Source organism: Mesorhizobium sp. RCAM 05099, from assembly GCF_059683685.1.
In genome coordinates, this window is the sequence record NZ_CM185035.1 from 3782506 (window position 1) to 3895669 (window position 113164).

Consider the following 113164-nt stretch of genomic DNA (forward strand, 5'->3'; position numbering starts at 1 on the left):
TCTGAGCGCACGTGAGCGGCGCAATTTGAGCGGAAATGAGCCTTTTACGAATGGAAGATTGGCCATCGTGTTCGGCGATTACGACGGCAATCCAATCGAAGCAACTATCGACTTCGATGAATAGGGCAACAGCAATGACCTCGCAGATAATCTATGTCGAAAGCGCCAACGTTTACGTTGCGCTTCTGCATAACAGGATTGTTCAGATACAGAATTGCACCGATCCGCATATCAATCCACATGCGATCCGAATTGAGCGCTTCGACGTTACCACGGAACGCACGTCTGTTGCTGACAATAAGCTTTGTCTGGACGCCGCCGACCTGACGATATTTGCCGCGTGGCTTGGCAACCAAATGCCTAACGCATCGGTCAAAGCCTTCGGCAATACCATGAACGACTATTTTGCCGGTTCAATGGAGTTTGCCGACGTTCTGGCAGCAGCCGGTCGCATCGTTTGCGAGCCGGCTTTGAAGCGTAAGGCGCAAGGCGAGCAACTGTATTTTATCGCGAAGGCCAGAGCATCCGACCCGGAAGGTTTTGCCGCGATGGCCGCAGCGTATGCCGCATCGTCTACACCAAAGGCGCTTCAATGACAGAGCAGCAGTTATCCAATCAGGAGCTAGCAGCGGCAAATCGCAACAAATGCAACGCGATCAACTCAACGTAATCGGGCAGGGGTATTCGCAGGGGTGGATGGACGCGAGCGCCTTGCACCGTTTGTTATCGCTTTGATCGCCGCCAGCCGGCGGCAACATTGTTGAGGCGACGGCCTGGCGATGGACTCATAAGACTCGCTTTCATACGTGATCGCGTATATGTCTAGTTTATACGCTATCGCGTATCATTGGTGGAGGCTTAGATGATGGATGTCATCGCACGCAACGAAAAGCAGCTTGGCGCCATACTACGCCGCGCACGCCGGAAGGCTGGCCTTACCCAAGGTGCACTTGGCGATCGAACCCACCTTCGCCAAGGTACTATATCGCATCTCGAAGCAGGCAAGCCTGCGGTGCAGTTGCGCACATTGATGGCGGCACTCTCCTCCCTCGATCTTGAACTCGTCGTCCGTCAGCGCAGCAAAAGCAGCGCTACAGACATCGAGGAGTTATTCTGACGAGGCCGGGCACGCCAAAACGTGTCCGTATCGCAACTTCTGGATAACGTATATTAATCGACAGCCGTAACGCTCCGATATGGCTCGCGGTACACCATGCTTGAGGGGTCACTATAGTGACTGTGCTCACAACTGGTCTCCGAATTCCTGCGGCTCAGTACATTCGCATGTCGACCGAGCATCAGCGGTATTCATTGGACAATCAAATCGCGGCCATTGCTGAGTATGCTGAAGACAGGGGCTTTGCGGTTGTCGAAACTTATGTTGACGCAGGCAAGAGCGGGCTCAGCCTGAAAGGAAGAGATGGCCTGAAGAAGTTGCTCACCGATGTTGTGACGGGCCAACGGACGTACGCCGCGATACTGGTGTTGGATGTAAGCAGGTGGGGGAGATTTCAGGACACTGATCAAGCCGCTCACTACGAATTCATCTGTAGAGATGCTGGGGTCAATGTCCACTACTGCGGAGAGCCCTTCGAGAATGACGGCAGCATGGTCGCCAGTATCGTCAAGAACCTCAAGCGGGTAATGGCAGCCGAGTACAGCCGCGAACTTTCCAGCAAAATCTGCCGAGCGCACATCCAGCAAGCTGGTCTTGGGTTTAAGCAGGGCGGCCCCGCCTTGTATGGCATAAGACGGCTATTGGTTAGCCAGGATGGAACGCCAAAATTGTGGCTGGGGCCGGGCGAGCGCAAGGGGCTGAACTCAGACCGCGTATTGTTTATGCCCGGCCCCCAAAATGAACTCAAAATCGTACGGCGAATCTTCCGGATGTTCGTCCTGCAGAAGCGGAGCATTGCGAACATCGCCAAGACGTTGCACGACGAAAAGATACCGTCGACAGATGGCGCTTTATGGAGCTGGGGACGGGTCAAGGGCGTCCTCCGCAGCGAGTTGATGGTCGGATACTACGTCTTTAATCGGACCAACCACAAAATGAAAAAACCGGTAAGTCGGAACCCTCCGGATCTTTGGGTGCGAACCAAGGTGATGGAGCCCATTGTCGATCCCAAACTATTTGCGCGAGCGCAGCGGCTATTCAGGCTTAGGCGGGTCTACCCTCTCCGAGAGCCCGACATGATCAGAAGTCTGAAGCGACTCTTTCGAGAGAAAAAGAGGCTTTCGCAGGCAATGATCAACAAGTGCCCCTACACACCATCCTCTCACGCATATTGGGCGCACTTCGGCAGCCTGTCAGCGGTGTATAGGACGGTTGGTTTTATGTGCCTCCCGACCGGTCAACGAGGTAGATACTACTCGGATGAAGAGCTGTTACACGGCATTCGCCGACTGCACGCAAAGTTCGGATACGTCACAATCGCTTTGATCGACAGGGACCGCCACCTCCCAAATCACAAACTTTTCATCAAGCGCTTCGGGTCGGTCGTGAACGCCTATGGCCTAGCTGGCTTTCCTACGACAATGAGCGAGAGTGTTTCCGCAGCTCGAAAGCGAACTATCGCTCAACGCTGCAAATCGGCCGAGACGCGACCGGAGAGGAATGCCTAGATTGGAAGCACAGAGCTTGCCGAGAAACTGACCGACATGAGCAGCAAACATTCAAACGGACGCTAGCGGATGGACCGGTTCGTTGCCGAGACGGTTGGTCGAAAAGGTTAGTCGCGCTGGAAAGCGCCTAGAATTCAACGATTGCGGCGGAGGGGTTCTCCGTACGCCAAATCGATAGGCACAAAAATGACGGGCCTAATTGGTTCCGATTTCACGTCCGCGTCAGCCGCGCCCGTCGGGCAATTTCCGCCACCAAGGCAGCAATTCGCTCGGATCGAATGCATACCTCTTTTCCTCGGTGAGCGCTGGCACCGCATCATCTCGCACTTGTTGAATGCTCCATCCTTGATAGTGCAACTCCTTGCCCGCTCGGAACGTCGCCAGCACTTGGTCTTCATTCGACGTCACAAGAATCCGATCCAATTCCTGGATCGGGCAGAAGATCGGATGTCGCCTGTCCTCCTCGATCAAGTCTGGCTCTTTCTCTTCAGCTATTTTTATAGCCTCGGCGACCAAAGTGTCGCGCAATCCTCGCGACATTTGGGTCCAAGCATCCATCGTCAGCACGATAGCTGGCGCATCCGGAGCCACATCGCAATCGATGATCCCACGGCGGACGTGAGAAAAGAAACGCCAGAGTTGAAATATTGCCTTGGCAATCTGTGAGTAACCTGACTTCGCAGCCTCTACCGGATCCTCGGCATATTGAGCTTCAAACGTTAGTTTGGTGGCCTTGCATTCAAATACGGCTACTACGCTCCCATCTCGACGCACAAGGGCGTCGGGCGTGTCCACTCGATTGCCCTTATGAACATACTGAAACGCAGGCATAGCTTCGAAGCCGGGACAATGTGCAGTTATCGTCCGACGTGCGTACTGCTCGAAACGCATTGTTGCATCGTTTGTGATTGATGTTCCACCACCCTGTAAATCATAGTACAAGCCTAGCGTTGCGCGCAGGACGATAAGGGTGGGAAGAGGGGCGATATACTCCTGCCTCAAACCCAAGTCCCTGCGCACGATGGGTTTGATCCTCAGATAGCTTGGCTGATAAATCGTTGGCAATTCGGACTCAGCATTTTCCGCGAATTTACTTAGAAGCTCTTTCGATTTCCGTCTTGCCTGCCAAACGTCGCAAGAGAGAAGACTCAAACTCTTACTGAGCGCATCAGAGGACACGCTAAAGGCGTCGAGTTCCTTAAGTGGAGAGCACCAAGGACCTCGCGACAGGTAAGCGTAGTAAGCAAACGCAACTGCGAAAAACTCTACAATTGAAACTCCGTATTTGGCCTCGAAGAATGCTGCGCAATCACCCTGTCCGTAGATGTAGATGTATCTATAAATGTCTTGGGTATTGGCGAAGTTACGTTGCCAACCAAATTGCCGATGACTGATACGGTGAAGCTCCATCAGTACATTAGTCTCATCGACGCGGCCCGGTGTTTCATTATCTTCAGCGGAGCGGAGAAGGTTCACGACATCTGCTACCGTGTTGAATTCGTTTGTTTTCAACGGTGCAACTGCGGTGCGAAGCTTAAGTGTATTGAAATCAACAGTAATTAACGTTTCGAGATCCCAGGGGAAAGCCCTGTATTTTGAATCCAGACTCGTTGTGACAGCTTCCTTTGGAAAGTTAAGAAACCGCTTCGCGTGACCTTCGCGACCGTCTTGGATGGCGTGCGCCGCCCAAATCATGCAAAGAACGTATCCGTCATCGGTATTGGAGAAACCCCATTTCAGAAGTTCCAATGCCTTGGCAGGGTCAACCCTATTAAGTTGCTTCGGCACGCTACCCCCCCCTGGTAATTTGTGAATTTCGAGCCGGACCGGCCCTCCACGGTCACAACTTGTACAGAATAGCGCCCTCTCGACCGTGGCAAAGAGCGCACCTTTCCCATAGCGTTTGATGAGCGCGGTAGCGAAACGAACGTACCGCACTGGACGACGAAAACGCGACAGAAGGCAACGCCTAACAGCGAGTTAGCCATTCAACGCAGTGGAAAATTGCGACGAATTGCTTTTGTAGAGAGCATGATCTTTGGTAATGGCATAAGAGGCAACTACGCCGCCATTTTCAAAAAAGGGGGGAGCTTTGGACCTAAAGTCGTCGGGAGCTTTTACGCCGTTCAACGCTACTGCCCTGAATATCCGTTGTCCTGCTTGTCGGCATGTTGGGAGTTTTGGCGGGATCGGCATAAATGACGTGCAAAGTACCCTTCATGTGAAAGAGCCCGGCGGAAATTTCAGGAACGCCGGGACCAAGAAATTTGGTATCCGCCTCTGTCCCAATCCTGAATGCAGGTCTGTCCTTTTCTTCGCGCAAATCGCTGGGACGGATGAAAAGGTGACGTTTCCGGCAGAAGTAATTGATTTCGATGCCTCCAACTTGCCTCCCCGCATTTTGTCGTCGCTAGAGGAGGCTATCAAATGCCACGCTTCGGGTTGCTATCGGGCGTCGGCGTTAATGATCCGCCGAACGCTTGAAGAATTGTGCGAGGACAAAAAGGCAAATGGAGCGAACCTGAAGGCCAGGGTAGCTGCGTTGAGCGCTGTGGCGATAATTCCAACGGAACTTCTAACTGCGGCCGACGAGCTACGCATTCTCGGGAACGATGCCGCACACATTGAAGCGAAGGATTACGACAAAATCGGGGAGGTAGAGGCGGAACTGGCAATTGAACTGGCAAAAGAACTTTTGAAAGCGGTCTACCAATATACGTCGCTCTTGACGCGCTTGACCGCATTGAAGAAGGCCCCATAGTCATTGTCGGACGCATTATCTGACATGCGAAACCCTTCCCAAACCCGCATGAATTAGACACCGCAATGCTTACGGTGACAATCGGATGGGATTTTTCGCAATTTGGTTTGTGCCGCCTAACCACACTGGTTAGTCAATTGGTTAGTCGGTCACTAACCGAAAATCGCCAAACCCCACGTATTCCAAGGCATTTTAGGGGTTGACTGGCGGAGGAAGTGGGATTCGAACCCACGGTGAGCTTGCACCCACGCCGGTTTTCAAGACCGGTGCCTTAAACCGCTCGGCCATTCCTCCGTGCCTGATTTCGTTAGATTTTCTGGCTTACGACAGGAGCCGAGGGTGGCTGCTGCTGCCATTTTGCTACCGAAAGGGCGTTCACGCCTTCGCCTTTACCGCGCTCCGGATCGCCACGTCAACTTGCTCAGCAGCATCCGCCTGCATTCCAAGCATGACATGAGGCTGCCGATCGGCGCGCCGACGTGCTGCGATCCCACGGAGGAGGAAAGGCCGTGGGCAGCAAACTCCGGACTCTGAAAACTGGCAAGCTGGGGCAGTTAGTTCGGTAGTCCACTGCCCAGCTGGCGTTGAACCAGGACCAGGGTCGGATCGTCAGGGTAGGCCGTGACGGTGAACCCCATGTCACGTTCGAGCTCGATAGCTGCACGGTTTTCGCGATTCTCGATCGACTCGATTGTATGGAGGCCCAAGCCTTCAGCATATCTGGCTATGTAAGCGAGCAGTTCCCAGCTGACGCCCATATGCTTGCGATCCGCTCTGATGCAAATCGCGACCTCTCCGTGCCGACGAGCCTCATCGCACGCGAGTGTCCCGACCGCGATCAGCATTCCGTCGGTCGAGAACGCAAGAAAATTGTGTATCCGTGCATCATCGGACCGCGTCATTGCCACAAGCCGCTCGTGCGAAACTTCCTTCACTCCGCCGAGAAAGCGAAATCGCAGGTCGTCTGGCGTCACATGGGTGAAGAACTCCGCCAAGGCCGGTTCGTCTTGAGGCCGCGCGCGGCGCACCTCGAATTGAAATCCGGTACGTGTGGTAATCGCGCTATTCGTGGTCATATACGGCCTCTAATCCTCGGTTGTTCGGAAGCACTGCGCTGTCCGTTGGTCATTCGCTCATATCTTGAAGCGCTTCGTGCTTGACGATTTCGATGCTGCGCAGGCTGGTGAGGCGGATAACGCCCTTGTCCTTCAGCCGGGTCAGCACCCGCGACACGGTCTCGATGGTGAGGCCGAGATAATCGCCGATGTCCATGCGCGACATCGGCAGCTCGATCGGCTGCAATCCGCCCTGCCGCTCGGCCATGTCGAGGAGGAAGGCAGCGACGCGTTCGATGGCATTCTGGCGGCCGAGGACCAACAGGTGTTCCTGCGCCCTGGTCAGCCCTTTGAGCGCCAGGGGCAGCACCTGACGCGAGATGTCCGCACCCGTGGCGAAGCGAAAGACGCGGATGCCGGTGGCGTTGATTGCCTCGGCGAAGAAATGGTGCGTGGTATCGGCCTCGAAGCCGAATGTCTCTCCGGCCAGGTGAAAGGCGCTGATCTGGCGACGGCCATCGGCGAGCAGGCGGTAGATGCGGACGGCGCCGAACTCGACCTGGTAGAAGGGCCCGGCCTTCTCGCCCTGGGCATAGATTTCCGCGCCGGCGGGAAAGAAGCTCAGCGGCTGCAGCAGCGCGGGCTCGAAAGCCTCAGGCAGGGTCGGCTGGGGGGACCGTGACGGCAGGGCAATTCTGGAGGTCGTGTAGGTGTGCATGGCTGTTTTCCCGGTTGATCCGCGACACAGCAATCGCGCGAATCCGTGGGTGGCGAAATTCGGTTATGTCCCTACGGGAAACTACCTAATCTGGCCGTCCAGCTTGTTGATTCATATCAAGCGGCCAGGCACTCCGATCGCTAGAATGTTCTTTTGCTCTGGGCGATGGCAACGCGCTTCGAACCCTTGCATCGGAACGGCTGGTGAGCAGCGATGTATTTTCCGCAATTTCTGGTGGGAATGTTTTTTACGTCGGGCGTCGTGGCCCTCTGGGCCTACACGGCAACCGGTTCAATCTGGAGCGCACTCGGCTGGGCGATCGTCGACCTAGTCCTGTTGCAGGTCGGATACTTCGCCTTTGTCATACGCCTGGTTTACAAACGCGCGACGGGTGACGCTACGGCAAACTCGGCGTCTCCCAGCCGTGTTCGGCCATTCCATCACGACAGCACGCTTTTCTAGGGCCAGGCCAAACTGCGTGCCTCATCCGCCGTCCGGCGCGCCTCAAAGCGGGGCGCCGGCTTCGAGCCGTGTGCCGCGATTTCCTCTGACGATTTCTACGGCGTCATCGAGCTTGCCGATCGCGGCTGGCCTGCCGGTCGCTTCAACGAATTCGATTGCGGCACTGACCTTCGGTCCCATGGAGCCAGCGGGAAAATTCCGCCCGGATATCTCCTTGGGCGTCACTCGCTGGAGCGCATGAGCGGTGGTGGTTCCAAAGTCGACATAGACGGCATCGACATCGGTCAGCATCAGCAGCATGTCGGCTTTCAACTGGCGGGCAAGAAGCGAGCTTGCCAGATCCTTGTCGATAACGGCCTCCACGCCGCAAAGGCTGCCATCGTCCCGCGCTACCACGGGAACGCCGCCGCCGCCGGTGCAGATGACGATGACGTCGCGTTCGACAAGGAACGAGATCACGGATGCTTCCAGGATCGCCAGCGGCTTGGGCGAGGGCACGACGCGGCGCCATTTGTCGCCATCGGGTGCGATTTGCCAGCCGCGTTCGGTGGCAAGCTTGCGTGCCGTCGCTTCGTCGTAGACCGGGCCGATCGGCTTCGTCGGATGAGCGAAAGCCGGATCGTGCGGATCCACCTTCACCTGCGTCAGCAGCGTCGCAAACAGCCTTTGCGTGAGGAGATTGCCGAGCTCCTGCTCGATCACATAGCCAATCATGCCGGCGCTCTCGGCGCCGAGCACGTCCAGTGGAAATGTGCCGCCATCCGAGGTCGCCGCCGCCTGCAGGGCCAGAAGCCCCACCTGCGGTCCGTTGCCGTGCGTGATTACGATCGAGTGCCCTTCGCCGACGAGTTCGGCGAGCACCGAGGCGGCGCGCACAATGTTGGCGCGCTGGTTCCCGGCCGTCATCGGCTCTCCACGACGCAGCAGTGCGTTTCCGCCAAGCGCAACGACGATGCGCATCTCAATTGCCGATCGTGGCGACGAGCAAGGCCTTGATGGTGTGCATGCGGTTTTCCGCCTGGTCGAAGACGATCGAGGCAGCCGATTCGAACACCTCGTCGGTGACCTCCATGCAGTCGATCCCGTATTCCTTCGCGACGAAGGCACCTATCTCCGTCTCGGTATCGTGGAACGCCGGCAGGCAATGCATGAACTTCACGTGGGGGTTGCCGGCGGCAGCCATCACCTCGCTGGTGACACGATATGGCTTCAAAAGGCGAATGCGCTCGGCCCAGCCCGATTTGTCCTCGCCCATCGACATCCATACGTCGGTATAGATGAAATCGGCATCCTGGACGCAACTCATCACATCCTCGTCGAGTCGGAAGCGGCCGCCGCTATGTTCCACCAGCTCCCGGACATGGGCGCAGAATTTTTCATCCGGCCATAGGTCCTTTGGCGAGGCAATGCGCATGTCGATGCCGACCTTGGCGGCACCCAGCGCCAGCGACAGCGCGACGTTGTCGCGCCCTTCGCCAACGAATGTGACGGTCATGTCCGAGAGATGCTTGTGCGTGAATTCGCGCATGGTCATGAAATCGGCGAGGATCTGCGTCGGATGCGCTTCGTCGGTGAGGCCGTTGTAGACGGGCACGCCGGCATGCGCGGCGAGCAGTTCGGCCTGGTGCTGGCCAAAGCCGCGATATTCGATCGCGTCGTACATGCGGCCGAGCACGCGGGCGGTATCCTTCATCGATTCCTTGTGGCCGATATGGCTGCCAGTGGGGCCGAAATAGGTGACGTGGGCGCCCTGGTCATAGGCCGCCACTTCGAACCCCGTCCGCGTGCGCGTCGAATCCTTCTCGAAGATCAGCGCGATGTTCTTCCTGACAAGACGCGGCATCTCGTGCCCGGCGAGCTTGGCGGCCTTGAGATCGGCGGCCAGTTTCAGGAGAAATCGGATCTCGTCGGCCGTGAGATCGTCCAGCGTGAGCACGGAGCGACCGTGAAGATTCATCGACATGGGGATTTCCTTTCGGGTCAGATCGGGTCACGGGCAATCGGACAGGTCATGCAGTGCCCGCCGCCGCGACCGCGACTAAGCTCGGCGCCCTCGACCGTTATCACTTCAATTCCCGCGCGGCGCAGAAGCGTGTTGGTGTAGACATTTCGGTCGTAGCCGATGACCACACCGGGCTCGACCGCAACGACATTGTTGCCATCGTCCCATTGCTCGCGCTCGGCCTCGTAGCGGTCGCCGCCCGTGGCGATGATCCGCAGGGACTTCAGCCCAAGTGCTTCCGCCACCACCTCGGTGAACGGTTTTTTCTCATCGGTGACCTCAACCGCCGACTTTCCGTCGCCTGGCCGCAGCGAGAAGGTGCGCAGCCGCTCGACCACTGGCGGATACATGGTCACCAAATCGCGGTCACAGAAAGTGAAGACGGTATCGAGATGCATGAAACTGCGGTCTCGCGGCATCAGCGCGGCAATCACACGCGTGGCTTCGCCGGCTGCGAACAGGCTGCGCGCGAGGTCGCCCACCGCTTGTGGCGTGGTGCGCTCTCCCATGCCGATGAGAACCGTTCCGCCACCAATCGGCATGACATCACCGCCTTCCAGGCTGGTGCCTGTTCCCAAGTCTGGCGAAACAAAGGGGACGCCGCTGTCGCGAAAGCGAGGGTGGAAGCGATAGACGGCTTCGACATTGGCCGCTTCCGGGCGCCTGGCGGGCCAGTACATGGCGTTGACCGAAACCGAAGCGTAAATCCAGCATGAGCTGTCACGGGTGAAAAGCTGATTTGGCAGCGGCGGCAGCACGAAATCCTGGGGGGTTAGCGTCCTTCCGGTCAGCCCTTTGGGCTCGAAAGGAAGCTCCGCCCGGGCAATGCCGCCGACAAGGTAAGACGCCAGTTGCTCCGACGGCATCTCATTGAGCCATCCCCGCATTTCGTCGACCATGTCCAGCCCGACGACGCCGGGATGAACCCGGCGGTCGAGGAGCCAGTCGCGGGCCTTGGCCAGGTTCATTGTCTCTGTCAGCAGTTCCCCGAAGGAATGCACCAGCACACCGCGTTCGCGCAACGCATCGACGAAGACGTCGTGCTCCTGGCGGGCTCGCTTGACCCACAGCACGTCGTCGAACAGCAGCGCCTTGCAGTTCTCCGGCGTCAGCCTGCGCAGGCTGAGATCCGGACGATGGACCATCACCTCGCGCAGACGGCCGACTTCGGAATGGACACCCAGGCTTGTCATCGCGTCAATCCTCTCACAGCGGGCTGACAGCGCCGGTCCACATCTCGTAAACGGCGAGAATGGCGACGGCGACGAGGGCTGCGGCGAGTACCGCTTCGGCAGGATGGAACACGCGCTGATTGGTTTCGCGGCGCGCCCAGATGTAGAAGAGGATGCCGGGCGCATAGAGGATCGCGCACATGAACAGGTATGCAGGACCCGCCGCGTAGACGAGCCACAGCCCGTAGACGGTCGCCAGCAGGCCGGCGAAAAGCGGACCGGCGCGTTGCTCGCCGCTCTCGTAGCTCTCTCCGGTCAGCGCCAGCTTGGCCGCATAGGCTCCTGAAAAGATGTAGGGCACCAGGATCGCGGCCGACGCGATGTAGAACAGCGCCTGGTAGGTGCTTTGCGCGAAAAGTGTGATCACCAGGAATGCCTGGACAAGCAGGTTGGTGATCAAGAGCGAGGTTGACGGCACACCACGGTCGCTTTCGCGGCCAAAGAACTTCGGCATCGTCCCGTCCTTGGCGGCGACATGCGGAATCTCGGCGGCAAGCAGCGTCCAGCTCAGGAAGGCGCCAACCACCGACACGACAAGCGCGATGTTGATGAGAATAGCGCCCCAAGGCCCGACAACCGCCTCCAGCACGCCTGCCATGGACGGGTTCTTAAGCGCGGCGAGTTCAGGCTGGCTGAGGATGCCCAGCGACAGCAGCGACACCAGGGCGTACAGCGCGAGACAAGTGAAGAAGCCGAGGACTGTCGCCGTGGCGATGTCCTTGCGGCGCTCGGCCCGGCTGGAAAATACGCTGGCACCTTCGATGCCGATGAACACCCACAAGGTCACCAGCATCGTGCTCTTCACCTGTGCGGTGATCGAGCCGAGACTGGCGTTGCCCAGACCGGTGAAGTCGAGCGACCAGACCTGCAGTTTGAAGGCGACGGCAACAACGCCGACGAACAGGACGATCGGAGCGATCTTGGCCACAGTGACGATAAGGTTCACGACCGCCGCCTGCCGGATGCCGGCGAGAACCAGGATGTGGATCAGCCACAACAGGATCGATGCGCCGACCACCGCCTGCCAGGTGTTTCCGTCACCGAAGGCCGGAAAGAAATAGGACAGGGCGCTGAATACGATCACCGCGTAGGAGACGTTGCCAACCCAGGCACTGATCCAGTAGCCCCAGGCGCTGTTGAAGCCGATGAAAGGGCCGAAGCCGGCCTTGGCGTAGGCGTAGGGCCCGGCGTCGAGTTCGGGCTTGCGGGTGGCAAGCGATTGATAGACGAAGACCAGCGCCAGCATGCCGACGGCGGTGATGACCCAGCCGATCAGGATGGCAAGAGGCCCGGCGCCGGCAGCCATGTTCTGCGGCAGGCTGAACACCCCGGAGCCGACCATCGAGCCGATCACCAGTGCGGTGAGGGAACCAAGTCGAAGCTTCGTCGATGCCGAGGTAGTGGCTCTAGGGACAGGGATGTTGATTCCAGCCGTGCTCATGATGCGCTCCCAAAATTCGAGACCTTGATGGGAGGTATTGAACAGGAAAAAGGAGCGGGAGCTTTGATGCGGGTCAAATCCGTCCACGGGCGGCAAATGACTGTTTGCGTTGCTGTTCCGATTTCCAGGTCGCGTGGCGTCGCTGGCTGTCGCGATCATGTCGAACAACGGGCAATCGACATGCGCCCGTTGTTCGTTGGGAGGCGAATCGGGGCTGGCGCGTCGACGGATCGTCAGGCGATGTCCGCCGGCTCGGCTTTGCGTTTTCGCCCCGTGACCATGGCCCGGACAAGGTTTTCACGATGTCGAAAGCTTGCCAGCGCGACGCCACCTACATGGAAAAGGACCAGCACGAGCAATCCGTGCGCGGCAAGGCTGTGCGCCGCCTCGACCCACGACACGCCGAAATAGGCGTCCGTTGTCATCAACCATCCGGTCAGCGCCGTCGTAGCCATCGCCGCAATCAGCACGACCACCATTGCGCCGCCGGCCGGGTTATGGCCGATGTAGCGGGCTTCGCGACCGCTCAGCAACGCCAGGAGGTAGCGTAGCACTGTTGCCGGATCACGCACGAATTGCGAGAAGCGCGCATAGGGCGTGCCAAGAACGCCCCACAAGAGCCGCATCGCGACCAGCCCAGCAGCGGCGTAGCCAGCCCAATGGTGAATGTCCTCCGAGGAATGGGAGGTGAGCCAGGCCGTGACGAAGCTCAGCACCAGCGCCCAGTGGAAGCTCCGCACGACCCGGTCCCAGACGCGCACCATCTCCGGCGATGGCTGCGCGTCCGTGGCTACCGAAACGTTCCGATCAATTTTCGCCGGCTTCGGCATTGTCGAGCTTTTCAAGGGTCTCGGCATTGTAGGCCAGGTTCACCTTCTTGCCGGCCTTGTCGACCGCGTAGACTTCGTAACAGCCCTTCTCGACCTTGATCTGGCGAACGGTAAGGCCTTCGCCGGTCAATTGCGCCTCGAGCGTTGCCTTGGGCTTGAACTGTGATTTCGGGGCGGTGCTGCAGCTGCCGCCGGCGGCGAGCGCCGGCCCTGCAATCATGCCGGCGAGAGCGGCGAGGACGAGTGTGCGATACATGATGGCTCCATTCGGGAGGTTGGGCGCGGTGATGCGCCTTGTGGGGTTGGATTTCGATCGGTTCGGTCAGACGGCGATATGACCGTCATTGGTGCGGCATACCCAATTCAACCTGACAACTGGCTGACAGCTCCATCGCCGCCGCCGGTCGGGCTCGCCGGTCCGTTTGATCTGGCGCAAGGACCGCGGGTGACGCCGCGAGCAGGATGACGGGAGGGATGTGGAGCGCTTCTGCTGCCGTCCTGAAGGAGGACTGTCATGAAATCCATATCGAGGAGAGCAGCGCTCGGGCTTGCCGCCGCAATGCTCATGGCCGGCAGTGCCGGCGCTGCCCAGGCTGCCGCTATTGTCCAGGTCTCGCTGTGGGACAAGGGCGCGAGTACGGAGATGCCGATGGGTCTTGCCTATGCAGCGCCAGGACTCGATCTCGCCAAGGCGACCATGGGCATCAAGGTCTTGCCTGGTGCGGTGAAGGCCGGGGAGGTCACATTCAATGTGAAAAACGACTCCAAGGACACCGTTCACGAAATGATCGTGATGTACCTTGCCGATCCCGGCAAGCCGCTTCCTTACGTTGAGGCCGAGAACCGGGTCGACGAAGACAAGGCTGGCGACAAGGGCGAAGTTTCGGAGCTCGATCCCGGCAAATCAGGCACATTGACCGTCGAACTGAAGGCTGGAAAATACCTGCTTATCTGCAACGTGCCAGGTCACTTTGGCGCCGGCATGTGGGCCGAGTTCACCGTCGATCCATAGGCCCTGAACCAGGCAGCCCTTTGGCCCGAGCCCTGCGACTGTCGCAGTTTTCGAAGGACTGCCGGGATCACCCTTCTTGTCGGTGAGCCGACTCACGACGGCAAGGTCAACAGCCAGGCCGAACGCCGCTAGACGGAACGGGCTGTCAGGGCAATGCCCGGCGTTCGCATGGTTGAAGGCCGCATCGCCGTCGCTTGGTTTCGGGTCGCAATCCACTTTCGTTTGTTTCCGGGCAACATGGAGCGCGTCATGAGAGCAATGGTGCTCGAAAGCGTCGGCACTCCCTTGAAACTTCTCGACAGGCCCGATCCTTTGCCTGGCGCGGGCGAGATCAGGCTGAAGGTCGAGGCATGCGCGGTTTGTCGAACCGATCTGCATGTGGTTGACGGTGATCTGCTTCATCCGAAACTGCCGCTCATCCCGGGGCACGAAATCGTCGGCATCATCGATTCGGTTGGCGAGGGCGTCGGCCGTTCCAGGGTCGGGCGCAGAGTTGGCGTGCCTTGGCTCGGGCATACTTGCGGCCATTGTCCCTACTGCGCCGCGGGGAGTGAAAATCTCTGCGACCAGCCAGACTTCACTGGCTATACACGCGATGGCGGCTTCGCCAGCCATGTCATTGCCGACGCGCGATTCGCGTTCGACTTGGACCCCGATGCCGACCCCGTATCGCAAGCGCCGTTGCTTTGCGCTGGCCTGATCGGCTGGCGATGCCTGAAGAAAGCCGGTGACGGCAAGCGGCTCGGGATTTACGGCTTCGGCGCTGCCGCCCATATCGTCGCCCAGATCGCGATCTGGCAAGGTCGTGAGATTTTCGCTGTCACCCGGCCGGGCGACAAGGAAGCACAGGAATTTGCCCGCTCGCTCGGCGCGACCTGGGCGGGCGGTTCGGACGAACTTCCGCCCAGGCAGTTCGACGCCGCGATCATCTTCGCTCCTGTCGGTGACCTGGTGCCGATCGCGCTTCGTGCTGTTCGCAAGGGTGGCCGCGTGGTTTGCGGCGGCATTCACATGAGTGACATCCCGGCGATGCCTTACAAATTGCTCTGGGAAGAGCGTGAACTGGTGTCGGTAGCAAACCTGACGCGCCGCGACGCGGAAGAGTTCTTTCCCATTGCGAAGCGCGCGCAGGTTCGCACGCATACCAAGGTCTATCCGCTGGAACAGGCCAATCAGGCGTTGGACGATCTGAGGGAAGGGAGATTGAGCGGCGCCGCCGTCCTGGTGCCGTGATCGACATTCAACGGGCGTTATCTGGCCCGTTCGCCCAGTCCACGCATTTGCCGGATCCATTTCGCGCGGGTTGCGTCGCTGGCGGCAGCAACCATGCCGAACAGAGTCTCGCGCACCGGACTGATGCCGACAAAATGGAGGATGCTTCGCCGCATGCCGGCGAGGCCATGTCCGAGGAACCATAGCCGGTAAAGAACGGAGGGCATGCCCATCGTCACCACGACGCGCGCCGAGCGGCCACGAAGCAATGTCTTGGTGAAGCCGCCGCCCTTGTCCGGATAGGCAAAGGCAGTTCCCGGTCGCATGACCTGTTCCAGAAATGCCTTGAGCATGGCCGGCATGGTCCCGAGCCACAGTGGAAAGACAAAGACGATGTGCTCGGCCCAGACGATGGCCTCGGCCGCGTCCTTCAGCTCGTCTGGAACCGAACCGTGTTCGAACGCCTGCATTGTCCGCAGCATGGGAAAATCAAGCGTTGCCAGATCGACCCGGCGGACGGAATGCCCTGCCTTTTCCGCGCCCTCGCCATAAGCCTTGGCAAGACCGCGGCAGAGCCGGTCCGGGGACGGGTCGGGATGACCGAGCACAATGAGGATGCGCCGCGGCATGGTTCACGTCCACGGAGCTTGGCCCCGAGGCATCAAGGCCGTTCGACCCGTGCCACCTGGTAGGTATGCATGGCGCCGTTGCGCTCGATCGACACATACTCACCGGTCACGAACCGTTCTTCGCCGAGATGAAAGCCGATCTCGTCGTCACGATCGCCTTCGGCGTAGTCGAAATACCACTGTCCGCCGGGCTTGCGGCGGAGCCGGCCGATCAGATCGTCTTCGCCGGTGCGAAACCGGCGCACGCGGCAGGAGGCCTTATGCGACTTCCATTCCTCGGCATCGATCCGGCCTTCGCCGGTTAGCGGAGCAAGCACGTCATAGCCCTCTTCACGGTCGCCTTCGGGATGGCCTTTCTCGCGGGCGAGCAGCAGCCGGACATTGCGGAATTTCGGGGTAAGGTCCTTCAAGTCAGTCATGGAGAACTCCTTTCATGGAATTCCATAGAACGGTGGCGGACCTTGGCCCTTGATCCGCATCAAAGGAGGCCCGAGAAGCGCGCTTCCATCAAAGGCTGGTCAACAGCATGGCGCAGGTGCCCACGGTCGCGGCAATCAGGGTTGCGCCGGCCAATGGCAACCAGAACCTGACCGGACCGGCGGAGATTGCGAGCAGCAGGCGGCCGACCGCATTTGCTGCCAGCGCCGCCAGCACCGCTTGGCCCACCGTTCCGACAGGGACCGAGTGTTTGACGAGGCGCAACGCGCCGAGCACCGAGACATCGACATCGAACGTGGCTGCAAATGCCGAACTCGCCAGCAAGCCGCGCCCGCCGAATTCAGCGGCCAGCGCGGCACTTGCGGTCGCCACGACAGCAAAGAGCAAGGCGAAGAGGAGCAAGGGGCCAAGTTCGAATGGATTGCGCGCGATCGTGCCGCCTTCGCGGTTCCCGCTGTCGCGAGCCAAAAGCAATGTTCCGCAGGCAGCGAAGGCGAGCGCCGCGGCAATCGCCGGGACGCCGACGGAAGCGAACACGCTTGGCTCGATGATCAGAACCACGACGCAAACGCGCAGCACCGAAACCATTGCTGCCAGCGATGCCGCGCCTGCGAGCGGCAGTGGATTGCTTGCCGATGCGGCGTTGCGGGCGAGCGCCACGGTTACGGCTGTGGAAGAGACCAATGCACCGGCAAGCGAACTGACGAGCAGGCCGCGCTTGGCGCCAAGCACGCGGACAGCGACATAGCCGGCGAACGATATCGAGGCCATCAGCACCGTGAGAAACCAGACCTCCCAAGGATTGAAACCGCCCCAGGGGTCCAACGTTCGGTTCGGCAGCAAGGGCAGCACGATCGCCGTCATCACCGCTAGGATCAGCGCCGATCGCAGTTCGACCCATGTCAGTTGCCGCAACAGGCCGTGCAAGATTTCGCGACTGGCAAGAATTGCTGCCAGTGCCGCCCCACCGGCAGCCGCCGCTCTGTAATCCCCCGCGACGGAAAGCGCGCCAAGTGCGAAGACACCAAGGCCGGCAATCACGCTCGTGACGCTGAAATCCTCGTCATGGGCAGCCTCGCGCGCCTTGTACCAGGCGAAGATCACCGCGAAGGCGATGAACCCGCCGACCAGCACCGATACCGCATTGAGCGCTTCGGCGAGTGCGGCCAGAATCCCGCCGAGCAGGCCGGATATGCCAAAGGTGCGAATGCCGGCCGTGCGGCTGCGATCGGGCGCATCCCGCTCACGCCAGCCGCGCTCCAATCCGACGAGCAGGCCAATGGCCAGGGCAAGTCCGAGCCGGGCGATGAGCGGATCCATGGTGCGACAGCTTTCAGGCGGCGACCGTCGGCAGGCGGTCGCGAACCCACCTGACGATCTGGCTCGCCGACATTGCGCCGGATGCGCGCGCGATTTCGCGCCCACCATGAAAGAGGATCATCGTCGGGATGCCGCGAATGCCGAGCCTTGTCGCCACAGCCTGCTCGTTGTCGGAATTGAGCTTGATCAGGCGAACAAGCGGCTCCAGTTCGTTCGCCGCCGCCTCATATGCCGGCGCCATCATCTTGCACGGACCGCACCATGGTGCCCAGACGTCGACGACAACGGGGACACCGCTGCGCGTGATCTGCCGATCGAATATCGCCGCGTCGACGTCCTGGGGGTGCCCAGAAAACAATCTGGTCCCGCACTTTCCGCATTTGGCCTCCCCGGCATCGCGGTCCGGCGGCAGGCGGTTGACCCCGCCGCATTTGCTGCAAACCACCAGATTCTGCTGTGCCATGGCCATTCCCCGATTTGCGGTCGCCTACTATGCGCGCCCGAGACGTCCATCGCCAAGGGTACGCAGCGCGTTGAGGATAACCGCCACGTCTATCCCCTCCTGAAGCAACGCGCCCGCGACCGGCGTGATCTGCCCCATGGCCGCCGCGACCATCGCTATGGCCGAGAGCGCGAGCCCGACAACGATGCTCTGCAGGGCGATCGCGCGCGTGCGTTGGGCGATCCGCACCGCCTCGGCAACAGGCTGCAGCCGGTCGGCGAGAACAATGACATCCGCCGCCTCGGAGGAGGCCGTCGCCCCGCGCGCGCCCATGGCGATGCCGACCGTCGCGGCGGCGAGGGCGGGCGCATCGTTGATGCCGTCGCCGACCATCATTGTTGGCGCCGTTGCCTTCTCGGCCTCGACCGTCGCGACTTTGTCGGCGGGAACAGCATCGGCGACGATGACATCCAGATCCAGCATGGAAGAAATACGCTTTGCCGCCGCGCCATCATCACCTGTCAGCATGACCATGCGGGTGATGCCGGCCGAGCGCAGATTGGCGAGCGCGTCTTGTGCGTCGGTACGCAGTGCATCGCCGAACGTGAAAACGCCGGCAAGGTGTTTGCCGAGCGTAACGAAAACCCTCAACACCGGTTCGTCCCGATATCGACCTTCACCATTTTTCGCCCAGTTCGGCAGGGGTTTGTCGGCGAGCGCGAAAGCCCGCGATCCCGCCGCGATCGACATGTTCTCGACCCGGCCCTTGATGCCCGCGCCGCGATGTTCGTGGACATCATGTGGATGCGAAAGCACCAGCTGCCGGCCCCGCGCCGCCCGGATGATCGAGTCGGCAAGCACATGGTGCGAGGCCTGCTCCAAGGATGCCAACAGCCGCAGCAGATGGTCGGTGCCGCGGCCGGGCGCCGCTTCGATCTCGATGAGCTCGGCGCCACCGATGGTCAAGGTGCCGGTCTTGTCGAAGATCGCGGTCCGAACCTGCGCAAGGGCCTCCAGCGCGGCTGAGCCTTTCATCAGGATGCCACCGCGCGCGGCGCGCGACACACCGCCAATGAAGGCAACGGGCGCGGCGAGAATGAGCGGGCAGGGCGTTGCGACAACCAGCACGGCAAGCGCCCGGATCGGATCGCCGGAGATGAACCATGCGATGCCGGAAACAAGCAAGGTGGCTGGCAACAGGAACAGGGCGAAGCGGTCGGCCATGCGAATAAAAGGCGCTTTGACGGTCTGCGCCGCCGCGACCATGCGCACGATCGCTGCATACGTGCTCTGCTCCGCCAGGGCGGAAGCCCGCATGCTGAAGGTCTCGCCAGAATTGACGGTGCCGCTGCGTAGCGTCTCGCCAGCGCCGCGCAGCACCGGCAATGGCTCGCCGGAGACCGCTGACTCGTCGAGCGAGGCCGAAGCGTCGAGCAGGATACCGTCGACCGGGAGCAGTTCGCCAGCACGCACCAGGAGAGCGTCACCGACAGCGACCTCTCCGATGGGGATCATTTCGGTTCCATGTGCCGACTTGCGATGCGCGACACGCGGCGACCGGTCGGTGAGTGCCTTGAGGTTCCGCTCGGCGCGGCCGCGGGCAAAATCCTCGAGCACCGTGCCGCCGGCATACATGATCGCGACCACCACAGCGGCCAGCGGCTGGCCAAGCAACAGCGCGGCGGACATCGACACCAGTGCGATTGCATCGACGCCGAAGCGGCCGATCCAGAAATCGCGTAATATCGAGATGGCGAGCGCGGCCACCACTGGCAAGGTCGCGACCGCCCAGATCGTATCTGCCCCAACGGGACCAAGGCCGGTTCGCCAAACTCCGATACCCAAGGCCAGGCCCAATACCGCAATGGCCAGCAACGCGCGTCTGAGGCCGGACTCGTTCATGAGGTCTCTCCCGATCCCGATCGGGCCAATCGGCGCTAGAGTTCGCTGACCATCTCTTCCAGCAGACGTCGCACGTCGTTCGCGATGCCGGCCAGTCCGGGATTGTCGATAGCACCCATCGAGGCCACAGGATCGACTGCCGCGACCTCCACCTTTCCTGGGGAGATCTCCGTGACGATGACATTGCAAGGCAGCATGGTTCCGATCTTGTCCTCGGCCTGAAGCGCACGCCACGCGAAATGCGGATTGCACGCGCCAAGGATCACATAGGGTTTGAAATCGGCGCCGAGCTTGGCCTTCATCACCTGCTGCACATCGATCGACGTCAGGACGCCAAAACCCTTGTTCGCGAGCTTGTTGGTCACATGGTTGATTGCCGTGGCGAACGGCATATCGACGGTCTTGCTGAAATAGTAGCTCATCAGCTCTCCAATCGTGATCGTGGCCGCTCGCACCAACGGCCGCCCCGAACTTATGAGACAGTTAGTCGCGATCCCCTGAGAAAGCTTTGATCCAACGCAATGAACAGGCAAGGTCGATTGGCGACTATCGCCGCGAACTGGAGGCACAGGGGTGACGATCCGAAATCTCGAATTTGCGTTCGCCCCGAAATCGGTTGCCGTCTTTGGCGCATCGGTGCGTGATGGCGCCGTCGGCCGTGTCGTCTTCGACAACATCGTCAACGGAGGCTTCGCGGGCGAGATCTGGCCGGTCAACCAGAAATACTCCGAGGTCGCCGGTCGGCGATGCTATGCCAAGGCGGCCGACCTTCCCGGTGTTCCGGACCTTGGTGTCATCGTCACGCCGCCTGAGACTGTTCCCGCGATCGTGCGCGACCTTGCTGAAAAGGGTACGCGGGCGGCGGTTGTCATCACTGCCGGGCTGACGCGCGAAAACGGCTTGCGCCAGGCGATGCTTGATGCCGCCAAGCCCACTCTTTTCAGGATCATCGGGCCGAACACGGTCGGACTGATGATCCCGCCCGTGAAACTCAACGCCGGATTTGCGCATATGGCCGCCAAGCCCGGCAACATAGCGCTGCTGTCGCAATCCGGCGCCATCGCCACGTCGTTGATCGACTGGGCCGGCAATAACAATGTCGGCTTCTCGCAGATAGTCTCTCTCGGCGACATGGCGGACGTCGACGTGGGAGATTGTCTCGACATGCTGGCGGGCGATATGCACACCCGCGCCATCGTGATGTATCTCGAAACCATTCCCAATCCACGCAAGTTCATGTCGGCGGCGCGCGCGGCCGCGCGCCTCAAGCCGGTGATCGCGATCAAGTCAGGCCGGCACGAGCAATCGGCCAAAGCGGCCGCGACCCACACCGGCGCGCTATCCGGTGCGGATCGTGTCGTCGATGCGGCATTGCTGCGCGCGGGCATCCTGCGCGTCAAAGGTCTGGCCGAATTGTTCGATGCGGTTGAAACGACCGCCCGTTTCGCCCCGCTGGAACGAGCCCGCCTCGGCATTGTCACCAATGGCGGCGGCGCCGGCGTGCTTGCCGTCGATCAACTCATCGACTGCAACGGGGAACTGGCAGAGCTCTCGCCGGAAACGATAGCCCGCCTGGACGCCGTCCTGCCGGCCACCTGGTCCCACGCCAATCCAGTCGACATCATTGGCGACGCTCCGCCCGAGCGCTACCGGGCCGCGGTCGACGCTATCGCGGCCGATGCCGGGACCGATGTTGTCCTGGTCATGAACTGCCCGACAGGGCTCGGCTCGCCGCTCGCCGCGGCAAGCGCCGTGACGACGCTCGCGCGGGACGGCAAGATCGGCGGCAAACCGGTCCTGACCTGCTGGCTTGGCGAACACACAGCGCGAGAAGGGCGACGTGTTCTTCAGGATGCCGGCATTGCCAGCTTCGAGACGCCCGCCGACGCAGCGACCGCCGTCTCCTACCTCAGCGACTGGTCGCGCGCCCAACGGGCCCTGCTGCGCACGCCGTCGAGCCGCGACGAGGACGCCACGAGCGACCGGGAAGCAGTGCTTGCGATATTCAGGCAGGTCGCGAAGGAAGGTCGGCGAATGCTCACCGAGCCTGAAGCCAAGGCGGCGATTTCCGCTTACGGCATTCCAGTACCCGAGACGATCATCGCCAGATCCCCCGCCGAAGCGGAGGCGGCGGCCGGCCGGCTGCTCGGGACGTCCGAGCAAGTCGTCGTCAAGCTGCTGTCAAAGGCGATCTCGCACAAGTCGGACATTGGCGGGGTGGTGCTCGGCATTACCGGTAGCGCTGCAGCCGGGGAAGCCGCGCGCTTAATCGAGGCTCGATTGCGCAAGCACGACCCTCAGGCCGATATCGAGGGCTACGCCGTCCAGCCGATGGTGGTGCGAAAACAGGCGCAGGAACTGATCCTTGGTGTCAGCCGCGACCCGATTTTCGGTCCGGTTCTCCTGTTCGGGGCGGGGGGTGTCGCCGTTGAGGTGATGGACGATACCGCAATCGCGTTGCCGCCGCTCGACGACGTTCTTGCCGGTGACCTGATCGGGCAAACGCGGATCGGCCGCCTGCTCGCCGGTTTCCGCGATCGGAAACCCGCGGATCGGCAGGCGATCGTCGCGGCGCTCAACGGTCTGTCGCAGATGGTCGTAGACTTTCCCTGCCTCGTTTCAATGGACATCAATCCGTTGCTCGCCGACACCGCCGGCGTGATCGCACTGGATGCTCGTATCGAGATCGAACCGGAACGCGTGGAGGAACCAGGGCCGAACCTGGAGCTTGCCATCAGGCCTTACCCGACAGGCTGGACCAGGGACTTTGCGGCAGGCGGCGCGCGCTATCACATCCGGCCGATCAAACCGGCCGACGTCGCGCTCTATCCCGAATTCCTCGCCAGGATTTCACCGGACGATCTGCGCCTGCGTTTCCTGTCGCCACGCAAGAGTTTCTCCGACCAGATGTTGAAGCGGCTTACTCAGCTCGACTACGACCGCAACATGGCTTTCGTCGCTCTGGAGGCGAGCACTGGCGCACTGGCCGGTATCAGCCGGCTGTCCTGCGACCCGGACCACGTTAGCGCCGAATACGCATTGCTGGTGCGGACGGACTTGCAGGGCCATGGCCTTGGTTGGGAATTGCTCCGGCAGATCGTCGATTATGCAAAGGCCGATGGGATCGGTCGGATCGAAGGCATTGTGCTCAGCGAGAACGCGAAAATGCTGGCGATGTGCCGCGAGTTCGGCTTCTCGATAGGGTATCTTCCAGACGAGCCCGGCCTCGTCGAGGCAAGGCTCGAACTCCGTTGAGGTGACCTGCCTGCCGTGCCAGTCAGGAGGCTGTGCGCAGGGTCTTGGAAGTATCGCTCTCGGAAAAGCTTTTCAATTCCGCGACGATGTCGGCGAGCTTTCGATCGGCGTTGATCTTGCGCCAGCCAACCTGCGTGGCATTGCGCTGCAACTGTCGCGAGAGGATGTCGATGGTGGCGTCCGAAGGGCCGCCCTTGCGTTCACTGACCCGTTGCCAAAGCACAAGCGGATCCGCTTCCAGCCAGAATCCGGAGAATGTGATACCCCGGTCGCGCGCCGCCTTCTCGATCCGCTCCCGATCCGCCGGCCTGTCGAAAACGGCATCGGCGACAACCGAGCCGCCCTCGGAAAGGATCAAGCCGGTGCGCCATGCCATTTCACGGTAGACGCGGTCGGAGACCTCCGGCCGATAGGCCCGGTCCGGCAGCCTCGTCTCCGCGGGCACCCCATGCATGGCCTTGCGGATGCGGTCGCTTTCGACAATGCGGGCGCCGGGCGGCGCTCCGACCTGGGCGGCAAGCGCTTCTGCCACTGTCGTCTTGCCGGAACCACTCAAGCCGCCGACGGCAACGAGACACGGCGAGGTTTGCTGGAGAAATGTTCGAGCAAGTTCGAAATAGGATCTCGCCTGGGCAACCAACTTGTCGGAATCGGCACTGCCTTCCTCGACCTGCGTTGCGGTGACGTGGGCGCGCACCGCGGCCCGGACCGCCATGAAGAAGGGCAGCAGGGCAAAGCCATCCTCGTCATCGGCCTCGTCGAGATAGCGGTTCATCACGAGATTGGCGAGTTGGGGAAAGCCCCGATGCCAAAGATCCATCAGCAGAAAGGAAAGATCGTAGAGCACGTCGATGCTGGCGATCTGGTCGTTGAATTCGATGCAATCAAAGAGACGCGGCTCGCCGTCGAAAAGGCAGATGTTGCGCAGGTGCAGATCACCATGGCACCGGCGGATCTTGCCCGCGGCTTCGCGTCGGTCGAGCAATCCGGAATGCCGGGCGAGGGCGATGCGGAAGGCCTCGGCCAAGGTCTTGACCTCTGCCTTCGTGAAAACATGGCTGGTGGCAAAGCCGGCCTCGTTGATGTCGAGCACAGCCGCGATGTTGGACGATCCGCTGCCATCGTGGACTGTCGGTGCGGCACGGTGATATCCCACGATCATGCGTGCGACGGCGGTCATCAGTGCCGGCGTCAATTCTCCGGCGGTTGCCATCCGATCGAGAAGCCTCGACTGATCGAAGCGGACCATCTCGATCGCAGCGTCGACCATCTCGCCGGTGCCATCAAAGGCCAGTTTGCCATCGGCCTCGCGTGTGATGCGACGCACACCCAGATAAAGGCCGGGTGCGGTCCTCGAGTTGAGTTCCACCTCTTTCTCGCAAGCGGCCAGCCTCAGTGCCGGCGTCGAGAAGTCGACATAGGGCAGCTTCACTGCCCGCTTCATCTTGTAGGCGCGTTCGCCAGTCAAAAAAATCCGTGAAATATGGGTCTCGATCGCCTCGACCGGCCCGGTCGCGGCGTATGAGGCAGGATCAAGCAGAAACGCGACGGCCGCTTGCTGGTCATCAACGATCATGGACCGCCTCCTCGATGCCTGTGTCTTGCGGACATCGTTTCCGCCATGTGCTCTCATTGCTGCAATGTCTCGACATAACCGGCCAGATCATGGATCCGTTCCCTGGTGACGATTTCCCCGGCGTTCGGGCCATATTTCTTCACGTCACCGGGAAGGAACTGGCGTCCCCAGACCGGCATGTCGCGCTCGCCATGCGCCGGCACCATGGCGCGGCCGTCGATCATGGCAAAAACCCGCCAGTAGGGAAATTCGCCCCCATTTCGCCTGGAGAGACGCGTCAGGTCGGCGGGGCGCTTCAACAACTCATCGCCCAAGGGGCCATCGCCCTTGCCTTCGGGGCCATGACAGACGGCACAGGAGTTCATGTATTCCGCCTTGCCGTTGCCCAGTTCCTGAGCGGTTGCCGGATTGAGGGCCAAGCCTGCGAAAACCGCGGCGATCAGGAGTCTCACTTGCGTCTCCATCGGTTCATTGGCTGAAACCTACAGCCACGCCCGGCGAGCACGTTGATGCGGATCAAATGCAGCCGCGAAAGCGTGTTTGATTCAGCGCAATGAGCGCCCCGGAGGCTCCCGAGAAGGCGCGGGCGGCCCTATTCTGAAACGCGCTGATGAGGCGCGCCTGGCCATGGTCGATCCGATCGAAGGCGAACACTATCACCGTGCGGAACCCGGAGCAGACGCAGCAGCCTATCTTGCCTGGTCACGGTCGGCCGGCTGCATGCTGGCGATGCGCGGCTCACTCGGTCGCTTCGCGTCCGGACACCTGCTCGATCGATATCCGGAAGAAAACGTGCGGGACGCTGTCGGCAACCAGGGGAATGACCGGCTTGATCGCTCCAGGTTCCCACCAGTCGGCGTGCTGGCTCAGGACCGACCAAGCATGATCGCGCTGAAGCTTGTGGCCGATACGGTCGGGCAGTTCTTCATAGCGGCCATCGACAACCACGCTTCTCCATCCTCGTCCCTGGCCGCGTTCGCCAACCTGGACGGACACAAGCGGATTGGCCCGCATCCAGTCGATCTTCTTGCCCGGCAAGGAGAACGCATAGAGGTGATTGTCGGAATGGGCATAGTGCAGAGGCACGACGTAGGGCTGGCCGTCTTTCGCGCATGCCAGGTGGCCGAGGCGGTTGGCCGACAGCAGTTTGGTGGATTCCAGCACGGAAAGCGTACGGACCAGCATCAATGCGATCTCCTGTTCTTCTCGGCCGTTGAGCCATCGCCAGCGACGTCGCGCCGCCGTATCTTGTGCAACTGGGCAGCTTCGTCCATGGCGGCGATCACTTCGCCGTCGGAGAGCTGCGGAAACCGCAGATAGTGATAACCCAACGCACGGAACCGCCCAGGCTGGCTAAGGCATACCACGCGATCCGCTTCCTGAGCCAGTTCGGCCACGGTATCCGGTGGAGAAACAGGCACAGCCACGACAATCTCCATGGGCGCGCGATGCCGCAGCGCGCGGATAGCAACCTTCATCGTCGTGCCGGTCGCGGCGCCGTCGTCGACAAGGATCACGGTCTTCCCGGCGACTGACAACGACTTGCGATTGCCCTTGTAAGCGATGCGTCGACGTTCGAGTTCGGGGCGTTCGAGAGCCACCAGCGCGGCAAGATCGGCATCGTCGAGCGAATAGGCCTCGACGATCTCCCGGTTGAGCACGACGTCGGGCGGATTGCCGTCCACGACAGCGGCAACGGCCAATTCCGGATTGCCCGGGGCACCGACCTTGCGGACGATGAGCAGGTCGAGTGGCGCTCCGAGCGCTTTGGCGACTTCAGCGGCGACGGGAACCCCACCGCGCGGCAGCGCCAGCACAATTGGCTGGTAAAGGCCGAGCCCGGCCAATTCGAGGCCGAGCCTTTCTCCAGCCTCCTTGCGGTCGCGGAACATCGGTCAATCCACCGGCCAGAGTTCACGAAGAGACTTCTTCATCGCGTTTCGCACCTGGATGATCTCACCATGTGAAATGTGGCGATCGAGCAGCTTGAACACAGCCCTGATGGCGACATCGAAATCGACTTCGTCATCGCAACCGAAACTGGCTTCGACACGGATGATGAAATCGCGCTTCTTGCGCTCGCACGCGTTCGTAGTGGTTGGGCTCCAGCCTTCGAAAAAGACGCCGCGGATCAAGACCGGCAGCTGCGCCGAAAGATCGGCCATTTCGGCCGGCGACAACCAGTCGCGCACTGTGTGGAGAACGGTCTTGAGGAGCCGGTATGCGCTCGGCTCACTCCAGCAAAGATCCGTCGCGAGTTCGTTGACCCATTGCTGCGCCTGCTGGGCGGCGTGGGTGAAGCTGGCGAAGGAGGAGTGGGACATGTGGCTCATGACGTACTCCCTTGTGAAGAACCACATCATTTTCGAACTTCGCGAACGTCTGCGCATTGCGCCGGATCAATTGGCCTTCTCAACACGCTGGCACGCATTCTCTCAGTTCGAGGCCAGTCAGTGCGGAAAACGTCATGCACATGTTGATCCTGATCAACGACACCGTGGCCAATGGCGGTAGGTGTTTTCCTGCAGACGTCTTGTTTGCGACTGCCTCACAATGGAGCACCGATCATGCAAACTCATTCCGAGCCGTCGCAATTCGGCATGCAGCCCCTGCCGATGTTGGAAAATGGCCAAAAGTTGATCCTCGCTGCAGCATCCCTGCAGGCGCACGCTTTCAAAACGATGATGCGTTATCAGATCGAAACACTCGCGTTTTTGAAACATCGTTACGAGCAGGACGTTAAACTGGCCGAGGATCTGGTCGCCGGTTCCGAGTTCAACGACGCGTTCGACGTTTTTTCGAACTTCCTGCAGAACGCGACATCGGAATACGCCACGGAAGCCGGAAAGGTCGCGGCGTTGACCTCGAAACTCACTTCGGAAACAGCCCGGCGCGTGCGCAAGGAAGCCGAGACCGCGATCGAGGATATGGCAGCGACAACAGTTGGATAGATCGCAAAGCTCAACCGGCGGGCAGGACGGTTTGGTCCTCCCGCGTCGGCTGGCTCGACTGCCCGATTGGATCTGGAGACCGTTCGATGGCGACCCGCAGTGAAACTCGAAGGCGATCCCCGGATTCCGTCCCTGCTGCCTCGGACGGTGATGTCGCATTGAAGCCTGTTCATGCAGCACCCGGCCAGAGTGCAGCACCCGAGAGCCTGGACGACACGTTTCGCCAGGTGGACCGTCTCGTTCACGCGGGGATGGCGCAGGCGAGTTCCGGCATTTCACCGATCAGCCTTCTGCAGGCCTTTCAGGACTGGGGCCTGCATCTGGCTATCTCGCCGGGCAAGCAATACGAGCTTTGTGGAAAGGCGATCGAAAAATCGGCTCGCCTGGCGACATTCTTGGCCAGTTGCATCGAAAGGAAGGGGCTTTCCCAACCTTGCATTTCACCCCTGCCACAGGACCGGCGCTTTGGCCATTCAGGCTGGCAGGTTTTTCCGTTCAGCGCTTACCAGCAATCCTTCCTGCTATGGCAGCAATGGTGGCATAACGCCACCAGCGACGTGCACGGCGTTTCGGCAAAGCACGAACGACTGGTCGAGTTCTACAGCCGGCAATTCCTCGACATGCTGTCGCCGTCGAATTTCATCGGCAGCAACCCCGAGGTTCTGTCGAAGACAATAGGCGAGGGCGGTTCGAACCTCTGGGCCGGGCTGGCAGATCTGGCCGAGGACCTGGCGCGGCAGTCGGCAGGCCGCCCGGCGGCCGGCACGGATCATTTCCGGCCAGGCATGGAAGTGGCGGCGACGCCCGGCGACGTCGTGTATCGCAATGAGTTCATCGAACTGATTCAGTACCGGCCGGTCACGGAAACGGTGAAGTCGGAGCCGATCCTCATCGTGCCGGCCTGGATCATGAAATACTACATCCTCGATCTGTCGCCGCACAATTCGCTCATCCGCTATCTGGTCGCCCAGGGTTTCACGGTGTTCTGTATTTCGTGGCGCAATCCCGGGCGCGAACAGCGGGAGTGGTCGATCGACCACTACCGCCGGCATGGCGTCATGGCGGCGATTGATGCGGTCTGCGATATCACCAGTGGCGCGAAGGTGCACGCGGTGGGTTACTGCCTGGGTGGAACGCTGCTTTCGATCGCGGCATCGGCGATGGCGCGCGACGGCGACGACCGGCTGAAGTCGCTTTCGCTGATAGCAGCCCAGATCGATTTCGACGAACCAGGCGAACTCGGCCTGTTTATCGATGAGAGCCAGGTGTCCATGCTCGAGGATCTGATGTGGAGCGAGGGCTTTCTCGATCAGCGGCGCATGGCGGGCGCCTTTCAGATGCTGCGCTCCCAGGATTTGATATGGTCACGCATCGTGCGCGAATACCTGCTCGGCGAACGCCCGCCAATGTCGGACCTGATGGCATGGAACGCCGACGCGACCCGCATGCCATACCGGATGCAATCAGAATATCTGCGCCAGCTCTACCTCGGCAATGATCTCTCGCAAGGCCGTTTCCAAGTCGATGGCTGGCCGGTCCATGTCGAGGACATCAAGGTTCCGGTGTTCGCACTGGGAACGGTGACCGACCACGTGGCGCCGTGGCGTTCCGTTTTCAAGCTGACGCACCTGCTCGACACGGATATCGACTTCATCCTGACGAGCGGTGGCCACAATGCCGGCGTCGTGTCGGAGCCGGGTCACCAAGGCCGGAGCTACAAGCGGCTGCAGCATGTGAGCGGGCAACCTCATCCGGATCCCGAAACCTGGTCGGCATCCGCCGCCACCGTCGATGGTTCGTGGTGGCGGGAATGGGCGGACTGGCTGGCTCTCCATTCCGGCGCTGTTATTCCGCCGCCGCCCCCAGGCGGAGGCAGCGAGCGTTACCCACCGGTCTGTGCGGCTCCTGGAACATACGTGCTTGAGCCCTGATACGGCGAAGACGGCTTGACGCCGATCAATGCCCTCTCGAGCGGCAAAGTGTTGGGATGGTGTTATCGGCAGACCGCCGCAAATCCACGAAATGCTTGGAGAATCAGCATGCTCAAGATGAATGTCGGCTTTGTCGATCGCGTTGTACGCGTGATCGTCGGCCTCGCGCTGCTTTCGCTTTTCTTCATCTATCCGGGCGCTGCCTGGCGCTATGGTCTGCTCGTGGGCTTGGTTCCACTGCTCACGGGATTGTTCGGAACCTGCCCCCTCTACACACTGCTCCGAATCTCGACCTGCCCGGCAGGAAAGGCCTGAATTGACTTAAGTAATTCATGCTGGCGCTTTTCAGCGCCGGCGGCTGGCTGCTTCAGGCTAGCCTTGATCCCCCCGAAAACGAAATCAACGCCTGATCCAGATTGGCTGCGAGATGAGGGACACTCTTGCGAGGACAGTTCGCGGCTATGTGCTGCTGCTGGTGACCATTGCACTTGCGGGATGTATCCACCAGCAGAAGAAACCCACTTCCATGGGCGCAGCCACATTCGCTGGCAACCTGTCGCAGTGCTGCCTCAACGCCGAGAAATATCCGGCTTGGTTGGTGGATCTGGTCGAACCGGCGGCGCCGCTTGTCGGGCGCACGATTGCGCATGTTGTCTGGAGGCAGGGTTATCTCGCCAACAGCATGGCCCAGAAGACAATTCTGAGTGTGCTGAAACCCCTCCACATCCTTGTTTTGAGTTCAAAAGGCCGAATGTCTGGCCACACCATCCCCGGGCTTTTTGGCCATGCCGCCGTCTATCTCGGCACCGAGACGGAACTGCGCCAAATGGGCGCCTGGGATGATCCACGCATTGTGCCGTACCAGGAGCGCATACGGGCAGGCGCGATGATGATTGAAGCCGATCAGGACGGGATTCATCTGTCGCCGGTGCGTATCGTGCTCAATGCCGATCGGGTGGTGGTCCTGCGGCCACATCTGAGGAGCAATCGACGGCGCAGGGAAGTAATCGCTGGGCTCGTCGAGCATATAGGCCAGCGCTTCGATTTCCATTTCGATAACGCAAGTTCGGAGCGGCTCTACTGTACAGAACTGATCAATCACGTGATGCCGGAAGCCGGTCTGCCTGCCCGTCGCCTCTACGGTCGTCAGACCACTTTGCCCGACGAGGCCGTTGCCTGGGCCGCTGTTGGAAAATCAAATCTCGACCTGGTTCTCTATGTCAGAAGTCTCTCACCACAATGGGAAAGTGCATCGCGCCGAACGCTGGTCGCCGACATTGCGTCGGCATGGCATGCCAAGGCCGATTGATGGAAATCAAGGCAGGGGACGGCCATGAGCGCAGATTGCCGCAATGAACGCTTCCATCGAAGATAGCAACGTCCGACATCATTCCTTGCGGACCCTTGTCCTCGCCCTCTCGCTGGTTGTGCCCGCGCTGCCGGCGCTGGCCGACAGCTTAACGGAGCGCGGCAAGGCCTTGGTGGAGTTCAATTGCGCCCGCTGCCACGCCATTGGAAAAACCGACAAGAGCAGCCATCCGGACGCTCCCGCCTTTCGCACCCTGTCAAAGCGCTATCCGCTGACGGATTTGGAGGAAGCACTCGCGGAAGGCATTTCGACCGGTCATCCGGACATGCCTGAATGGGTTGCCAGCCCCGACCAGATCGATGCGATCATCGCCTACATAACCAGCGTGCAGCAGCCGTGACGGACGCCACCGACCAGGCACCTGGCCGCACCTGACTGGTGGTTTCGTGCACAATCGGGCGGCATTTGACGGCGATCAAGTCCCCATCTCGCGGCGAGCCTAGAATGGCAACTCCTCGACGGAGCGAGATGATGCAGGATTTCAACGATAAGACCGCGATCGCGGCAGGGGTCGGATCGGGAACCGACGCCGCTCTTGCGGGCGAGTTGGCTGCACGCGGCGCGCATGTTGCCGCCGACGTCGATATGGCGGCCTTCGGCCGCGTCACCCGCTCTTTGGTCGAGGAAAGCGGCATCATCCGCTTCGTGTCGCATTGATGGTGTCTCGTACGGTGCCGGGCGATGTTCAAAAGCCACCGCGCCAGGACGGTCAAACAGGAATTGGGATGCAACCCGTACCTGCATCGGCGGGAATTCCTGACCAAGATGCCTACTGGTCGATCGAGGCCAATGACCTCCTGAAACGTCTCGATACGTCGGGCTCGGGGCTTGCCACCTCCGAGGCCGCATCAAGGCTTGCAAAATTCGGCCGAAACACGCCGGAGGCTCGGTCCGGCACATCGGCTTTGACCGTATTCGTCCGGCAATTCCGCAGTCCACTGGTCCTGATCCTCATTTTTGCGGCCGGCGTGTCGGCTTTCGTTGGTGAGGGCCAGGAGGCCGCGATCATCGGCGCGATCGTGCTGGCGAGCTGCGTCCTGAGCTTCACCCAGGAATACGGCGCGTCGCGGGCGACAGAAGCACTGAAACAGCGTGTTTCACACAAGGCTATCGTCCTGCGCGACGGTGCCGAATGCGCGATCAATGCCGAAGACATCGTGCCTGGGGACGTGATCCGGCTCTCGGCCGGAAACCTCATTCCCGCGGACGGTATCATTCTGGATGCGCGCGATTTCAATGTCAGCGAGGCGGTGCTGACCGGTGAGACGTTTCCGGTTGTGAAAACACCGGGTCGATCGGCGCCAGAAGCTTCCGTCGCGCAGCGCAGCAATGCTGTCTTCACCGGCACGTCGGTCCGCAGCGGTACCGCTACCGTGCTGGCGGCGACAACCGGTGAACGCACCGAGTTCGCGTCTATCGCCGCGGCCCTTGAGCGACGTATCCCCGAGACGGGGTTTGCCAAGGGTATCAGACGCTTTGGCTACCTGATGACGGAGATCATGCTGGTGATCGTCATCATCGTGTTCTTCGCCAATCTGCTGCTCCATCGGCCGCTGATTGAATCGCTGCTATTCTCGCTGGCGCTAGCGGTGGGTCTCACGCCGGAACTGCTTCCAGCCATCATCAGCGTGACGTTGGCTCGGGGTGCGCGCGCCATGGCGGCCAACGGCGTCATCGTGCGCCGGCTCGATGCGATCGAGAATTTGGGCAGCATGGACCTGCTTTGCACAGACAAGACGGGAACGCTGACCGAAGGTGTCATCCACCTTGATGGGTGGCTCGATGTCGATGGCAATCCATCGACGGATATCCTGCTTTGGGCACGGCTCAATGCGACCTTGCAGACCGGGTTGAAGAACCCACTGGACGAAGCGATAGCCGGTGCCCAGGGCGACGACGGTGCAACATTGAAGTCCTTCACGAAGGTCGATGAGATTCCCTACGATTTCATCCGCAAGCGGCTGTCCGTTGTTGTCCACCACAGCGATGCCGAAGACCTGCTGATCACCAAGGGTGCGGTGCAAAATGTCCTCGAAGTCTGCAGCTACCTTCGAACTGCGAATGGGCTGAAACCCCTGGATGGCACGCATCGTGCCGCGATCGACGAGAAATTTAGACGCTGGAGTGCCGACGGCTATCGGGTCCTGGGTATGGCTATCCGCCGTTTCGAAAGCCGGGGGGCCATCTCCAGGAAGGACGAGACCGGTCTCGCCTTTGCCGGTTTCCTGCTCTTCCTCGACCCGCCGAAGCAGGGGATCAAGGAGGCGCTTTCCGCGCTTGCCCACAGGGGTATCGCCGTAAAGGTCATTTCGGGCGACAACCGATATGTCACCGCGCATCTCGCCACGGCGGTTGGCTTGCGCGCCGACAGGATCATGACTGGCGAGGATCTGTCGAGGCTGACAAAAGGCGCTCTCTTCGCAGCCGCGCAACACACCGACCTGTTTGTCGAAATCGACCCCAATCAAAAAGAACGCATTGTCGAAGCATTCCGAAGCCGAGGCCATGTCATCGGCTATATGGGAGACGGCATCAATGATGCGCCCGCCCTGCACGAAGCTGACATTGGTATCTCGGTCGACACCGCGGTCGATGTCGCACGCGAGGCTGCCGACATCGTTCTTCTCAGGCAGGATTTGGGCGTGCTCGTGCGCGGCGTCGACGACGGCCGCAAGACCTTCGCCAACACGATGAAATATATCTCCATTACTACCAGCGCCAATTTCGGCAACATGATCAGCATGGCCGCCGCCTCGCTGTTCCTGCCGTTCCTGCCGTTGCTGGCGACGCAGATCCTGCTCAACAATTTCCTGTCGGACATTCCCTCGCTGGCTATTGCCAGCGATAATGTCGATCCAGACCAGTTGCGCCGGCCGCGGCGCTGGGACATTGGCTTCGTCAGGCGATTCATGATCGGCTTTGGCTTGGTCAGCTCGCTATTCGACTTTGCAACCTTCGCCTTCCTGCTGTTTTTTGCACATGCGACAGCGGCCGCCTTTCAGACCGCATGGTTCGTCGAGTCACTGCTGACGGAGCTCGCCATCGTGCTCATCGTGCGCACGCACAAGGCGTTCTGGACGAGCCGTCCCAGCCCCCTGCTTGCATGGCTTACATTGGCTGTCGCGGTTATCGCGATCGCCATACCCGACGTGCCCTTCGCCGCCTATTTCGGCTTCGTGCCGCTGCCGCTGCCCGTGCTTGTCGGGCTCGTCGCCATCACCGCGCTCTATCTGTTGGCCTCGGAGGTGACCAAGCGCTGGTTCTTCGATCACGAGAAGCATCATTCCCATAGAACGCGATTCAACAAGACGCCGGCGGGTAACAGACTGCCACAATCACGCTGATGGCGACGGGCGGCGCCCAGGTGTGATCCGGAAGGAATGGCGACAAAGAACATCCGCGCAGATGCGCTTTGGCATCTGCTGCGTCCGTCCAGTAAGTCCATGATGCAAAGCGCTTGATGGTTGATTGCCAGGGGCGGACGCATTGCAACAACTGCATGCCCACGGGTTTGCAGGACGTGGTTCGCGTGGGTCCGCGTCAGTTCATCGAGAAGCGCTAGGGGCTAACCGGCAAGGATTTCGTTCCTCGCGGCCGGCCGAAATTGAACGGCTTGCCTGTTCAAGCCCCGACGGTCCAGCGCCATTCGCGAATCTCGGGCATGTCGATGCCGTGGGCGCGAATGTAGCGTTCGTGTTCGACGAGCTTGTCGCGCATGGCCTGCTTGACGTAGACGGCGCTTGCGCCGAGCCCCGGCACGAGGTCGATGACGTCGGCAGCGAGATGGAAGCGGTCGAGCTTGTTGCGAACCACCATGTCGAACGTGGTCGTCGTCGACCCTTCCTCCTGATAGCCGCGCACATGGATGTTATGGTGGTTGGTGCGCTTGTAGGCCAGCCGGTGGATCAGCGTCGGATAGCCGTGATAGGCGAAGACCACGGGCTTGTCCTTCGTGAACAGCGCGTCGAAGTCACCATCGCTCAAGCCGTGCGGATGAGCCGTGTTTGGCTGCAGCGTCATCAAGTCCACCACGTTGATCACCCGCACCTTCAATTCCGGAAGGTAGTGGCGCAGCAGATCCACGGCCGCAAGGGTCTCTAGGGTAGGGACATCGCCGGCGCAGGCTAGAACGACATCGGGCTCGCCGCCCCGGTCGTTGCTGGCCCATTCCCATATACCGACGCCCTGGGTGCAGTGTCTGATCGCCGCGTCCATGTCGAGCCATTGTGGGGCAGGGGCCTTTCCCGCGACGATGACATTGATCCGCCCCCAGCTTCGGAGGCAGTGGTCGGTGACGTAAAGCAGCGTATTGGCGTCCGGCGGCAGGTAGATGCGGACGATATCGGCCTTCTTGTTCGCGACATGGTCGATGAAGCCGGGATCCTGATGGCTGAAACCGTTGTGATCCTGCTGCCAGACATGGGATGTCAGCAGATAGTTCAGCGATGCGATCGGGCGCCGCCAGGCAACGTCTCGCGAAGTCTTGAGCCACTTCGCGTGCTGATTGAACATGGAATCGACGATGTGGATGAACGCTTCGTAGCAGGAAAGCAGGCCGTGACGGCCAGTCAGCAGGTAGCCCTCAAGCCAGCCCTGGCACAGATGCTCACTGAGGATTTCCATCACACGGCCAGTCGGCGCCAGATGGTCGTCTTCCGGAATGGTCCGCGCATCCCAGGCCCTGTCCGTGACCTCGAACAGCGCCTGAAGCCGATTTGACGCGGTCTCGTCCGGGCCGAAGACGCGAAAGTTCCGGCTTGCCCGGTTCTCACGCATCACGTCACGCAGGAACGTGCCCATGATCCGGGTCGCCTCCGCATTGGCGTCGCCGGGGTGCGCCACCGGAACGGCGTAGGACTCGAATCCGGGCAGCCGCAGCGGACGCATCAGCGCCCCGCCATTGGCATGTGGATTGGCGCTCATGCGCTGCTCGCCCGCTGGGGCGAGCGCGGCGATCTCGGCGCGCAGAGCGCCCGCTTCATCGAACAGTTCCTCGGGCTTGTAGCTTCGCAGCCAATCGTCCAGGAGTTGCAGATGACCGGGCTTGGTCATGTCGCTGAAGGGCACCTGATGCGAGCGCCAGAAACCCTCGGCCTTGAGGCCATCGACCGTCTTCGGGCCGGTCCAGCCCTTCGGGCTGCGCAGCACGATCATCGGCCACTGAGGACGCTGGGCCTGACCGTCTCCGCGCGCGGCCGATTGGATAGCCTCGATGCGTGCGAAAGCCTCTTCCAGCGCACCGGCCATTTTCTGATGCATTAGCTGGGGCTCATCGCCTTCCACGAACAGGGGCGCATAGCCGTAGCCGCGCAACAGCGCCTCCAGTTCCTCGGGCGGGATGCGCGCCAGCACCGTGGGGTTCGCGATCTTGTAGCCGTTCAGATGCAGGATCGGCAGAACGGCGCCATCGGCCGCGGGATTGAGAAATTTGTTGGCGTGCCACGACGTCGCCAGCGGCCCGGTTTCGGCTTCGCCGTCGCCGATCACGCACGCGACGACGAGGTCGGGATTGTCGAGCACCGCGCCGTAGGCATGCGCCAGCGAATAGCCGAGTTCGCCACCCTCGTGAATCGAGCCGGGCGTTTCCGGGGCGGCATGGCTGGGTATGCCACCAGGGAAAGAGAACTGGCGAAACAGCCGACAGAGGCCTTCCTCATCGCGAGATATGTCGGGATAGAGCTCGCTATAGGTGCCTTCCAGATAGGTATTGGCCACGACACCCGGAGCTCCGTGCCCCGGTCCGGCAACGAAAAGCACTTTGGTGCCCCTGGTCCGGATGATGCGATTGAGATGCACGTAGACAAAATTCAATCCGGGCGTGGTGCCCCAGTGGCCGAGAAGGCGCGGCTTGACGTGCTCGATCTTGAGTGGTTCTCGCAAGAGGGGATTGGCAAGCAGATAAACCTGACCGACGGACAGATAATTCGCCGCGCGCCACCATGCGTGCATGAGCTTCAATTCATCCGGCGGCAGGACCTGTCTTGTCGGCACGGTGTCCCGTTCAGTCGCGTCCATGGGAAATGTTCCCGTCTCTGGTTGTCAATTGCGCGCCGCCGGTTCAGTTCGCGAGCGGTTCGATCGGACCGACATTGCGGCGGGCATTATCGCGTCACATTGATCCCGATCAACAACAAGCGTCCGCGCTCCAATAGGTTGCGTCCGCCGGCCCAAGCCGTGCGGCGCGCGGCGGGTGTGTCGGCCCTCAGATGATGGACAGGGCCTCTTGCGCGATCACCTGTTCCTCATCGGTCGCAACGACCATGACGACGACCTTGCTGTCTGCTGCCTCGATCCGCGTGGCGTTCCGCGCATTCGCCGCGGCATCGATGACCATGCCGAGCCATCCGAGGTGCTTGCAGATGGCTGCACGGATCTCCGGCTGATGCTCGCCGATGCCGGCGGTGAAGACGATGCCGTCGAGCCCGCCCAGCGCTACGGTGATGGCCGCCGTTTCCCGCGCAATGCGAAAGGCGAATAGATCAAGCGCTTCGCGTGCTCTCGGATCCTTGCTTGAGATCAGGTCGCGGCTGTCGGCGCTGATACCCGAAATGCCCAGCAGGCCGGAACGGTGGTAGAGCATGTCCTCGATATCCGCGACGCTCAGTCCGCGCTGCTTCAGGAGGTGGATGATGACGCCAGGGTCCAGTGCGCCGCAGCGCGTTGCCATCGGAATGCCGTCGAGCGTCGAAAAACTCATGCTGGTGTCGCGGCTGACGCCCGCGTCGAGCCCGCACAGGCTCGCGCCGCTGCCGAGATGGGCGACGATGACGCGTCCGGCGGCGGTCTCGGGTGCAAGCTCCTGTATCCTGGAAGCGATGAATTTGTAGGACAGGCCATGGAAGCCGTAGTGCTTGATGCCCTGGTCGAACAGCTCGCGCGGCAGGGCAAAGCGGCGGACCAGATCGCTCTGGCTGCGATGGAAGGCGGTGTCGAAGGACGCGACTTGGCGTAATCCCGGCCGCAAGTGGCTGACGGCGCGGATCAGGCGAATGCTTTGAGGCTGGTGGAGCGGCGCCAACGGCACCAAAGCTTCGATCGCGGCCAACACGTCGTCGCTGACCAAGGCCGGCCCGTCAAAACGGTCGCCGCCATGCACCACCCGATGGCCGACCGCGCAAAGTTCGTTCACGGAGAAACGGCTCTCGATCCACGCCAGAATTTCGTCGATCAATGCATGGAGATCGTCGCTCACCTTTGCCTTCAAGACGATGTCGAATGCGCTGGTTTCCTCCTCGACACGCAGCGTCAGGGGCAGGTGCCGCAGATCGACGACTCCCCTGGCCAGGGGCCGCGGCCCGTGCGTCCCGATCGCGAACAAGGCAAGCTTGATGGTGGAAGAGCCGGGGTTGAACGTCAGCACGATCGGACCGCTCATGGTTTCGCCTTCTCAGTGCTTGTATCTGACCGGTCACGGACAGTTTCCACGCGACCGCCTTTGCAAGTCGGGAGTTACCACAAAGTTGGAGGGCGGCGGGCACAAGAAAAGACCCACTCCAAGATCAGCCCGAAAACTGGTCTTGCGCCAGCGCTTTCAAATAGGCGACTTCGGAAAATCGTTCCCTGTCGCGTCATTGCAGTCGAACCGCCGCGCTCCCTTTCGGTGCCAGCTCGTCATGGCTCGACAGGATGACGATGCGTTGCCGCAGCCGCTGCAGTAGCGCATCGAGAATGCGCTTGCCCTGTTCGGTATCGAGATGTTCAGTCGGCTCGTCCAGAAGCACGACAGGCCGGTTGGAAAGCCATGCACGGGCAAGGTTCAGTCTTTGCGCCTCGCCGAGCGACAGCACATCCTGCGTAATCCAGCCGTCCAGGCCGCCCGCCGCCCTTATCCGGTCCTGAAGTTCCACACTGCTCAATGCGCTCCACAATTCGTCGTCACTGGCGTGCGGGGCAAACAGGTTCTCGCGCACGGTGTCGGCGAGAACCGTGGCATCATGGGGGCAGAAGCAGCTCATGGCGCGACGCGCATCCACATAGAGGCCGATGCCGTCGCTCAAGACGCATCCGTCACCGACGTCCAGCCAGCCGGCGATCTGCTTCAACAAGGAGGTCTTGCCGCAGCCGCTGGCGCCATGCAGGACCGTTGGCATGCCAGCCCTGAAGGTCACGCTGACCGGCCTTCCAATCAGCCGGCCATCCGGGGCGTGGCGTGGCAACCGGTCTAGCGTCAACGAAGAGACGCGCTCCGGGACATGCTTGCGAGACACGCCGTCCGGGGTATTCCATTTGGCCAGGGTCGACCGGGCTTTCTTCTCGCGCGCGAAGGCGACGACGATCTTCGATGCGCCCAGCACGGATTCCCCGACGGCCAGCCAGGCGAAGGCCAGCAGGGCGGGCACCAGAAGGGCCTCGCCGCGCAGGCCCGACAACCAGGCGGACACCAGGACGCTCAGCATTGCGCATGGCGCCAAGCAGTTGGCCAACGTATCGAACAAGGCCTGCCTGTAGCGAAGCACCAGCGCGCGCGTCTGGGCATTGGCGTAGCCATCGAACGGCGCTTCAAGCATGAGACCCCAGCGGCGTTCGCCCTGCAATGGCACCACGGCCTGTATGGCGGCGCCAAGCAGGCGAGAGGCCTGCTGCCTGCCTTCGCGCATGGCGGCCAGATCGGCATCGGCTCGGCTTGCCAGGAAATAGGCCCCGACGATGTTCACCGTGATGAGCAGCAGGATCGGCACGATTGCCAGCGGCGCTATCAACAGGGTCGCGGCGACAAGCAAGAGAATGGCGACGCCAAGGGTCGCTGACGGCAGGCTGACGCGCAGGCGCGCATAATCCACGTCCTCGACGTCGTCGAGATAATCGGCAAGGCGATCCTGGTTGCCAAGCTGCCAGCCGGCCTTGCGCACCGAGGGGGCCGCCGCCATCGCGGCGAACAGCGTCGAGCGGCGCCGGACCTGATCGGTGAGCGCCGCCCGGTGGCCGACAACACGCTCGCCATATTTGGCCGCTGTCCGTGTCAGGGCGAACAGGCGAATCAATGCGGCGGGGACATGGTAGTTGAACGTCAATGCGGCGGGCGTCAGGCCCGCCAGGGCGACCGCGCCGAGAAACCATACGGACACGCCGGTGAGCAGGATTCCGCCCGCCAGGGCGGCAAATGCCAGAACAAGGGCGAGGCGCCACGGAGCCCTGTTTCGGACTGGCTCTTGCGGTGGGCCGATCCGCGTCTGCGCGGCGATCGAGGACGCGGTGCCGTTCATGCGACTTTCTCCCGTGCCTGACGGTTGTCCGCCCCGAGGTCGATGGTCGTGCCGGCAAGCATGGCCAGGCTTCTGTCATGCGTGGCCACCAGGACGAGCCGGCTGCACGCCGCATCCGCAAGCGCACGACGCACCATCGCGGCGTTGCCGGGATCAAGCTTGGCGGTCGGCTCGTCGGCGAAGACGGCCCGGCCCGAGATCAGCGCACGCGCCAGGCCGATGCGCACCCGTTGCCCGCCGGAGAGGTTCTCACCACCCGCCTGGATCAGCGCGTCAAGTCCACCGGGCAGAAGCACATCGTCGAGAAGACCGACATTGCCCGCAGCAAGCAACAGCCGGGTTCGGCAACATCCGCCGTTTTGCCAGGCGATGGCAGCGCCAAGCGTGCCTTCCGGCACATAGATGTCAGTGGAGCACCAAGCGATATCGGCGCGGGTGTCGGGATCCGCTTCGAAAGATGGCGCGGCCCCGATCCCGGCAAGGTGGCGCAGCAGGGTCGACTTGCCCGATCCGCTCGGCCCGGTGATGGCTACCAGCCCGGTCCGTGGCAGAAGCGATGCGGCACCGGCCAGATCGCGGGTCACGATGGCGGCTTCGAAAGCCGGCGATTGCGGATGAGCGGCCAGAACAAGCGTGTCGAGCACGGTGGCGGCGGCAAGGCCCTCGGCCTTGGCGTGATACTGCTCCGCGTAGCGCCGGAACGGAGCGAAATACTCCGGCGCGATCATCAGTATGAACAGGCTCTGCCAGAGCTGGAGGTCCGCGAAGCCGGGGATGCTGATGAGCTTGAGATGGCCGAGGCCGAGAAACACGGCGAGCATCGCGATCGATAGCGACGAGAAGAAGTCGATGATGCCGGCGTTGAGGAAGGCGATCCTGAGCACGCCCATCGTGCCTGAGGCATAGGTATCCAGCCGAACCGCGAGCTTGCGCCTTTCCCGACTCAGCGCGTGGTTTCCAAGAATGGTCGGCAAGGTGCGGATGCGATCGGCGAACTGTGCAGCGAGACGGCCGAATGCTTTTTCCTGAGCCTCGGCGCCGCTACGGATCGCGCCGCCGATCAGAGCGAAAAAAACGATCATCACCGGGGTCAGCACGACGAGCGCCAGTGCCGCCTCCCACGAAACGGCGACAATCACGGTTGCGGCAAGCAGCGGGCCAAGCCCCAGCATGGTCGATGCGAGGCGATGCCCGACCGCCAGGCCGGCCACGGCTTGCGGGTAGCGTTGCAGTCCGGCGATCAATGTTCCGAGCGGCTTCGCCTGGATGTCGCCGGGAAGAGCCGCGGCGAGGGTGCGACGCACCGACTCGAGCAGGCCGTTGGCGACCTTCAGTTCCGCATTGGCGACAGCTCGGTCGGCCAACAGACCGACGACAGAACCGAGGACCAGGCTGACCAGCGCCGCGCCAAGCAGCAGCCAGCTTGCATTCCCCGAGATCATGCGGCCCACGAACATTGCCGCCAGACCTATGAAGGCAAGCCGCAGCACCGCGCGCGCCGCTTGCAATGCAAGGGCGGAACGCAAGCCTGGGGCGGCAAGGTCGCGCGCAACGCAAAGTGTCTTGCCGGGGGCAGGCGCCCCTGGATTGGTCGCTTCCGGCGGATTTGCCCCCGTTGGGCGTTTGCCGCGGTGTTTCAGGACAGTTTCGAGCATGACAGTTCAATCTCATGCCGGGGCCATCAGCGAATTGACACACGTCAAAGGCGCGACCGCCGAACACGCTATCGAAGGAGACGCTTAACGGAGTTCTCCCATGACCAACCCACTGCTTGTGGAGTTGTCGCGACTGCAATTCGCGCTGACTGCTATGTACCACTTCCTGTTCGTCCCGCTGACACTGGGTCTCTCCATCATGCTTGCGATGATGGAGACGGTCTACGTCATGACCGGCCGCACGATCTGGCGCGACATGGTCAAATTCTGGGGCGTGCTGTTCGGCATCAATTTCGCCCTCGGCGTCGCCACGGGCATTACCATGGAATTCCAGTTCGGCATGAACTGGGCCTATTATTCGCACTATGTCGGAGACGTGTTCGGCGCCCCTCTCGCAATCGAGGGCCTGATGGCGTTCTTCCTGGAGGCGACCTTCGTCGGGCTGTTCTTCTTCGGCTGGGAAAAGCTCTCGGCGCGCGCGCATCTCGTCGTCACCTGGCTTGTCGCGCTGGGGACCAATTTCTCGGCGCTATGGATCCTGATCGCCAATGGCTGGATGCAGAATCCTGTCGGCGCGGCCTTCAACCCGGACACGATGCGCATGGAAGTGACGGATTTCATGGCCGTCATCTTCAACCCGGTGGCGCAGGCGAAGTTCGTCCACACTGTTTCGGCGGGCTATGTCTGCGGCGCCGTTTTCGTGCTCGGCGTCTCGGCCTTCTATATGCTGCGCGGGCGGCACATCGATCTCGCCAAGCGGTCTTTCGTCATCGCCTCGGCCTTCGGCATCGCCTCGTCGCTGTCGGTCATCGTACTCGGCGACGAGAGCGGCTACGACATCACCGACAACCAGAAGATGAAGCTCGCCGCCATGGAAGCGATGTGGGAGACCGAGCCGGCTCCGGCCTCCTTCACCGCGTTCGGCGTTCCCAGCATGAACGACCGCACGACCTATTTCGCCGTGCATATCCCTTGGGTCATGGGCCTTATCGGTACCCGTTCGATCGACAAGGAGATTCCCGGCATCTTCGAACTCGTCCAGAGGGCCGAGGGGCGGATCCGCAACGGGCTGACAGCCTACGACGCGCTGGAAAAGCTCAAGGTCAACCATGGCGACGCGGCGGCACGCGCCACCTTCGATGCGACAAGCAGGGACCTTGGCTACGCCCTGCTGCTGAAGCGCTATATCGATGATCCGCGCCAGGCCACTGACGATCAGGTCAAGCAGGCGGCATGGTCGACCGTGCCGGAAGTGCCGGCGATCTTCTTCACCTTCCGGATCATGGTGTTGTGCGCCTTCCTGCTGCTTGCCGTCTTCGCGATCTCGCTCTGGCATACGATGCGCGAGACGCCGGCGCCGCGCTGGCTGTTCCGCATGGCCCTGATCGCGATGCCATTGCCATGGATCGCCATCGAGCTTGGCTGGTTCGTCGCGGAATTCGGCCGCCAGCCCTGGATCATCGAGGGCATGCTGCCGACCTTCCTGGCGACATCCGATCTCGGCATCCCCGACCTCGTGATTACCATCTTGGGCTTCACCCTCGTCTATGGCGTGCTGGCTGTGATCGAGGTCAAGCTGATGCTGCAGGCGATAGCGAAAGGGCCTATTGTCGGCGCCGATATCACGCCTCCCGTCGGCGAAGGCGCAAAAATCCATCTGGCGGCCGCCCAGTAACCCGGGACCTGCAAGGAACAAAGACGATGACCGATTTCCTCTTTAGTTACGAAACGCTGCGGATCATATGGTGGGTGCTGCTTGGCGTTCTTTTGATGGGCTTCGCGGTGACCGACGGCTTTGACATGGGCGTGGGGGCATTGCTGCCTTTCGTCGCAAAAACAGATATCGAGCGACGCGTTGCCATCAACACCGTCGGACCGGTCTGGGAAGGCAACCAGGTCTGGTTTATCCTGGGCGGCGGCGCCATCTTCGCTGCCTGGCCGGCGCTCTACGCATTGAGTTTCTCGGGCTTCTACCTCGCCATGTTCCTGGTGCTGTTCGCGCTGATCCTGCGGCCGGTCGGCTTCAAATACCGCTCCAAGCGGGAGAGTCCCCGCTGGCGCTCGAACTGGGACTGGGCGCTATTCATCGGCGGCGCCGTGCCGGCGCTCATCTTCGGCGTGGCAGTGGGCAATGCGCTGAGAGGCGTGCCGTTCCACTTCTCTACCGACCTGCGGCCGTTCTATGAGGGCACCCTGTTCGGCCTGCTTAATCCGGTGGCGCTTTATTGCGGCCTGGTTTCGCTGACCATGCTTGTCATGCATGGCGCGGCGTGGCTGACATTCAAGGCGGAAGGGCCGGTGGCTGACCGCGCCCGCATCATCGGCGGCAAGGCCGCGCTCGCCACCGCTGTTCTGTTTGCCGGCGGCGGCGTGCTTGTCTGGCTCGGGCTGCTCGGCGGCTATGAGGTGACCAGCGCCATCGTCTGGGATGGTCCGTCCAATCCGCTCGGCAAGACGGTGATCGCGAATTCCAGCGCGTGGCTGCGCAACTTCAATGCCACGCCGGCCCTTTGCCTGGTGCCCGCGCTGGGCATCGTGGCGCCGCTGGCCGCCGCGGCCGGCTTCCGTGCGCGTCGCGAAGGCCTCACCTTCCTCGCATCCAAGCTTGGCGTGCTCTGCATCATCGCGACTGTCGGCCTGGCGATGTTTCCGATCATCCTGCCGTCAAGCAGCAATCCGGGCCATTCGCTTGCCGTGTTCGACGCATCCTCAAGCCGGGCGACACTGCGCAACATGCTGATCGCAACTGTCATCTTCCTACCGCTGGTCCTTGCCTACACCGCCTGGGTCTACAGCGTGCTTTGGGGCAAGGTCAGCGAAACCTCGGTACGCGAGGCTGGTTCATCGGTGTACTGAAACAGAGATTGGAGATTGCAACGATGTGGTACTTTGCCTGGATCCTAGGCCTCGGACTGGCCACCACGGTCGGCATCCTGAATGCCCTCTGGTACGAGCTGCGCGCGGTTCGCGCGCAACCGTCAGACAGAACTGAGCATCTAAACACGCCATGACAGGGTGGCTTCAGCCCGGCGAATGTCTTGTAGACAAAGGACTATAGGCGAGAGGGCAGGACGTTACGGCTGCAAGCGAATTTCAGGACCAATGCCTAGGACTGCTCGACCGTTCCCTCCAGCAACTCGCTATTGATCAGGTGCCCGCTCAATCCCGATCGGGCGGCGGATAATTCCGGGCCTGAGGATCAACCGCGTTCCGCTGCTCATGTGCGCGCGACAAAGCCCCCGCTCAAGTGGCGGATGGGGCCCGACGGAAGATGGACCGGAGGCCCATAGCATGCGGAATGACATGACCTTCGCCTAGCGAACGGAAAGCCGTGGCTCCTCATGGTCCTCGACGCAATGGAGGCGCCACAATCTTGCCCGGTTCCGGCCACAATCGATTAATACGGTGATAAACAATTCCTGCGCACAAAGGATCGGGGTTCAAGGCGTCGTTGGTATTTTTCGAGTGAGTGCTTTGGCTCCTCGGATAGTCAAGCAGCGGCGTCTCAGTCGAGACTGTAGGGGACATCAGGAAAATGCAGGCTATGACGCACCCGCGTCTTCGTCGCGCTGCTACAGTCGCGTTGTTTGCCGTGTCGGCTGCCTTGCTGGCGGCTTGCGCGTCTCAGCCTGAACCGAAAGCGATGGTCTACAAGAAGACCCGCTCCAAGGAATACTTCTCCGAATCCGAATATGGCGTGAAGGCAAGCCCGCGTGTCACCTTCAAGATGGCTGGCCTGCAACGTGGCGGCGGCCGTGACCAGCTCGGCAAGCCCTATCAGGTCCGCGGCAAGTGGTACTATCCCAAGGAGGACAAGCACTACGCCAAGGTTGGCCTGGCCTCCTGGTATGGCGATGCCTTCCACGGCCGGCTTACCGCCAATGGCGAAGTCTACGACATGACGCACCTTACGGCCGCGCACCCGACCATGCCGCTGCCAAGCTATGCCCGCGTCACCAATCTCAAGACTGGCAGTTCGGTCATCGTGCGCGTCAACGATCGCGGCCCTTATCACGAGGGTCGCATCATCGATGTGTCGGAGCGCGCCGCCCAAATGCTTGACTATGCCAACATCGGCACCGCCGAGGTGAAGGTCGAGTATGTCGGCCGTGCGCCGCTGGATGGCAATGACGACCAGTATCTGATGGCTTCCTATCATCCTGGCAACAGGGCGCCGGATCCGTCGGATGGATTGCCGACCGGCGTCATGGTCGCCATGAACGGACCATCGCCGAGCCTCCCCGTCGGTGCCGCCGCCGTACCGTTTCCCGGACAGTTGACCGATTCAGGGGCGGTTGAGCCGATCCTGTCGGCGCAGTCGCCGGCGTTTGGCGATCTGGCGCTGCCCGATTTTGGTCCGATCGTGCCGGAGCGCCCGGAGATCAATCTGCCGCCGCAATCGCCGTTTGCCGTGGCCTCGCTGTCCTATGCGGATGAGCGCGTGCAGCGCGCCGATGTCTTCGCCGCGCTGGACGACAGCGGCATGTCGCCCGCCGATATCCTGCAGTCGTGGAAGAAATCAAATTCGCGACCGTCATCGCCCGCGTCCGACTATGTCGCCGCCGGCTCCTTCGATGACGCAGCAGAAGCAAGCCGCCTGGCCGCGGCGCTTGAACCCTTTGGCAAGACCGAAATCCAGCGTTCCGACCTCGATGGCAAGGATTGGTTCTCGGTGAACCTCTATCCGGACGGCCACGGCAGCGTGGATGATTTGTTGCAGGCGGCATGGGCGCATGGCGCGCCGGATGCACTGGCTGTGCGTAACTGAGCGGAAGCCGGCCTGGATTTTCCGCTACGCGGTTGATCCGTTGTAGAAAAAGCCTGATACTTTTTCCGGGCTTGCCGGACTTTCCGGCCAACGGGTCGAACATCATGTCATTTCGCTTGCTCCAGCCTTTCGCCGGGCTTCTGGCTTTTTGCCTGCTAGTGCTTTCCCTGGCTCCAGCCCGCGCGCAGCTTTTCGAGACCAAGGCCACGCAGGTCTTCATGATCGACGCCGAGACCGGCACGGTGCTGTTTTCCAAAGATGCCGACAAGCCGATCCCGCCGGCCTCTATGGCCAAGCTGATGACCATGGAAGTGGTTTTCAACGCCATCAAGTCCGGACGCCTGAAGTTGGACGACACCTTCGTGGTGAGCGAGAACGCCTGGCGCAAAGGCGGTGCGCCTTCAGGAACATCGACGATGTTTGCCAAGCTCAAGTCGTCGATCCGGCTCGAGGACCTCATTCAAGGGGTTACCGTGCAGGCGGCCAATGACGGCTGCATCGTCATCGCTGAAGGCATGGCCGGATCCGAGGACAATTTCGCGGCGCAAATGACCGAACGCGCCCGCCAGATCGGCCTCAAGACATCGACTTTCGTCAATTCGACCGGCCTGCCGGCCGACGGCCAGCAGACGACCGTGCGCGAGCTGGCGCAGTTGGCCCTGCATCTGTGGCGCGATTATCCGGATTTCTATCGCTACTATGGCCAGAAGGATTTTACTTGGAACAAGATCTCGCAGCGGAACCGCAATCCGCTTCTGACGATGGACATCGGCGCCGATGGGCTCGCTGTGGGCGCCAGCGAGGCGTCAGGTTTCGGCATCGTCGGTTCGGTCAGCCACAACGGCACGCGGGTTATCGCGGCAATGAGCGGGCTGGCCAGCGACAAGGAGCGCGCCGAGGAGGCGCGAAAACTGCTCGACTGGGGTGCTCGCTCTTTCGAGAAGACCGAAATCTTCGCCAAGGACGAGGTGGTCGGCGAAGCCCAGGTTTTTGGCGGCGCGAAATCCGGGGTGATGCTGAAGGCAAAAGGGCCGATAGAAATCTTCCTGCCGATCACCAATCGCGACAAGCTGACAGCCAGGATCGTCTACACCGGCCCCGTTGCCGCGCCAGTGGAGGAGGGGCAGCCAGTGGGCGCGCTGCGCGTCTGGATCGGCGACACGCTCAGCCAGGAGACACCGCTTTTCGCCGCCGAGTCGATCGGCGTCGGCACGCTGCCGCAGCGGGCTCTCGACGCCGTCAAGGAACTGGCGATCGGCTGGCTGCGATAGCACCGACGGCATGGACGTTTTCCCGGACGCGGACTATCTAGAGCGCTACAATCAATCCACTCATGCATGGACAAAGGCCTTTCGATTGGCGCGAGGATTTTTCATCACCTTCGAAGGCGGCGAGGGAGCAGGCAAGTCGACGCAGATCGAGCGGCTGGCGCGCAAGATGCGCGCCAAGAAATATGATGTCCTCCTCACCCGTGAGCCTGGTGGCTCGCCAGGCGCCGAAGCGGTCAGGCACGTGCTGCTTTCGGGCGCCGCCGAACCGTTCGGGCCAAAGATGGAAGCGCTGCTTTTCGCCGCCGCGCGCTCCGACCATGTTGAGCAGGTCATCCGGCCGGCGGTCGAGCGTGGCTCTATCGTGCTTTGTGATCGCTTCCTGGATTCTTCACGTGTCTATCAGGGTGTCACCGGAGGCATCGATCAGGCGTTCATGGACAGGCTGGAGCAGGTCGCCATCAACGGCATGATGCCAGACATGACGCTGATCTTCGACATAGACCCGGCCGAGGGCCTCAGGCGCGCCACAGCGCGTCGCGGCGCCGAAGCGGCAGCCGACCGCTTCGAAAAGGAGACGCTGGCCATCCATCAGGCCCGCCGGGCGGCATTTCTGGCAATTGCTGCGGCCGAGCCGGAACGCTGTATCGTCATCGACGCAGCCGCCGATCCCGATACGGTCGAAAATGTCGTCACCGCCGCTGTGTTCGCGGCGCTCGAGGCAAGAGCGCCGGCGCGCGACAGGCAGGTAACTCCGGCATGATCTTTGAACGCATCGCACCGGAGCAGCATGACACGCTGGACGGCGTGCCCGAACCATCCGAAACGCCACGTCTGGTAGGACATGCACAGGCGGCGAACATGCTGACCGCCGCCTATCGTTCCGGCAAGCTGCCGCATGCGCTGATCTTCGCCGGACCGGTCGGCATCGGCAAGGCGACGCTCGCTTTCCATCTCGCGCATCATCTGTTGAAGCACCCGGCCTTCGAGCAAGCGCCGGAAAGCCTTGCCGTTCCAGATCCGGCCTCGTCTTTGTTTCGCCAGATCGCCACCGGGGCGCACCCGTCCGTGCTGCATCTGACCCGCCCGGCGAACGACAAGACCAAGAGCTTCAAGACCGTCGTCACCGTCGACGAGATCCGCAAGGTCAGCCGTTTCCTGTCGCTGACTTCGCATGACGGCAGCTACCGGGTCGTCATCGTCGATCCGGCCGACGACATGAACACCAATGCCGCCAATGCCTTGCTGAAGAATCTCGAGGAGCCGCCGGCGCGAACCCTGTTCATTCTCATCGTCCATGCGCCGGGCAGCCTGCTGCCGACGATCCGGTCGCGCTGCCAGGTGGTGCGGTTGACGCCGCTCGTTGCCGACGACCTGATGGCAGTGCTGGAAACGGCCGAACCGCCGCCACCGGTGGACCCGGCCGCGCGGGCGGCACTGGCCGAGCGGGCTGGGGGCAGCGCGCGCAGCGCGATCCTGTTGACGCAATATGGCGGGTTGGAAATCGCCGAGACGCTCGACGCCCTAGTGGCGGCAAGAAAAAGCGATGTCGGCGGAGCGTTTCGCCTTGCCGAGGCTGTCGCCGGACGCGACCAGGCGATCCAGTTCGACATCTTCAACCGCCGGGCGCTGGAGCTATTGTCGAACGCCGCGAGCCAAGCCGCATTGGCAGGCGATCTCGCGCGGGCCAAAACGCTGTCGGACACTTGGCATGAAGCGCTGGACGCTATATCTGAGACCGACACCTACAATCTCGACAAGAAGCAGCACGCCCTGACCATGATCGACCGCCTGATTTCTGCAATGCGAATGTGACGGGGTTTCCGGCCTCGGGATGGCAATCGCCGCCCCGATGCGATATCCACCGCCACGCCTTCCATTCAGACATTCATGACGGTTCATTCATGTCACGCGACACATTCTACATCACGACCGCGATTTCCTATCCGAACGGCAAGCCGCATATCGGCCATGCCTACGAGTTGATCGCCACCGATGCGCTCGCGCGCTTCCAGCGGCTTGACGGCAAGCAGGTTTTCTTCCTTACCGGCACCGACGAGCACGGCATCAAGATGCTGCAGACGGCGAAGCGGGAAGGCATTTCGGCGCGCGAACTGGCCGACCGCAACTCGGCCGATTTCCAGCGCATGGCGATTGCGCTCAACGCCTCAAACAACGATTTCATCCGCACCACCGAAGAACGTCATTATGCGGCCTCGCAGGCGATCTGGAAGGCGATGGCCGCCAATGGCGACATCTACAAGGGCGGCTATGCCGGCTGGTACTCGGTGCGCGACGAAGCCTATTACGGCGAGGAAGAGACAGAGGTCCGCCCCGACAATATCCGCTACGGGCCGCAGGGAACGCCGGTCGAATGGGTCGAGGAAGAGAGCTATTTCTTCCGCCTCTCGGCCTATCAGGACAAGCTCATCTCGCTTTATGAAAGCCAGCCCGATTTCATCGGCCCGGCCGAGCGGCGCAACGAGGTGATGAGTTTCGTCAAGTCAGGCCTCAAGGACCTGTCGATATCGCGCACCACCTTCGACTGGGGCGTGCCAGTACCGGGCGACGACAAGCATGTGATGTATGTCTGGGTCGACGCCCTGACAAATTACATCACCGGTGTAGGCTATCCCAACGAAAATGCTGGCAATTGGCGTTTCTGGCCCGCTGATGCGCATATCATCGGCAAGGACATCGTCCGCTTTCATGCCGTCTACTGGCCAGCCTTCCTGATTTCGGCCGGTATCCCGCTGCCGAAGCGCGTCTTCGGCCACGGATTCCTGTTCAACCGCGGCGAGAAGATGTCGAAGTCGGTCGGCAACGTCATCGACCCGTTCACCATGATCGAGCACTACGGTCTCGACCAGGTGCGCTATTTCTTCCTGCGCGAGGTGCCGTTTGGCCAGGACGGCAGCTATAGCCATGAAGCGATCGTCAACCGCACCAATGCCGACCTCGCCAACGGCCTCGGCAATCTGGCGCAGCGCTCGCTATCGATGATCGCCAAGAACTGCGGTGGCGTGGTTCCCAAGCGCGGCGACCTGACGGACGCCGACAAGGCGATCCTCGATCAGGCAGTCAGCGCTCTTGCCATCGCGCGCAAGGCGATGGTCGAGCAGGGCATCCATCTGGCGCTGGCAGCGATCTTCGGCGTGGTGGCCGAAGCCGACCGCTATTTCGCCGGACAGGAACCGTGGGCGCTGAAGAAGACCAACCCGGCGCGCATGGAAACGGTGCTGTGGACGACCGCCGAAGTCGTGCGGCGCGTGGCGGTGCTGTGCCAGCCCTTCATTCCAGGGTCGGCCACGAAGCTGCTTGATCTGCTGGCGGTGCCGGCGGACAGGCGCGACTTCGTGCATGTCCACGCGGACCACGCGCTGGTGCCTGGCACGGCGTTGCCGGTGCCGGAAGGCGTGTTTCCGCGTTACGTCGAACAGCCGGACGCGAACAGCTGATGCTCGTCGACAGCCATTGCCATCTGGATTTTCCAGATTTCGCCGAGGAGCGGGCGGCCATTGTCGCCCGCGCCAAAGCCGCCGGAATTGGCCGCATGGTGACGATCTCGACCCGCGTGAAGCGGTTTCAGCAAATCCTTGAAATCGCGGAAACTTTCGACGAAGTCTATTGCTCGGTGGGCACCCATCCGCACAATGCGGCAGAAGAGCTGGACGTGACGTCGGCCGAGCTGATCCGCCTTTCTGCCCACCCGAAAGTGGTGGCGATCGGCGAGGCCGGGCTGGATTACTTCTACGACAAGGCGCCGCGCGATGCGCAAGCGCGGGTGTTTCGCAATCACATCGCCGCGGCTCGTGAAACAGCGCTGCCATTGGTCATTCATTCGCGCGATGCCGATGACGATATGGCTGCCATTCTCGAGGACGAAACAGGGAAGGGCGCCTTCCCCTTCATCCTGCACTGTTTTTCCTCCGGACGGCGGCTGGCCGAAATTGGCGTCGCGCTCGGCGGCTACGTGTCATTCTCGGGCATCCTGACCTTCAAGAACTCGGCCGAATTGCGCGCCATTGCCGACGATGTGCCGCATGACCGCCTGCTGGTCGAAACCGACGCGCCTTACCTGGCGCCCATACCGTTTCGCGGCAAGCGCAACGAGCCGGCCTATGTCGCGCACACGGCCAAGGTGCTGGCGGAAACAATCGGCGTTGGCGAGGCCGAAATCGCTGATCTGACGACGAACAATTTTTTCCGCCTGTTCGGCAAGATGCCGCGACCTGCCGAGCAAAGCGCCTGAACGATGACCGACCGGCTGCGCGTTACCATTCTCGGCTGCGGCTCGTCGCCAGGTGCGCCGCGCATCACTGGCGACTGGGGCAATTGCGACCCGAACAACCCGAGGAACCGGCGCATGCGCACCGCTGTTCTGGTCGAACGGATCGCGGCGAACGGCGCTCGCACCACCGTTGTCATCGACACCGGCCCTGATTTCCGCCAGCAGATGCTGCTAGCATCGGTCAAGCGTCTCGATGCGGTCGTCTATACACATCCGCATGCCGATCATATCCACGGCATCGACGATCTGCGCGGTTTCGTCCTCGAGCAGCGCCAGCTGATCGACATCCATGCCGACAGGGTAACAATGCTACGGCTGCGGCAAGCGTTCGGATACTGCTTCGAGACGCCGCAAGGCAGTTCCTATCCGCCCATCGTCAGGGCACATATCATCGACCATGACAGACCGGTGGTCATCGAAGGAGAGGGGGGTGCCCTCACCCTTGAGCCATTGCCGCAGGTCCATGGCGACATCATCTCGCTCGGTTTTCGCATCGGCGGCATCGCCTATTGCCCTGATATCAGCGACTTTCCGGACGCCACCGCCGAGCGGCTGCGCGACCTCGACGCGCTGATCATCGACGCGTTGCAATACCGGACGCACCCGAGTCACCTGTCGCTTGGCCAGGCACTTGGCTGGATCGAGCGGCTGGCACCAAAACACGCCGTGCTGACGCATATGCATGTGCCGCTCGACTACGCCACGGTGATGGCCGAGACACCCGCGAACGTCGAGCCGGCCTATGACGGAATGGTGATTGAAACTCATTTTAAATCAGCGTGATAGGAACGGCTCTTCATTACGTCTGGCATTGATCGCGTTACGCGGATTGTATGGTTGCGCAGTTCGTCAAGTCGCTGATTTTCCAGAGAGAAACCAGCAACTTTTCCTGTTCCTGGTCTCCGGCGCAAATTCAGTCGATCTGGTCAAGGCTGTTGCTTTCGACCGGAGACCGCTGAAGCGAGCCGAGCCACGTCACCGGCATTCGCTGACGAAGTCCTCCCAGGCCTTGAGCGTGTCCGGACCACTGCCGTTGCACATTACGCGGTGCTTACAGCCGAACCACGTGCAATGATCGATGATCAATGCGGCGCACGACGTGACGGCGGCCGATGAAAAACATCAGCATTTTCCAGTCTCGGCCTAATACGATAGTTCCATAATCTATCTTATGCGACTTTTGGATTGTAGCAGCTAAGTTAAAATGTCCGGATCTGGCAAAGTAGGAATGTCGCTTCTGCCTTGCCAATCTCCCCGCGTTCGAGAGCGCGGGAGATTGAAGATTGGGACTGGTTCTGATGAGCGAACGCGAGCTGCGGCGTATCGAGGTTCTGTCGAAGATCGTTGAGCGGCGAATGACAAGCATTGCAGCGGCAAGCCTGCTCGACGTTTCAGTTCGTCAGGTCCAGCGTCTGTTGAAGACGTTCGAGGCGGATGGCGCTGCGGCTCTCCGGCACAAGGCGCGTGGCCGACGTTCCAACAATCGCATTGTCGATGGTGTTCGCGACTTCGTGCTGGAGCTGATCCGCGAACACTACATCGACTTCGGTCCAACGCTTGCCCACGAGAAGCTGATCGAACGACATCAGCTCGCGGTCAGCAAGGAGACGCTCCGCAAGTGGATGACGGAGGCTGGAATCTGGACGTCGCGCCGTGAACGCAAGCAGCGGCTACATCAGCCGCGCGGGCGACGAGACTGCTTGGGCGAGATGGTGCAGATCGACGGCTCGCATCACTGGTGGTTCGAGACCCGTGGGCCCAAATGCGCCCTGCTCGTCTTCATCGACGATGCGACCGGCAAGCTGCTGCATCTGCGCTTTGCCGGCTCCGAGAACACGTTCGACTACTTTCACGCGGCAAAGGCGTATCTGCGGGAATGGGGCAAGCCGCTTGCGTTTTACAGCGACAAGCATGGCATTTTCCGAGCGACCCATGGTTCCGAGAAGGATAGAAGCAGCGGCCTGACACAGTTCGGCCGGGCTCTTTATGAACTCAACATCGATATCATCTGTGCCAACACCCCACAGGCCAAGGGTCGCGTCGAGCGCGCCAACCAAACGCTCCAGGACCGGCTTGTGAAGGAACTGCGCCTGCGCGACATCAGCACGATCGAAGCGGCCAATGCCTATGCGCCCGAGTTCATGGCGGACTTCAACGCACGCTTCGGCAAGGAACCGCGCAATCCGAAGGATATGCACCGCCCCCTCGCCGATCATGAGAATCTGGACGGCGCCATGTGCCGCAAGGAGGTTCGCACGCTGTCTCAGGCTTTGACGCTGCGCTACGACAAGGTGCTGTTCATTCTCGATCCGACCGATACCGCGAAGCGGCTTGCCCGCAAAAAGGTCGTCGTCTGCGACTATCCCGACGGTCGCCTCGAGGTCATGCACGACGGCATCGCCCTACCCTACAGAACCTTCGACAAGCTGCGTTCGGTTCATAGATCAGAGATTGTCGAGAACAAGCGACTTGATGCTGCCCTGGACCTGGTCGCCCAGATGCAGGCTGGGCGGGAGCTTCATCGCAGCCAGCGCGGGCCGCGGCGCACCGGACAGACGAACCACATGTTCGGCATCCCCGACGGCAGCCAGAGCAATGGCTATGTGAAGCGTGGCCGCAAGCCCGGACGGAAGGCGGACTTCACAAAGGACCCCGCGATCATCGCGCGGCGTGAACAGGCGCTCGCTAGAGGTCTCGCGGCCAAGGTCGAGAGCCAGGCCGTCAAAATCGATCTGACACTCACAGAGAGCGATAGGAATCGTATTGCGGATGTCCTCGCAGTGCTGGACGAGTTTCCAACCAACCGGAAGACTCAACCGACAACGGAAGCCGGCCTTTAGCTCGAAGAGGGCCACGCTGGTCTCAAAGGGCCGACGGAGATCTACTGGATCGCCCCCGATCGGGCAGCGCAACCCCGACCAGCTGTCGCCCGATCGGGCGCTGGCGTCGCAGCCGGCAGCCCCGTCTTGCGACATTTCTACTTTGCTAGCCAAGCGACATTCGAACTTGGTTGCAACATTGGATGGCAGCTGAAGGAGCCGGCCGGCTCGCGTCATTCAAATGCGCGGCGGCAGATCGAGTAACAGTCGTGACAGCGCGGCACGCCGTGCTGGACCTGGGGCGCGACAATTGCGCCGACTTAGATCCGACGCTCGCGTGCGAGACGCTGACGAGCACCGCCAACCAGCCGTTGGCAAGGAGATGCTGAGGAGATGCATGACAGCCGGTGTGACGAAAGCCGGCATTTGGACATCTCGGCGAGAGCAGGAAGCCACGACTGAAATATCAAGCCGCGCGGGTTGTCCCGAGATCATGCGCGAGGCAACCTCCCTACCCTATATGGACTTTCGACAAGCTCCGCTCGGTCCGCCGGTCGCCCTTGGGGGGCAAGCGGGCGTTCAAGGTTTATCGTTCCCAGAAGGGCTTGGCGATCTCTGCCTCGACCTGCCGTCTCGTCAGACCGATATCGTCGATCAAATGGGGATTGTGCTTCGACATTTGCTCGAGTTCCCAGCGAAAGCGTATCCGCTCGCGCCAGGTTCGCTCGCGCCAGGTCGCGATAATGCTACGCAGGATCGCCAAGTGCCGGATCGGCACCTCCGCCGGCCTCACTGGCATTCCCGGCCGCGCTGCCTGATGTGGGGCCGACGCAAGGGTATCGTTCATGGCAACCTCCGTATGGTTTGAGGGCCTGGACGCCCTCGACCTGAAAGAGGTTGAATTCTGCAGGATGCGAACAGCGCCGTAATTAAGCCTTCCCAAATAGTTCTCAAAACTTCCAAACGGGCTATAGATGCGCCCTATGCAGGGAGAGCGCTTTGCCTTTGGTCCGTTCGTGCTTGATTCCGGTGCGGGAACGCTGCTTCGGAACGACGTCCCCGTTGCCGTTGGCTATCGTGGGCTAAAGCTGCTTGCGGCGCTCGTCGGACGACCCGGTGAAATCGTGGCCAAGGCCGACTTGATGGACGCGGCGTGGCCGGGCACGGCCGTGGAGGAAGGCAACCTCACCGTCCAGATCGCGCAGCTGCGCAAGCTGCTTGGCCCGGCCGCCGACGGCGGTGAATGGATCGCCACGGTTCCGCGCGTCGGCTACCGCTTCACGGGGGTCATCGAACAACTCGGTGGCGCGAAGCGAAAGCCCTTGCCGCTGCCTGGTAAACCATCGATAGCCGTGCTGCCCTTCGTCAATTTCAGCAACGATCCCGAGCAGGACTCCTTCGCCGATGGATTGACCGAAGACCTGATCACCGACCTGTCGAGGATCTCCGGTCTGTTCGTCATCGCGCGCAACTCGACGTTTGCCTACAAAGGCAAGGCGATGGACGTGCGTGCGATCGCTGAGGAGCTTGGCGTGCGCTATCTGCTGGAGGGTAGCGCAAGACGCGCCGCGGAGCGCGTGCGCATCAACGCCCAGCTGGTCGATGCGGTGAGCGGCGAACATCTATGGGCGGAACGCTTTGATCGCAGCCTGGAAGATATCTTTGCCGTTCAGGACGAGGTGACGGCCAAGATCGTGGAGGCGTTGCTCGGCCGGCTGCGCGCACCGCCGCCACGCAACCGGCCCAAGAATCTCGAGGCCTACGATCTCTGCGTGCGGGCGCGCAAGCTGATCGACGATTCGCCGCAGACGGCGCGGGAAGCGCATCTGATGCTGACGCGCGCGGTTTCGCTCGATCCGGAATACGCCGAGGCCTATCGCTGGCTTGCCATGAACCACTGGATGGGATGGGTACATTGGGGCGAACCCATTGAGCCAAACCGTCGCCTTGCCCTGGAGCTGGCGCGCAAAGCCGTGGCGATCGACCCCAACGACGCCGGCTGCCACTGGGTCCTGGCCAACCTGCTTGCCTATGAACGCAGCTTCGCAGAGGCGGATGTGGAATTCGCCAAGGCGTTCGAGCTCGACCCGAACGAGGCCGACGCCTGGGCGACATTGTCCGACATTGCGGTCCTGGCCGGGCGGGTCGAAGAAGGCCTCGAGCATATTCGCAAGGCGTTCCGGCTGAACCCGTTTCCGGCAAGCTGGTACTATCTGACGCTCGGCGCGGCGCAATATGCGGCGCGCGAATACGATGCCGCCGTCGAGACACTGCGCAGGGACGAGACTTATCGCACAAGCTCACGCCGTTTCCTGGCGGCAAGCCTTGCGCAGCTCGGCCGGCTCGAAGAAGCGCGCGTGGAGGTCGAAATGTTCCTCGTCAGCAACTCGCATTTCACGACCCGCCACTGGGTCGCGACGGAGCCGTTCCGCGACGCAGCGACGCTCGAGCATTTCGTTGATGGCTTCCGCAAGGCCGGTCTTCCGGAGTGACGCGCCGGCGTGATCGAAGGTTCGAGATTTCGATCGAGGCACAAATCTGACCTTCGTACCGCTCGCCTACTCCTCAAAGCGACCCGTGGCGTCACGGTCGCGCTCGTATCGCCTCGTGAGCGGAAACGGCGGCAGCCAGGACTCGCGACGGACGATCCAGCTTTCGTAGGTTGGCATCAGTTGGTCAGGGGTATCCAGGGCTCCCAGGTGCACTTCGATTTCGTCCGCGCTACGTGCGAAAACGGATGAGCCGCAGCGGGGGCAGAAAAACCGCCCGGCGTAGTCGCGTGTTTCGCCCTCGATCGTCACCGCGTCCTGAGGAAACACCGCGGCGGCATAGAAAAGCGCTCCATGATGCTTGCGGCAGTCGAGACAGTGACAAATACCGACCCGGTATGGGAGTCCCGACGCGACAATCCGGACGTCGCCGCAAAGGCAACCGCCCGTGAATCGGTTCATGTTGCGTCTCCTCTAAAATCAAGCGGTCGGAATGGTTGCAAGGCCGGCGTACACGATGCTCTGCTCACTGGGTCACGGACCCCTCTCCGCCCCGATTTTCAAACCGATCCAATCAGCCGGATCTGATAGTTCAGCACGCGCTTCGTTCCTGGCGCGATCATCATCAGGCCAGGTTTGTCGATGAAATCGCCATCGAAGTCCACCGGGCTTGCAATGCCATGCCAGGGTTCGATGCACAGAAACGGCGCGCCGCCGGGCTTTGACCAGATGCCCAGTACAGGAAATCCCTGCCACGACATCTCGATCGCCGGACCACGCTTGGCGGCGTAACGTACTCGGGTGCTGGCGGGTTGATCGAGAATGACGGCGTCATCGTCGAACAGGCGTTCGGAGAGATCAAGGGTCATGCCTTTGACAGGTGTTGGCTGCGGCGTTGCCATGAGCAGACCGTACTTCAGCCGGCGAATCGGCGCCCGCTCATCGTCGGCAAAAGTCAGCCGGTAGTCGGTCTTGGCCAGATCCGGCAGCAACGGCCAATTGAACGCCGGATGCGCTCCGATTGACGCCGGCAGCGGCTCGTCGCCGGCGTTGATGATGTCAAAGGTTACGCCAAGCTGCTGACGATCCAGCGTGTAGGTCACCTCCAGGCGAAAGGCGAAGGGGTAGTGCGCGCGGGTATCGACGTCATCGGTGAGAACCAGCGTGCAAGATCGCGGCCCCCTCTCCGCCCAGCTAAACGGCTTGTCGCGGGCGAAACCGTGCTGCGTCATCGGGTAGGTCCGGCCTCGATGGCGCAGTTGATCTGCCTTCAACCGGCCGACGATCGGAAACAGCACCGGCGAATGGCGTCGCCAGGCCGGGCCGGCCTGCCAGAGGAACTCAAATCCTTGCTCGTCTTGCAGCGAAACCAGTTCGGCGCCCTGCGCGGCTACGGTCGCCGAGATGCCGTCGCCATGAAGCGTTTGGCTGTCCTGTGCCACATGTCCTCGCGGGCCGGTGTTGAAGGCTGGTGCGTTGGGCAGACTAGCAAAAGCTCTTGGGGACTCAAGGTGTGGCCGGGTCTCGCCAGAACGAATTGTGGCCGGAGGATCTCCCCGGCCACCTCTCTACGTCTCGGGCGATATTCCTCGCCCTCACCCGCAACGGACAGTCGTTACTCGCGTTCGCCGGTGAAATTCAGCAGCAGCTGGAAGATGTTGATGAAGTTCAGATAGAGCGAAAAGGCGCCGAAGACAGCGAGCTTCTGGCGCGATTCCGCGTCGAAATTCTCGGCATACTGCTCCTTGATCGTCTGCGTATCCCACGCGGTCAGGCCGACGAACACGGCGATGCCGATCACCGAGATGGCGAACTGCAGCGCGGTCGAGCCAAGGAAGATGTTGACGATGCTGGCGATCACCACGCCGATCAGACCCATGATCAGGAACGACGAGAACTGGGTCAGGTCACGCCTGGTGGTGTAGCCGTAGAGGCTGGTGGCGCCGAACATGGTGGCGGCGATGAAGAAGGTGCGCGCGATGCTGGTTCCGGTGAAGACCAGGAACACGGAGGCCAGCGACAGGCCCATGACCGCGCAGAAAGCCCAGAACATCGCCTGGGCGCTGGCCGCCGACATGGTCTGCATCTTGAACGAGAACAGCATGACGAAAGCGAGCGGCGCCAGCATCACCACCCACTTCAGCGGGCTGGAGAAGATCGGCACGTAAAGCGCGGGCGTCGACGACACCATGAAGGCGACCAGGCCGGTGACCACCAGGCCAAGGCCCATGTAGTTGTAAACGCGCAGCATGTGCTGGCGCAGGCCCTCGTCATAAATGGCTCCGGTTTGGGCGCCGGCGCGGTATCCCAGATTGGGGGTGTTCATTTGAATTCTCCTTTGTGGATCGGTCAGTAAAGCGTTCTGGCGAGCGTCTCTGCGGCGCGGTCGAGATCGTGGACCTCGCTTCGCGCGACCACCGCGTAGGCGACCTCGCCGATTTGGAAATAGGCCGAGGAAATGTCGCCAGAGGGCGCGACCGTCGGCTTGACGACATCGAAGTTTCCCGGCCGGATGGCGAACAGCGAGACCAGCCCCATCTCCTTCGTCTCGACCGCCATCTCGACGCTCGGGCCGAAACGCGACGGATAGATCTGCACGTCGCGCACCTTCCAGTCCTTGGGCAGCGACGGCATGACGATGGCGGTCGCGGCACGGATTTCGCCGGCGTTGTAGTTGGGCGCTTCCGGCTGCGACGGCATGCTCTCGCGTACCAGCGTCGTTCTGTGCGCGCGAACAGCTTCTTCCAAATAGGTGGGCGGCTGCGGCGAGGCGACGACCTTCGTCACCGACATTGGCCCGATGATCCCGTTCGCCAGCCAGCCCGCGGCAATGAAGGCGGCAACGGCAGCGGCGCGCTGCAACACGGCGAAGATGCGGCCCCGGGCGAGCCCCCTCTCCAGCCGCCGCGCGGCATCCGCGGTCGCCGGCCTCGCCATGCCCCTGGAGCCGGCAAGCGCCACGCGCAGCTCGTCGCGGGTCCTCAGATCCGACATCACGCGCGCCGCAGCCTCCGGACGGGCGGACAGAAACGCCTCGACTTCGATGCGGCGGCTGACGTCGAGCTGGTCGTCGACATAGGCATCAAGGTCGGCATCGGTCACGGGATCGACAGTTGCGATCATGACGGGTCTCCAACGATCCTGAGGTGGTTTTTGGCCTTTGAGGGCGCCGCGTCCTCCATCGCGCGCAGGGCGGCGCGCGCCCTGCCGATGCGTGACATCAGCGTGCCCAACGGCACGCCGCTGGCATCGGCGACCTGGCTGTAGGAAAGGCCTTCGATGGCGACGAGGTGCAGTGCCGAACGCTGCTCTTCCGGCAGGCTGAAAAAGGCCTCGCGCACCTGCGCCAGGCGCACCGAATGTTCCTGTGGCGCCGGCGTGCTGCCATCGGCAAGGTATCCGGCCTGATCGAGGCGCGCTGCTTCCGAGCGACGCGAGCGCATGCGGTCGATGAAGGCGTTGTGGACGATCGACAGCAGCCACGCGCGCAAGTTTCCGCCGGACCGGAAAGTGCCGCGCCGCTCATAGGCGCGCACCAGCGCGTCATGCACGAGATCCTCGGCGTCCGTGCTGTCGCGCGTCAAGGAGCGTGCGTAACGGCGCAGCGACCCAAGTTGTCCAACAATATCGAAGCGTGGCATCGACCGTTTCATGCCCTGTTTACGGAGCATGTGGGGGTTTTAATCCCTTCCCGTGCGATTTTTTTCGCGCTGGATGACATCGTTCGCAACTGCCCTCGCCTCGACGGCGAAACTGGACGATCCTGCGATGCCGCCAGTCAGCCGGAGTGCCGCTTTTTGGCTTGGTGTGACCGAAACCGCTGGTGAAGCGCGTTCGATTTGCGTATCACTCCGCCGCGCCAACGGAACCGTCCCCATGTTCGAAGACCTCCAGCCAGCTCCCGCCGACAAGATTCTTGCCTTGATCGGCCTCTATCGCGCCGACCCGCGCCCCGACAAGGTCGACCTTGGCGTCGGCGTCTACAAGGATCGCGACGGCAAAACGCCTGTCATGCGCGCCGTGCGCGAGGCCGAAAAGCGACTCCTGCAGAGCCAGGACACCAAAACCTATCTCGGCCTTGCCGGCGATACGGTCTTCAACACGGCCATGGCCAAGCTTGCCTTCGGTCCGGGCGCCGACATGACGCGCATCCGTGCGGCACAGGCGCCGGGTGGCTCCGGCGCGCTGCGGCTGGTGGCGGAGTTGCTGAAGCGGACACGATCCGATGCGACAATCTGGCTGTCCGACCCGACCTGGCCGAACCACATGCCGGTGATGCGCGCCGCCGGTCTGCAGATCCGCGACTATCCCTATTTCGATGCCGTCTCGGGCGCCGTCCGGTTCGAGGATATGCTGGCAGCGCTGCGGACGGCAAAGAGCGGCGACGTGGTGTTGCTGCATGGCTGCTGCCACAACCCGACCGGCGCCAATCTGGACGCGGTTCAGTGGAAGGCCGTTGCCGACCTGGTCGTCGAGCGCGGCCTGCTGCCGTTTGTCGACATCGCCTATCAGGGCTTTGGCGATGGCCTGGAGGCCGATGCCGTCGGCTTGCGCCTGCTGGCGGCGAAAGTTCCGGAAATGGTTGTCGCCTCCAGCTGCTCGAAGAACTTCGCCGTCTACCGAGACCGCGTCGGCGCCGCGATGATCCTGGCCGGGGACGGCGCACAGGCCGACGTGGCGATGAGCCAGATGCTGTCGGCGGCGCGCGCCATGTATTCGATGCCGCCGGACCATGGTGCAGCCGCCGTGCGCATCGTGCTCGAGGACGCCGCGTTGCGCGCGGACTGGGAAGCCGAGCTGGAGGAGATGCGCCTGCGCATGCTCAGGCTGCGTGTCCAGTTCGCCGAGGCGCTGCGCCGGCAGTCCAACTCCGACCGCTTCGATTTCGTCGCCAGCCATCGCGGCATGTTCTCCCGCCTTGGCCTCACGGAAGCGCAGGTCGAGCGGCTGCGTGCCGAACACGGCGTCTACATGGTCGGCGACAGCCGCATCAACGTGGCCGGCCTGCCCGAGGATGGAATGGACAAGCTCGCCAAGGCAATCGTTTCGGTGCTCGACTGACGAGACCGGCACCGCGCAACTGTGGACAAGCCCCCTTCCCGGCTGACAGTGTTGGCCGCGAGATCGGCCGCGCTATAGCATCCGCCACATGACGCCATCGAAAGACATTTCGCGCCTGATCGAGATCATGGCTGCGCTGCGGGCACCGAAGACCGGCTGTCCGTGGGACATCGAACAGGATTTCTCGACCATCGCGCCCTATACGATCGAGGAAGCCTACGAGGTGGCGGACGCCATCGCGCGCGGCGACCTCGACGATCTGCGCGACGAACTCGGCGATCTCCTGCTGCAGGTCGTCTACCACGCGCAAATGGCCGAGGAGGCCGACGAGTTTGCCTTCGGCGACGTGGTTCAGGCCATCACCACCAAGATGATCCGCCGCCATCCGCATGTGTTCGGCGACGAGAAAGCCCGCAGCGCCGGCATGGCCAAGGGCATGTGGGAAAAGATCAAGGCCGAGGAGAAGGCGCAGAAGCGCAGCGCCCGCCTCGCTCGCGGCCTCGACCCGGAAGACAATGGCAAGGGGTTTCTGGACAGTGTGCCGGTCGCCCTGCCCGCCTTAACGCGCGCCTTGAAGCTTCAGGAGAAGGCGGCCCGTGTCGGTTTCGACTGGAGCGAGGCAACCCCCATCCTCGACAAGATCGAGGAAGAGATCGGCGAGTTGCGCGAGGCGCTGGCCAAAGGCGACACCGCCTCGATCAAGGATGAATTCGGCGACATGCTGTTTGCCGTCGTCAATCTCGGCCGGCACCTCAAGCTGGATTCGGAAGCGGCGCTAAGCGGCACCAACGAGAAGTTCCGCACACGCTTCCACTATGTCGAGCAGGCCCTGGAAAACTCCGGCAACACGCTGGAAAAGGCTGATCTGGCCGAGATGGAAGCGCTCTGGCAGGAAGCAAAAAACGCGAAGTAGCTTGCGCTAACCTGCCTGCATTAACTGTTGTTTTTGCGACGCAATCTGCTTTCGATCTCTTCGCGAGCGCTGGCTGTGGCCTTGAGCGAGATGGTCGTACCGCCGTCGTCATTGTCGGTGCGCGAAACGATATCGCCATTGCGGTAAAGCCAGTCGACAAGACCAAATTGGGACGGCTCGATCGTCACCGTCAGGTCTTCGAGCTCGCCCGCCATGCGCGTTTCGATGATCGCCTTCAGCGCATCGATACCCTCCCCGGTCACCGCCGATACGGCAATCGGCGGCGCCTTGCTGACGTCGGCGCCATCGGCAAGCAGCCGGCTGCGGTTGCCCTCGTCCAGCCGGTCGATCTTGTTCCAGACCTCGATCACGCGCTTGGCGTCGCTGGCGTCGACACCGAGGTCAGCCAGGATTCGTTCGACATCTTCTGCTTGTGCCGCGGTGTCGGGATCGGAAATGTCGCGCAGATGAATGACGAGATCGGCCTCGACCACCTCTTCCAGGGTCGCGCGAAAGGCCGCGATCAGATGCGTCGGCAGGTCCGAGATGAAGCCGACCGTGTCCGAAAGGATGATCGGAGTGCCATGCGGCAGGCGCACGCGGCGCAGCGTCGGATCGAGCGTGGCGAACAGCATGTCCTGCGCCAGCACGTCCGCACCGGTCAGCTTGTTAAAGAGCGTCGACTTGCCGGCGTTGGTATAGCCGACGATCGCAACCACCGGAAACGGCACCTTCTTGCGCTTGGCGCGATGCAGGTCGCGCGTGCGGCGCACGGTTTCCAGCTCGTGCTTCAGCTTGATGATCTTTTCCTGCAGCTGCCGCCGGTCGGATTCGATCTGCGTTTCGCCGGGACCGCCGAGGAAGCCGGCGCCGCCGCGCTGACGCTCGAGATGGGTCCAGCTGCGCACGAGGCGACCCTTCTGGTAGTTGAGATGGGCAAGTTCGACCTGCAGCGTGCCTTCCTTGGTGCGCGCGCGCTCGCCAAAGATTTCGAGGATCAGCCCGGTGCGATCCAGCACCTTGGCGTTCAGCTCTTTCTCGAGATTGCGCTGCTGCACCGGGGTCAGCGGATGGTCGACAATAACCACTTCCGCGTGGCCCTCTTTGACGATCTCGGCGAACTCCGCGACCTTGCCGCTGCCGAGCAAGGTCGCCGGGCGCGGATCATTGACGGTCACCACCGCGGTGTGGATCAGATCGAGATTGATGGCGCGGGCAAGGCCGACCGCTTCGTCGTGACGGGCCTCGGCCGAACGCACCAGCCTTGGACGGTTCGTCTCGTCGTCGTTGCGCTGGTGGCGGGTAAGTACGGGCACGATGACGACAGCCCGGGTCGGGCCCTTGGCCTCCGTCCCGGGATGATGCGCTGGTTTTCCGCGAACCGTGGCGTCCGCGTCTTTCTCACGAGCCAATCAGGCGCCCTGGCTTTCCTCACCATCGAACATCTGAACCGGCTGGCTCGGCATGATCGTGGAAATGGCGTGCTTGTAGACGAGCTGGGAGTGACCGTCACGGCGTAGTAGGACACAGAAATTGTCGAACGAAGTGACCACGCCGGTCAGCTTCACGCCATTGATGAGAAAGATGGTGAGCGGGTTCTTGCTCTTGCGAACTGAATTCAGGAACAGGTCCTGAAGGTTTTGCGATCGTTCCGCCATTGTTCTTGTCTTTCGCCGATCCCCTTCGGTTTGCAAGCCAATGCGCCAAATTGTCAGGCACATGTCAAGCGCGCAAACACCGTCTTGTCGTCAGTAACGACAAGCAGAACGAGATATATTGATGTTCATTCCACCTGTGCGGTTATCAGGCTGGACTTTTTTCCGCAATGTCAAAAAAGGCTTGCCGCAACGAAAGTGTTATGGAGCCGGGGTGGCCATTGGCGACCGGATCGCCGTCGATGGCCACGACCGGCATGGCGATTGTCGTTGCCGAGCTGATAAACGCCTCGCGCGCCGCCTTGGCCTCGGCGACGGAAAAGCCACGTTCTTCGATCTTCAAGCCGAGCCTGGCCGCCACTTCAAACATGGTCGTGCGGGTGATGCCGCGCAGGATGCCATGTTCGGCCGGCCTGGTGACCAGGACACCATCCCGGGTGACGATCCAGGCGTTGGACGATCCACCTTCCTTGACGGTGCCGTCGACGTCGACGAACCACGCCTCCTGCGCACCGGCTTCCTTCGCCTTCTGCTTGGCCAATACATTGGGCAGCAGTCCAACGCTCTTGATATCGACCCGGTCCCAACGATTCTCCGGCACGGTAATGACCGCGATACCGGTCTCGGCCCGCTTTGCTCCGGCAGCGGGATCGGCCTTCCTGGCGGTCACCACCAGGGACGGCTTGGTATCCGCCGACGGGAAGACAAAGTCGCGGCTGGCGACGCCGCGCGTGACCTGGACATAGACCAGACCGTTGGCGACATGATTGCGGTTGACCACTTCGCGCATGATGATCGGCAACACGCCTCGCGTGACGGGCCAGGCGATCGACAATTCGGTCAAGGACCGATTGAGCCGCGCAAGGTGGCGCGGCATGTCGACGATGAAGCCGCGCGCCACTTCGCAGACCTCGTAGACACCGTCGGCGAACTGATAGCCGCGATCCTCGATATGCACGGAAGCGTCGGCGTGAGTGACGTAGCGCCCGTTGACATAGGCAATGCGCGGCATTGGCGACCCCTGGAAATCAATCGGGCCTTCTTATGCGATTCCGCCGCTTGCGTAACCGGCAAATGCTTGGCCCAGGCGCGGCCGACTGGACGCAGCGTCAGACGCCCAGCGACTTCAGCTTGCGATGCAGGGCGGAGCGCTCCATGCCGATGAACTCGGCGGTTTTCGAGATGTTGCCGCCAAACCGGTTGATCTGGGCGATCAGATAGTCCTTCTCGAACTGCTCACGCGCCTCGCGCAGCGGAAGCGCCATGATGTGCTGGTCGGATTGATTCGGCGTGCGCGGCATGACATCGCCGATCTCGGACGGCAACAGGTCCGCGGTGATCGGCGCATCGACATCATCGCCGCGCGCCAGGATCATCAGACGCTCGACATTGTTGCGCAGCTGGCGGACGTTGCCCGGCCAGTTGTGCGCCTGCAGCACGGCCAGCGCGTCGTCGCCGATGCGACGCGGCTTGATGCCGGCCTGGCGGGCGATCTGCTTCATGAAATTGTCGACGAGATAGGGAATATCCTCGCGCCGCTCGGCCAATCCCGGCACCATGACCGGAACCACCGCCAGGCGGTGATAGAGATCCTCGCGGAAACGCCCGTCGGCAATCATCGCCTCCAGGTTCTGCGAGGTCGAGGAAATGATGCGGACATCGACCTTGACCCGCTTGGTGCCCCCTACCCGCTCGAACTGCTGCTCGACCAGAACGCGCAGGATCTTGTTCTGCGTCTCACGCGGCATGTCGGCCACCTCGTCGATGTAGAGAATGCCGCGATGGGCCTCCTCGAGCGCGCCGACCTTGCGCTCGACGCCGTTCGATTCGGTGCCGAACAGCTCGATCTCCATGCGTTCGGGCGTGATGTTGGCGGCGCTCAGCGTCACGAACGGCCCGCCCTTGCGCGCCGACAGCGTGTGGATGGCGCGCGCGGCCAGTTCCTTGCCCGAGCCAGAGGGGCCGATGATCATCACGCGGCTGTTGGTCGGCGCGACGCGCTCGATGGTCTGGCGCAACTGGCTCATCGCCGACGACATGCCGATCAGATCGAAGGTTTCGCCGCTACGCAGCTTGAGGTCGGAAACCTCGCGCTTCAGTTTCGAGGTTTCGAGCGCCCGCTCGGCGATCAGGATCAGCCGGTCGGCCTTGAACGGCTTCTCGATGAAATCATAGGCGCCACGGCGGATGGCGGAGACCGCCGTTTCGATGTTGCCATGACCCGAAATCATCACCACCGGCAGGCTTGGGTGCATCGTCTTGATCTCGTCGAGCAGCGCCAGCCCGTCCAGGCGCGAGCCCTGCAGCCAGATGTCGAGGAAAATCAGCCGCGGTGCCCGGTCGGCGATCGCCGCCAGCGCGCTGTCGGCATCGAAGGCCGTGCGGGTTTCGTGACCCTCGTCGCTCAGGATGCCCGCGACGAGTTCACGGATGTCTTCCTCGTCATCGACGATGAGAATATCAGACGCCATTACCGACCTTTTCAGTTTCTCTTTCGTTTTCCGTCCTGCTTTCGCCGCGCTGCGGCGTAACTGCGGCGGCCGGGGGCAGGATGATGCTGATCATCGCGCCCCGCCCATTGTGGAAATCCGCGGGCGCGTCATGAAGTTCCAGCCTGCCACCATGGTCCTCCACTATCTTCTTGACGATAGCGAGACCGAGCCCGGTGCCCTTCTCGCGTGTTGTCATATAGGGCTCGAGCAGCCGTTGACGATTCTCGCGTGGCAGGCCCTTGCCATTGTCGATGACGTCGATGCAAATCGCGCCATTCTGGCGCCCGGCTTGAATCCGGATTATGCCGTGCGAACCGTCCTTCTGTTCCACTCCATCGATGGCTTCGGCGGCGTTCTTGATCACATTGCCGAAAGCCTGCGCCATCAGGCGGCTGTCGAACGTGCCCTTGAGCGGCTCGTTGCCGAACACGCGTTCGAAAGCAATGTCAGCGCGGCTGACTTCGACCAGGAACGAAGCCTCGCGCAACGATTCGCGCAGGTCGATGGCCTTCATCTCGGGCTTTGGCATGCGCGCGAAAGCCGAGAATTCGTCGACCATGCGGCCGATATCCTCCACCTGCCGGATGATTGTGTCGGTGCACTGATCGAAAATCTCGCGATCCTCGGTGATGACCTTTCCGAAGCGTCGCTTGATGCGCTCAGCTGAAAGCTGGATCGGCGTCAGCGGATTCTTGATTTCATGCGCGATGCGCCGCGCCACGTCTGCCCAAGCGGAGGAGCGCTGGGCCTGAACCAGATCCGTGATGTCGTCGACCGTCACGACATAGGATTTTTCCTCCGTGCCGTCGTCGCCGGCCTCGATGGTGATCTGCACGTTGAAGGTCCGCTCGGCGCCGGCGCGATAGAAGGTCACCTGTTCCCGGTAGACAGGCTTGCCGGACTTGCGGCCGATCTCGAAGACGCGGCCGACATGCGGCAACACGGCGGACAGGTTCTGTCCAAGCGCGGCGCTGGCGGACAATGCCAGCATCGCCTCGGCCGAGCGGTTGACGATGGTGACGATGCCGTAGGGATCGACACCGATGACGCCGGCGGTGACGCCGGCAAGCACGGCCTCCGAGAAGCGGCGCCGCTCATCGATCAGGTCCTTGGCGGACAGGATCTCATTGCGCTGTGATTTCAGTTCCAGAAGCATCTTGTTGAAGGTGTCGCCGAGCGAGGCGACATCGCCATCCGAAGGCCTGACGGGAACCGCAACGTCGAGATTGCCGGTCGCGACCTCATCGGCGGCGCCTATCAGCTGACGAATGGGCCGCACCAGACGGTCGGCGACGGCGATGCCGGTCCAGATGGCCGACAGGATGATGATCAGCGTCAGCGACAGATAGGGCAGCGCGAAGGCCACCTGCGAGGTGCGCCTGTTATCTTCGAGACCGCGATACTCGTCGGTATTGGATCTGACGATCTGCCGCGCCTTGATCACTTCGGGGTCGACTAGGCGAATGGTGTAGAGATAGAGCCCCTCGATCTCGCGCAGCTTGACGATGGCACCCATGATGTTGCGTGTTTTCGGCTCGATCAGCACCGGCTTGCCGTCAGCGGCGCTGGCCACGGCGCCTTCCGGCGGCTCAGGCATGGCGAAATCCGTGTCGGTCTTGGCGCTCATGACAAAGGAACCGTCCGGCTTGATCAGCGCGGCATGAGCCAGCGACCGGCCCACGGCTTCCTTGTTCATCAGATCGAGAAAGCCAGTGCGATCAAGGCCGTAGAGCGTACGCGACGCATCGAGATCATAGGCCATCGACAGCGTCGTGCCCTGGAGGTTACGGGCATTTTCCTGGACATAGGCGTCGGCGATCGACAGCGACGAATTGACGATCGTCTTGGTGCGGATCTCGAACCAGCGGTCGAGGCCGATATCGAGCGTGATCGAGGCGATGATCGCCACCATGATGGCGGGAATTGCGGCGACCAGCGCAAACATGGCGACGATGCGCACATGCAGCCGCGAAGCGGCCTTGCCGTGTCGGCGCGCCATCAGAATGCGATGGACCTCGCGTCCGACGAGCGCGATGAGGAAGAGGACGAAAGCGGCATTGAGGGCAATCAGCGCCAGCGTCGTCGACTCGTTCGGCGTGATCGGCGTGGCGCCAACGAGGATGGTGAACGAGATCGCCGCCGTGACCAGCGCGCCCGCGACCGCGACGATGCCAGGCAGCGCAAGCAGCCGGCGCCCGTCGCGCGCGCCGGGTTCGCTGAAAAGCGGTTCGTTGAGAGTCGGAGCCTGCGGAGCCATGTCGCTGTCTAGAGCCAGTGATTTGCGTCGGATGTATGCAACGCATTGTGGCGATTATGCAACAAGTGTGGCCGCGACGGAAATCTTTCGCAGTCCGTCCCCCGAAAAGAACCTGGGCTCGGATCCGGGCTGCTCAGGACTGCCGCGATGATTTGTAGACGTTGACGCCGAGTTCGCGAATCTTCTTGCGCAGCGTGTTGCGGTTGAGCCCCAGCAGTTCGGCGGCCTTGATCTGGTTGCCGCGGGTTGCCGTCATCGAAGCCAGAACCAGCGGATATTCGACCTCGGACAGAATGCGCTGATAGAGGCCCGCAGGCGGCAATTCGCCGGCAAACGATGCGAAATAGCGTTGCAGGAAGTGCTCGACCGCCTGGCCAATGGACAGGTCGTCGGGAATGAGGTTGCCGCCGCCCGGCACCACGGGGCGTTCGCCGGTCTTGAGCTCCGCCTCGATGATCTCGGCGGAAATCTCGTCCTGCGAATAGAGCGCGGCCAGCCTTCGAACGAGGTTTTCCAGCTCGCGCACATTGCCTGGCCACGGATAGCGTTTCATCAATTCGATGCCGCCGGAAGAGATGCGCTTGGTCTGCAGACCCTCCATCTCGCCCAGCTTGAAGAAGTGTCGGACGAGATCGGGCACGTCCTCGGAGCGCTCGCGCAGCGCCGGCAGCCTGAGCGGCACGACGTTGAGGCGATAGAAAAGATCCTCGCGGAAAAGCCCCTGATTGATCAGCGTGCGCAGATCCTTGTTGGTGGCGGCGACGATGCGCACGTCGGTCTTGATCGGCGTGCGTCCGCCGACCGTCGTGTACTCGCCCTGCTGCAGGACGCGCAGCAGGCGTGTCTGCGCCTCCATCGGCATGTCGCCGATCTCGTCGAGGAACAATGTGCCCCCCTCGGCCTGTTCGAAACGACCGGTGGAACGGTTCTGCGCGCCGGTGAAAGCGCCCTTCTCGTGGCCGAACAATTCCGATTCAATCAGGTCGCGCGGGATCGCCGCCATGTTGATGGCAACGAACGGCCCGCCACGACGGCGGCCATATTCATGCAGCGCGCGCGCCACCAGTTCCTTGCCGGTGCCGGATTCGCCCGAAATCATCACCGTCAGGTCGGTCTGCATCATGCGCGCCAGCATGCGGTAGATGTCTTGCATGGCGGCCGAGCGGCCGACCAACGGCATCGCGTCAGGCTGTTCTTCCGGCCGCGCATCGATCTTCGGCCGCCGCGGCTCGGAAAGCGCCCGGTTGACGATGTTGAGGAGCTCTGTCAGGTCGAACGGCTTGGGCAGATATTCGTAAGCGCCGGTTTCGGACGCGCGAATCGCCGTCATGAAGGTGTTCTGGGCGCTCATGACGATGACCGGCAGCTCCGGCCGCGCCTTCTTGATGCGTGGCAGCATGTCGAAAGCGTTCTCGTCTGGCATCACCACGTCGGTGATGACCAGATCGCCCTCGCCCGCCGCCACCCAGCGCCACAATGTCGAGGCGTTGGAGGTGACACGCACCTCATGGCCGACTCGCGACAGGGCCTGGTTGAGGACCGTGCGGATCGCCGCATCGTCGTCGGCGACGAGAATATTGCCGCGAACCGTCATTTGCGGTCTCCTTCACCGTCTTCATCGGCACCGAATGGTGTTTCCTTCCAGGCCGGCATCAGGATGCGGAAGGTGGTTCCGCGCGGTGTCGATTCGCATTCGATGATGCCGCCATGCTCGCCAACGATCTTGGCGACCAGCGCAAGCCCCAACCCAGAGCCATTCGGCTTGGTGGTGATGAAGGGATCGAAGAGGATCGGCAAGATATCTTCCGAAACGCCGGAGCCATTGTCGCGCACGCAGAATTCCAGCGGCAGCGATACGCGGTCCTGCGTGCCCGGAACGGAAACGCGGATGCCCGGCCGGAAGGCGGTGGACAGGACGATTTCGCCCTGCGGGTCGCTGCCGATCGCCTCTGCGGCGTTCTTGACCAGGTTGAGGAACACCTGGATGAGCTGATCGCGGTTGGCAAACACGGGAGGCAATGATGGATCATAATCCTCCAGGATCTTGATCCTTTTAGCAAAACCGTTCTTGGCAATTGCCTTCACATGGTCGAGCACGACATGGATGTTGACGGGATAGCGATCGATCGGCCGCTCGTCGGAAAACACCTCCATGCGGTCGACCAGCGACACGATGCGATCCGTCTCATCAGTGATCAACCGGGTCAGCGCGCGATCCTCGTCGGACGCAGACAGTTCGAGCAACTGGGCGGCGCCTCGGATGCCGGAGAGCGGGTTCTTGATCTCGTGGGCAAGCATCGCCGCCAGGCCGGTCACCGATCGCGCGGCGCCGCGATGCGTCATCTGCCGGTCGATCTTGTCGGCCATCGACCGCTCCTGGAACATCACCACGACGGAGCCCGGAAATTCCGGCACGGGCGCGACGTAGAGATCGACGACCTTTTCTATGCCAAGCCGCGGCGACGACACGTCGACCCGATACTCGTTGACCGGAGCCCGACGCTCGCGCACCTGATCGACCAGCGTCAGAAGCGGGCTGCCAAACGGAATGAGTTTGGACAGCGTGTTGCGGGCGAGCATCGTCGCGCTCGAGCGAAAGAAGTCCTCCGCATCGGCGTTGGCGAACGTGATGAACCCTTCCTCGCTGATCATGATCACCGGGCGACGGATGGTGTTGAGCACGATCTGGGCGGCATCCGCCATTTCAGCGCCCTGGCCAGCGGCGGCGTTCATGCGGCGCTCCGCAGGTTCAATGGTTGCGGATTGCGCGAAAACACATCACGCAGCAAGGCAATGACGCGGGCGGGCTCGAACGCGGTCAGTATCGCCTTCCGGCTGTCGTCAGCGACAGCGCCGGCATGGCGATCGAGATACCAGCCGAGATGCTTGCGCGCCTGGCGCAGGCCGCTTTCGACGCCGTAGAGCGTCAGCATATCCTCGTAATGGGAGATGACATAGGCGGCCAGCGACGTCGGGTCTTGCGGGAGGTTGGTCGCCGCCTCGCCCGTCGCGGCGGCCGCGATGCTGCCCGCGACCCAGGGTGCGCCGTAGTGAGCGCGGCCGACCATCACCGCGTCGGCGCCGGACTGATCGAGGATTGCAGCCGCTTGCGCCGGGGAGCAGACATCGCCATTGGCAACGACGGGGATGGACACGGCTTCCTTGACGCGCGCTATGGCGCGCCAGTCGGCCTTACCCTGATAGAACTGGCAGCGCGTGCGACCGTGTACGGTCACCATCTTGACACCTGCCTGTTCGGCGCGGCGCGCCAGCATTGGCGCGTTGAGCGCGCCTTCGTCCCAGCCCAACCGCATCTTGACCGTCACCGGCACCTCGACCGCACCGACAACGGCTTCAATCAGTGACAATGCATGGTCGAGATCCAGCATCAGCGCCGAGCCGGCATAGCCGCCCGTCACCTTCTTGGCTGGGCAGCCCATGTTGATGTCGATGATGTCGGCGCCCTCGCCGGCGGCGATTCGCGCGCCCTCGGCCATGTGCGACGCCTCGCGGCCGGCAAGCTGCACCATATGGACAGGCAGGCCGGAATGACGGATGCGCAGGTCGCAACCGGCGCGGCCTTTGGCGAGCTCGCCGCTCGCCACCATTTCGGACACGACAAGGCCCGCGCCATGCCCATGGGCGCGCTGCCGGAACGGCTCATCGGTAATCCCCGACATCGGAGCGAGGAACACGCGATTGCGGATTCTCACGCTGCCGACGTCGAGAGGCGCGGCCAATTTGGTCAAGTTAACCATGCACAAAAACCAAGCATGTTCATTCGTTGCACATTCTCTAGCCAGAACCGCTGCAATGTGCAACGCGGAATGACGCCACATTAAGGCGCAATTGGGAAAATGCTGGCCTTCGGCTTTGGCCGCGACTAGGACCAAACGGCATGACTGACGCAAGTGAAAATCACGCTTTGGGCGCGGGTGATAAGGTCGCGGTGGTGATCGTCGCGGCTGGCCGTGGCGCGCGCGCCGGCCAGGCCAATGGACCTAAGCAATATCAAGGCATTGGCGGTCAAGCCGTAATCGCTCATACGCTGGAGACGTTCCTGGCGCACCCGCGAACCGGCGTGGTCGTTGTCGCCATTCATGCCGACGACCACGACTTGTTCCAGCAAGCGGCGGGCGTCAACGCTGAGCGGGTCAGCGTCGTCATTGGCGGGGCGACAAGGCAGGCATCGGTCCGGCTCGGGCTGCTTGCGCTGAGAAGCCACGCGCCAATGCGGGTTTTGATCCACGATGCCGTCCGTCCGTTCGTCGACGCGGACCTCATAGAGCGCACGATCGCAGCCATCGGCGAGCGCGAAGGAGCGCTGCCCGCCCTGCCCGTCGCCGATACGCTGAAACGCGAGTCGGCCACCGGCGTGGTTGGAGAAACCGTTTCCCGCAGCGGGCTTCACGCCGCGCAGACGCCACAAGGTTTTCCGTTCTGGCCAATCCTTGCCGCCCACGAGAAAGCTCATCAGCTGGGGAAAGCCGACTTCACCGACGACGCCGCGATCGCCGAATGGGCGCATATTCCGGTAAAGATCGTCCCGGGCTCGCCGGACAATGTAAAACTCACCTGGGCACGGGACATAGCCATGGCGCACCACCGACTTTCGAGCGAGCGGGCACGCTTTCCTGACATCCGGACCGGCAATGGCTACGATGTCCACGCCTTCGAACCGGGCGACCACGTCACCCTGTGCGGCGTCGCCATTCCGCACGGCAAGAAACTGTCCGGCCATTCGGACGCCGATGTCGGGCTGCACGCCTTGACCGACGCGCTGCTGGCGACCTGCGGCGCTGGCGATATCGGCACGCATTTCCCGCCGTCCGATCCGCAGTGGAAAGGGGCTGCGTCGCGGATATTCGTCGAACACGCGGCGAAACTGGTGCGTGCGCGCGGTGGCCGTATCTCCAATGCCGACATCACGCTGATCTGCGAGGCGCCGCGCGTCGGCCCACATCGCGAAGCGATGACGGCCGCCTTGTCGCAGATGCTGGGAATTTCGGCGGACCGCATCTCGGTCAAGGCGACAACCAACGAGAAGCTCGGCTTTGTCGGCCGTGAGGAAGGCATAGCGGCGATCGCCACCGCCAGCGTGGTTTTCCCCGGCGAGGTGCCGGAGTGAGCAACAACGATCTGGCAAATGCCCTGCTGCAGGCCTGCCAGAAGCGCGGCATCATGCTGGCGACGGCGGAAAGCTGCACGGGCGGCATGATCATCGCCGCCCTGACCGATATCGCCGGCTCTTCCGCCGTGGTCGATCGCGGCTTCATCACCTATTCGAACGAAGCCAAGATGGACATGCTCGGCGTTTCCGCCGCCACGCTCCACACGCATGGCGCGGTTTCCCGCGAGACGGCGATTGAAATGGCAAAGGGCGCGCTAGACCGTTCGCACGCCGGGTTGACCCTGGCGGTCACCGGCATCGCCGGTCCCGGCGGCGGTTCGGCGGAAAAGCCGGTCGGCCTGGTCTGGTTCGGACTTGCCGTGGCAGGCCGATCGGTTGTGGCCGAGCGCCAGCTTTTCGCAGACAAGGGCCGCGATTTCATTCGCCGCGAAACGGTCAGGCACGCGCTGGAACTCGGCTTGCGCGCGCTTGGCCAGCATCAACCCGACGGCGCAACGCCATAAATCACGTCGGCACGCTTCTCGAAGGCCTCGGCGAACATTCGGAAGGCGCGATCGAACATGGTTCCCATCACCGCGCCCAGAATGCGGCTCTTGAACTCGTAATCGATGAAGAAGCGGACCGCGCAGCCGCCGCCGTCTGGTTCGAAACGCCACACATTGCTCAGATATTTGAACGGGCCGTCGATGTACTTCACGTCGATGGTGTTCTCGTCCGGTTTCAGCAGCACCTGCGTCGTGAAGGTTTCGCGGATCGCCTTGTAGCCGATGCTCATGTCAGCGAGGAGAACGGTGCGTCCGTCGCGCTCCTTGCGCGAGCGAACCGTCAGCGCTTCGCAAAGCGGCAGGAATTGCGGATAGGCCTCGACATCGGCAACCAGTGCAAACATCTGCCGAGGCGTGTGGGAAACACGGCGGGTGGCTTCAAATTTCGGCATGAAACCAGCGAGTTAAGCTGATTTCTTGAGCAGCGCTTCGCGCGCCGCGCGCAGCCGGGCGAAATCGTCGCCGGCGTGATGCGATGAGCGCGTCAACGGGCTTGACGCGACCAGCAGGAAGCCCTTGGTCCGGCCGATCGTTTCGAAGGACTTGAATTCCTCCGGGGTGACGAAGCGGATCACCGGATGATGCTTCTTCGACGGCTGCAAATACTGACCGATGGTCATGAAGTCGACATTGGCCGAACGCAAATCGTCCATGAGCTGCAGGATTTCGTTCCGCTCTTCGCCCAGCCCCACCATGATACCGGACTTGGTGAAGATCGACGGATCGATTTCCTTGACCCGCTGCAGCAGCCTGATCGAGTGGAAGTAGCGGGCGCCCGGCCGAACGGTCAGATAGTTCGACGGCACGGTCTCGAGATTGTGGTTGAAGACGTCGGGCTTGGCCGCCACGACGATCTCCAGCGCGCCTTCCTTGCGCAAGAAGTCTGGCGTCAGGATTTCGATGGTCGTCGATGGCGTCGCCGCCCTGATGGCGCGAATGACTTCGGCGAAATGCTGGGCGCCACCATCGGCGAGATCGTCGCGGTCGACCGACGTGATGACGACATGGGTCAGGCCCATCTGCTTGACCGCATGGGCAACGCGGGCCGGTTCATCGGGGTCGAGCGCGGTCGGGATGCCGGTGGCGACGTTGCAGAACGCGCAGGCGCGCGTGCAGATCTCGCCCATGATCATGAAGGTGGCGTGCTTCTTTTCCCAGCACTCGCCGATGTTCGGGCAACCGGCCTCCTCGCAGACAGTCACAAGCTTGTTCGATTTCACGATCTCGCGCGTCTCGGCATAGCCTTTCGAGACCGGCGCCTTGACGCGGATCCAGTCGGGCTTGCGCAGCACCTCCTGGTCAGGCTTGTGCGCCTTCTCGGGATGCCGCAGCCGCGGCGCATTGGCGATCGTGTCGAGGACAGTGACCATCAGAACCCTGGCTTTTCTCGCGACCGCCCGCCGGCGATCGTCACTTCAATGTCATCTAGGACTTTTCAGCACAAAGAAAAAGGCTGCAGCGGCGCATGCCGCTACAACCGTTTTCGCATAGCCGGACCGATATCGATTAGCGGCGCACCAGGCGACCGACCCAGATCAGCAGGCAGGCGCCGATGAAACCGGTGATCAGATAGGCGGTCCAGCCGACACCGAATGGGCCGAAATTGAGAGCCTGCAGGATGGCGTTCAACACGACCGCGCCAACGATGCCCATGATAATGTTCATGAAGATGCCAGTGTTGCTCTTCATGACCATTTCGGCGAACCAGCCTGCCAGGCCGCCGATGATGATGGCTGCGATCCAGCCGACGCCGTTCAGATGCATATGCCCTCTCCTTCTTCGATGGATGAAAACGCGTCCGCAAACGAACACCCTTGCCGTCGAGATCCCGCAGCTTGCGTGTTTGAGTCCCGTTCGACAAATCTATCATGCGTTCAGCGCGCGGCCATAGGCGTCGAGCACGCTTTCCTTCATCATCTCCGACAGCGTCGGATGCGGGAAGATGGTGTGCATCAGCTCCTCCTCGGTCGTTTCGAGGTTCATCGCCACGACAAAGCCCTGGATCAGTTCTGTCACTTCGGCGCCAACCATGTGCGCGCCGAGCAACTGACCGGTCTTCTTGTCGAAGATGGTCTTGATGAAACCCTGGTCCTCGCCGAGCGCGATGGCCTTGCCATTGGCGGCGAACTGGAAGCGCCCGACCCGGATGTCCTTGCCCTCGGCCTTGGCCTTGGCTTCGGTCAGGCCAACGGAGGCGACCTGCGGGTTGCAGTAGGTGCAGCCGGGAATCTTGAGCTTGTCGATGGCATGCACGCCGGGGAAGTTGGCGATCTTTTCCACGCACACCACGCCCTCGTGCTCGGCCTTGTGGGCAAGCATCGGCGGACCCGCGACGTCGCCGATAGCGTAGATGCCGGGCACATTGGTCTTGCCATAACCGTCGACGACTACGCAGCCGCGGTCGGTCTTCACGCCAAGCGCTTCAAGGCCGAGATTCTCGATGTTGCCCTGCACGCCGACGGCCGAGATCATGCGGTCGGCGGTGATCTTCTCGACCTTGCCGTCCTTCATCTCGACATGCGCGGTGACAGAATTCGCGCCCTTCTCGACCTTGGTCACCTTGGCTTCGAGGATAATCTTCATGCCTTGCTTCTCGAACTGCTTCTGGGCGAACTTCGAGACTTCGGCGTCCTCGACTGGCATCACTGCCGGCAGCAACTCGACGACCGTCACCTCGGCGCCCATGGTGCGGTAGAAGGAGGCGAATTCGATGCCGATGGCGCCCGATCCCATCACCAGCAGCGACTTCGGCATCTCCTTCGGCACCATGGCTTCGAAATAGGTCCAGATCAGCTTGCCGTCAGGTTCGATGCCGGGCAGCGCGCGCGGCCGGGCACCGGTCGCCAGGATAATGTGCTTGGCGGTGTAGGTGCCCTCGCCCTTGACGCCTTTCGGCACCGGAGGCTGCGGCTCCATCGGCTTCTTGGCAGTGTTGGACACGACGATCTCGCCGGGCTTGGAAAGCTTGGCTTCGCCCCAGATGACATCGACCTTGTTTTTCTTCATCAGGAAGGCAACGCCGCCGTTGAGCCGCAGCGAGACCTTGCGCGAGCGGTCGACCACGGCCGATGTGTCAACGCTGACCTTGCCGTCGAGCTTCAGCCCGTAATCCTTCAGATGATCGGAATAGTGCATGATCTCGGCCGAGCGCAGCAGCGCCTTGGTCGGGATGCAGCCCCAGTTGAGGCAGATGCCGCCGAGATGCTCGCGCTCGACGATCGCCGTCTTGAAGCCAAGCTGGGCGGAACGCACCGCCGTGACGTAGCCGCCGGGGCCCGAGCCGATGATGATGACGTCGTAGTTCTCAGCCACGGTCTTTCTCCTTTACAGTTCCAGCATGACGCGCACGACCGATGTCAGCGCCTTGCCGATGTTTCGCGTGTTTTCGGCATCGAGGTGGACGCCATCGAGAGGGGTGGTTTGCGCCACCGTGCCGGCATCGAAGAAGCCGCAGCCGGCTTCGTCGGCGAGCGCCGCATATTGGGGCGCAAGCTGTTGCGACGCCGCGTCGCCGCCGGCAAACATTTCCTTGAAGTCGGCATTTTCGGTGCGGCTGACGACAGGCGGCGAAACGATGAGTATCTGCGGCGCCGGCCAGTCGAACGGATAGTCGTGGCCACGCACGATGTCGATCAGCCGTTGGATGCCTTGCTTGGCCGCGACCGGATTGCCGTGGATCCACGGCTTCATGTCGTTGGCGCCGAGCATGATGACGATCAGGTCGAGCGGCGCGTGTGTCGTCAGCACCGTTGGCAGCACCCTTGCGCCGTTGCGATCGGCTCCGGCCAGGTGATCGTCAAAGGCGGTGGTGCGCCCATTGAGGCCGTCAGCGATGACCTGGACGTCGCCGCCGACGCCAGCCTGCAGCACACTCGGCCAGCGGTCCTGCAGCGCATGACGGCCACCTTCGGCGTTGTAACCCCAGGTCAGCGAATCGCCGTAGCAAAGAACCGTCTTCATCCGCTCAACTTGCCTTCCCAACAATCATGTCACGCTTCACCCGCCAGCGGACGAACACCCATTGCACCAGTATGGTCACCAGCCCCGGCAGGCCAAGGCCAAGCACCATGGGAATATCGCCCTTCACCGCCGTCGTGCTGCTGTCGGTGTAGAGGATCAGGGCGGTCAGCAAGACAAGAAGCGCCACAAAGACGATGAGCAACCACATCCCCGTTTTCCCGACCGCAGCCAGCGGATCGGCCGTGAACTGCGCCACGAACAAGATAGAGGTCGCCACGATCGTCACCAGCACCGATGCCATGAAGACGAGAATGTATTCTTCCTGAGCGTTGGTGATGACGGCCAGTTCTTGCGCCACCAGCCCGCCGGCGAATCCGGAAATGATGAAAGCGAGAAGGCTGGTGAAGAATTTCCGCACCGCCTTCTCCCCTTCCTACACCAGCATGCCCATCGGGTTCTCGATCAGCCGCTTGAAGGCGACCAGCAGTTCGGCGCCGAGCGCACCGTCGACGGCACGATGATCGGTCGACAGCGTCACCGACATCACGGTGGCAATCTTGATCTCGCCGTTCTTGACCACCGCCCGCTCCTCGCCGGCGCCAACGGCCAGGATGGTCGCGTGCGGCGGATTGATGACGGCGGCGAAGTCCCTGATGCCGAACATGCCGAGGTTCGACACCGCCGTGGTGCCGCCCTGATACTCTTCCGGCTTCAGCTTGCGGCTGCGGGCGCGGCTGGCCAGATCCTTCATCTCGTTGGAGATGGTGGATAGCGTCTTTTCGTCCGCATGCCGAATGATCGGGGTGATCAGGCCGCCGGGGATCGACACCGCAACGCCGACATCGGCATGCTTGTGCTTGACCATGGCGCTTTCGGTCCACGAGGCATTGGCATCCGGCACCGCCTTCAGCGCCATCGCCATCGCCTTGATGACCATGTCGTTGACCGACAGCTTGTAGGCCGGCACATCGCCCTTTTCGGTCTTCTTCACCGGCGCCGCCGCATTGATCTGCGTGCGCAGTGCCAGCAGCGCATCGAGTTCGCAGTCGAGCGTCAGGTAGAAATGCGGGATGGTGGTCTTGGCCTCGACCAGGCGCCGCGCGATGGTCTTGCGCATATTGTCATGCGGAACGAGTTCGTAGGAGCCTTCCTCGAACAGTTTCAGCACCTGATCGTCCGACATCGCCTTTACTGGCGCGGCAGGAGCAGCGGCCGGCGCTCCCGCGGGCGCAGCCTTCGCGGCAGGCTTGGCACCGCCGCCGGCAATCGCCGCGTCGACATCGGCCTTCACCACACGGCCATGCGGGCCGGTGCCGGTGACGGCGGACACATCGACGCCGGCTTCCTTGGCGATACGACGCGCGAGCGGTGAAGCGAAGGTACGGTCGCCACCCGCGTGGCCATTGGCAGCCGGAGCCGCCTCTGCCTTGGGCGCGGCGGGGGAAGGTTCAGCCTTTGGTGCCTCAGTCTTCGGTGCCTCAGTCTTCGGTGCTTCAGCCTTGGGAGCCTCGGCCTTCGCTGGCGCAGCTCCGCCACCGCTTTTCGCGGCGGCGCCGGCGTCCTCACCCTCGGCGGCGAGCACGGCGATCAGCGCATTGACCTTGACGCCTTCGGTACCGGCGGGAACGACGAGCTTTGCAACCGTGCCCTCATCGACAGCCTCGACCTCCATCGTCGCCTTGTCGGTCTCGATCTCGGCGATGACATCGCCCGGCGAAACCTTGTCACCTTCCTTGACCAGCCACTTTGACAGATTGCCTTCTTCCATGGTGGGCGACAGGGCCGGCATGGTGATGTTGATTGGCATTTTGTCCTCCCGCCCGGTTCAGCGATACGTGACGGCTTTGACCGCCTCGATGACCTCGCCAACGTTCGGCAAGGCCAGTTTCTCGAGGTTGGCCGCATAAGGCATCGGCACGTCCTTGCCGGCAATGGTGATGACCGGAGCATCGAGGAAATCGAAGGCGCGCTGCGAGACCTGGTTGGCGATATGGTCGCCGACCGAGCTTTGCGGGAAGCCTTCTTCCACCACCACCAGCCGGTTGGTCTTCTTGACCGAGGCGATGATGGTGTCGAGGTCGAGTGGGCGGATGGTCCTTAGATCGATGATCTCGGCATCGATGCCCAGGCCGCGCAGTTCCGCCTCCGCCTTGACCGCATAGGTCATGCCAATGCCGAAGGAGACGATGGTGACGTCCTTGCCGGTCTTGTGAATGCGCGCCTTGCCGATCGGCAGCACGAAATCATCCAGCTTCGGCACGTCGAAGGACTGGCCGTAGAGGATCTCGTTCTCGAGGAAGATGATCGGGTTCGGATCGCGGATCGCTGCCTTGAGCAAGCCCTTGGCGTCGGCCGCGGTGTAGGGCATCACAACCTTGAGGCCCGGAATGTGGCTGTACCAGGCGGCATAGCACTGCGAATGCTGGGCGGCGACGCGGGCGGCGGCGCCGTTCGGTCCACGGAACACGATCGGCGCGCCCATCTGGCCACCGGACATATAGAGCGTCTTGGCGGCCGAGTTGATGATCTGATCGATCGCCTGCATGGCGAAATTGAAGGTCATGAACTCGACGATTGGCTTCAGGCCGGCCATCGCCGCACCGACGCCAACACCGGCAAAGCCATGCTCGGTGATCGGCGTGTCGACAACGCGCCGCGGCCCGAATTCCTGCAGCAGGCCCTGCGTGATCTTGTAGGCGCCCTGGTATTCAGCGACCTCCTCGCCCATGACGAAGACATCGCCGTCGCGGCGCATTTCCTCGGCCATCGCGTCGCGCAGAGCTTCGCGCACCGTGGTCGAGACCATTTCGGTGCCGGCCGGAATGTCCGGATCGGCGGCGATTTCGGTTTTCGGGGCGGCGGCGACAGGTGCCGCGGCCGGCTTTGTGGCTTCCGCTTTGTCCTCGGCGGCCGGAGCTTCTGCCTTCGCCGGCGCTTCCGCCTTGGCGGGGGCCGCGGACTTGCCGACATCGGCAGCGCTTTCGCCGTCCTGCAGCAAGACGGCAATTGGCGTGTTGACCTTGACGCCTTCGGTGCCGGCAGCGATCAGGATCTTGCCCAGCGTGCCTTCGTCAACGGCTTCGACTTCCATCGTCGCCTTGTCGGTTTCGATCTCGGCGATGACGTCGCCGGCGACGACCTTGTCGCCCTCGTTCTTCAACCATTTGGAAAGATTGCCCTCTTCCATGGTCGGCGAAAGGGCGGGCATGAGAATTTCGATCGGCATGTCCTTGCCCTCCCGTTACAGTACGATATCGGTCCAGAGCTCGGACGGATCCGGCTCCGCGTCGTTCTGGGCAAATTCGGCGGCATCCGCGACGATGTCACGAACCTCCTTGTCGATGGCTTTCAATTCGTCCTCGGTCGCCCACTTCTTCTCGATCAGCCGCGCCTTGACCTGCTCGATCGGGTCATGCTCGGAGCGCATCTTCTGCACTTCTTCCTTGGAGCGGTATTTTGCCGGGTCGGACATCGAATGGCCGCGATAGCGATAGGTCTGCATTTCGAGGATCAGCGGCCCGTTGCCGGCGCGGCACCATTCGGCGGCGAGATCGCCGGCGGCCTTCACCGCACGCACGTCCATGCCGTCAACCTGGATGCCGGGAATCTTGAACGAGGCACCACGATGCGAAAAGTCGGTCTCCGCCGACGAGCGCGAGACCGAGGTGCCCATGGCATAACGGTTGTTCTCGATGATGTAGATGACCGGCAGCTTCCACAGCGAGGCCATGTTGAAGCTTTCATAGACCTGGCCCTGGTTGGCAGCACCGTCACCGAAATAGGTCAGCGAGACATTGTTGTTGTCGCGATAGCGGTTGGCAAAGGCGAGCCCGGTACCGAGCGACACCTGAGCGCCGACGATGCCATGGCCGCCGTAGAAGTGCTTTTCCTTGGAGAACATGTGCATGGAGCCGCCCTTGCCCCTGGACAGACCACCGCGGCGGCCGGTCAGTTCGGCCATGACGCCGCGCGGTGAAAGCTCCATGGCCAGCATGTGGCCGTGGTCGCGATAGGCGGTGATCATCTGGTCGCCCTCGATCAGCGCCATCTTCATGCCGGTGACGACTGCCTCCTGGCCGATATAGAGGTGGCAGAAACCGCCGATGAAGCCCATGCCGTAAAGCTGGCCGGCCTTTTCCTCGAAGCGACGAATGAGCAGCATGTGCCGATAGGCGGCAAGCTCTTCATCCCTGGTGAATTCAGCAGGCTTGGGGGCGGAAAGCCCTGATTTGCCGTCGGATCTGGATTTGGCAGGCGCTTTTCTGGCTGCGGTGGCCATGCATCACTCCCTGTTGGCGTCTCTTTGCGGACATTAGAGCAGGATGAAATCTGCTCTGGGGAGATCAGCTCCTCCCCACCGATTTATGGAAGGCTAACACGCGTAAGAGCGTTACGCCATGCCGAATTTGCATAGCTGGCATGCACCTAAGCGATTAAAAACATTGAAAATATTGGCGATTAACCTGATATCGGTTATTTCGCTGAGACCGGCAACATGATGGTTATTTCGTCAGCCTGGGACAGATTAAGCGCCCTGCGCGCCTGCTCGTCGAGCATGTCCCTCTCGAGCGTACCTTCATGCATGAGCCGAACGCGCCGTTCAAGTTCCATCCGGCGCGCCTTGATCGCATCGAGCTGACCTTGCAGCGCAACCGTCTGGGCTTCCAGCTGATATTTCGAGTTGATGCTGAATTCACCATGATAGGCATGGAAGCCGAAATAGGCGAGGAACGCCACGCAAAGCGAGGGGATGATCAGCCGGCCGGTGTTTCTCTGCTTGTGCTGACGCGTCCACATCGCTCGAATCCTCGCGGCCGCAAACTCAGGCGACCCAGGATCTTTTTCGCCTGATTGTGCTTAACGGACGGTTACGGATGGCCGGCCTGGCGGCGCCGAAATGAAAAAGGGGCGGGAATGTTCCCGCCCCTTCATGCGATATCCGAGAATCCGAATGTTTTCCGATCAACCCTTCAGCATCGACTTGCCGGCATAGAGTGCCTGCTTGCCGAGTTCTTCCTCTATGCGGATCAGCTGATTGTACTTGGCCATGCGGTCCGAGCGCGACAGCGAACCGGTCTTGATCTGTCCGCAATTGGTGGCGACGGCGAGATCGGCGATGGTCGAATCCTCGGTTTCGCCCGAGCGGTGCGACATGACGGCGGTGTAGCCGGCCTTGTGCGCGGTCTCAACCGCGTCGAGCGTTTCCGTCAGCGAGCCGATCTGGTTGACCTTGACCAGGATCGAGTTGGCGACGCCCATGCGGATGCCGTCGCGCAGTCGCGCCGTGTTGGTGACGAACAGATCGTCGCCGACCAACTGGGTCTTCTTGCCGATCAGGTCGGTTAGATATTTCCAGCCTTCCCAGTCATCCTCGGCCAGACCGTCCTCGATCGTGATGATTGGGTAGTCGGCGGCAAGCTTGGCCAGGTACTTGGCCTGGGCTTTCGGGTCGCGCGTCTTCTTCTCGCCCTCATAGACGTAGTTGCCGTCCTTGAAGAACTCGGTCGCTGCGCAATCGAGGCCGAGCGCGACCTCTTCGCCCGGCTTGAAGCCGGCCTGCTCGATCGATTCCATGATGAAGTCCAGCGCGATCGGCGCGCTCTTCAGATTGGGGGCAAAGCCGCCCTCGTCGCCGACATTGGTGTTGTGGCCGGCGTCCTTCAGCTTCTTCTTCAGCGTGTGGAAGATTTCCGATCCCCAGCGAACGCCTTCGCGCAGCGTCGGCGCGCCGATCGGCAGGATCATGAATTCCTGGAAATCAATCGGGTTGTCGGCATGCGCGCCGCCATTGATGATGTTCATCATCGGCACCGGCAGGACATGCGCCTTGGTGCCGCCGACATAGCGGTAGAGCGGCAGGCCGGCGGCATCGGCGGCCGCCTTGGCCACCGCCAGCGAGACGCCGAGGATGGCGTTGGCGCCAAGCCGGCTCTTGTTGGGCGTGCCGTCGAGCTCGATCATGGTCTGGTCGATGTGGATCTGGTTTTCGGCTTCCATGCCGCCTATCGCTTCGAACAGCTCGCCATTGACCGCCTCGATGGCCTTGAGCACGCCCTTGCCGAGATAGCGGGCGCCGCCGTCGCGCAGTTCGACAGCCTCGTGGGCACCGGTCGAGGCGCCCGACGGCACCGCGGCGCGGCCCATCGAGCCGTCTTCGAGAACGACATCGACCTCGACGGTCGGATTTCCACGGCTGTCCAGGATTTCACGCCCGACAATGTCGATGATGGCGGTCATAGCGATGTCCCCGATTGATCGATTGAAAGCGTCGCGCACGTCTTAGCCAAAGTGCCGCAAAAGGCAATCGGCCTGCTTGCAATTATTGCCGTGGGGTCAGACCCGGCGATTCACGAAGCGCAAATCCCTGTCATCATAAGTCATGCCATCGGGCACGGATTTCGGGTATGGCTGTTGTCGCGCGGGGCGAAACATGAGGAGTTTCGCCATGTCTGAGTTGAGCGGTATCGTGAGTCTGTTCCTGATCGCGGCTGCGTTTCTGACGTCGTGCGACAACCAACAGTCGCCACCCAAAGCCTTGGCGCCGCTGCCGGCCTTGCACATCAGAGAGTAGGCCGCGACCTGAATCAAAAAAGGCCCCGCCGAGACGGGGCCTTTTTTGATTGCAGCCGTCAATGCCAGTAGGGCGTGACCTTGTAGTAGTCGTAAGATGCGTCACGCGCCGTCTCGCCATCCGCGCCGGCCAACTCGTTAATCGAATAAGCAGGCGCCGCTTTCAGCTGCTCCTTGGAGAACGGCACCATGTACTCATCATAGTCGAGACTTGCCCACGGGATGGCGTGATACTTCTCGCCGATGCCGAGAAAGCCGCCAAAGCCAATTACCGCGAACATGATGCCGTTCGACGTCTTGTCCAGCATGATATCCTCGATGCTACCAATGCTTGTGCCTTCGGTATTGTAGACGGACGTGCCGATGACGCGCGAAGCAGCAATGGCTTCGGTATGGCCTGTCTGCGTTGTCATGGTGTGCTCCTCGTTGTCGTTGATCTAGACTTTGACAATGAGGGGCGGGAGCGAAAGTTCCCGACTTTTTCGGCTACGGGCAGCTACTCCGCGAGGATGAAGGTAACCTTCATATTGACGCGATAGGCAGCGATCTTGCCGTCCTCGACGACGATCTTCTGGTCCTGGATCCAGGCGCCTTCGACGTTCTTGAGGGTCTTCGATGCGCGCGCAATTCCCTTTTCGATGGCGTCCTGAAAGCTCTTCTTCGACGACGATGTGATTTCGGTGACGCGGGCAACGGACATGGCTTCCTCCTGCCAAAACGCTCATTTGCCGGACAAGCGTACAGCCGGCTTATCCCTTCCACAAGCGCCGGCAGGATGCGTCTGGCTCAGCGAGCCTTCGCCACCCGGTCGAAAGCCATCAGCCTTTCCAGGAGTGCCGGCATATCCTTCAGCGGCAGCATGTTCGGGCCATCTGAAGAGGTCGAATTGTCAGGATCCTGGTGGGTCTCGATGAACACGCCGGCAACGCCGACGGCGACAGCCGCGCGGGCCAGCGTCTCGACAAAGCGACGTTCGCCACCCGATGAACCACCCTGCCCGCCCGGTTGCTGCACCGAATGCGTGGCATCGAAGATCACCGGCGCGCCGATCTCGGCCATGATCGGCAAGGCACGCATGTCGGACACCAGCGTGTTGTAGCCGAAAGACGCGCCGCGCTCGGTGGTCAAGACGTTTGGGTTGCCGGAGCCGGTGATCTTGGCGACCACGTTCTTCATGTCCCAGGGCGCAAGGAACTGCCCCTTCTTCACGTTGATGACCTTGCCGGTTTTGGCGGCGGCGACCAGCATGTCGGTCTGGCGCGACAGGAAGGCCGGGATTTGCAGCACATCGACATGCGGCGCGACGATCGCGCAATGTTCCTCGGTGTGGACATCGGTCAGCACGGGGAGCGAAAATTCCTTGCGCAGCTCGTCGAAAACGGGAAGTGCGGCGTCCATGCCGGCGCCGCGCGTCGCCGACAGCGAGGTGCGGTTGGCCTTGTCGTAGCTGGTCTTGTAGACGAGGCCGATACCGAGCTTGCCTGTCAGTTCCTTCAGCGCGCCAGCCATGTCGAAGGCGTGCTGGCGCGATTCAAACTGGCAGGGGCCGGCGATCAGCGCCAGGGCCGCGTTGTTGTCGAAGACGACATTGCCAACGGTTACCGACGAATTGGGCGCCAGGGGCTTGCTCATTTGATCTCCCGGAAGATGAAAGCCGCGCCCTGTCCGGATGCCGGCTGCACGACAATATCATTGCCCGATATATTGTGTTTGATGGAATTGGCTGCAAGCAGCCTCGAGGTGACATCGGCGTGCCGGATCGAAAAGACCACCGCGGCGAAGCGAAGCTCAGTTGGCGCGCCGGCCGACACGCCAAAACGTGAGGTGAAAGACGCGGGGTCAAGCACGCTCAAGGTTGCATTCGGCAAATGAAACGTGCTGCCCTGCCCGCTGGCGGTTGGATCGTCCATCGCTACCGAAATCAACCTGCGCTGTTCGGAAGGCTGGCCGCTGACCGCCACCACTTCGACGATGCCGGTGGCTCCGTTGGCGTGGGCCTGCAACGCCGCGCGGTCCACTTTCGGAGCATTGACCCGCTCGCAGGCAAAGAGAAAAGCATCCGTAGCCTTGCTGCCAGACGCAAAGGCGAGCTTGAACGATGCGATGTCGCTCTTGCCCGCCGTGTCGGTGAAGGCGCGCGAAAAGCTCAGCATGTCTCCCGCCGAGATACCGGCTTCGACATAGCGTGCATGGTCGGCGTCGGCATTGCCGGTGGCAAGAACCATGGCGGAAAAGCCGTCGTCGCCGTGACTGTCGCGATAGACGCGGTCGCGCGCGACGAACACATTGCCGTCGGCAATGGCCTTCGTCGCTGCCTGTTCATCGCCGACCGAGATCGGCTCGAGATAGGTGCCATCGGCGAGGAAAACACAGCAATTTTCCGTTCCGAAGGGATGGATGCCGGTCGGCGCAACGACGAAGCCAAGCGCGGTGAGCCGGGCTCGCGCCACGTCGAGGCTGCGCACAGGCAGCACCAGATGATCGAGCGGATGAATGCCGGCGGCTGTTGTTCGGGTCATGCAGGCGCGATGTGCATCATTCCGTAAAGCGGTTCAAGCCGTGACCGCATCCCGGCCGCCAGCCGGTCGCCTTTGTCTTCGGGTTGGTCGATGGCGAATGCTTCCGCTATATTCTGCTTGCCTGCGATTATGGCGCGTTATGCGCGCTATTCTCCGGGATTCCTGGTGCTCGACCATGTGATGGCAGAGTGGGCCGCCGGCGGCGGCACCATCTTCGATTTCACCATCGGTGACGAACCGTTCAAGGCTGACTTCGGCTGCAGCCGCACGACTGTGCACGAGTTCCGCTTGTGACAGTCCTGCCGCCCCTGCCAATGGAAATCAGCGGCGTTGCCACGCGCTGCGGCTGGCGAGGCAGTACCGCATCGCTTTTGGCACAGCCACCGACGTCCTCAAATATCGATCGGCGAACTCGATCTCACGCACCCATGCCGGCTGCATAAGAGGGCTGGACGATCTTGTCGCCCGCTGTCCCGACTATCAATCCGAAGGCTACGGGCCGATCCTGAGCTGTCTGACGATACGTGGCGCGCTGAAAGCGGCGGCGCAAGGCCATTTCGGCACCGCGTTGGCCGAAGTGAAGGCCCGGCGGAAGGCTGGCAACCTGCCCGGCGGCCTCGATCAGCTGCCGGCCACGACATCGGCCGAATAGCGCAGTTCGCGCAACGGTTTGACCTCGCTGGTGGTCTGCGCATAGAGCGGATGCGCCTTGTAGGCGGCCAGCGCGGCGTCATCGGCGAACTCCGCGTAGACGACCACATCGACCTCATCCGACAGGGGATCCACCTTGGTGTTCAGCGTCACCTCGAAGAGGCTGGAATGGGGAATGTTGCCGAGCGCCAGCAGGCCCATGCGCACCGCCTCCACATCCTCCTTGCGCCGCGCGCTGAAGAAAACAATGTGCCGGATCAACCCCGCCTCCTCGATCGAATGCCGGGGTCTTTTGTGATGGCAGAACGGTCACGTCAACCGACAACGATGTCGCGGCGGCGTTCAGATGGGCGCTAGATCTTGCCGGTCACGTATCGCACGACATGCGTTACGTCCCTGACCGTCATGTCGAGATACCGGCCCTGATTGTAGAGGCCGTCCCAGATCAGAAAAAACGCGACGGCGGCAATGACGATTACATAACGCATGGCTAAAACTATCGCACAAGCGCGGTTGCAACCATAGGTGTTTTTGGTGCGTTCGGCCTGTGCTTTACTAGAGGCAGATCCAACCGGCGATCGCCGGCCCATTGGCACAGCCCAGCTCGCAGCCTGCCTCTTGAAGTTCCCCCTCATGACGTGGAAGATTGTCGCGGGGATTCACTGGGAAGCGCTGAAGCTCTGGTTAAAGGACGCGCGCTTTCATTCGAGCCCGCCCGTCGCCGAACCGGTCAGCTACCGGGAACAGGCAACGGCGTTCGAACCTGGCGAATGAACCGCGAGAAGAGGAGGTCGGCAATTTGTGCCGACACCGCGGAAGTCCGGGGGCATGCGATGGCTTACAAGGAACATCACGGCGTAGCGTCGGGCGACGCGGTCAGGCTGGATGAATTCAATTTCGCCGAAATCGTCAAGGGCCTGCCGGCCAAGGCGCGCATGGTGCTGTCGGCAGCGATGAACCTGCCGCGCGGTACGCTGAAGGTCAGGATGCCGGACGGCCGCGCTGTCCTCGTCGGAGGCAAGGGACCCGGCCCCGACGCCGAACTGGTGCTCAAGAACTGGCGCTTGCCCGGCCGCGCCTTTTCCGGCGGTACGATCGGCGTTGCCGAATCCTATATGGACGGTGATTGGGAAAGCCCTGACGTGACCAGCTTCCTGGAGCTGTTCGTGGTCAATTCGGCCATCGGCGAACGCGTCGCCGGCGGCGCCAGCTGGCTCATCAACACCGTTCAGCGTATTCGCCACTGGTTCAATGGGAACACACGCACCGGCTCGAAGCGCAATATTTCGGCGCACTACGACCTCGGCAACGCCTTCTACAAGGAATGGCTCGACCCGAGCATGACTTATTCCTCGGCGCTCTACGCGACCGGTGCCAACGACCTGGAGGGCGCCCAGGCCGCCAAATATCGCGCACTGGCGAAGGACACGGGGATTGGCCCGAAGGACCACGTGCTGGAAATCGGCTGCGGCTGGGGCGGCTTCGCCGAATTCGCGGCGCGAGAGATCGGCTGCCATGTAACCGGGCTGACGATCAGCCGCGAGCAGCACGACTTCGCCAAGGCACGCATCGAAAAGGCCGGGCTTGCCGACAAGGTCGACATCAAGCTGCAGGACTATCGCGACGAAACTGGCACCTACGACCGCATCGCGTCGATCGAGATGTTCGAGGCGGTCGGTGAGAAATACTGGCCGGTGTTCTTCGGCAAGATGAAGGCCTGCCTGAAACCCGGTGGTACCGCGGGCCTGCAGATCATCACCATCAACGAAGCCGCTTACGACACCTATCGCGCAAGGCCGGATTTCATCCAGCGCTACGTTTTCCCCGGCGGCATGCTGCCGACCCCGTCGATCCTGAAGGCGCTCGGCAAGGATCATGGCCTTGCCCATCTGCGCGAGCGCGTATTTCCCGATGACTATGCGCGCACGCTCGCCGAGTGGCGCCATCGCTTCTGGGCGTCATGGGAGAAGATCGTTCCGCTCGGCTTCGACGACCGCTTCAAGAAGCTCTGGGAATTTTACCTGCACTATTGCGAAGCCGGCTTCCGCGCCAGCTACATCGACGTGCGCCAGGTGGTCTACAAGGCGTAAATCCACGCTGTGACGGCGTGGAAACGAGCTTGCGCGGCCTGTTTCCTGCGCAGATCGTTTCTTGAATTCCACAGTGCAAAACCGCCCCCCAACGATCGCGGATGGCAGCGATCATAGAAGGATGCGATACTTCGCGAATCCTGCCTCGCCTTCACCCACCGGTTCGATCTTCAGCGATTTCACGTCGGCTATGAAATCCTTCGCCCTGGCGCCGGTTTCGAACAAAGCGCTGGTTCCTGGCAGCGGTGCGAACGACCAGTTGTCGTCGGCCGACGGGTTGATCGTGCCCTGGCTTACGATATAGCGAACGATGACGTCGCGATTGGTGTCCGGCGCTTCGTAGATGATCTTCGAGGCATTGATGTCGGGGAAATTACCGCCGCCGCCGGCACGATAATTGTTGGTCGCGACGACGAATTTCTGTTCTACATCAATTGGTTTTCCATCGAACATCAAGTCGATGACACGGTTGGCGCCGGCATTCGCCAACCCGCCCTTGGCATCGTATTTCGGCGGCTGCGAGAGATCGATCTTGTAGGTGACGCCGTCGATGACGTCGAAATTGTAGGATGGGAAGTCTGTGTTGATGAGCGCCTGGTCCGCCTGGCCCGGCTCGATCCTGTTGAAGATGCCGGCAGACATTTCCAACCATTCCTTGACCCCGGCCCCGGTGATTTCGACGGCCCGCACGGTGTTCGGATAAAGATAGAGGTCGGCAACGTTCTTGATGGCGATGTCGCCTGCCGGCACATCGGTATAGTAGTCGGCGCCGTTGCGTCCGCCTGCCTTGAAAGGCGCGGCGGCCGACAGCAGCGGCACATCCTTCCATTGCGTGTTCTTGAGAATATCCCTGAGGTACCAGGTCTGCGCCTGGCTGACGACCTGCACCGACGGATCGTCCGCGACCAGCGCGAAATAGGAATAGAGCGGGGCAGAGGTCTTGCCGACAGGGCGGCGCACATAGGCCAAGGTCGCCTGGTGGTCCTGCTCGAGCGCCGCGATGATGCGCTTGTCGTCCGGGACGGTCGGCTTGTTCTTGTTGTCGACGCGTTCGAAGATCGGCCGCGCCTCGGAAGTCGCGGAAACGACCTTCCATTTCGATCCGTCTCGCTCCAGCATCAGGTCAATCAGCCCCATATGCGAGCCCCAGAAGCCGGCCATGACGGCGGGTTTGCCCTGCAGCATGCCTTTCTGTGTATCGACGCCCTCGAGCGACTGGAAGTCCTTCTTGCCGGGGAAAACCAGGTGCTGGTGGCCGGTGAACACCGCATCGATGCCGTCGACGCCGGCCACGAAGAACGAAGCGTTCTCCATCATGTCGCCCTGCTTCACGTCGATGCCGGAATGCGAGAGCGCGATCACGATGTCGGCGCCTTCCTCCTTCATCTGCGGCACCCAGGCCTTGGCCGCCTCGACGATGTCGCGCGTCTTGACGTTGCCCTCGAGATTCTTGAGGTCCCAGACCATGATCTGCGGCGGCACGAAGCCGATGATGCCGATCCTGATCGGTTGCGCGGCGCCCGAGCCATCTTTGATCTTCCTGTCGAGGATGACATAGGGCTTCAGGTAGAGCTTGTCGTCGCGCGGGTTCGCGGCAAGCTCGGTGCCACGGACAAGGTTGGCGCAGACGAAGGGGAAATTGGCGCCGGCCAGTACCTTGTCCAGGAACGACAGGCCGTAATTGAACTCGTGGTTGCCGAGCGTCGAGCACTCGTAGCCGAGCAGGTTCATGCCTTTCATGATCGGATGGAGATCGCCGTCCTTCATGCCCTTCTCGTAGGCGATGTAGTCGCCCATAGGGTTGCCTTCCAGCAGGTCGCCATTGTCGATCAGCATCGCATTGGTGGCTTCCTTGCGCACCGCGTCGATGAGCGAAGCCGTGCGCGACAGGCCCATCGTGTCGTTCGCTTTGTCGGCGTAGTAATCGTAGGGCAGCACGTTCACATGGATGTCGGTGGTCTCCATGATCCTGAGGTGCGCCTGGTTGGCCTGCGCGCGGGCGGAGAACGGATGCAGCATGATCAGCGCCCCTGCGGCGGCGGCCCCCGCAAGGAGATCGCGGCGGGAGACGGGATGGAGCAGTCGGGACATGTTTTCTCCTTCTTCGACGACGTCACAAGCCCTGCCCCGAAGCGAACTTGGCGCTGAAATCGGCTCAAGTCCACTCAAGAAGTCGCGCGCATTGGAGCGCCAGTCGATCAGCGCCATATGACGCGCGGATGAATGCGACAGTGAAGAAAAGTCAGGTCTTGTCGTCGTCGCCTTGGGTGATCAGCCGGGCGCTGCGCTGGCCTGTGACGTAGATCCATAGCCAACTCAGGGAAACCGCAAGCCGGTTGCGGAAGCCGATCAGAAAATAGATGTGCGCGATGCCCCACAGCCACCAGGCGAGCCAACCCGTAAGCTTGATCCAGCCGAAATCGATCGCGGCAGCGCGTTTGCCGATCGTCGCCAGATCGCCGGCATGTTTGTAGTGAAATGGCCGCGTGGTGCTATCACCGCCGAGCCTGGCCTTGATGGTCGCCGCGACATGGCGGCCCTCCTGCTTGGCGGAAGGCGCGACGCCGGGTACCGGCCGTCCATCGGGCCGCAGCACAAGGGCGGCGTCGCCGATGACAAAGATCTCCGGGCTGCCAGGCACGCTGAGGTCCGGCTCGACGAGCACCCTGCCCGCGCGGTCCGCCTTCGCCCCCAACCATTCGGCGGCGGGCGAAGCGGCAACACCGGCTGCCCACAGGATCGTCCTCGCCTCCAACTGCTTGTCGCCAAACACAACACCTTCGGCGTCGCAGCGCGTAACGGCCCGGCCGAGTTCGATCGTCACGCCGAGCCGCTCGAGCGCCTTGCTGGCATAGTCGGAGAGTTTTGGCGCGAAATTGGCAAGGATGCGATCGCCGGCCTCGATCAGCACCACGCGCGTTTGCTGCGTATCGATGTTGCGGAACTCGCCGCGCAACGTGTCATGCGCCAGTTCAACGATGGTGCCGGCAAGCTCCACGCCGGTTGGCCCGCCACCGACGATCGCAATGGTCAGCAGCGCCTGGCGCTTGGCCGGATCGGTTTCCCGCTCGGCCTGTTCGAAGGCCAAGAGAATGCGCCGCCGGATGGTGGTGGCGTCCTCAAGTGTCTTCAGGCCCGGCGCGAAAGGCTCCCATTCGTCGTGGCCGAAATAGGCATGACGAGCGCCGGTGGCCAGCACCAGCGTGTCGTAGGCGACAGCGCTGCCGTCATCGAGCAGCACGCGTTTGCCTGCACGGTCGACGCCGGTGACGTTGGCTAACAGCGTCGTCACGTCCTTGCGATTGCGCAGGAGGTGGCGGATCGGCCAGGCAACCTCGGAGGTTGCCAGCGCGGTGGTCGCGACCTGGTAGAGCAGCGGTTGAAAAAGATGGTGGTTGCGCTTGTCGATCATGGTGATGCGCACCGGCGCTCCGTCAAGCGCGCGGGTGAATTCAAGACCGCCGAAACCCGCGCCGACAACGACGACATGATGGCTGGCCTGGTTCACTTCATTTCACCCTGACGGTAAGAATACCTGTCCCAGATGTAGGTACTTTTGTGCAATGCAGCAACAGAAACACGGTGCCAGGGACTCGCCGTCCCATGTCGTGAATGCACAAGTTATATCGTGTCGCGAGGTATAGCGTCATCCAACACGCTTTGAGGTGACGCATGGCCAACGATCATGACGACCAAGCTCCGGCGCAGTATGCTTCGCCGCCTTGCTTCATGCATGTATTCGATCCGGAATTCCGGGCGCCGCTATCCGACTGGACCGATGTGAGGCGCTGGCGCAAGGCCGAGCGGGAACGGTTGATCGCCGCTCGTCTTGCCGTTTCGGCCGACGCGCGGACGGTGATGTCGCAGCGCATCGCCGAAGGCCTGGACGCTGTCGTCGGCGAGATCGCCGGCCGCATGGTCAGTCTCTACTGGCCGTTCCGCGGCGAACCGGATCTGCGGCCATGGATGGCGTCCATCAACGAGCGTGGCGGCCGCACCGCGCTGCCCATCGTTGTCGAGAAAGCGCAACCGCTGATCTTTCGCGCCTACGCACCGGGCGATCGGCTGGAAAAGGGCGTGTGGAACATCCCGATACCGGCCGAGGGCGACCCGGTTCTGCCAGATATCGTCATTTCGCCTATCGTCGGCATCGATCCGGGAAATTATCGCCTGGGCTATGGTGGCGGCTTCTTCGACCGCACGCTGGCCGCGATGCCGTTCAAGCCGCTGGTCATCGGCATCGGCTACGAACTGCAGCGCATCGCCACCATCTATCCGCAGCCGCATGACATTCCGATGGATCGGGTCGTCACCGAGGCCTAAGAGCGCCGCACAGCAGCGCAAATGTCTCGTGACAAAAATTCGACTTGGTCGATAAATAATATGACCTTTGAGCGACCATGCTGTGGAGGACTGTTTCGACTTGCGTTCTGGGCGGATCCAACGGTCGCTCTTAGACTGGCCGCTTCACAACGGATGATAGGATGATCGGACGAACTTTAGCGGCTGCCGTTGCCATTGCGTTTTCCTTTTCGCCTGCGCATGCGCAACCGCAGCATCGTTTGCCGAGCGGCTATAAATGGGGCCGCTGCCTGCTTGTTGTTGACGGTCAGACCCGTATATCCGGAAGATGCTCCTATCAAATCGAGACGGGCGGCGATTTCAATATCCAGGGGCCTCGGCAAGTTTTTGCGGGTATCGACTATCCCGATACGCATAGTGGGGCCGGTGAAATGTCCGAAGATTACTGGGCCGTTGTCTACAAGGACGGTGATGTTTGGGGCGGCTATGCGAACTCAGACATTCGCGAAACTCACGGTGATGAACGTTGGGCAGACCTTCGCCGCGAAGGCGCATGTTATCTTGGAAAGGGCGTCCGGGTGTGCCTCTGGCGTTAAGCCATTTCCGGCTTCATGCCCATCGCCGTGCGGTCGACGATCTCACGCAAGGCGAATGACGAGTTGATCTTCGTCACATGCGGCATGGCCGACAGCCACTCCTTGTGAATGCGCTCATAGTCGACCAGATCCTTTGCCGCGATGCGCAGGATATAGTCGTATTCGCCCGACATCAGGTGGCACGACAGCACGTTGGGGCAGCGCTTGATCGCGGCCTCGAAATCCGACAGCGTCTTCTCGAACTGCCCCGACAGCGATATGTGCACGATCGCCGTCATCTGGTGACCAAGGGCTGCATTGGATAGCCGGGCGTGGTAGCCGCGGATGGTTCCGGATTTCTCCAGATTGTCGAGCCGGCGCGAGCAGGCCGACTGCGACAGGCCAACCTTCTCTGCAAGAGCGGCATTGGGTATCCGACCATCCTTCTGCAAAGCCTCGAGAATGGCGATATCAATCCTGTCGAGCGGCATTTTTCGTGAATCCTGCGAAAATATAGCTGTTTTGCGCAACGATTATCGAAACTTGCTGGCGCGCGCAAGCGCATTCGCAAACACATGCGCAGCGATTCATGGTTCACTTGGCCGATACAGGGAACGAGCCCAAAGGGCCGGATCAGGAGAAGAAGATGCGCGTCGGCTGCCCCAAGGAAATCAAGAACCACGAATATCGCGTCGGCCTCACGCCCGGCTCGGTCCGCGAATATGTCGCTCATGGCCACGAAGTGCTGGTCGAGACCGGTGCCGGTGCAGGCATCGGCGCCGATGACAACGCCTACCGCGCCGCCGGCGCCACGATTGCCAAGACCGCTGCCGACGTGTTCGCCAAGTCGGACATGATCGTCAAGGTCAAGGAACCGCAGCCCAATGAATGGGCGCAGCTTCGCGATGGCCAGATCCTTTATACCTACCTCCACCTGGCTCCAGATCCGGAGCAGACCAAGGGGCTGCTTGCTTCCGGCGTCACTGCAATCGCCTACGAGACCGTGACCGACGACCGGGGCGGCCTGCCGCTTCTGGCGCCGATGTCGGAAGTCGCCGGACGCCTGTCGATCCAGGCCGGCGCGACGGCGCTGCAGAAGGCCAATGGCGGCCGCGGCGTGCTGCTCGGCGGCGTGCCCGGCGTGCTGCCCGGCAAGGTCACCGTGCTCGGCGGCGGTGTCGTCGGCCTGCATGCCGCCAGAATGGCGGCGGGCCTTGGCGCCGACGTCACCATCATCGACCGCTCCATCCCGCGCTTGCGCCAGCTCGACGACCTCTTCGCGGGCCGTGTCCACACCCGCTACTCGACCGTCGAGGCGCTCGAGGAAGAATGCTTCTCGGCCGACATCGTCGTCGGCGCCGTGCTCATCCCGGGCGCCGCCGCGCCGAAGCTCGTCACCCGCGAAATGCTGTCCGGCATGAAGAAGGGGTCCGTTCTGGTCGACGTCGCCATCGACCAGGGCGGTTGCTTCGAGACCTCGCACGCGACGACTCATGCCGACCCCACCTACGAGGTCGATGGCGTCATTCACTATTGTGTTGCCAACATGCCTGGCGCGGTGCCGGTCACCTCGGCCCATGCGCTGAACAATGCGACGCTGCACTACGGCCTGCAACTCGCCGACAAGGGACTGAAAGCGCTGGTCGACGACCACCACCTGCGCAACGGCCTCAATGTCCACAAGGGCAAGATCACCAACCGTGCGGTCGCCGAGGCGCTTGGTTACGAACTGGTCGAGCCGAAGGCCGTCCTGGCTGCCTGATTCCGCGAAAAGACAGCTTCCTCCCGTCTAACTCGCCGGCTTATGCCGGCGACTTTTTTTGGGGAGATCGAAGGCAACGAAGCCCGTTTTCCAAGCAAATCGGAAACAAAACCCCGCGGCGCAACGGCGCTTTGCCCATGACTGTTGCATTTTTGTCATTTCCTACATTAGCCACCCCTTGCTAGAGGCATTCCGGGCTTATTATTGAGGGGTACGGGCAATGTTCATTCGCACGTCTGCGAAATCTATTCTTTTTTCCGCTGTTTCGATCTTGGCTTTAATGTCTGCTGCTCATGCGGCCGATGTGGTGCAGCCCGTTGAAGCGTCCGGCTTCAACTGGAGCGGCATCTATGTCGGCTTCGGTGTCGGCGCCGGCGCCAACGTGCACGAGCTGGGCAGTGATTTTACTCCCATCTCGCTGAACGGCATCGGTGGAGAAGGCGTCTATGGTGAATTGACGGTTGGCTATGACTATATGGTGTCGCCGCGCTTCCTGCTCGGGGGTCTGCTTGACGCTCACGTCGGTAACATCGAAACCTCGCTGGATGCTGGCGGATTAAGCGCTTCGATCCAGGAGACCTATGGTTTCGACGCCGGTTTGCGAGTGGGCTACCTCTTCACGCCGAACACTCTGGGCTACGTGCTCGGCGGCTATTCCTGGCAGAAGTACAAGCTCGATACGAACGCTGGATTCGGCTTCGATTGGGACCAGAGCGGGTATTTCGTCGGGGGTGGCATTGAAACGGCCATCAACAGCAATTGGACGATCAAGACCGAGTATCGTTACACCCGCTTCGGCACCAAGGGGGATCTCCTTTCCGAGGCCGGCATCCCGTCACCGGATGGCGCGCTCAACCTCGATACCTCGCGGCACACTTTCCAGGTTGCAGCCAATTATCGCTTTGGCGCCCGGAATGGCGGCGCGACTGCCTTTGAAACTCCGACTTACAACTGGACCGGTTTCTACGCCGGCGGTGCGTTGGGCGCAGGTGCATCCGTGCACCAGATCGAAATCCCACCGCTAGCTGGCGCCAAGTTCAACGGCCTCGGTGGTGAAGGCGCGTTTGGCGAGTTGAACGTCGGCTATGATCATGACTTCGGCAACTGGGTCGCCGGCGTCATGGTCGACGCCCGCTACTCCGGCATGACCTCGAAGCTGGACCTCGGCGGCGGATCCATCAATGTCGATACCGATTACGGTTTCGACGTGCTTGGTCGCGTCGGCATGAAAATGAACGAATCGACCCTCGCCTACGCACTGGCTGGCTACAGTTGGCAGCATTTCGACCTGAACGCTTCCGACCCGATCGGCGATATCCTCGACTGGGGCTCCAGCGGTTTCTCAGTTGGTGGCGGTTTGGAAACGGCTGTGTCCAGCAACGTCACCGTCGGTCTTGAGTATCGCTATTCGCAGTTCGCCAAGAAGGATTTCTCGTCGGAGTTGGGGCTGCCTGAGGACTCCATCACCTCCACTTCCTCTTTCCATACCGTGCGTCTCGGCGCCAAGTACAAGTTCAACTAAAAGCCCTCCAGGCAAACAGTCTAAGCCCGCCGGCCCATGCTGGCGGGCTTTTTTGTCACGCCGAAGGCTTCTCGCATAAAATGCGGGCAACAAAAAAGCGGAGCCAAAGCCCCGCTTCCTCGGTATCGAGATTTCCCGCCGGTTCATCCGCGGTCGGCAAATCGATCGACAATCGCTTTATATCGCGACTATGCGACGGGAGTAAGACAGCCGCACCCAGCCGCTGTCTTCGCCTCACGCGCGCTCGATACGGCACTGGTAGCAATTGTTGCGCGCCGAGCGGACATGGACGTAGGCGATATCGTCGCGTTCGAACAAGGTCTCGGCTCGCGCGGCAATTGCTCCGGTCGGGATGACACCGCCGCTGCCGTAGACGATGCGGTCGTCCCTGCCATAGCCGCGCACGATGTAGTCGGGACTTTCGAGAATCTCGGGCAAAACCTCGCTCTCGGCGGCGCGTTCGCATTCTTCGGCATGCAGGAAGATCGGCCCGGTTTCGGCATAGGGCTGAGGGTCCGGAAATGGCCGGTAGGCCAAAACGAGATAGGCGTCGCCAGCGGCGATGTTCTTCAGGCAGTGCCGGCAAGGCATGCCGTCACCGTCGGAAATCTGTCGCTCGGGCGTGTGGCCGTAGGCATCCGGGCCGCCAAACTGCAGGGCCCTGACATCTTGGGTCGGCAGGGCTTTGAACTGGATGGTCATGGTGAAAAATCTCCGATGTCGCTGACCAGAAATTATGCGCCAAGGCCGATGCTTCCCACCCGATTCCTGCCAAGTATCGAAGCGCCGATGGCATTGGCAGCCTGTGCTGATCGATCTCTCGATGGATCAGCGGTGCCATCAATGTCGAAGCCGGCTAATCAATATCACGGCCGCATGACGCTGGCCGAACGCTCGGCGAAAGGCAGCGGATGCACGATCTCCTTCTTCTGCGCCACCGGCGCAAAGCCGAGCTTCTGGTAGAGCGGCAGGGCCGCCGGATGATCGAGTGTGCAGGTCTGTACCGCCACCCGCTTCGGTCCGTACGACCATGCGGCGGCAATCGCAGCGCCGAGGAACCAGCGGCCGATGCCTTGTCCGGTCGCATGTTCCATCATGCCGAAATAAGCGAGTTCCACCTCTTCCGGCAAATGTGGCTTGAGGTCGAAGAAGCCGGCCGGCGCGCCATCGAGATAGAGCACCCTGATATCGCGATCCTCGCGGTGGATGCCGGCTGCAAGCTCGTCGTCATCCAGCCTCAATACATTGACCCAGTGCCATTTGCGCCCCACCCGGTCCATCAGGTAGCGGTAGAAATGCAAGGGAATGTCCTTGGTCTTCAGCAGTGCGATCTGACGGTTGTAGGGCACAGGCGGCGAATAGGCCGGCGGCACGTGCATCTCGAGAAATGTCACGGTGACTTCGATGTCTTCCAGCACGCCGTTGTCCATCGTCGTCATTCCTTGCCGGTCACAACAGGCGTGTCGGAGAGCCCGCCCCACTCCGTCCATGAGCCGTCGTAAAGCCTGTTGTCGGTATGGCCAAGCGTTTCCAGCGCCAGTGTGACCACCGCGGCAGTGACACCGGAGCCGCAAGACGTGACGACGGGCTTCGACAGGTCGATGCCGGCCTCCTCGATCACCTTGCGCAGGCGGTCCTTCGACAACAGCACGCCGTTTTCAGACAGCGCCGAATAGGGCAGATTGCGCGCGCCCGGCATATGGCCGGAACGGACGCCGGCGCGGGGCTCGGGCTCGGTGCCGGCAAAGCGGCCCGGTCCACGGGCATCGGCGATCTGGCTTTCCCTGGTGTCGACGATCCGGCGCATGTCGGCGAGGCTGGCGACGCGACCCGCGTCGAAATCGGCATGGAATACGCATGGCGCGATCTTTGTGGGCTCGGCCGTTACCGGCCAGCCGGCCGCCTTCCAGCCATCGAAGCCGCCGTCCAGAATATAGGTCTGGAAAACACCCATCACGCGGAACATCCACCACGCCCTGGGCGCGGAGAAGAAGCCCGGGCCATCATAGACGACGATGGTATCGTCGGCCGAAACCCCCATCGCACCGACATACTGTGCAAAATGCTGCGGCGACGGCAATGTGTGCGGCAGAGCAGAATCGGGATCGGAAACCGCATCCTGATCCAGGAACCGAGCGCCCGGAATGTGCGCCGCCTCGTATTCGGCGCGCGCATCGCGTTTTTGCGCAGGCAGATACCAGGACGCATCGATGATCACCAGCCCAGGCTGGCCAAGGCGCGTCCGCAGCCAGTCCGCGTCGACAGTGAAGGGGCTATCCTCGGCCATTCTTGTTCTCTCTACTCTCGGCAAAAGCGTTTGTATCAGGCCGCCGGCATCGGGCCAAAGCGGATGCGGAAGCGCCGGTTCTCGCGACCCTTCTTCTCGATCTTGCCGATGTGGATTTCGCCGACTTCGCCGGTGCTTTTGACATGTGTGCCGCCGCAAGGCTGGCTGTCCACCGAGGCGTTCTCGCCGATGCAGACAAGGCGGATCCTGCCGGTACCGACCGGCGGCCGGACATTCTTGGACTTCACCAGGCCTGGGTTGGCAGCCAGGTCCTCATCGCTGATCAGCCTGGTGAAGATCGGGTGGTCGGCGCGCACCAGGTCCATCAGGCTCGCCGTCACCTCCTCCTTGCTGAAGCTGGCATCGGGAATGTCGAAATCGACGCGGCTGTCGTCCTCGGAAACGGAAGCGCCCGTGATCGGGAATGGGCAGACGACCGTGAGCAGGTGACATGCCGCGTGCATGCGCATCAAAAGATGCCGCCGCTCCCAGTCGATCGCCAGGCTCACCTTCTCGCCGACCTCCGGCCCGGCATGGTCCGGCGCCGGCACGTGGATGATCTCGTCCTTGGTCTCACCGGATATGGTGGCGGCAATGGCGACGCGGCTGCCATCGGCGCGTTCGAGATGCCCGGTATCGCCCGGCTGGCCGCCCGAGGTGGCGTAGAAGATCGTCCGGTCGAGAATGATGCCGCCACGATCGTTGACGGCGACGACGGTGGCGTCGGCCGTCCTCAGATAGGCGTCGTCGCGAAACAGCGCTTCCGTCTTGTACGCCATCACGCGACCTTTTCGAATGGCACCGAAATACTGCTCTTCAGCTCCATCCAGCCAGGAACCGGCAGCTTCTTTTCGCGCAGGAATTCCGGGTTGAACAGCTTCGACTGGTAGCGCGTGCCGTAGTCGCAAAGAATGGTCACGATGGTGTGGCCGGGGCCCAATTCCCTGGCCAGCCGAATCGCACCGGCTATGTTGATGCCGGTCGAGCCGCCGACGCAAAGACCTTCCTCCTGGATCAGGTCGAAGACGATCGGCAGCGCCTCCTCGTCCTGGATCTGGAAGGAGAAGTCAGGCGTGAATCCTTCGAGATTGGCGGTGATACGCCCCTGCCCGATGCCTTCGGTGATCGAGCTGCCCTCGGACTTCAGCTCACCGCTGGTGTAGAAACTGTAGAGCGAGGCGCCCAGCGGATCGGCGAGTGCGATCTTGACGTCCTTGCTCTTTGCCTTCAGCCCTAAGGCGACGCCGGCGAGCGTCCCACCCGAACCGACAGCCGAGACAAAACCGTCGATCTTGCCTCCGGTCTGGCTCCAGATTTCCTGCGCCGTGGTCCGGATATGGCCGTCACGGTTGGCGACATTGTCGAACTGGTTGGCCCAGATGGCGCCGTTCGGTTCCGTCCTCGCCATCTGCTCGGCGAGCCGGCCCGACAGTTTCACGTAGTTGTTGGGATTCTTGTAAGGAACGGCAGGCACTTCGATCAGCTCGGCGCCGAGCAGCCTGATCGTATCCTTCTTCTCCTGGCTCTGCGTGTCCGGAATGACGATGACGGTGCGGTAGCCGAGCGCCTTGGCGACCAGCGTCAGCCCGATACCGGTATTGCCGGCGGTCCCCTCGACGATGACGCCGCCGGGCTTCAGCAACCCGCGCTGTTCGGCATCGCGGATGATGAACAGACCGGCGCGATCCTTGACCGACTGGCCCGGATTCATGAATTCGGCCTTGCCAAGGATCTCGCAGCCGGTCTCTTCGGAAGCTTTGTTGAGGCGGATCAGAGGCGTGTTGCCGATCACGTCGATCACAGAACGGGGCATTCAGGATTCCTTTGTGCGGTGCGCCGAAACCCTAGAAACCCGAAGCTTCGGTTTCAAGGCAAGAATTTGTCTGGTCCAGTCGCATTTGCGGTGCTGTTGTTGCAACAACGTTTCCCGGGACCGACCTCGTGCCCCACTGTTCATTTCCGCCTGGCGTTGAAAAGCAGCTTTTCATTCGATTTCTTCATCGCTAGAGCAAAGCAGGAACAAGTCGACAGGGCGCAGCATGACACTCTACCGGGCCAACCCGAAGCACGGCGTCGCCTGGATCACGGGCGGAAGCAGCGGTATCGGTCGCTCGCTGGCCAGGGATCTTGCGTCCCAGGGCTATGCCGTCGCGGTGACGGCACTCGACGACGATCCGATCGACACGCTCGTCGTCGAGACCGCACAGATGCCGGGCAGTGTCACGGCTTTTCCCTGCGATGTCACCGACGAGCCGCGCATGGCCAGAACCGTCGCCGCGATCGAGAAGGAACTCGGGCCCATCGTGCTCGCCGTCTTCAATGCCGGAAACTACATATCGACACCGGGTGAGGCTCTTGTCGTCAATGACTTTCGCCGGTCCTTCGAGGTCAACTATTTCGGCATCGTCAACGGCCTGGTGCCGCTCATCGAGCGCATGCGTGTCAGGGCACGCGGACATGTCGTGCTGGTCGGTTCGGTCACCGCCTATTTCGGCTGGCCGACCACGGCCGCCTATGGCGGCACCAAGGCGGCGATCAACATCCTGGCGGAATCGCTGAAGTATGATTTCGACAAGATGAATGTGCGCATCCAGGTGATCAATCCGGGCTTCATCGACACGCCGCTGACCGAGAAGAACATGCTGCCGATGCCGGGGCTGATGCCGGTCAGCCGGGCGTCGCGCCGCATGGCGCGGGGCATCAAGTCCGGCGGCTTTGAAGTCACCTTCCCGCGCCGGACAAGCTGGCCCCTGAAACTCCTCAGTCTGCTGCCGAGGCCGCTGTACAGAGGGGTAATCAGCCTGATGACCAACTGGAAGGCGCGCCCGCTGCACTACGACCGCAAGCCGCCAATCGAATAGAACGCCGTCGAAAAGTGTCGGCTCCCTGCCGGCCGTTGCCTGTTTCTGGCCGCGGCCATAGGTTGAGAATTGTAGTGTGGAGTCCGCGATGGGGCGACGGGTTGTGCTTGCTGTGCTGGTCCTTGTCGCCGTCCTCGCACTGGCCTTCGGGCTCGGCCCGCGTGTAGCTGTCGACACCACGATCCATTTCGATCCTTCGGTCATCGGCGACGATCCGCAGGGCTATGTGGCGCGAGTGGAAGCCGCCGTGCCCGGAATCCGCGATGGGCTGGACAAGGAGATCGTCTGGGCAAATCCTATGGTTCATGCCAGGACGCCGCTGTCGATCGTCTATATCCACGGCTTTTCCGCATCGAAGGGCGAGATCCGGCCGCTGCCTGACGATGTGGCCGACCAGCTCGACGCCAACCTCTTCTACACCCGCCTTACCGGTCACGGGCAGGATGGCGCGGCGATGACGCAAGGCAGCGTCAATGCCTGGATCAACGACTATGAGGAGGCGCTCGCCATCGGCCGGGCGATCGGCGACAAGGTGATCGTCATCTCGACCTCGACCGGCGGCTCGCTGGCGGCATGGGCGGCAACACAGCCGGGCGCGTCGGACGGGGTGGCGGCAATTGCGTTCATCTCGCCGAACTTCGGCGTCAAGGCATCCGGCGCCGAAATCCTGACCATGCCGTGGGGCAAGCAGATCGCCAAACTCGTCGCTGGCAAGGAACGCAGCTTCGTGCCGCGCAACGCGCTGCATGAGAAATTCTGGACCTACCGCTACCCGATCGAAGCGACCTTGCCGATGCAGGCGCTGACCGAACTTGCCTATGGCGCGCCGGTGGAGAAGGCGACCATCCCTGCCCTGTTCATCTTTTCGGATTCGGACAGAGTAGTGCGGCCCGACCGCACCCGCGAAATCGCCGGGCGCTGGGGTGGTGCGCACGAACTGGTGCCGGTCGACGACACCGGCGACCCGGACAACCATGTCATCGCCGGCGACGCGCTGTCACCGTCGACCACGGCCTTCCTCGCGCAGAGGATTGGTGTCTGGATCGAAGCGGTGGTGAAGTAAGGCGCGGACGAAAAGGGCGGCCGAAGCATCGCTTCAGCCGCCCTTTTCTGTATCAGTCACGGGCAATCAGCCAGCCCGAGGCTTGGCTGACTACAACGCGATCTGGCTTACGCAGCCCGCGCCGCGGGCCGCTTGCCGCCGAAGCGGCGCTTGTTGTTGCCCTTGAAGGGCTTGGCGCCTTCCGGCTTGCGCTCGCCAGCAAAAGCCGGCTTTTCGCCGAAGCGCTTCTTCTCACCGCTCGGCCGGCGGCCGTCGCGACGGCCATTACGGTCATTGGCGGGCTCGAAGCGCTCGTTCTTCTCGGCCGGATTGCGCTGCGGATCGGGGCTGCCGAGATGGTCGGCAACGATCGGCAGCTTGGTGCGGATGATGCGCTCGACCTGGCGCAGCTTGCTGTTTTCGGAAGGATCGCAAAGTGTGATGGCGATGCCGTCCATGCCGTTGCGGCCAGTGCGACCGATGCGGTGGACGTAGCTTTCCGCTTCGTCCGGCAGGTCGAAATTCACGACATGGCTGATGCCGGGCACGTCGATGCCGCGCGCCGCGATGTCGGTCGCGACCAGAATGCGTACCGAACCTTCACGGAAATCGTTCAGCGCCTTCTGACGGGCATTCTGCGACTTGTTGCCGTGAATGACGGCGGCCTTGAACCCGTCGCGCTCGAGATCCTTGGTCACCCGGTCGGCGCCATGCTTGGTGCGCGAAAAAATGATGACGGACTTCATCGCTTCGTCGGCGAGCATCGTCGAGAGCACCTGACGCTTCTGCTTGGTGCGGGCGAAGACGACGCCCTGCACGATTTCGACCGCCGCGGTGCTATGCGGCGAGACTTCGATGCGAACCGGATTCTTCAGCAGGCCCTTGGCCAGCTCGGCGATCTCATCCGGCATGGTGGCCGAGAACAGCGCCGTCTGGCGATCAGGCGCGGTCGCCTTGGCGATGCGCTTGACGTCGTTGATGAAGCCCATGTCGAGCATGCGGTCGCCCTCGTCCAGCACCAGCCATTTGGTGTCGGAGAGAATGAGGTCGCCTTCGCGCACCAGGTCGGTCAACCGGCCGGGCGTGGCAATAAGGATGTCGACGCCGGGGGCTACCTTCTTCACCTGGCTGAAGCGCGAGACGCCACCCAGCACGAGCGCGGTCGAGACATGCGCGCCCTTGGCGAGGATCTTGATGGTGTCCTCGATCTGCACGGCGAGTTCGCGCGTCGGCGCCAGAATCAGCGCGCGGGTCGTCTTGGCGCGCCGCTTGGTGCCGAGCGCGATGATCTTCGACAGGATCGGCAGTGCGAAGGCCGCGGTCTTGCCGGAGCCGGTCTGCGCAATGCCGAAAATGTCACGGCCTTCCATCTGCGGCGGAATTGCCTGCGCCTGGATCGGCTTGGGCTCGGTGAAACCGGCGGCGTGGGTGGCCTTGAGCAGCGCACCCGTAATTCCCAGTGCTGCGAAACCGGAAAGTTCCCCAGAGTCCTTACCGGGCAAAGTGTTTTCGTTGGTCAAAATAATCTTCTTTCACGCGGCCTCTGGCCGCAAACATCAATGGCGGCAGGGCGCAACCTACCGTCGGATAACATTGTCATGGAACGACAAGGCGGCGGACGATTTCGTCCGCGCGGCTGCGCTGTCGTGCCCGCAGGCATCATGCCACGGGGCTTTTTCGCCACCTTGCCGATCAACCGGAAAGAGGGAAAACAGACGCAACCAGTCTCATTCTTCGAGAAGGCCGGATAGTCCCGGCCCAAGCGCCTATGCCGCCGCATATGGCCCAGTTCGCCGCCAAATGCAAGGGGCGCCATGCTGCAGCGCAACAAAACCATGATTAAGGGGATGCTTGCACTCGCCAGCGAGCATCATTACCACGAAATGCAGCCTGCGCGGGAGATCGGCCATGAAAGATGTACTCAAGGAACTCGAACGCCGTCGCGACATTGCCCGCATGGGCGGCGGCCAGTCCCGCATCGACGCCCAGCACAAGAAGGGCAAGCTCACCGCGCGTGAACGCATCGAGGTCTTTCTCGACGAGGGCTCGTTCGAGGAGTTCGATATGTATGTCGAGCATCGTTCGACCGATTTCGGCATGGAGAAGACGAAGATCGCCGGCGATGGCGTCGTCACCGGCTGGGGCACGGTCAATGGTCGTCCGGTCTACGTCTTCGCCAAGGATTTCACCGTGTTCGGCGGTTCGTTGTCGGAAGCCCATGCCGAGAAGGTCATCAAGGTGCAGGAGATGGCACTGCGCAACCGCGCACCGATCATCGGCCTTTACGACGCCGGCGGGGCCCGGATCCAGGAAGGCGTGGCGGCGCTCGGCGGCTATGCCGAGATCTTTCAACGCAATGTGCTCGCCTCCGGCGTCATTCCGCAGATTTCGGTGATCATGGGCCCTTGTGCCGGCGGCGACGTCTATTCGCCGGCCATGACCGACTTCATCTTCATGGTGCGCGACACCTCCTACATGTTCGTCACCGGACCGGACGTGGTGAAGACCGTCACCAACGAGACGGTCACCGCCGAGAGCCTCGGCGGCGCCTCCGTCCACACGACGAAATCCTCGATCGCCGACGGCGCCTATGACAATGACGTCGAGGCGCTCCTGCAGATGCGCCGGCTGGTCGACCTGCTGCCCGCCTCCAACACGTCAGAGCTTCCCGAGATCGAATGCTATCAATCGGTCACCGACCACGATCTGTCACTCGACCGGCTGATTCCCGACAACGCCAACAAGCCCTACGACATCAAGGAACTGATCCTGAAGGTTGCCGATGAGGGCGACTTCTTCGAGATCCAGCAGAATTTCGCCAAGAACATCGTCACCGGCTTCGGGCGGGTCGAGGGTCGCACGGTCGGTTTCGTCGCCAACCAGCCGATGGTGCTGGCGGGCGTGCTCGATTCGGACGCCAGCCGCAAGGCGGCACGCTTCGTGCGCTTCTGCGACTGCTTCTCGATCCCGATCGTCACCTTCGTCGATGTTCCGGGCTTCCTGCCCGGCACGGCGCAGGAATATGGCGGGCTGATCAAGCACGGTGCGAAACTCCTGTTCGCCTATGCCGAGGCAACCGTGCCGAAGATCACCGTCATCACCCGCAAGGCCTATGGCGGCGCCTATGACGTGATGGCGTCAAAACATCTGCGCGGCGACATGAACTATGCCTGGCCGACGGCGCAGATCGCGGTGATGGGCGCCCGGGGCGCGGTCGAGATCATCTACCGCAAGGACATCGGTGATGCTGAAAAGATCGCAGCCCATACAAAGACTTACGAGGATCGCTTCCTGTCGCCCTTCGTCGCCGCCGAGCGCGGCTATATCGATGAGGTGATCATGCCACACTCGACCCGCCGCCGTATCGCGCGGGCGCTCAGGATGCTGCGCAACAAGGACATGCAGAACCCCTGGAAGAAGCACGACAACATCCCGCTGTAAGCTGAATGTCGCCGGCATTGCGCAAGCGCCGTTGATCAGCGCCTGCCTCGGGCAGCGACCAGTTCGCGCAACACCGGCACCAGCGCCAGCGGCAGATCCTCGGCGATCAGACCTGGTCCAAACCGGGCCCCGGCTTCGGCATGGATCCAGACCGCGGCGCAGGCCGCTTCGAAGGCTGGCATGCCTTGCGCCAACAGGCCAGCGGTGATGCCGCACAGCACGTCACCCGATCCGGCGGTGGCAAGCCAGGGCGCTCCATTGGAATTGATCGCCGCCCGGCCATCGGCGGCAGCGATCACCGTGTCGGCGCCCTTGTAGACGATGACGGCATTGGCACGCTTGGCCGCCGCGCGCGCCTTGTCCAGCTTGGACGAGGCATCGTTGCCAGCGATGTCGGGAAACAGCCCGGCGAACTCCCCTTCATGCGGCGTCATCACCAAGGCCGGCGCGTTCGGTTGGCGAGCGGCTTCGAACAAAGCGTCCGGTGCTTCGCGAAACGAGGTGATCGCGTCGGCGTCGAGGACCAGCCCGTCGATCCTGGTGGAGGCGTCCCTCGGTTGACCGGCCAGCAACGTGAGTGCGAAGGTCCGCGTTCTCTCACCGACACCAAAGCCGGGCCCGAGAACAAAGGCCGACGGCCGGCGTTCGCCGACAAACGCCTCGATGTCCGCGATGTCGTCGGTCTTGCGCAGCATGATCGAGGTCAGATGCGCGGCATTCGCTTCAATGGCGCTGTCAGGCGAAAGCACGGTCACCGCCCCTGCCCCGCTTCGGGCCGCGGCCAATGCCGACAACCGCGCCGCGCCCGTCGCGCTAGGGCCGCCGGAAAAGACGCCGGCGTGGCCACGCTTGTATTTGTGCGCGTCGACGGCTGGCAGCGGAAAATGGTCCAGCCAAAGCGCCGGCGTGTTCTCGAACGTCCGGGGCTGGAGCCGCGCGATGATGCCGTCGCCGATGCCAATATCGGCGAGCACGATCTCGCCGCATCGTTCGCGGCCCGGCAAGAGCAGATGGCCGGGCTTCTTTCGCGCGAAGGTCACGGTGGTGTCGGCGAAAAATGCCTTGCCGAGCACTTTGCCGCTGTCACCGGAGACACCGGAAGGAAGGTCGACCGCGACGACCGGCAAATGCAGATCGGTAGCGATGTCGACCGCCCCGGCGGCATCGCCGGACAAGGGCTTGGACAGGCCTGCCCCATAAAGCGCGTCGACCACGATCGAGCCGGCCTCGGGATCAAATCCAGACAGCGGCCAAGACTTGATCGGACATTCGGCGGCAGCGAGCGCCGCATCGCTTTGCGGCCGCGGCGCTCCGGATGCCCAGATGGTTATGCCGAGGCCACTTCTGGCCAGGAGGCGGGCGACGACGTAGCCATCGCCGCCATTGTTGCCGGGGCCGCAAAGCACATGGACGTGCGTCGCCGCCGGATAGCGCTTGAGGACCTCGGCCGCGACCGCTTCGCCGGCCCGGCGCATCAATCCGATACCGTCGGTCGGGCCGTCGGAAATCGTCAACCGGTCGGCCTCGCCCATCTCGGCGGAAGAAAGAAGTTCGTTGCTCATGGATTGCCGATCCGCATTCGATCAAGCATTGTCCGGTTTTCGATCCGAAGCAAAGAGGAGTTGTCGCGATCTGCGGCCATATCGTCGGGACGGGACGTGGCAGGCGCAAAACTGCCCACCAAATGGGCGATATGCCTAACTATTATGCGGACGCAAGCGCTGGCGCTGTGTAGGCTCCAGCAGCCCACGCCGTATCCGATGCAGCGAATGACGCGAATTTGCATCCGCGCGCGGCTCGGCTTTGAAATCGTATGAGACCCCTTCGAATCCATCCAATTGGCACAGTTCGTGCTTGATGGAGGCGCAAGCGGGGGCTCACAACCCGTCTTTTTGGCAGTGGAGGCCACTTTTTACATGAAAAAGATCGAAGCGATCATCAAGCCATTCAAGCTGGATGAAGTGAAGGAAGCCCTTCAGGAGGCCGGACTGCAAGGCATCACCGTTACCGAGGCCAAGGGTTTTGGCCGCCAGAAGGGCCACACCGAACTCTATCGCGGCGCCGAGTACGTCGTCGATTTCCTGCCCAAGGTTAAGATCGAGGTGGTACTTGGCGACGACGCCGTCGAAGGCGCGATCGAAGCCATCCGCAAGGCGGCCCAGACCGGCCGTATCGGCGACGGCAAGATCTTTGTCTCCAACATCGAGGAAGTCGTGCGAATCCGCACCGGCGAAACAGGCATGGACGCGGTCTGAGCCGACCTCGCCATCCTTCGAAACGTCATCATCAAAAAACGTCATCACACAGGGATAAATGACATGACGACAGCCAAAGACATCATGAAGCAGATCAAGGACAACGACGTGAAATTCGTCGACCTGCGCTTCACCGATCCGAAGGGCAAGCTGCAACACGTGACGATGGATGTCATCGAGGTCGAAGAAGACATGTTCGCCGACGGCGTGATGTTCGACGGCTCTTCGATTGCCGGCTGGAAGGCCATCAACGAGTCCGACATGGTGCTGATGCCCGACCCGGAAACGGTCCACATGGACCCGTTCTTCGCGCAGTCGACCATGGTCATCCTGTGCGACATCCTCGACCCTGTTTCGGGCGAATCCTACAACCGCGATCCGCGCGGCACGGCCAAGAAGGCCGAGGCCTACATGAAGTCGGAAGGCATCGGCGACCAGATCTTCGTCGGCCCGGAAGCCGAATTCTTCGTGTTCGACGATGTGAAATACAAGGCCGATCCCTACAATACGGGCTTCAAGCTCGACTCGACCGAATTGCCGTCGAACGACGACACCGACTATGAAACCGGCAATCTCGGCCATCGTCCGCGCGTCAAGGGCGGTTATTTCCCGGTGCCGCCGATCGATTCCGCGCAGGACATGCGTTCCGAGATGCTGACCGTGCTCGCCGAAATGGGCGTGCGCGTCGAAAAGCACCACCACGAAGTGGCCGCCGCCCAGCACGAACTCGGCATCAAGTTCGACACGCTGGTCCGCAACGCCGACAAGATGCTGATCTACAAATATGTCGTGCACCAGGTCGCCAACGCCTATGGCAAGACGGCCACCTTCATGCCGAAGCCGATCTTCGGCGATAACGGTTCTGGCATGCACGTCCACCAATCGATCTGGAAGAATGGCAAGCCGACCTTCGCCGGCAATGAATATGCCGGCCTTTCGGAAAGCTGCCTGTTCTACATCGGCGGCATCATCAAGCACGCCAAGGCGATCAACGCCTTCACCAACCCGCTGACCAACTCCTACAAGCGCCTGGTGCCGGGCTACGAAGCGCCAGTGCTGCTGGCCTATTCGGCGCGCAACCGCTCGGCCTCCTGCCGCATCCCGTTCGGCTCGTCGCCGAAAGCCAAGCGCGTCGAGGTCCGCTTCCCCGATCCGGGCGCGAACCCCTACCTCGCTTTCGCCGCCATGCTGATGGCCGGCCTCGACGGCATCAAGAACAAGATCCATCCGGGTCAGCCGATGGACAAGGATCTCTACGACCTGCCGCCGAAGGAACTGAAGAAGATCCCGACCGTCTGCGGTTCGCTGCGTGAAGCGCTGCAGAGTCTCGACAAGGATCGCGGCTTCCTGAAAGCCGGCGGCGTCTTCGACGACGACCAGATCGACAGCTACATCGAGCTGAAGATGGCCGAAGTGATGCGCTTCGAAATGACGCCGCATCCGGTCGAGTACGACATGTACTACTCGGTCTAAGATTCAATTTAATACTCAAGCCCTTGAAGGAGTTTCCTCCTTCAAGGGCTTTTTGCTGACATTCGGCAGGCACGCGTTTCGATGATCGCACGCATGCTTGGGCTGATGAGCCTGTGCTCCATTGGAGGCAATGCACGTCAGTCC

General features: G+C 61.9%; 109 protein-coding genes, 1 tRNA gene and 1 pseudogene (1 of these 111 cut by a window edge). 45 read left to right on the forward strand and 66 right to left on the reverse strand.

The window, feature by feature from the left end; all coding sequences use genetic code 11:
- The 4 genes from AC56QQ_RS18540 to AC56QQ_RS18555 form a co-directional block, all read left to right on the forward strand.
- Window positions 1-124: the 3' portion of a hypothetical protein gene (locus AC56QQ_RS18540; RefSeq protein ID WP_497122941.1), read on the forward strand. 74 nt of this gene lie to the left of the window's left edge; 124 of the gene's 198 nt are visible here — the last part of the coding sequence; the start codon falls outside the window, past its left edge; the stop codon is at window positions 122-124.
- 10 nt (window positions 125-134) lie between these two features.
- Entirely contained in the window at window positions 135-596 is a 462-nt protein-coding gene (locus AC56QQ_RS18545) for a hypothetical protein (protein WP_497122942.1), read from the forward strand.
- 266 nt (window positions 597-862) lie between these two features.
- A complete protein-coding gene (locus AC56QQ_RS18550; RefSeq protein WP_497122943.1) occupies window positions 863-1117 on the forward strand; it encodes a helix-turn-helix domain-containing protein in 255 nt (84 codons plus the stop codon).
- Window positions 1118-1284: 167 nt separating this feature from the next.
- Window positions 1285-2625 (forward strand): recombinase family protein, encoded by a 1341-nt coding sequence (locus AC56QQ_RS18555; RefSeq protein WP_497122944.1) that lies wholly within the window; start codon window positions 1285-1287, stop codon window positions 2623-2625.
- Between the two features lie 222 nt (window positions 2626-2847).
- Here AC56QQ_RS18555 and AC56QQ_RS18560 read toward each other — a convergent pair whose 3' ends face one another.
- Window positions 2848-4413 (reverse strand): hypothetical protein, encoded by a 1566-nt coding sequence (locus AC56QQ_RS18560; RefSeq protein ID WP_497122945.1) that lies wholly within the window; start codon window positions 4411-4413, stop codon window positions 2848-2850.
- Between the two features lie 304 nt (window positions 4414-4717).
- Here AC56QQ_RS18560 and AC56QQ_RS18565 point away from each other — a divergent pair, with 304 nt between their 5' ends.
- Window positions 4718-5386, forward strand: coding sequence for a DUF4145 domain-containing protein (locus AC56QQ_RS18565; protein ID WP_497122946.1), 669 nt, complete (start codon window positions 4718-4720; stop codon window positions 5384-5386).
- Between the two features lie 204 nt (window positions 5387-5590).
- Here the strand turns inward: AC56QQ_RS18565 and AC56QQ_RS18570 are convergent.
- From AC56QQ_RS18570 to AC56QQ_RS18580, 3 genes are all read right to left on the reverse strand, one after another.
- Window positions 5591-5680: transfer RNA gene (locus tag AC56QQ_RS18570), tRNA-Ser, on the reverse strand.
- 260 nt (window positions 5681-5940) lie between these two features.
- The gene (locus AC56QQ_RS18575; protein ID WP_497122947.1) at window positions 5941-6462 is read right to left on the reverse strand and encodes a GNAT family N-acetyltransferase; all 522 of its coding nucleotides are present in this window, start codon (window positions 6460-6462) and stop codon (window positions 5941-5943) included.
- A 49-nt stretch (window positions 6463-6511) separates the two neighbouring features.
- Window positions 6512-7159 carry a helix-turn-helix domain-containing protein gene (locus tag AC56QQ_RS18580; protein WP_497122948.1) on the reverse strand — a complete coding sequence of 216 codons (648 nt, stop codon included), beginning with the start codon at window positions 7157-7159 and terminating at the stop codon, window positions 6512-6514.
- 213 nt (window positions 7160-7372) lie between these two features.
- On the opposite strand from AC56QQ_RS18580, the gene AC56QQ_RS18585 reads away from it, so the two are divergent.
- On the forward strand, window positions 7373-7621 hold the full coding sequence (locus AC56QQ_RS18585) for an exopolysaccharide production repressor protein (RefSeq protein WP_497122949.1): 249 nt from the start codon (window positions 7373-7375) through the stop codon (window positions 7619-7621).
- Window positions 7622-7663: 42 nt separating this feature from the next.
- Here AC56QQ_RS18585 and arcC read toward each other — a convergent pair whose 3' ends face one another.
- The 6 genes from arcC to AC56QQ_RS18615 all read right to left on the reverse strand — a co-directional run bounded on the left by arcC (window position 7664) and on the right by AC56QQ_RS18615 (window position 13382).
- A complete protein-coding gene (gene arcC / locus AC56QQ_RS18590; protein WP_497122950.1) occupies window positions 7664-8581 on the reverse strand; it encodes a carbamate kinase in 918 nt (305 codons plus the stop codon).
- A gap of 1 nt (window position 8582) precedes the next feature.
- Complete coding sequence (gene argF, locus AC56QQ_RS18595) at window positions 8583-9584, reverse strand: ornithine carbamoyltransferase (protein WP_497122951.1); 1002 nt, start codon at window positions 9582-9584, stop codon at window positions 8583-8585.
- 17 nt (window positions 9585-9601) lie between these two features.
- Window positions 9602-10816 (reverse strand): arginine deiminase, encoded by a 1215-nt coding sequence (locus tag AC56QQ_RS18600; protein WP_497122952.1) that lies wholly within the window; start codon window positions 10814-10816, stop codon window positions 9602-9604.
- 13 nt (window positions 10817-10829) lie between these two features.
- Window positions 10830-12296, reverse strand: a complete 1467-nt coding sequence (gene arcD, locus AC56QQ_RS18605; protein WP_497122954.1) for an arginine-ornithine antiporter — start codon at window positions 12294-12296, stop codon at window positions 10830-10832.
- Window positions 12297-12529: 233 nt separating this feature from the next.
- A complete protein-coding gene (locus tag AC56QQ_RS18610; RefSeq protein WP_497129046.1) occupies window positions 12530-13060 on the reverse strand; it encodes a cytochrome b/b6 domain-containing protein in 531 nt (176 codons plus the stop codon).
- A gap of 43 nt (window positions 13061-13103) precedes the next feature.
- Window positions 13104-13382 carry a PepSY domain-containing protein gene (locus AC56QQ_RS18615; protein ID WP_056587822.1) on the reverse strand — a complete coding sequence of 93 codons (279 nt, stop codon included), beginning with the start codon at window positions 13380-13382 and terminating at the stop codon, window positions 13104-13106.
- 258 nt (window positions 13383-13640) lie between these two features.
- On the opposite strand from AC56QQ_RS18615, the gene AC56QQ_RS18620 reads away from it, so the two are divergent.
- Together AC56QQ_RS18620 and AC56QQ_RS18625 are read left to right on the forward strand one after the other, a co-directional pair.
- Window positions 13641-14138 (forward strand): sulfocyanin-like copper-binding protein, encoded by a 498-nt coding sequence (locus AC56QQ_RS18620; RefSeq protein ID WP_489861317.1) that lies wholly within the window; start codon window positions 13641-13643, stop codon window positions 14136-14138.
- A gap of 249 nt (window positions 14139-14387) precedes the next feature.
- On the forward strand, window positions 14388-15371 hold the full coding sequence (locus AC56QQ_RS18625; RefSeq protein ID WP_497122955.1) for a zinc-dependent alcohol dehydrogenase family protein: 984 nt from the start codon (window positions 14388-14390) through the stop codon (window positions 15369-15371).
- Between the two features lie 17 nt (window positions 15372-15388).
- Here the strand turns inward: AC56QQ_RS18625 and AC56QQ_RS18630 are convergent, their stop codons facing one another.
- From AC56QQ_RS18630 to AC56QQ_RS18655, 6 genes are all read right to left on the reverse strand, one after another.
- The gene (locus AC56QQ_RS18630) at window positions 15389-15979 is read right to left on the reverse strand and encodes an NAD(P)H-dependent oxidoreductase (protein ID WP_497122956.1); all 591 of its coding nucleotides are present in this window, start codon (window positions 15977-15979) and stop codon (window positions 15389-15391) included.
- A 32-nt stretch (window positions 15980-16011) separates the two neighbouring features.
- Complete coding sequence (locus AC56QQ_RS18635; RefSeq protein WP_091586139.1) at window positions 16012-16398, reverse strand: hypothetical protein; 387 nt, start codon at window positions 16396-16398, stop codon at window positions 16012-16014.
- Between the two features lie 88 nt (window positions 16399-16486).
- Window positions 16487-17737, reverse strand: a complete 1251-nt coding sequence (locus AC56QQ_RS18640) for an MgtC/SapB family protein (RefSeq protein ID WP_497122957.1) — start codon at window positions 17735-17737, stop codon at window positions 16487-16489.
- 13 nt (window positions 17738-17750) lie between these two features.
- Complete coding sequence (trxC, locus tag AC56QQ_RS18645; RefSeq protein WP_489861313.1) at window positions 17751-18200, reverse strand: thioredoxin TrxC; 450 nt, start codon at window positions 18198-18200, stop codon at window positions 17751-17753.
- Between the two features lie 27 nt (window positions 18201-18227).
- On the reverse strand, window positions 18228-20081 hold the full coding sequence (locus AC56QQ_RS18650) for a heavy metal translocating P-type ATPase (RefSeq protein WP_489861312.1): 1854 nt from the start codon (window positions 20079-20081) through the stop codon (window positions 18228-18230).
- A 35-nt stretch (window positions 20082-20116) separates the two neighbouring features.
- Complete coding sequence (locus AC56QQ_RS18655; protein ID WP_489861311.1) at window positions 20117-20503, reverse strand: DUF302 domain-containing protein; 387 nt, start codon at window positions 20501-20503, stop codon at window positions 20117-20119.
- Between the two features lie 151 nt (window positions 20504-20654).
- Between AC56QQ_RS18655 and AC56QQ_RS18660 the strand changes: the two genes are divergently transcribed.
- The gene (locus tag AC56QQ_RS18660; protein ID WP_497122958.1) at window positions 20655-23336 is read left to right on the forward strand and encodes a bifunctional acetate--CoA ligase family protein/GNAT family N-acetyltransferase; all 2682 of its coding nucleotides are present in this window, start codon (window positions 20655-20657) and stop codon (window positions 23334-23336) included.
- A 22-nt stretch (window positions 23337-23358) separates the two neighbouring features.
- Here AC56QQ_RS18660 and AC56QQ_RS18665 read toward each other — a convergent pair whose 3' ends face one another.
- From AC56QQ_RS18665 to AC56QQ_RS18685, 5 genes are all read right to left on the reverse strand, one after another.
- Window positions 23359-24912: a bifunctional aminoglycoside phosphotransferase/ATP-binding protein gene (locus tag AC56QQ_RS18665; protein WP_497122959.1), complete on the reverse strand. Its 1554-nt coding sequence runs from the start codon at window positions 24910-24912 to the stop codon at window positions 23359-23361.
- Window positions 24913-24965: 53 nt separating this feature from the next.
- Window positions 24966-25364, reverse strand: a complete 399-nt coding sequence (locus AC56QQ_RS18670; RefSeq protein ID WP_497122960.1) for a c-type cytochrome — start codon at window positions 25362-25364, stop codon at window positions 24966-24968.
- Between the two features lie 286 nt (window positions 25365-25650).
- Complete coding sequence (locus AC56QQ_RS18675) at window positions 25651-26097, reverse strand: pyridoxamine 5'-phosphate oxidase family protein (protein WP_497122961.1); 447 nt, start codon at window positions 26095-26097, stop codon at window positions 25651-25653.
- Window positions 26097-26804 carry a phosphoribosyltransferase gene (locus AC56QQ_RS18680; protein WP_497122962.1) on the reverse strand — a complete coding sequence of 236 codons (708 nt, stop codon included), beginning with the start codon at window positions 26802-26804 and terminating at the stop codon, window positions 26097-26099. Before AC56QQ_RS18680 ends, AC56QQ_RS18675 begins: the two co-directional genes overlap by 1 nt.
- A 3-nt stretch (window positions 26805-26807) precedes the next feature.
- Complete coding sequence (locus AC56QQ_RS18685; protein ID WP_497122963.1) at window positions 26808-27245, reverse strand: DUF2267 domain-containing protein; 438 nt, start codon at window positions 27243-27245, stop codon at window positions 26808-26810.
- 234 nt (window positions 27246-27479) lie between these two features.
- Here AC56QQ_RS18685 and AC56QQ_RS18690 point away from each other — a divergent pair, with 234 nt between their 5' ends.
- The 7 genes from AC56QQ_RS18690 to mgtA all read left to right on the forward strand — a co-directional run bounded on the left by AC56QQ_RS18690 (window position 27480) and on the right by mgtA (window position 34507).
- On the forward strand, window positions 27480-27863 hold the full coding sequence (locus tag AC56QQ_RS18690) for a phasin family protein (protein WP_489861304.1): 384 nt from the start codon (window positions 27480-27482) through the stop codon (window positions 27861-27863).
- A gap of 86 nt (window positions 27864-27949) precedes the next feature.
- Window positions 27950-29794, forward strand: coding sequence for a PHA/PHB synthase family protein (locus AC56QQ_RS18695; RefSeq protein ID WP_497122964.1), 1845 nt, complete (start codon window positions 27950-27952; stop codon window positions 29792-29794).
- A 108-nt stretch (window positions 29795-29902) separates the two neighbouring features.
- Window positions 29903-30109, forward strand: coding sequence for a YgaP family membrane protein (locus tag AC56QQ_RS18700; RefSeq protein WP_256754598.1), 207 nt, complete (start codon window positions 29903-29905; stop codon window positions 30107-30109).
- Window positions 30110-30257: 148 nt separating this feature from the next.
- Window positions 30258-31103 (forward strand): YiiX/YebB-like N1pC/P60 family cysteine hydrolase, encoded by an 846-nt coding sequence (locus AC56QQ_RS18705; protein ID WP_497122965.1) that lies wholly within the window; start codon window positions 30258-30260, stop codon window positions 31101-31103.
- Window positions 31104-31146: 43 nt separating this feature from the next.
- On the forward strand, window positions 31147-31503 hold the full coding sequence (locus AC56QQ_RS18710; RefSeq protein WP_489861301.1) for a c-type cytochrome: 357 nt from the start codon (window positions 31147-31149) through the stop codon (window positions 31501-31503).
- A gap of 131 nt (window positions 31504-31634) precedes the next feature.
- On the forward strand, window positions 31635-31820 hold the full coding sequence (locus AC56QQ_RS18715; RefSeq protein WP_497122966.1) for a hypothetical protein: 186 nt from the start codon (window positions 31635-31637) through the stop codon (window positions 31818-31820).
- 68 nt (window positions 31821-31888) lie between these two features.
- On the forward strand, window positions 31889-34507 hold the full coding sequence (gene mgtA / locus AC56QQ_RS18720; protein WP_497122967.1) for a magnesium-translocating P-type ATPase: 2619 nt from the start codon (window positions 31889-31891) through the stop codon (window positions 34505-34507).
- Between the two features lie 277 nt (window positions 34508-34784).
- On the opposite strand, the gene AC56QQ_RS18725 is transcribed toward mgtA, so the two are convergent.
- The 4 genes from AC56QQ_RS18725 to AC56QQ_RS18740 form a co-directional block, all read right to left on the reverse strand.
- Complete coding sequence (locus tag AC56QQ_RS18725) at window positions 34785-37178, reverse strand: phosphoketolase family protein (RefSeq protein ID WP_497122968.1); 2394 nt, start codon at window positions 37176-37178, stop codon at window positions 34785-34787.
- 187 nt (window positions 37179-37365) lie between these two features.
- On the reverse strand, window positions 37366-38538 hold the full coding sequence (locus AC56QQ_RS18730) for an acetate/propionate family kinase (protein WP_497122969.1): 1173 nt from the start codon (window positions 38536-38538) through the stop codon (window positions 37366-37368).
- Between the two features lie 193 nt (window positions 38539-38731).
- Window positions 38732-40366, reverse strand: a complete 1635-nt coding sequence (locus tag AC56QQ_RS18735) for an ATP-binding cassette domain-containing protein (RefSeq protein WP_497122970.1) — start codon at window positions 40364-40366, stop codon at window positions 38732-38734.
- Window positions 40363-42021 carry an ATP-binding cassette domain-containing protein gene (locus AC56QQ_RS18740; RefSeq protein WP_497122971.1) on the reverse strand — a complete coding sequence of 553 codons (1659 nt, stop codon included), beginning with the start codon at window positions 42019-42021 and terminating at the stop codon, window positions 40363-40365. The genes AC56QQ_RS18735 and AC56QQ_RS18740 overlap by 4 nt, the downstream gene beginning before the upstream one ends.
- Before the next feature lie 154 nt (window positions 42022-42175).
- On the opposite strand from AC56QQ_RS18740, the gene AC56QQ_RS18745 reads away from it, so the two are divergent.
- The 11 genes and pseudogenes from AC56QQ_RS18745 to AC56QQ_RS18795 form a co-directional block, all read left to right on the forward strand.
- On the forward strand, window positions 42176-43696 hold the full coding sequence (locus tag AC56QQ_RS18745) for a cytochrome ubiquinol oxidase subunit I (RefSeq protein WP_497129048.1): 1521 nt from the start codon (window positions 42176-42178) through the stop codon (window positions 43694-43696).
- 26 nt (window positions 43697-43722) lie between these two features.
- Complete coding sequence (gene cydB, locus AC56QQ_RS18750; RefSeq protein WP_497122972.1) at window positions 43723-44877, forward strand: cytochrome d ubiquinol oxidase subunit II; 1155 nt, start codon at window positions 43723-43725, stop codon at window positions 44875-44877.
- 23 nt (window positions 44878-44900) lie between these two features.
- Entirely contained in the window at window positions 44901-45032 is a 132-nt protein-coding gene (gene cydX / locus AC56QQ_RS18755; RefSeq protein WP_489861293.1) for a cytochrome bd-I oxidase subunit CydX, read from the forward strand.
- Window positions 45033-45556: 524 nt separating this feature from the next.
- Window positions 45557-46789, forward strand: a complete 1233-nt coding sequence (locus AC56QQ_RS18760; RefSeq protein ID WP_497122973.1) for a septal ring lytic transglycosylase RlpA family protein — start codon at window positions 45557-45559, stop codon at window positions 46787-46789.
- A gap of 104 nt (window positions 46790-46893) precedes the next feature.
- On the forward strand, window positions 46894-48060 hold the full coding sequence (locus AC56QQ_RS18765) for a D-alanyl-D-alanine carboxypeptidase family protein (protein WP_497122974.1): 1167 nt from the start codon (window positions 46894-46896) through the stop codon (window positions 48058-48060).
- Between the two features lie 85 nt (window positions 48061-48145).
- Window positions 48146-48820 (forward strand): dTMP kinase, encoded by a 675-nt coding sequence (tmk, locus tag AC56QQ_RS18770; RefSeq protein WP_497129050.1) that lies wholly within the window; start codon window positions 48146-48148, stop codon window positions 48818-48820.
- A complete protein-coding gene (locus tag AC56QQ_RS18775) occupies window positions 48817-49872 on the forward strand; it encodes a DNA polymerase III subunit delta' (protein ID WP_497122975.1) in 1056 nt (351 codons plus the stop codon). The genes tmk and AC56QQ_RS18775 overlap by 4 nt, the downstream gene beginning before the upstream one ends.
- 89 nt (window positions 49873-49961) lie before the next feature.
- The gene (metG, locus tag AC56QQ_RS18780; RefSeq protein ID WP_497122976.1) at window positions 49962-51515 is read left to right on the forward strand and encodes a methionine--tRNA ligase; all 1554 of its coding nucleotides are present in this window, start codon (window positions 49962-49964) and stop codon (window positions 51513-51515) included.
- Window positions 51515-52309 (forward strand): TatD family hydrolase, encoded by a 795-nt coding sequence (locus AC56QQ_RS18785; protein WP_497122977.1) that lies wholly within the window; start codon window positions 51515-51517, stop codon window positions 52307-52309. Before metG ends, AC56QQ_RS18785 begins: the two co-directional genes overlap by 1 nt.
- A 3-nt stretch (window positions 52310-52312) precedes the next feature.
- Complete coding sequence (locus AC56QQ_RS18790) at window positions 52313-53131, forward strand: MBL fold metallo-hydrolase (protein ID WP_497122978.1); 819 nt, start codon at window positions 52313-52315, stop codon at window positions 53129-53131.
- Window positions 53132-53646: 515 nt separating this feature from the next.
- Window positions 53647-55053: pseudogene (locus AC56QQ_RS18795) on the forward strand (ISNCY family transposase); the annotation flags it as partial.
- Between the two features lie 700 nt (window positions 55054-55753).
- On the opposite strand, the gene AC56QQ_RS18800 reads toward AC56QQ_RS18795, so the two are convergent.
- The gene (locus AC56QQ_RS18800) at window positions 55754-56014 is read right to left on the reverse strand and encodes a DUF1127 domain-containing protein (RefSeq protein ID WP_497122979.1); all 261 of its coding nucleotides are present in this window, start codon (window positions 56012-56014) and stop codon (window positions 55754-55756) included.
- 127 nt (window positions 56015-56141) lie between these two features.
- Between AC56QQ_RS18800 and AC56QQ_RS18805 the strand changes: the two genes are divergently transcribed.
- On the forward strand, window positions 56142-57659 hold the full coding sequence (locus tag AC56QQ_RS18805; protein ID WP_497122980.1) for a winged helix-turn-helix domain-containing tetratricopeptide repeat protein: 1518 nt from the start codon (window positions 56142-56144) through the stop codon (window positions 57657-57659).
- A gap of 66 nt (window positions 57660-57725) precedes the next feature.
- Here the strand turns inward: AC56QQ_RS18805 and AC56QQ_RS18810 are convergent, their stop codons facing one another.
- From AC56QQ_RS18810 to AC56QQ_RS18830, 5 genes are all read right to left on the reverse strand, one after another.
- Window positions 57726-58118, reverse strand: coding sequence for a GFA family protein (locus AC56QQ_RS18810; protein ID WP_497122981.1), 393 nt, complete (start codon window positions 58116-58118; stop codon window positions 57726-57728).
- A 98-nt stretch (window positions 58119-58216) separates the two neighbouring features.
- Window positions 58217-59098, reverse strand: a complete 882-nt coding sequence (locus AC56QQ_RS18815) for an aldose 1-epimerase family protein (protein ID WP_497122982.1) — start codon at window positions 59096-59098, stop codon at window positions 58217-58219.
- 173 nt (window positions 59099-59271) lie between these two features.
- On the reverse strand, window positions 59272-59982 hold the full coding sequence (locus AC56QQ_RS18820; RefSeq protein ID WP_489861282.1) for a Bax inhibitor-1/YccA family protein: 711 nt from the start codon (window positions 59980-59982) through the stop codon (window positions 59272-59274).
- 23 nt (window positions 59983-60005) lie between these two features.
- The gene (locus tag AC56QQ_RS18825; protein ID WP_497122983.1) at window positions 60006-60779 is read right to left on the reverse strand and encodes an anti-sigma factor family protein; all 774 of its coding nucleotides are present in this window, start codon (window positions 60777-60779) and stop codon (window positions 60006-60008) included.
- Window positions 60776-61309, reverse strand: coding sequence for a sigma-70 family RNA polymerase sigma factor (locus AC56QQ_RS18830; protein ID WP_497129052.1), 534 nt, complete (start codon window positions 61307-61309; stop codon window positions 60776-60778). The genes AC56QQ_RS18825 and AC56QQ_RS18830 overlap by 4 nt, the downstream gene beginning before the upstream one ends.
- Window positions 61310-61532: 223 nt before the next feature.
- Between AC56QQ_RS18830 and AC56QQ_RS18835 the strand changes: the two genes are divergently transcribed.
- Window positions 61533-62717: an amino acid aminotransferase gene (locus AC56QQ_RS18835; RefSeq protein WP_497122984.1), complete on the forward strand. Its 1185-nt coding sequence runs from the start codon at window positions 61533-61535 to the stop codon at window positions 62715-62717.
- Between the two features lie 88 nt (window positions 62718-62805).
- Window positions 62806-63630, forward strand: a complete 825-nt coding sequence (mazG, locus tag AC56QQ_RS18840; RefSeq protein WP_497122985.1) for a nucleoside triphosphate pyrophosphohydrolase — start codon at window positions 62806-62808, stop codon at window positions 63628-63630.
- Window positions 63631-63650: 20 nt separating this feature from the next.
- Here the strand turns inward: mazG and hflX are convergent, their stop codons facing one another.
- The 8 genes from hflX to dusB form a co-directional block, all read right to left on the reverse strand.
- Complete coding sequence (hflX, locus tag AC56QQ_RS18845) at window positions 63651-65042, reverse strand: GTPase HflX (protein ID WP_497122986.1); 1392 nt, start codon at window positions 65040-65042, stop codon at window positions 63651-63653.
- Window positions 65043-65288: an RNA chaperone Hfq gene (gene hfq / locus AC56QQ_RS18850; protein WP_006202172.1), complete on the reverse strand. Its 246-nt coding sequence runs from the start codon at window positions 65286-65288 to the stop codon at window positions 65043-65045.
- A 145-nt stretch (window positions 65289-65433) separates the two neighbouring features.
- Complete coding sequence (locus AC56QQ_RS18855) at window positions 65434-66297, reverse strand: D-amino-acid transaminase (protein WP_091586411.1); 864 nt, start codon at window positions 66295-66297, stop codon at window positions 65434-65436.
- 97 nt (window positions 66298-66394) lie between these two features.
- Window positions 66395-67756, reverse strand: coding sequence for a nitrogen assimilation response regulator NtrX (gene ntrX / locus AC56QQ_RS18860; RefSeq protein ID WP_091586409.1), 1362 nt, complete (start codon window positions 67754-67756; stop codon window positions 66395-66397).
- Complete coding sequence (locus tag AC56QQ_RS18865; RefSeq protein WP_497122987.1) at window positions 67746-70034, reverse strand: sensor histidine kinase NtrY-like; 2289 nt, start codon at window positions 70032-70034, stop codon at window positions 67746-67748. Before AC56QQ_RS18865 ends, ntrX begins: the two co-directional genes overlap by 11 nt.
- Before the next feature lie 133 nt (window positions 70035-70167).
- A complete protein-coding gene (gene ntrC / locus AC56QQ_RS18870; RefSeq protein WP_091586407.1) occupies window positions 70168-71628 on the reverse strand; it encodes a nitrogen regulation protein NR(I) in 1461 nt (486 codons plus the stop codon).
- A complete protein-coding gene (locus tag AC56QQ_RS18875) occupies window positions 71625-72767 on the reverse strand; it encodes a two-component system sensor histidine kinase NtrB (RefSeq protein ID WP_256754564.1) in 1143 nt (380 codons plus the stop codon). Before AC56QQ_RS18875 ends, ntrC begins: the two co-directional genes overlap by 4 nt.
- Window positions 72764-73792, reverse strand: coding sequence for a tRNA dihydrouridine synthase DusB (dusB, locus tag AC56QQ_RS18880; protein WP_497122988.1), 1029 nt, complete (start codon window positions 73790-73792; stop codon window positions 72764-72766). The genes AC56QQ_RS18875 and dusB overlap by 4 nt, the downstream gene beginning before the upstream one ends.
- A gap of 140 nt (window positions 73793-73932) precedes the next feature.
- On the opposite strand from dusB, the gene AC56QQ_RS18885 reads away from it, so the two are divergent.
- Together AC56QQ_RS18885 and AC56QQ_RS18890 are read left to right on the forward strand one after the other, a co-directional pair.
- Entirely contained in the window at window positions 73933-75162 is a 1230-nt protein-coding gene (locus tag AC56QQ_RS18885; protein ID WP_497122989.1) for a bifunctional 2-C-methyl-D-erythritol 4-phosphate cytidylyltransferase/2-C-methyl-D-erythritol 2,4-cyclodiphosphate synthase, read from the forward strand.
- Entirely contained in the window at window positions 75159-75668 is a 510-nt protein-coding gene (locus AC56QQ_RS18890; RefSeq protein ID WP_497122990.1) for a CinA family protein, read from the forward strand. Before AC56QQ_RS18885 ends, AC56QQ_RS18890 begins: the two co-directional genes overlap by 4 nt.
- Here the strand turns inward: AC56QQ_RS18890 and AC56QQ_RS18895 are convergent.
- The 11 genes from AC56QQ_RS18895 to eno form a co-directional block, all read right to left on the reverse strand.
- Entirely contained in the window at window positions 75644-76102 is a 459-nt protein-coding gene (locus AC56QQ_RS18895) for a type II toxin-antitoxin system RatA family toxin (protein ID WP_497122991.1), read from the reverse strand. The two genes, AC56QQ_RS18890 and AC56QQ_RS18895, sit on opposite strands and share 25 nt — an antisense overlap.
- Before the next feature lie 12 nt (window positions 76103-76114).
- On the reverse strand, window positions 76115-77080 hold the full coding sequence (gene lipA / locus AC56QQ_RS18900; RefSeq protein WP_091586394.1) for a lipoyl synthase: 966 nt from the start codon (window positions 77078-77080) through the stop codon (window positions 76115-76117).
- 136 nt (window positions 77081-77216) lie between these two features.
- Window positions 77217-77474 carry a GlsB/YeaQ/YmgE family stress response membrane protein gene (locus AC56QQ_RS18905; protein ID WP_019858028.1) on the reverse strand — a complete coding sequence of 86 codons (258 nt, stop codon included), beginning with the start codon at window positions 77472-77474 and terminating at the stop codon, window positions 77217-77219.
- 102 nt (window positions 77475-77576) lie between these two features.
- On the reverse strand, window positions 77577-79022 hold the full coding sequence (gene lpdA / locus AC56QQ_RS18910) for a dihydrolipoyl dehydrogenase (RefSeq protein WP_489861272.1): 1446 nt from the start codon (window positions 79020-79022) through the stop codon (window positions 77577-77579).
- A 12-nt stretch (window positions 79023-79034) separates the two neighbouring features.
- Window positions 79035-79670: an SGNH/GDSL hydrolase family protein gene (locus AC56QQ_RS18915; protein WP_497122992.1), complete on the reverse strand. Its 636-nt coding sequence runs from the start codon at window positions 79668-79670 to the stop codon at window positions 79035-79037.
- Between the two features lie 4 nt (window positions 79671-79674).
- On the reverse strand, window positions 79675-80088 hold the full coding sequence (locus AC56QQ_RS18920) for a hypothetical protein (protein WP_497122993.1): 414 nt from the start codon (window positions 80086-80088) through the stop codon (window positions 79675-79677).
- Window positions 80089-80103: 15 nt separating this feature from the next.
- Window positions 80104-81477, reverse strand: a complete 1374-nt coding sequence (locus AC56QQ_RS18925) for a pyruvate dehydrogenase complex dihydrolipoamide acetyltransferase (protein ID WP_497122994.1) — start codon at window positions 81475-81477, stop codon at window positions 80104-80106.
- Window positions 81478-81495: 18 nt separating this feature from the next.
- Window positions 81496-82896 (reverse strand): pyruvate dehydrogenase complex E1 component subunit beta, encoded by a 1401-nt coding sequence (locus AC56QQ_RS18930; protein ID WP_497122995.1) that lies wholly within the window; start codon window positions 82894-82896, stop codon window positions 81496-81498.
- Between the two features lie 15 nt (window positions 82897-82911).
- Window positions 82912-83949 (reverse strand): pyruvate dehydrogenase (acetyl-transferring) E1 component subunit alpha, encoded by a 1038-nt coding sequence (pdhA, locus tag AC56QQ_RS18935; protein ID WP_497122996.1) that lies wholly within the window; start codon window positions 83947-83949, stop codon window positions 82912-82914.
- Window positions 83950-84143: 194 nt separating this feature from the next.
- Window positions 84144-84467, reverse strand: a complete 324-nt coding sequence (locus tag AC56QQ_RS18940; protein WP_497122997.1) for an FtsB family cell division protein — start codon at window positions 84465-84467, stop codon at window positions 84144-84146.
- A 165-nt stretch (window positions 84468-84632) separates the two neighbouring features.
- A complete protein-coding gene (gene eno, locus AC56QQ_RS18945) occupies window positions 84633-85907 on the reverse strand; it encodes a phosphopyruvate hydratase (protein ID WP_497122998.1) in 1275 nt (424 codons plus the stop codon).
- A 208-nt stretch (window positions 85908-86115) separates the two neighbouring features.
- Between eno and AC56QQ_RS18950 the strand changes: the two genes are divergently transcribed.
- A complete protein-coding gene (locus AC56QQ_RS18950) occupies window positions 86116-86241 on the forward strand; it encodes a hypothetical protein (RefSeq protein WP_497122999.1) in 126 nt (41 codons plus the stop codon).
- 58 nt (window positions 86242-86299) lie between these two features.
- On the opposite strand, the gene AC56QQ_RS18955 is transcribed toward AC56QQ_RS18950, so the two are convergent.
- From AC56QQ_RS18955 to AC56QQ_RS18970, 4 genes are all read right to left on the reverse strand, one after another.
- Window positions 86300-86653, reverse strand: a complete 354-nt coding sequence (locus AC56QQ_RS18955; RefSeq protein WP_497123001.1) for a PRC-barrel domain-containing protein — start codon at window positions 86651-86653, stop codon at window positions 86300-86302.
- 83 nt (window positions 86654-86736) lie between these two features.
- Window positions 86737-86940 carry a dodecin family protein gene (locus AC56QQ_RS18960; protein WP_027045027.1) on the reverse strand — a complete coding sequence of 68 codons (204 nt, stop codon included), beginning with the start codon at window positions 86938-86940 and terminating at the stop codon, window positions 86737-86739.
- 86 nt (window positions 86941-87026) lie between these two features.
- Window positions 87027-87872 carry a 3-deoxy-8-phosphooctulonate synthase gene (kdsA, locus tag AC56QQ_RS18965; protein ID WP_497123002.1) on the reverse strand — a complete coding sequence of 282 codons (846 nt, stop codon included), beginning with the start codon at window positions 87870-87872 and terminating at the stop codon, window positions 87027-87029.
- Window positions 87869-88759: a VOC family protein gene (locus tag AC56QQ_RS18970; protein WP_489861263.1), complete on the reverse strand. Its 891-nt coding sequence runs from the start codon at window positions 88757-88759 to the stop codon at window positions 87869-87871. Before AC56QQ_RS18970 ends, kdsA begins: the two co-directional genes overlap by 4 nt.
- A 90-nt stretch (window positions 88760-88849) precedes the next feature.
- On the opposite strand from AC56QQ_RS18970, the gene AC56QQ_RS18975 reads away from it, so the two are divergent.
- A complete protein-coding gene (locus tag AC56QQ_RS18975) occupies window positions 88850-89053 on the forward strand; it encodes a GNAT family N-acetyltransferase (RefSeq protein WP_489861262.1) in 204 nt (67 codons plus the stop codon).
- Between the two features lie 327 nt (window positions 89054-89380).
- Here AC56QQ_RS18975 and AC56QQ_RS18980 read toward each other — a convergent pair whose 3' ends face one another.
- Both AC56QQ_RS18980 and AC56QQ_RS18985 read right to left on the reverse strand, forming a co-directional pair.
- On the reverse strand, window positions 89381-89671 hold the full coding sequence (locus tag AC56QQ_RS18980; protein WP_497123003.1) for a Dabb family protein: 291 nt from the start codon (window positions 89669-89671) through the stop codon (window positions 89381-89383).
- 92 nt (window positions 89672-89763) lie between these two features.
- Window positions 89764-89898 (reverse strand): hypothetical protein, encoded by a 135-nt coding sequence (locus AC56QQ_RS18985; RefSeq protein ID WP_497123004.1) that lies wholly within the window; start codon window positions 89896-89898, stop codon window positions 89764-89766.
- 46 nt (window positions 89899-89944) lie between these two features.
- On the opposite strand from AC56QQ_RS18985, the gene AC56QQ_RS18990 reads away from it, so the two are divergent.
- Window positions 89945-90184 carry a DUF1365 family protein gene (locus AC56QQ_RS18990; RefSeq protein WP_497123006.1) on the forward strand — a complete coding sequence of 80 codons (240 nt, stop codon included), beginning with the start codon at window positions 89945-89947 and terminating at the stop codon, window positions 90182-90184.
- Window positions 90185-90243: 59 nt separating this feature from the next.
- Window positions 90244-91500 carry a class I SAM-dependent methyltransferase gene (locus AC56QQ_RS18995; RefSeq protein ID WP_497123007.1) on the forward strand — a complete coding sequence of 419 codons (1257 nt, stop codon included), beginning with the start codon at window positions 90244-90246 and terminating at the stop codon, window positions 91498-91500.
- 111 nt (window positions 91501-91611) lie between these two features.
- On the opposite strand, the gene AC56QQ_RS19000 is transcribed toward AC56QQ_RS18995, so the two are convergent.
- Together AC56QQ_RS19000 and AC56QQ_RS19005 are read right to left on the reverse strand one after the other, a co-directional pair.
- Window positions 91612-93591 carry a bifunctional 2',3'-cyclic-nucleotide 2'-phosphodiesterase/3'-nucleotidase gene (locus AC56QQ_RS19000; protein ID WP_497123009.1) on the reverse strand — a complete coding sequence of 660 codons (1980 nt, stop codon included), beginning with the start codon at window positions 93589-93591 and terminating at the stop codon, window positions 91612-91614.
- A 151-nt stretch (window positions 93592-93742) separates the two neighbouring features.
- Window positions 93743-95008 (reverse strand): NAD(P)/FAD-dependent oxidoreductase, encoded by a 1266-nt coding sequence (locus AC56QQ_RS19005; protein WP_497123011.1) that lies wholly within the window; start codon window positions 95006-95008, stop codon window positions 93743-93745.
- A gap of 164 nt (window positions 95009-95172) precedes the next feature.
- On the opposite strand from AC56QQ_RS19005, the gene AC56QQ_RS19010 reads away from it, so the two are divergent.
- Entirely contained in the window at window positions 95173-95823 is a 651-nt protein-coding gene (locus AC56QQ_RS19010) for a 5-formyltetrahydrofolate cyclo-ligase (RefSeq protein WP_497123012.1), read from the forward strand.
- A 161-nt stretch (window positions 95824-95984) separates the two neighbouring features.
- Window positions 95985-96398 (forward strand): hypothetical protein, encoded by a 414-nt coding sequence (locus AC56QQ_RS19015; protein ID WP_489861254.1) that lies wholly within the window; start codon window positions 95985-95987, stop codon window positions 96396-96398.
- Here the strand turns inward: AC56QQ_RS19015 and AC56QQ_RS19020 are convergent.
- On the reverse strand, window positions 96395-96868 hold the full coding sequence (locus tag AC56QQ_RS19020; RefSeq protein WP_013531467.1) for an Lrp/AsnC family transcriptional regulator: 474 nt from the start codon (window positions 96866-96868) through the stop codon (window positions 96395-96397). The two genes, AC56QQ_RS19015 and AC56QQ_RS19020, sit on opposite strands and share 4 nt — an antisense overlap.
- A gap of 155 nt (window positions 96869-97023) precedes the next feature.
- Here AC56QQ_RS19020 and ald point away from each other — a divergent pair, with 155 nt between their 5' ends.
- Both ald and AC56QQ_RS19030 read left to right on the forward strand, forming a co-directional pair.
- Window positions 97024-98139 carry an alanine dehydrogenase gene (gene ald, locus AC56QQ_RS19025; protein ID WP_497123013.1) on the forward strand — a complete coding sequence of 372 codons (1116 nt, stop codon included), beginning with the start codon at window positions 97024-97026 and terminating at the stop codon, window positions 98137-98139.
- A 220-nt stretch (window positions 98140-98359) separates the two neighbouring features.
- Window positions 98360-99661, forward strand: a complete 1302-nt coding sequence (locus AC56QQ_RS19030) for an outer membrane protein (protein ID WP_497123014.1) — start codon at window positions 98360-98362, stop codon at window positions 99659-99661.
- 234 nt (window positions 99662-99895) lie between these two features.
- Here AC56QQ_RS19030 and AC56QQ_RS19035 read toward each other — a convergent pair whose 3' ends face one another.
- From AC56QQ_RS19035 to AC56QQ_RS19055, 5 genes are all read right to left on the reverse strand, one after another.
- Window positions 99896-100363 (reverse strand): DUF1203 domain-containing protein, encoded by a 468-nt coding sequence (locus AC56QQ_RS19035; RefSeq protein WP_497123015.1) that lies wholly within the window; start codon window positions 100361-100363, stop codon window positions 99896-99898.
- A gap of 164 nt (window positions 100364-100527) precedes the next feature.
- Window positions 100528-101091: a GNAT family N-acetyltransferase gene (locus tag AC56QQ_RS19040; RefSeq protein ID WP_256753660.1), complete on the reverse strand. Its 564-nt coding sequence runs from the start codon at window positions 101089-101091 to the stop codon at window positions 100528-100530.
- 5 nt (window positions 101092-101096) lie between these two features.
- The gene (gene sseA / locus AC56QQ_RS19045; RefSeq protein WP_497123016.1) at window positions 101097-101948 is read right to left on the reverse strand and encodes a 3-mercaptopyruvate sulfurtransferase; all 852 of its coding nucleotides are present in this window, start codon (window positions 101946-101948) and stop codon (window positions 101097-101099) included.
- A 35-nt stretch (window positions 101949-101983) separates the two neighbouring features.
- The gene (locus AC56QQ_RS19050; protein WP_497123017.1) at window positions 101984-102727 is read right to left on the reverse strand and encodes an alanyl-tRNA editing protein; all 744 of its coding nucleotides are present in this window, start codon (window positions 102725-102727) and stop codon (window positions 101984-101986) included.
- Window positions 102727-103761: a cysteine synthase A gene (locus tag AC56QQ_RS19055; RefSeq protein ID WP_497123018.1), complete on the reverse strand. Its 1035-nt coding sequence runs from the start codon at window positions 103759-103761 to the stop codon at window positions 102727-102729. Before AC56QQ_RS19055 ends, AC56QQ_RS19050 begins: the two co-directional genes overlap by 1 nt.
- Window positions 103762-103987: 226 nt before the next feature.
- Between AC56QQ_RS19055 and AC56QQ_RS19060 the strand changes: the two genes are divergently transcribed.
- Together AC56QQ_RS19060 and AC56QQ_RS19065 are read left to right on the forward strand one after the other, a co-directional pair.
- Complete coding sequence (locus AC56QQ_RS19060; RefSeq protein ID WP_489861247.1) at window positions 103988-104809, forward strand: SDR family oxidoreductase; 822 nt, start codon at window positions 103988-103990, stop codon at window positions 104807-104809.
- Window positions 104810-104897: 88 nt separating this feature from the next.
- The gene (locus tag AC56QQ_RS19065; protein ID WP_497123019.1) at window positions 104898-105872 is read left to right on the forward strand and encodes an alpha/beta hydrolase; all 975 of its coding nucleotides are present in this window, start codon (window positions 104898-104900) and stop codon (window positions 105870-105872) included.
- Between the two features lie 107 nt (window positions 105873-105979).
- Here the strand turns inward: AC56QQ_RS19065 and AC56QQ_RS19070 are convergent, their stop codons facing one another.
- Window positions 105980-107371 (reverse strand): DEAD/DEAH box helicase, encoded by a 1392-nt coding sequence (locus AC56QQ_RS19070; protein WP_497123020.1) that lies wholly within the window; start codon window positions 107369-107371, stop codon window positions 105980-105982.
- A gap of 388 nt (window positions 107372-107759) precedes the next feature.
- Between AC56QQ_RS19070 and AC56QQ_RS19075 the strand changes: the two genes are divergently transcribed.
- A complete protein-coding gene (locus AC56QQ_RS19075) occupies window positions 107760-109292 on the forward strand; it encodes an acyl-CoA carboxylase subunit beta (protein ID WP_497123021.1) in 1533 nt (510 codons plus the stop codon).
- Window positions 109293-109327: 35 nt separating this feature from the next.
- On the opposite strand, the gene AC56QQ_RS19080 is transcribed toward AC56QQ_RS19075, so the two are convergent.
- Window positions 109328-110854: an NAD(P)H-hydrate dehydratase gene (locus AC56QQ_RS19080; protein WP_497123022.1), complete on the reverse strand. Its 1527-nt coding sequence runs from the start codon at window positions 110852-110854 to the stop codon at window positions 109328-109330.
- 354 nt (window positions 110855-111208) lie between these two features.
- Here AC56QQ_RS19080 and AC56QQ_RS19085 point away from each other — a divergent pair, with 354 nt between their 5' ends.
- Window positions 111209-111547 (forward strand): P-II family nitrogen regulator, encoded by a 339-nt coding sequence (locus AC56QQ_RS19085; protein WP_006205430.1) that lies wholly within the window; start codon window positions 111209-111211, stop codon window positions 111545-111547.
- 63 nt (window positions 111548-111610) lie between these two features.
- On the forward strand, window positions 111611-113020 hold the full coding sequence (gene glnA / locus AC56QQ_RS19090) for a type I glutamate--ammonia ligase (RefSeq protein ID WP_269905938.1): 1410 nt from the start codon (window positions 111611-111613) through the stop codon (window positions 113018-113020).
- The last annotated feature ends 144 nt before the right edge of the window (window positions 113021-113164 follow it).

Excerpts from the sequence above, each read along its gene's own strand:
- AC56QQ_RS18545 (WP_497122942.1), top strand. The coding sequence starts at position 135 with ATGACCTCGCAGATAATCTATGTCGAAAGCGCCAACGTTTACGTTGCG.
- AC56QQ_RS18550 (WP_497122943.1), top strand. The coding sequence starts at position 863 with ATGATGGATGTCATCGCACGCAACGAAAAGCAGCTTGGCGCCATACTA.
- AC56QQ_RS18555 (WP_497122944.1), top strand. The coding sequence starts at position 1,285 with ATGTCGACCGAGCATCAGCGGTATTCATTGGACAATCAAATCGCGGCC.
- AC56QQ_RS18575 (WP_497122947.1), bottom strand. The coding sequence starts at position 6,462 with ATGACCACGAATAGCGCGATTACCACACGTACCGGATTTCAATTCGAG.
- AC56QQ_RS18580 (WP_497122948.1), bottom strand. The coding sequence starts at position 7,159 with ATGCACACCTACACGACCTCCAGAATTGCCCTGCCGTCACGGTCCCCC.
- AC56QQ_RS18585 (WP_497122949.1), top strand. The coding sequence starts at position 7,373 with ATGTATTTTCCGCAATTTCTGGTGGGAATGTTTTTTACGTCGGGCGTC.
- arcC (WP_497122950.1), bottom strand. The coding sequence starts at position 8,581 with ATGCGCATCGTCGTTGCGCTTGGCGGAAACGCACTGCTGCGTCGTGGA.
- argF (WP_497122951.1), bottom strand. The coding sequence starts at position 9,584 with ATGTCGATGAATCTTCACGGTCGCTCCGTGCTCACGCTGGACGATCTC.
- AC56QQ_RS18600 (WP_497122952.1), bottom strand. The coding sequence starts at position 10,816 with ATGACAAGCCTGGGTGTCCATTCCGAAGTCGGCCGTCTGCGCGAGGTG.
- arcD (WP_497122954.1), bottom strand. The coding sequence starts at position 12,296 with ATGAGCACGGCTGGAATCAACATCCCTGTCCCTAGAGCCACTACCTCG.
- AC56QQ_RS18610 (WP_497129046.1), bottom strand. The coding sequence starts at position 13,060 with ATGGTGCGCGTCTGGGACCGGGTCGTGCGGAGCTTCCACTGGGCGCTG.
- AC56QQ_RS18615 (WP_056587822.1), bottom strand. The coding sequence starts at position 13,382 with ATGTATCGCACACTCGTCCTCGCCGCTCTCGCCGGCATGATTGCAGGG.
- AC56QQ_RS18620 (WP_489861317.1), top strand. The coding sequence starts at position 13,641 with ATGAAATCCATATCGAGGAGAGCAGCGCTCGGGCTTGCCGCCGCAATG.
- AC56QQ_RS18625 (WP_497122955.1), top strand. The coding sequence starts at position 14,388 with ATGAGAGCAATGGTGCTCGAAAGCGTCGGCACTCCCTTGAAACTTCTC.
- AC56QQ_RS18630 (WP_497122956.1), bottom strand. The coding sequence starts at position 15,979 with ATGCCGCGGCGCATCCTCATTGTGCTCGGTCATCCCGACCCGTCCCCG.
- AC56QQ_RS18635 (WP_091586139.1), bottom strand. The coding sequence starts at position 16,398 with ATGACTGACTTGAAGGACCTTACCCCGAAATTCCGCAATGTCCGGCTG.
- AC56QQ_RS18640 (WP_497122957.1), bottom strand. The coding sequence starts at position 17,737 with ATGGATCCGCTCATCGCCCGGCTCGGACTTGCCCTGGCCATTGGCCTG.
- trxC (WP_489861313.1), bottom strand. The coding sequence starts at position 18,200 with ATGGCACAGCAGAATCTGGTGGTTTGCAGCAAATGCGGCGGGGTCAAC.
- AC56QQ_RS18650 (WP_489861312.1), bottom strand. The coding sequence starts at position 20,081 with ATGAACGAGTCCGGCCTCAGACGCGCGTTGCTGGCCATTGCGGTATTG.
- AC56QQ_RS18655 (WP_489861311.1), bottom strand. The coding sequence starts at position 20,503 with ATGAGCTACTATTTCAGCAAGACCGTCGATATGCCGTTCGCCACGGCA.
- AC56QQ_RS18665 (WP_497122959.1), bottom strand. The coding sequence starts at position 24,912 with ATGATCGTTGATGACCAGCAAGCGGCCGTCGCGTTTCTGCTTGATCCT.
- AC56QQ_RS18675 (WP_497122961.1), bottom strand. The coding sequence starts at position 26,097 with ATGCTGGTCCGTACGCTTTCCGTGCTGGAATCCACCAAACTGCTGTCG.
- AC56QQ_RS18680 (WP_497122962.1), bottom strand. The coding sequence starts at position 26,804 with ATGTTCCGCGACCGCAAGGAGGCTGGAGAAAGGCTCGGCCTCGAATTG.
- AC56QQ_RS18685 (WP_497122963.1), bottom strand. The coding sequence starts at position 27,245 with ATGAGCCACATGTCCCACTCCTCCTTCGCCAGCTTCACCCACGCCGCC.
- AC56QQ_RS18690 (WP_489861304.1), top strand. The coding sequence starts at position 27,480 with ATGCAAACTCATTCCGAGCCGTCGCAATTCGGCATGCAGCCCCTGCCG.
- AC56QQ_RS18695 (WP_497122964.1), top strand. The coding sequence starts at position 27,950 with ATGGCGACCCGCAGTGAAACTCGAAGGCGATCCCCGGATTCCGTCCCT.
- AC56QQ_RS18700 (WP_256754598.1), top strand. The coding sequence starts at position 29,903 with ATGCTCAAGATGAATGTCGGCTTTGTCGATCGCGTTGTACGCGTGATC.
- AC56QQ_RS18710 (WP_489861301.1), top strand. The coding sequence starts at position 31,147 with ATGAACGCTTCCATCGAAGATAGCAACGTCCGACATCATTCCTTGCGG.
- AC56QQ_RS18715 (WP_497122966.1), top strand. The coding sequence starts at position 31,635 with ATGCAGGATTTCAACGATAAGACCGCGATCGCGGCAGGGGTCGGATCG.
- mgtA (WP_497122967.1), top strand. The coding sequence starts at position 31,889 with ATGCAACCCGTACCTGCATCGGCGGGAATTCCTGACCAAGATGCCTAC.
- AC56QQ_RS18725 (WP_497122968.1), bottom strand. The coding sequence starts at position 37,178 with ATGGACGCGACTGAACGGGACACCGTGCCGACAAGACAGGTCCTGCCG.
- AC56QQ_RS18730 (WP_497122969.1), bottom strand. The coding sequence starts at position 38,538 with ATGAGCGGTCCGATCGTGCTGACGTTCAACCCCGGCTCTTCCACCATC.
- AC56QQ_RS18735 (WP_497122970.1), bottom strand. The coding sequence starts at position 40,366 with ATGAACGGCACCGCGTCCTCGATCGCCGCGCAGACGCGGATCGGCCCA.
- AC56QQ_RS18740 (WP_497122971.1), bottom strand. The coding sequence starts at position 42,021 with ATGCTCGAAACTGTCCTGAAACACCGCGGCAAACGCCCAACGGGGGCA.
- AC56QQ_RS18745 (WP_497129048.1), top strand. The coding sequence starts at position 42,176 with ATGTACCACTTCCTGTTCGTCCCGCTGACACTGGGTCTCTCCATCATG.
- cydB (WP_497122972.1), top strand. The coding sequence starts at position 43,723 with ATGACCGATTTCCTCTTTAGTTACGAAACGCTGCGGATCATATGGTGG.
- cydX (WP_489861293.1), top strand. The coding sequence starts at position 44,901 with ATGTGGTACTTTGCCTGGATCCTAGGCCTCGGACTGGCCACCACGGTC.
- AC56QQ_RS18760 (WP_497122973.1), top strand. The coding sequence starts at position 45,557 with ATGCAGGCTATGACGCACCCGCGTCTTCGTCGCGCTGCTACAGTCGCG.
- AC56QQ_RS18765 (WP_497122974.1), top strand. The coding sequence starts at position 46,894 with ATGTCATTTCGCTTGCTCCAGCCTTTCGCCGGGCTTCTGGCTTTTTGC.
- AC56QQ_RS18775 (WP_497122975.1), top strand. The coding sequence starts at position 48,817 with ATGATCTTTGAACGCATCGCACCGGAGCAGCATGACACGCTGGACGGC.
- metG (WP_497122976.1), top strand. The coding sequence starts at position 49,962 with ATGTCACGCGACACATTCTACATCACGACCGCGATTTCCTATCCGAAC.
- AC56QQ_RS18785 (WP_497122977.1), top strand. The coding sequence starts at position 51,515 with ATGCTCGTCGACAGCCATTGCCATCTGGATTTTCCAGATTTCGCCGAG.
- AC56QQ_RS18790 (WP_497122978.1), top strand. The coding sequence starts at position 52,313 with ATGACCGACCGGCTGCGCGTTACCATTCTCGGCTGCGGCTCGTCGCCA.
- AC56QQ_RS18800 (WP_497122979.1), bottom strand. The coding sequence starts at position 56,014 with ATGAACGATACCCTTGCGTCGGCCCCACATCAGGCAGCGCGGCCGGGA.
- AC56QQ_RS18805 (WP_497122980.1), top strand. The coding sequence starts at position 56,142 with ATGCGCCCTATGCAGGGAGAGCGCTTTGCCTTTGGTCCGTTCGTGCTT.
- AC56QQ_RS18810 (WP_497122981.1), bottom strand. The coding sequence starts at position 58,118 with ATGAACCGATTCACGGGCGGTTGCCTTTGCGGCGACGTCCGGATTGTC.
- AC56QQ_RS18820 (WP_489861282.1), bottom strand. The coding sequence starts at position 59,982 with ATGAACACCCCCAATCTGGGATACCGCGCCGGCGCCCAAACCGGAGCC.
- AC56QQ_RS18825 (WP_497122983.1), bottom strand. The coding sequence starts at position 60,779 with ATGATCGCAACTGTCGATCCCGTGACCGATGCCGACCTTGATGCCTAT.
- AC56QQ_RS18830 (WP_497129052.1), bottom strand. The coding sequence starts at position 61,309 with ATGAAACGGTCGATGCCACGCTTCGATATTGTTGGACAACTTGGGTCG.
- AC56QQ_RS18835 (WP_497122984.1), top strand. The coding sequence starts at position 61,533 with ATGTTCGAAGACCTCCAGCCAGCTCCCGCCGACAAGATTCTTGCCTTG.
- mazG (WP_497122985.1), top strand. The coding sequence starts at position 62,806 with ATGACGCCATCGAAAGACATTTCGCGCCTGATCGAGATCATGGCTGCG.
- hfq (WP_006202172.1), bottom strand. The coding sequence starts at position 65,288 with ATGGCGGAACGATCGCAAAACCTTCAGGACCTGTTCCTGAATTCAGTT.
- AC56QQ_RS18855 (WP_091586411.1), bottom strand. The coding sequence starts at position 66,297 with ATGCCGCGCATTGCCTATGTCAACGGGCGCTACGTCACTCACGCCGAC.
- ntrX (WP_091586409.1), bottom strand. The coding sequence starts at position 67,756 with ATGGCGTCTGATATTCTCATCGTCGATGACGAGGAAGACATCCGTGAA.
- AC56QQ_RS18865 (WP_497122987.1), bottom strand. The coding sequence starts at position 70,034 with ATGGCTCCGCAGGCTCCGACTCTCAACGAACCGCTTTTCAGCGAACCC.
- ntrC (WP_091586407.1), bottom strand. The coding sequence starts at position 71,628 with ATGACGGTTCGCGGCAATATTCTCGTCGCCGACGACGATGCGGCGATC.
- AC56QQ_RS18875 (WP_256754564.1), bottom strand. The coding sequence starts at position 72,767 with ATGAACGCCGCCGCTGGCCAGGGCGCTGAAATGGCGGATGCCGCCCAG.
- dusB (WP_497122988.1), bottom strand. The coding sequence starts at position 73,792 with ATGGTTAACTTGACCAAATTGGCCGCGCCTCTCGACGTCGGCAGCGTG.
- AC56QQ_RS18885 (WP_497122989.1), top strand. The coding sequence starts at position 73,933 with ATGACTGACGCAAGTGAAAATCACGCTTTGGGCGCGGGTGATAAGGTC.
- AC56QQ_RS18895 (WP_497122991.1), bottom strand. The coding sequence starts at position 76,102 with ATGCCGAAATTTGAAGCCACCCGCCGTGTTTCCCACACGCCTCGGCAG.
- lipA (WP_091586394.1), bottom strand. The coding sequence starts at position 77,080 with ATGGTCACTGTCCTCGACACGATCGCCAATGCGCCGCGGCTGCGGCAT.
- AC56QQ_RS18905 (WP_019858028.1), bottom strand. The coding sequence starts at position 77,474 with ATGCATCTGAACGGCGTCGGCTGGATCGCAGCCATCATCATCGGCGGC.
- AC56QQ_RS18915 (WP_497122992.1), bottom strand. The coding sequence starts at position 79,670 with ATGAAGACGGTTCTTTGCTACGGCGATTCGCTGACCTGGGGTTACAAC.
- AC56QQ_RS18925 (WP_497122994.1), bottom strand. The coding sequence starts at position 81,477 with ATGCCAATCAACATCACCATGCCGGCCCTGTCGCCCACCATGGAAGAA.
- AC56QQ_RS18930 (WP_497122995.1), bottom strand. The coding sequence starts at position 82,896 with ATGCCGATCGAAATTCTCATGCCCGCCCTTTCGCCGACCATGGAAGAG.
- pdhA (WP_497122996.1), bottom strand. The coding sequence starts at position 83,949 with ATGGCCACCGCAGCCAGAAAAGCGCCTGCCAAATCCAGATCCGACGGC.
- AC56QQ_RS18940 (WP_497122997.1), bottom strand. The coding sequence starts at position 84,467 with ATGTGGACGCGTCAGCACAAGCAGAGAAACACCGGCCGGCTGATCATC.
- eno (WP_497122998.1), bottom strand. The coding sequence starts at position 85,907 with ATGACCGCCATCATCGACATTGTCGGGCGTGAAATCCTGGACAGCCGT.
- AC56QQ_RS18950 (WP_497122999.1), top strand. The coding sequence starts at position 86,116 with ATGTCTGAGTTGAGCGGTATCGTGAGTCTGTTCCTGATCGCGGCTGCG.
- AC56QQ_RS18955 (WP_497123001.1), bottom strand. The coding sequence starts at position 86,653 with ATGACAACGCAGACAGGCCATACCGAAGCCATTGCTGCTTCGCGCGTC.
- AC56QQ_RS18960 (WP_027045027.1), bottom strand. The coding sequence starts at position 86,940 with ATGTCCGTTGCCCGCGTCACCGAAATCACATCGTCGTCGAAGAAGAGC.
- kdsA (WP_497123002.1), bottom strand. The coding sequence starts at position 87,872 with ATGAGCAAGCCCCTGGCGCCCAATTCGTCGGTAACCGTTGGCAATGTC.
- AC56QQ_RS18970 (WP_489861263.1), bottom strand. The coding sequence starts at position 88,759 with ATGACCCGAACAACAGCCGCCGGCATTCATCCGCTCGATCATCTGGTG.
- AC56QQ_RS18975 (WP_489861262.1), top strand. The coding sequence starts at position 88,850 with ATGGCGAATGCTTCCGCTATATTCTGCTTGCCTGCGATTATGGCGCGT.
- AC56QQ_RS18985 (WP_497123004.1), bottom strand. The coding sequence starts at position 89,898 with ATGCGTTATGTAATCGTCATTGCCGCCGTCGCGTTTTTTCTGATCTGG.
- AC56QQ_RS18995 (WP_497123007.1), top strand. The coding sequence starts at position 90,244 with ATGGCTTACAAGGAACATCACGGCGTAGCGTCGGGCGACGCGGTCAGG.
- AC56QQ_RS19000 (WP_497123009.1), bottom strand. The coding sequence starts at position 93,591 with ATGTCCCGACTGCTCCATCCCGTCTCCCGCCGCGATCTCCTTGCGGGG.
- AC56QQ_RS19010 (WP_497123012.1), top strand. The coding sequence starts at position 95,173 with ATGGCCAACGATCATGACGACCAAGCTCCGGCGCAGTATGCTTCGCCG.
- AC56QQ_RS19015 (WP_489861254.1), top strand. The coding sequence starts at position 95,985 with ATGATCGGACGAACTTTAGCGGCTGCCGTTGCCATTGCGTTTTCCTTT.
- AC56QQ_RS19020 (WP_013531467.1), bottom strand. The coding sequence starts at position 96,868 with ATGCCGCTCGACAGGATTGATATCGCCATTCTCGAGGCTTTGCAGAAG.
- ald (WP_497123013.1), top strand. The coding sequence starts at position 97,024 with ATGCGCGTCGGCTGCCCCAAGGAAATCAAGAACCACGAATATCGCGTC.
- AC56QQ_RS19030 (WP_497123014.1), top strand. The coding sequence starts at position 98,360 with ATGTTCATTCGCACGTCTGCGAAATCTATTCTTTTTTCCGCTGTTTCG.
- AC56QQ_RS19035 (WP_497123015.1), bottom strand. The coding sequence starts at position 100,363 with ATGACCATCCAGTTCAAAGCCCTGCCGACCCAAGATGTCAGGGCCCTG.
- AC56QQ_RS19040 (WP_256753660.1), bottom strand. The coding sequence starts at position 101,091 with ATGGACAACGGCGTGCTGGAAGACATCGAAGTCACCGTGACATTTCTC.
- sseA (WP_497123016.1), bottom strand. The coding sequence starts at position 101,948 with ATGGCCGAGGATAGCCCCTTCACTGTCGACGCGGACTGGCTGCGGACG.
- AC56QQ_RS19050 (WP_497123017.1), bottom strand. The coding sequence starts at position 102,727 with ATGGCGTACAAGACGGAAGCGCTGTTTCGCGACGACGCCTATCTGAGG.
- AC56QQ_RS19055 (WP_497123018.1), bottom strand. The coding sequence starts at position 103,761 with ATGCCCCGTTCTGTGATCGACGTGATCGGCAACACGCCTCTGATCCGC.
- AC56QQ_RS19060 (WP_489861247.1), top strand. The coding sequence starts at position 103,988 with ATGACACTCTACCGGGCCAACCCGAAGCACGGCGTCGCCTGGATCACG.
- AC56QQ_RS19065 (WP_497123019.1), top strand. The coding sequence starts at position 104,898 with ATGGGGCGACGGGTTGTGCTTGCTGTGCTGGTCCTTGTCGCCGTCCTC.
- AC56QQ_RS19075 (WP_497123021.1), top strand. The coding sequence starts at position 107,760 with ATGAAAGATGTACTCAAGGAACTCGAACGCCGTCGCGACATTGCCCGC.
- AC56QQ_RS19080 (WP_497123022.1), bottom strand. The coding sequence starts at position 110,854 with ATGAGCAACGAACTTCTTTCTTCCGCCGAGATGGGCGAGGCCGACCGG.
- AC56QQ_RS19085 (WP_006205430.1), top strand. The coding sequence starts at position 111,209 with ATGAAAAAGATCGAAGCGATCATCAAGCCATTCAAGCTGGATGAAGTG.
- glnA (WP_269905938.1), top strand. The coding sequence starts at position 111,611 with ATGACGACAGCCAAAGACATCATGAAGCAGATCAAGGACAACGACGTG.